The sequence below is a fragment of the Halomonas sp. AOP13-D3-9 genome (genome assembly GCF_052379125.1).
In the GTDB taxonomy this organism is placed as follows: domain Bacteria; phylum Pseudomonadota; class Gammaproteobacteria; order Pseudomonadales; family Halomonadaceae; genus Vreelandella.
In genome coordinates, this window is record NZ_JBQSYH010000005.1 from 57,672 (window position 1) to 172,072 (window position 114,401).

105 protein-coding genes and 1 tRNA gene (2 of these 106 cut by a window edge) are annotated in these 114,401 nt (G+C 54.9%); 54 read left to right on the forward strand and 52 right to left on the reverse strand.

Annotation, left to right across the window (positions count from 1 at the left end):
- Together ACT3UM_RS06825 and cysQ are read left to right on the forward strand one after the other, a co-directional pair.
- Positions 1–106 carry the final stretch of a UTP--glucose-1-phosphate uridylyltransferase gene (locus tag ACT3UM_RS06825; protein WP_498897299.1) on the forward strand. Its footprint begins 755 nt before the window's first position, so the window shows 106 of its 861 coding nt (coding positions 756–861); its start codon lies off the left edge, out of view; it ends in the stop codon at positions 104–106.
- A 141-nt stretch (positions 107–247) separates the two neighbouring features.
- On the forward strand, positions 248–1,021 hold the full coding sequence (gene cysQ / locus ACT3UM_RS06830) for a 3'(2'),5'-bisphosphate nucleotidase CysQ (RefSeq protein WP_498897658.1): 774 nt from the start codon (positions 248–250) through the stop codon (positions 1,019–1,021).
- A gap of 312 nt (positions 1,022–1,333) precedes the next feature.
- On the opposite strand, the gene ACT3UM_RS06835 is transcribed toward cysQ, so the two are convergent.
- From ACT3UM_RS06835 to ACT3UM_RS06870, 8 genes are all read right to left on the reverse strand, one after another.
- Positions 1,334–1,765, reverse strand: a complete 432-nt coding sequence (locus ACT3UM_RS06835; RefSeq protein ID WP_498897301.1) for an REP-associated tyrosine transposase — start codon at positions 1,763–1,765, stop codon at positions 1,334–1,336.
- Between the two features lie 145 nt (positions 1,766–1,910).
- A complete protein-coding gene (gene rfaH, locus ACT3UM_RS06840) occupies positions 1,911–2,432 on the reverse strand; it encodes a transcription/translation regulatory transformer protein RfaH (protein WP_498897303.1) in 522 nt (173 codons plus the stop codon).
- A gap of 34 nt (positions 2,433–2,466) precedes the next feature.
- Positions 2,467–3,786: an aminotransferase class I/II-fold pyridoxal phosphate-dependent enzyme gene (locus ACT3UM_RS06845; protein ID WP_498897305.1), complete on the reverse strand. Its 1,320-nt coding sequence runs from the start codon at positions 3,784–3,786 to the stop codon at positions 2,467–2,469.
- Complete coding sequence (locus ACT3UM_RS06850) at positions 3,783–11,222, reverse strand: type I polyketide synthase (protein ID WP_498897307.1); 7,440 nt, start codon at positions 11,220–11,222, stop codon at positions 3,783–3,785. The genes ACT3UM_RS06845 and ACT3UM_RS06850 overlap by 4 nt, the downstream gene beginning before the upstream one ends.
- Entirely contained in the window at positions 11,219–12,859 is a 1,641-nt protein-coding gene (locus tag ACT3UM_RS06855) for an LTA synthase family protein (protein ID WP_498897309.1), read from the reverse strand. The genes ACT3UM_RS06850 and ACT3UM_RS06855 overlap by 4 nt, the downstream gene beginning before the upstream one ends.
- Positions 12,852–13,649 carry an SDR family NAD(P)-dependent oxidoreductase gene (locus tag ACT3UM_RS06860; RefSeq protein ID WP_498897311.1) on the reverse strand — a complete coding sequence of 266 codons (798 nt, stop codon included), beginning with the start codon at positions 13,647–13,649 and terminating at the stop codon, positions 12,852–12,854. Before ACT3UM_RS06860 ends, ACT3UM_RS06855 begins: the two co-directional genes overlap by 8 nt.
- Positions 13,646–14,887, reverse strand: coding sequence for a capsule polysaccharide biogenesis protein (locus ACT3UM_RS06865; RefSeq protein ID WP_498897313.1), 1,242 nt, complete (start codon positions 14,885–14,887; stop codon positions 13,646–13,648). The genes ACT3UM_RS06860 and ACT3UM_RS06865 overlap by 4 nt, the downstream gene beginning before the upstream one ends.
- 1 nt (position 14,888) lies before the next feature.
- On the reverse strand, positions 14,889–16,895 hold the full coding sequence (locus ACT3UM_RS06870; RefSeq protein WP_498897315.1) for a capsule polysaccharide biogenesis protein: 2,007 nt from the start codon (positions 16,893–16,895) through the stop codon (positions 14,889–14,891).
- 259 nt (positions 16,896–17,154) lie between these two features.
- Here ACT3UM_RS06870 and ACT3UM_RS06875 point away from each other — a divergent pair, with 259 nt between their 5' ends.
- The 17 genes from ACT3UM_RS06875 to ACT3UM_RS06955 all read left to right on the forward strand — a co-directional run bounded on the left by ACT3UM_RS06875 (position 17,155) and on the right by ACT3UM_RS06955 (position 33,975).
- On the forward strand, positions 17,155–19,176 hold the full coding sequence (locus ACT3UM_RS06875; protein WP_498897317.1) for a sensor domain-containing diguanylate cyclase: 2,022 nt from the start codon (positions 17,155–17,157) through the stop codon (positions 19,174–19,176).
- A 140-nt stretch (positions 19,177–19,316) separates the two neighbouring features.
- Positions 19,317–20,264, forward strand: a complete 948-nt coding sequence (locus ACT3UM_RS06880; protein WP_498897319.1) for an AEC family transporter — start codon at positions 19,317–19,319, stop codon at positions 20,262–20,264.
- 77 nt (positions 20,265–20,341) lie between these two features.
- Positions 20,342–20,418: transfer RNA gene (locus tag ACT3UM_RS06885), tRNA-Arg, on the forward strand.
- Between the two features lie 166 nt (positions 20,419–20,584).
- On the forward strand, positions 20,585–21,781 hold the full coding sequence (locus tag ACT3UM_RS06890; protein WP_498897321.1) for a tyrosine-type recombinase/integrase: 1,197 nt from the start codon (positions 20,585–20,587) through the stop codon (positions 21,779–21,781).
- Complete coding sequence (locus tag ACT3UM_RS06895; RefSeq protein WP_498897323.1) at positions 21,778–22,575, forward strand: isochorismatase family protein; 798 nt, start codon at positions 21,778–21,780, stop codon at positions 22,573–22,575. The genes ACT3UM_RS06890 and ACT3UM_RS06895 overlap by 4 nt, the downstream gene beginning before the upstream one ends.
- Positions 22,576–23,140: 565 nt before the next feature.
- The gene (locus ACT3UM_RS06900) at positions 23,141–23,446 is read left to right on the forward strand and encodes a helix-turn-helix transcriptional regulator (protein WP_498897325.1); all 306 of its coding nucleotides are present in this window, start codon (positions 23,141–23,143) and stop codon (positions 23,444–23,446) included.
- Positions 23,443–23,670 carry a hypothetical protein gene (locus ACT3UM_RS06905; protein WP_498897327.1) on the forward strand — a complete coding sequence of 76 codons (228 nt, stop codon included), beginning with the start codon at positions 23,443–23,445 and terminating at the stop codon, positions 23,668–23,670. Before ACT3UM_RS06900 ends, ACT3UM_RS06905 begins: the two co-directional genes overlap by 4 nt.
- 450 nt (positions 23,671–24,120) lie before the next feature.
- Positions 24,121–24,360: a hypothetical protein gene (locus ACT3UM_RS06910; protein ID WP_287018602.1), complete on the forward strand. Its 240-nt coding sequence runs from the start codon at positions 24,121–24,123 to the stop codon at positions 24,358–24,360.
- Positions 24,353–24,670: a hypothetical protein gene (locus ACT3UM_RS06915; RefSeq protein ID WP_498897329.1), complete on the forward strand. Its 318-nt coding sequence runs from the start codon at positions 24,353–24,355 to the stop codon at positions 24,668–24,670. Before ACT3UM_RS06910 ends, ACT3UM_RS06915 begins: the two co-directional genes overlap by 8 nt.
- Positions 24,663–25,655, forward strand: a complete 993-nt coding sequence (locus ACT3UM_RS06920; protein ID WP_498897331.1) for a toprim domain-containing protein — start codon at positions 24,663–24,665, stop codon at positions 25,653–25,655. Before ACT3UM_RS06915 ends, ACT3UM_RS06920 begins: the two co-directional genes overlap by 8 nt.
- Positions 25,648–27,441: a DUF927 domain-containing protein gene (locus ACT3UM_RS06925; RefSeq protein WP_498897333.1), complete on the forward strand. Its 1,794-nt coding sequence runs from the start codon at positions 25,648–25,650 to the stop codon at positions 27,439–27,441. Before ACT3UM_RS06920 ends, ACT3UM_RS06925 begins: the two co-directional genes overlap by 8 nt.
- A 435-nt stretch (positions 27,442–27,876) precedes the next feature.
- Complete coding sequence (locus ACT3UM_RS06930) at positions 27,877–28,791, forward strand: hypothetical protein (RefSeq protein WP_498897334.1); 915 nt, start codon at positions 27,877–27,879, stop codon at positions 28,789–28,791.
- A gap of 854 nt (positions 28,792–29,645) precedes the next feature.
- Complete coding sequence (locus tag ACT3UM_RS06935) at positions 29,646–30,503, forward strand: hypothetical protein (protein ID WP_498897336.1); 858 nt, start codon at positions 29,646–29,648, stop codon at positions 30,501–30,503.
- Between the two features lie 155 nt (positions 30,504–30,658).
- A complete protein-coding gene (locus tag ACT3UM_RS06940) occupies positions 30,659–31,837 on the forward strand; it encodes a hypothetical protein (protein ID WP_498897338.1) in 1,179 nt (392 codons plus the stop codon).
- 87 nt (positions 31,838–31,924) lie between these two features.
- A complete protein-coding gene (locus tag ACT3UM_RS06945) occupies positions 31,925–32,446 on the forward strand; it encodes a YfbU family protein (RefSeq protein WP_498897340.1) in 522 nt (173 codons plus the stop codon).
- A complete protein-coding gene (locus ACT3UM_RS06950) occupies positions 32,437–32,925 on the forward strand; it encodes a hypothetical protein (protein WP_498897342.1) in 489 nt (162 codons plus the stop codon). Before ACT3UM_RS06945 ends, ACT3UM_RS06950 begins: the two co-directional genes overlap by 10 nt.
- An 87-nt stretch (positions 32,926–33,012) precedes the next feature.
- The gene (locus tag ACT3UM_RS06955; RefSeq protein WP_498897344.1) at positions 33,013–33,975 is read left to right on the forward strand and encodes a hypothetical protein; all 963 of its coding nucleotides are present in this window, start codon (positions 33,013–33,015) and stop codon (positions 33,973–33,975) included.
- A 335-nt stretch (positions 33,976–34,310) separates the two neighbouring features.
- Here ACT3UM_RS06955 and ACT3UM_RS06960 read toward each other — a convergent pair whose 3' ends face one another.
- A complete protein-coding gene (locus tag ACT3UM_RS06960; protein WP_498897346.1) occupies positions 34,311–34,673 on the reverse strand; it encodes a helix-turn-helix domain-containing protein in 363 nt (120 codons plus the stop codon).
- Entirely contained in the window at positions 34,670–34,966 is a 297-nt protein-coding gene (locus ACT3UM_RS06965; RefSeq protein ID WP_308337787.1) for a type II toxin-antitoxin system HigB family toxin, read from the reverse strand. Before ACT3UM_RS06965 ends, ACT3UM_RS06960 begins: the two co-directional genes overlap by 4 nt.
- Before the next feature lie 172 nt (positions 34,967–35,138).
- Between ACT3UM_RS06965 and ACT3UM_RS06970 the strand changes: the two genes are divergently transcribed.
- Positions 35,139–35,624 carry a CreA family protein gene (locus ACT3UM_RS06970; protein ID WP_498897349.1) on the forward strand — a complete coding sequence of 162 codons (486 nt, stop codon included), beginning with the start codon at positions 35,139–35,141 and terminating at the stop codon, positions 35,622–35,624.
- Between the two features lie 43 nt (positions 35,625–35,667).
- Here the strand turns inward: ACT3UM_RS06970 and ACT3UM_RS06975 are convergent, their stop codons facing one another.
- Together ACT3UM_RS06975 and ACT3UM_RS06980 are read right to left on the reverse strand one after the other, a co-directional pair.
- On the reverse strand, positions 35,668–36,240 hold the full coding sequence (locus ACT3UM_RS06975; RefSeq protein WP_498897351.1) for a CAP domain-containing protein: 573 nt from the start codon (positions 36,238–36,240) through the stop codon (positions 35,668–35,670).
- On the reverse strand, positions 36,221–36,709 hold the full coding sequence (locus ACT3UM_RS06980) for a pyridoxamine 5'-phosphate oxidase family protein (protein WP_498897353.1): 489 nt from the start codon (positions 36,707–36,709) through the stop codon (positions 36,221–36,223). Before ACT3UM_RS06980 ends, ACT3UM_RS06975 begins: the two co-directional genes overlap by 20 nt.
- 217 nt (positions 36,710–36,926) lie before the next feature.
- Between ACT3UM_RS06980 and ACT3UM_RS06985 the strand changes: the two genes are divergently transcribed.
- Positions 36,927–37,181: a DUF333 domain-containing protein gene (locus ACT3UM_RS06985; RefSeq protein WP_498897355.1), complete on the forward strand. Its 255-nt coding sequence runs from the start codon at positions 36,927–36,929 to the stop codon at positions 37,179–37,181.
- A 48-nt stretch (positions 37,182–37,229) separates the two neighbouring features.
- On the opposite strand, the gene ACT3UM_RS06990 is transcribed toward ACT3UM_RS06985, so the two are convergent.
- From ACT3UM_RS06990 to ACT3UM_RS07020, 7 genes are all read right to left on the reverse strand, one after another.
- A complete protein-coding gene (locus ACT3UM_RS06990; protein ID WP_498897357.1) occupies positions 37,230–37,547 on the reverse strand; it encodes a hypothetical protein in 318 nt (105 codons plus the stop codon).
- A gap of 102 nt (positions 37,548–37,649) precedes the next feature.
- Complete coding sequence (locus ACT3UM_RS06995; RefSeq protein ID WP_498897359.1) at positions 37,650–37,931, reverse strand: amphi-Trp domain-containing protein; 282 nt, start codon at positions 37,929–37,931, stop codon at positions 37,650–37,652.
- A complete protein-coding gene (locus ACT3UM_RS07000) occupies positions 37,932–39,263 on the reverse strand; it encodes a metallophosphoesterase (protein ID WP_498897361.1) in 1,332 nt (443 codons plus the stop codon).
- Positions 39,264–39,290: 27 nt separating this feature from the next.
- A complete protein-coding gene (locus ACT3UM_RS07005) occupies positions 39,291–39,983 on the reverse strand; it encodes a histidine phosphatase family protein (RefSeq protein ID WP_144814461.1) in 693 nt (230 codons plus the stop codon).
- Positions 39,983–41,092, reverse strand: coding sequence for an HprK-related kinase B (locus ACT3UM_RS07010; RefSeq protein WP_498897363.1), 1,110 nt, complete (start codon positions 41,090–41,092; stop codon positions 39,983–39,985). Before ACT3UM_RS07010 ends, ACT3UM_RS07005 begins: the two co-directional genes overlap by 1 nt.
- Complete coding sequence (locus ACT3UM_RS07015) at positions 41,092–42,000, reverse strand: GAK system ATP-grasp enzyme (RefSeq protein WP_498897365.1); 909 nt, start codon at positions 41,998–42,000, stop codon at positions 41,092–41,094. The genes ACT3UM_RS07010 and ACT3UM_RS07015 overlap by 1 nt, the downstream gene beginning before the upstream one ends.
- Positions 41,993–43,519 (reverse strand): aminoglycoside phosphotransferase family protein, encoded by a 1,527-nt coding sequence (locus tag ACT3UM_RS07020; RefSeq protein ID WP_498897367.1) that lies wholly within the window; start codon positions 43,517–43,519, stop codon positions 41,993–41,995. Before ACT3UM_RS07020 ends, ACT3UM_RS07015 begins: the two co-directional genes overlap by 8 nt.
- Positions 43,520–43,711: 192 nt before the next feature.
- Between ACT3UM_RS07020 and ACT3UM_RS07025 the strand changes: the two genes are divergently transcribed.
- The 3 genes from ACT3UM_RS07025 (at position 43,712) to ACT3UM_RS07035 (ending at position 47,021) form a co-directional block, all read left to right on the forward strand.
- Positions 43,712–44,947 carry a GAK system CofD-like protein gene (locus tag ACT3UM_RS07025; protein WP_498897369.1) on the forward strand — a complete coding sequence of 412 codons (1,236 nt, stop codon included), beginning with the start codon at positions 43,712–43,714 and terminating at the stop codon, positions 44,945–44,947.
- A gap of 33 nt (positions 44,948–44,980) precedes the next feature.
- Positions 44,981–45,961 carry a GlxA family transcriptional regulator gene (locus ACT3UM_RS07030; protein ID WP_498897371.1) on the forward strand — a complete coding sequence of 327 codons (981 nt, stop codon included), beginning with the start codon at positions 44,981–44,983 and terminating at the stop codon, positions 45,959–45,961.
- Between the two features lie 106 nt (positions 45,962–46,067).
- Complete coding sequence (locus ACT3UM_RS07035) at positions 46,068–47,021, forward strand: ABC transporter substrate-binding protein (RefSeq protein ID WP_498897373.1); 954 nt, start codon at positions 46,068–46,070, stop codon at positions 47,019–47,021.
- A 9-nt stretch (positions 47,022–47,030) separates the two neighbouring features.
- Here ACT3UM_RS07035 and ACT3UM_RS07040 read toward each other — a convergent pair whose 3' ends face one another.
- The 14 genes from ACT3UM_RS07040 to hutH all read right to left on the reverse strand — a co-directional run bounded on the left by ACT3UM_RS07040 (position 47,031) and on the right by hutH (position 60,589).
- Positions 47,031–47,864 (reverse strand): alpha/beta hydrolase, encoded by an 834-nt coding sequence (locus ACT3UM_RS07040; protein ID WP_498897375.1) that lies wholly within the window; start codon positions 47,862–47,864, stop codon positions 47,031–47,033.
- Between the two features lie 2 nt (positions 47,865–47,866).
- On the reverse strand, positions 47,867–48,322 hold the full coding sequence (locus ACT3UM_RS07045) for a thioesterase family protein (RefSeq protein ID WP_498897377.1): 456 nt from the start codon (positions 48,320–48,322) through the stop codon (positions 47,867–47,869).
- On the reverse strand, positions 48,322–49,275 hold the full coding sequence (locus ACT3UM_RS07050) for an L-carnitine dehydrogenase (protein ID WP_498897378.1): 954 nt from the start codon (positions 49,273–49,275) through the stop codon (positions 48,322–48,324). The genes ACT3UM_RS07045 and ACT3UM_RS07050 overlap by 1 nt, the downstream gene beginning before the upstream one ends.
- Entirely contained in the window at positions 49,272–50,165 is an 894-nt protein-coding gene (locus ACT3UM_RS07055; protein WP_498897380.1) for a beta-keto acid cleavage family enzyme, read from the reverse strand. The genes ACT3UM_RS07050 and ACT3UM_RS07055 overlap by 4 nt, the downstream gene beginning before the upstream one ends.
- 140 nt (positions 50,166–50,305) lie before the next feature.
- The gene (hutC, locus tag ACT3UM_RS07060) at positions 50,306–51,061 is read right to left on the reverse strand and encodes a histidine utilization transcriptional repressor HutC (protein ID WP_498897382.1); all 756 of its coding nucleotides are present in this window, start codon (positions 51,059–51,061) and stop codon (positions 50,306–50,308) included.
- A 35-nt stretch (positions 51,062–51,096) separates the two neighbouring features.
- A complete protein-coding gene (locus ACT3UM_RS07065; protein WP_498897384.1) occupies positions 51,097–51,912 on the reverse strand; it encodes a phytanoyl-CoA dioxygenase family protein in 816 nt (271 codons plus the stop codon).
- A 13-nt stretch (positions 51,913–51,925) separates the two neighbouring features.
- A complete protein-coding gene (hisC, locus tag ACT3UM_RS07070; RefSeq protein WP_498897386.1) occupies positions 51,926–53,104 on the reverse strand; it encodes a histidinol-phosphate transaminase in 1,179 nt (392 codons plus the stop codon).
- Complete coding sequence (locus ACT3UM_RS07075) at positions 53,104–53,970, reverse strand: amino acid ABC transporter ATP-binding protein (RefSeq protein WP_498897387.1); 867 nt, start codon at positions 53,968–53,970, stop codon at positions 53,104–53,106. Before ACT3UM_RS07075 ends, hisC begins: the two co-directional genes overlap by 1 nt.
- A 13-nt stretch (positions 53,971–53,983) precedes the next feature.
- Positions 53,984–54,646: an amino acid ABC transporter permease gene (locus tag ACT3UM_RS07080; protein WP_498897389.1), complete on the reverse strand. Its 663-nt coding sequence runs from the start codon at positions 54,644–54,646 to the stop codon at positions 53,984–53,986.
- Entirely contained in the window at positions 54,643–55,302 is a 660-nt protein-coding gene (locus ACT3UM_RS07085; RefSeq protein ID WP_498897391.1) for an amino acid ABC transporter permease, read from the reverse strand. The genes ACT3UM_RS07080 and ACT3UM_RS07085 overlap by 4 nt, the downstream gene beginning before the upstream one ends.
- Before the next feature lie 79 nt (positions 55,303–55,381).
- Positions 55,382–56,215: a transporter substrate-binding domain-containing protein gene (locus ACT3UM_RS07090; protein ID WP_498897393.1), complete on the reverse strand. Its 834-nt coding sequence runs from the start codon at positions 56,213–56,215 to the stop codon at positions 55,382–55,384.
- Between the two features lie 186 nt (positions 56,216–56,401).
- Entirely contained in the window at positions 56,402–57,790 is a 1,389-nt protein-coding gene (locus ACT3UM_RS07095; RefSeq protein WP_498897395.1) for an FAD-binding oxidoreductase, read from the reverse strand.
- Entirely contained in the window at positions 57,787–59,055 is a 1,269-nt protein-coding gene (locus ACT3UM_RS07100; protein ID WP_498897396.1) for an alpha-hydroxy acid oxidase, read from the reverse strand. Before ACT3UM_RS07100 ends, ACT3UM_RS07095 begins: the two co-directional genes overlap by 4 nt.
- A 1-nt stretch (position 59,056) precedes the next feature.
- Positions 59,057–60,589 (reverse strand): histidine ammonia-lyase, encoded by a 1,533-nt coding sequence (hutH, locus tag ACT3UM_RS07105; protein WP_498897398.1) that lies wholly within the window; start codon positions 60,587–60,589, stop codon positions 59,057–59,059.
- Between the two features lie 442 nt (positions 60,590–61,031).
- On the opposite strand from hutH, the gene ACT3UM_RS07110 reads away from it, so the two are divergent.
- From ACT3UM_RS07110 to hutC (ACT3UM_RS07120), 3 genes are read left to right on the forward strand one after another with little or no spacing between them, the layout of a single operon-like run.
- Entirely contained in the window at positions 61,032–62,003 is a 972-nt protein-coding gene (locus ACT3UM_RS07110; RefSeq protein ID WP_498897400.1) for an isopenicillin N synthase family dioxygenase, read from the forward strand.
- A gap of 13 nt (positions 62,004–62,016) precedes the next feature.
- The gene (locus tag ACT3UM_RS07115; RefSeq protein ID WP_498897402.1) at positions 62,017–62,613 is read left to right on the forward strand and encodes a HutD/Ves family protein; all 597 of its coding nucleotides are present in this window, start codon (positions 62,017–62,019) and stop codon (positions 62,611–62,613) included.
- A 55-nt stretch (positions 62,614–62,668) separates the two neighbouring features.
- Positions 62,669–63,382 carry a histidine utilization transcriptional repressor HutC gene (gene hutC, locus ACT3UM_RS07120; RefSeq protein WP_498897404.1) on the forward strand — a complete coding sequence of 238 codons (714 nt, stop codon included), beginning with the start codon at positions 62,669–62,671 and terminating at the stop codon, positions 63,380–63,382.
- A gap of 42 nt (positions 63,383–63,424) precedes the next feature.
- Here hutC (ACT3UM_RS07120) and ACT3UM_RS07125 read toward each other — a convergent pair whose 3' ends face one another.
- Positions 63,425–64,786, reverse strand: coding sequence for a formimidoylglutamate deiminase (locus ACT3UM_RS07125; RefSeq protein WP_498897406.1), 1,362 nt, complete (start codon positions 64,784–64,786; stop codon positions 63,425–63,427).
- A gap of 261 nt (positions 64,787–65,047) precedes the next feature.
- Between ACT3UM_RS07125 and hutU the strand changes: the two genes are divergently transcribed.
- The 5 genes from hutU to hutG all read left to right on the forward strand — a co-directional run bounded on the left by hutU (position 65,048) and on the right by hutG (position 72,026).
- A complete protein-coding gene (hutU, locus tag ACT3UM_RS07130; protein ID WP_498897408.1) occupies positions 65,048–66,715 on the forward strand; it encodes a urocanate hydratase in 1,668 nt (555 codons plus the stop codon).
- Positions 66,716–66,840: 125 nt separating this feature from the next.
- Positions 66,841–68,433, forward strand: a complete 1,593-nt coding sequence (locus ACT3UM_RS07135; RefSeq protein ID WP_498897410.1) for a BCCT family transporter — start codon at positions 66,841–66,843, stop codon at positions 68,431–68,433.
- The gene (locus tag ACT3UM_RS07140) at positions 68,426–69,982 is read left to right on the forward strand and encodes an HAL/PAL/TAL family ammonia-lyase (RefSeq protein ID WP_498897412.1); all 1,557 of its coding nucleotides are present in this window, start codon (positions 68,426–68,428) and stop codon (positions 69,980–69,982) included. The genes ACT3UM_RS07135 and ACT3UM_RS07140 overlap by 8 nt, the downstream gene beginning before the upstream one ends.
- Positions 69,983–69,990: 8 nt before the next feature.
- Positions 69,991–71,199, forward strand: a complete 1,209-nt coding sequence (gene hutI / locus ACT3UM_RS07145) for an imidazolonepropionase (RefSeq protein ID WP_498897414.1) — start codon at positions 69,991–69,993, stop codon at positions 71,197–71,199.
- Positions 71,199–72,026, forward strand: coding sequence for an N-formylglutamate deformylase (gene hutG, locus ACT3UM_RS07150; RefSeq protein WP_498897415.1), 828 nt, complete (start codon positions 71,199–71,201; stop codon positions 72,024–72,026). Before hutI ends, hutG begins: the two co-directional genes overlap by 1 nt.
- Positions 72,027–72,039: 13 nt before the next feature.
- Here hutG and ACT3UM_RS07155 read toward each other — a convergent pair whose 3' ends face one another.
- The 4 genes from ACT3UM_RS07155 to ACT3UM_RS07170 are packed head-to-tail and all read right to left on the reverse strand — an operon-like array spanning position 72,040 to position 77,990.
- On the reverse strand, positions 72,040–73,212 hold the full coding sequence (locus ACT3UM_RS07155; protein WP_498897417.1) for a lipocalin-like domain-containing protein: 1,173 nt from the start codon (positions 73,210–73,212) through the stop codon (positions 72,040–72,042).
- A complete protein-coding gene (locus tag ACT3UM_RS07160; RefSeq protein ID WP_498897423.1) occupies positions 73,209–75,710 on the reverse strand; it encodes an FtsX-like permease family protein in 2,502 nt (833 codons plus the stop codon). The genes ACT3UM_RS07155 and ACT3UM_RS07160 overlap by 4 nt, the downstream gene beginning before the upstream one ends.
- Positions 75,711–75,714: 4 nt before the next feature.
- The gene (locus tag ACT3UM_RS07165) at positions 75,715–76,383 is read right to left on the reverse strand and encodes an ABC transporter ATP-binding protein (RefSeq protein WP_498897426.1); all 669 of its coding nucleotides are present in this window, start codon (positions 76,381–76,383) and stop codon (positions 75,715–75,717) included.
- 44 nt (positions 76,384–76,427) lie between these two features.
- Positions 76,428–77,990, reverse strand: a complete 1,563-nt coding sequence (locus ACT3UM_RS07170; RefSeq protein WP_498897427.1) for a sensor domain-containing diguanylate cyclase — start codon at positions 77,988–77,990, stop codon at positions 76,428–76,430.
- 362 nt (positions 77,991–78,352) lie between these two features.
- Between ACT3UM_RS07170 and ACT3UM_RS07175 the strand changes: the two genes are divergently transcribed.
- The 8 genes from ACT3UM_RS07175 to uxuA all read left to right on the forward strand — a co-directional run bounded on the left by ACT3UM_RS07175 (position 78,353) and on the right by uxuA (position 87,039).
- A complete protein-coding gene (locus ACT3UM_RS07175) occupies positions 78,353–79,090 on the forward strand; it encodes a GntR family transcriptional regulator (protein WP_498897428.1) in 738 nt (245 codons plus the stop codon).
- Complete coding sequence (manD, locus tag ACT3UM_RS07180) at positions 79,087–80,298, forward strand: D-mannonate dehydratase ManD (protein ID WP_498897429.1); 1,212 nt, start codon at positions 79,087–79,089, stop codon at positions 80,296–80,298. The genes ACT3UM_RS07175 and manD overlap by 4 nt, the downstream gene beginning before the upstream one ends.
- 48 nt (positions 80,299–80,346) lie before the next feature.
- Positions 80,347–81,369 (forward strand): Zn-dependent oxidoreductase, encoded by a 1,023-nt coding sequence (locus ACT3UM_RS07185; RefSeq protein ID WP_498897430.1) that lies wholly within the window; start codon positions 80,347–80,349, stop codon positions 81,367–81,369.
- Positions 81,370–81,450: 81 nt separating this feature from the next.
- Positions 81,451–82,419, forward strand: coding sequence for a TRAP transporter substrate-binding protein (locus ACT3UM_RS07190; protein WP_035578122.1), 969 nt, complete (start codon positions 81,451–81,453; stop codon positions 82,417–82,419).
- A 95-nt stretch (positions 82,420–82,514) separates the two neighbouring features.
- Entirely contained in the window at positions 82,515–83,093 is a 579-nt protein-coding gene (locus ACT3UM_RS07195; RefSeq protein ID WP_498897431.1) for a TRAP transporter small permease, read from the forward strand.
- A gap of 2 nt (positions 83,094–83,095) precedes the next feature.
- Positions 83,096–84,376 carry a TRAP transporter large permease gene (locus ACT3UM_RS07200; RefSeq protein ID WP_035578126.1) on the forward strand — a complete coding sequence of 427 codons (1,281 nt, stop codon included), beginning with the start codon at positions 83,096–83,098 and terminating at the stop codon, positions 84,374–84,376.
- A 5-nt stretch (positions 84,377–84,381) separates the two neighbouring features.
- Complete coding sequence (locus tag ACT3UM_RS07205; protein WP_498897433.1) at positions 84,382–85,851, forward strand: mannitol dehydrogenase family protein; 1,470 nt, start codon at positions 84,382–84,384, stop codon at positions 85,849–85,851.
- Positions 85,852–85,866: 15 nt separating this feature from the next.
- Positions 85,867–87,039, forward strand: a complete 1,173-nt coding sequence (gene uxuA, locus ACT3UM_RS07210) for a mannonate dehydratase (protein ID WP_498897435.1) — start codon at positions 85,867–85,869, stop codon at positions 87,037–87,039.
- An 89-nt stretch (positions 87,040–87,128) separates the two neighbouring features.
- Here uxuA and ACT3UM_RS07215 read toward each other — a convergent pair whose 3' ends face one another.
- The 4 genes from ACT3UM_RS07215 to ACT3UM_RS07230 form a co-directional block, all read right to left on the reverse strand.
- Positions 87,129–88,628, reverse strand: coding sequence for a sodium:solute symporter family protein (locus ACT3UM_RS07215; RefSeq protein WP_498897436.1), 1,500 nt, complete (start codon positions 88,626–88,628; stop codon positions 87,129–87,131).
- Between the two features lie 148 nt (positions 88,629–88,776).
- On the reverse strand, positions 88,777–89,169 hold the full coding sequence (locus ACT3UM_RS07220) for a RidA family protein (protein WP_035578133.1): 393 nt from the start codon (positions 89,167–89,169) through the stop codon (positions 88,777–88,779).
- A complete protein-coding gene (locus ACT3UM_RS07225; protein WP_498897439.1) occupies positions 89,166–90,653 on the reverse strand; it encodes an N-acyl-D-amino-acid deacylase family protein in 1,488 nt (495 codons plus the stop codon). The genes ACT3UM_RS07220 and ACT3UM_RS07225 overlap by 4 nt, the downstream gene beginning before the upstream one ends.
- Position 90,654: 1 nt before the next feature.
- Positions 90,655–91,518 (reverse strand): MurR/RpiR family transcriptional regulator, encoded by an 864-nt coding sequence (locus ACT3UM_RS07230; protein WP_035578136.1) that lies wholly within the window; start codon positions 91,516–91,518, stop codon positions 90,655–90,657.
- Positions 91,519–91,629: 111 nt separating this feature from the next.
- On the opposite strand from ACT3UM_RS07230, the gene ACT3UM_RS07235 reads away from it, so the two are divergent.
- Positions 91,630–92,838, forward strand: coding sequence for an amino acid deaminase (locus ACT3UM_RS07235; RefSeq protein ID WP_498897441.1), 1,209 nt, complete (start codon positions 91,630–91,632; stop codon positions 92,836–92,838).
- 23 nt (positions 92,839–92,861) lie between these two features.
- On the opposite strand, the gene ACT3UM_RS07240 is transcribed toward ACT3UM_RS07235, so the two are convergent.
- The 5 genes from ACT3UM_RS07240 to ACT3UM_RS07260 form a co-directional block, all read right to left on the reverse strand.
- Positions 92,862–93,539, reverse strand: a complete 678-nt coding sequence (locus ACT3UM_RS07240) for an HAD family hydrolase (protein WP_092490850.1) — start codon at positions 93,537–93,539, stop codon at positions 92,862–92,864.
- An 8-nt stretch (positions 93,540–93,547) separates the two neighbouring features.
- On the reverse strand, positions 93,548–94,522 hold the full coding sequence (locus ACT3UM_RS07245) for a 2-hydroxyacid dehydrogenase (protein WP_498897443.1): 975 nt from the start codon (positions 94,520–94,522) through the stop codon (positions 93,548–93,550).
- Positions 94,523–94,611: 89 nt separating this feature from the next.
- Positions 94,612–95,595, reverse strand: coding sequence for a sugar kinase (locus ACT3UM_RS07250; protein WP_498897445.1), 984 nt, complete (start codon positions 95,593–95,595; stop codon positions 94,612–94,614).
- 96 nt (positions 95,596–95,691) lie between these two features.
- Positions 95,692–96,708: a LacI family DNA-binding transcriptional regulator gene (locus ACT3UM_RS07255; RefSeq protein WP_498897447.1), complete on the reverse strand. Its 1,017-nt coding sequence runs from the start codon at positions 96,706–96,708 to the stop codon at positions 95,692–95,694.
- Positions 96,709–96,804: 96 nt separating this feature from the next.
- Positions 96,805–98,538 carry an HD domain-containing phosphohydrolase gene (locus ACT3UM_RS07260; protein WP_498897449.1) on the reverse strand — a complete coding sequence of 578 codons (1,734 nt, stop codon included), beginning with the start codon at positions 98,536–98,538 and terminating at the stop codon, positions 96,805–96,807.
- A gap of 413 nt (positions 98,539–98,951) precedes the next feature.
- Here ACT3UM_RS07260 and ACT3UM_RS07265 point away from each other — a divergent pair, with 413 nt between their 5' ends.
- The 3 genes from ACT3UM_RS07265 to ACT3UM_RS07275 all read left to right on the forward strand — a co-directional run bounded on the left by ACT3UM_RS07265 (position 98,952) and on the right by ACT3UM_RS07275 (position 101,655).
- Positions 98,952–99,791 (forward strand): methyltransferase domain-containing protein, encoded by an 840-nt coding sequence (locus ACT3UM_RS07265; protein ID WP_498897451.1) that lies wholly within the window; start codon positions 98,952–98,954, stop codon positions 99,789–99,791.
- Entirely contained in the window at positions 99,788–100,792 is a 1,005-nt protein-coding gene (locus ACT3UM_RS07270) for a methyltransferase (protein ID WP_498897452.1), read from the forward strand. Before ACT3UM_RS07265 ends, ACT3UM_RS07270 begins: the two co-directional genes overlap by 4 nt.
- Positions 100,793–100,926: 134 nt before the next feature.
- Positions 100,927–101,655 carry an SIMPL domain-containing protein gene (locus ACT3UM_RS07275; protein WP_498897454.1) on the forward strand — a complete coding sequence of 243 codons (729 nt, stop codon included), beginning with the start codon at positions 100,927–100,929 and terminating at the stop codon, positions 101,653–101,655.
- Positions 101,656–101,673: 18 nt separating this feature from the next.
- Here ACT3UM_RS07275 and greB read toward each other — a convergent pair whose 3' ends face one another.
- Positions 101,674–102,204, reverse strand: a complete 531-nt coding sequence (gene greB / locus ACT3UM_RS07280; RefSeq protein WP_498897456.1) for a transcription elongation factor GreB — start codon at positions 102,202–102,204, stop codon at positions 101,674–101,676.
- Positions 102,205–102,375: 171 nt separating this feature from the next.
- Here greB and ACT3UM_RS07285 point away from each other — a divergent pair, with 171 nt between their 5' ends.
- From ACT3UM_RS07285 to cysN, 6 genes are all read left to right on the forward strand, one after another.
- A complete protein-coding gene (locus ACT3UM_RS07285) occupies positions 102,376–103,035 on the forward strand; it encodes a hypothetical protein (protein WP_498897458.1) in 660 nt (219 codons plus the stop codon).
- Positions 103,036–103,107: 72 nt separating this feature from the next.
- Positions 103,108–103,797, forward strand: coding sequence for an NUDIX domain-containing protein (locus ACT3UM_RS07290; protein WP_498897460.1), 690 nt, complete (start codon positions 103,108–103,110; stop codon positions 103,795–103,797).
- A 2-nt stretch (positions 103,798–103,799) separates the two neighbouring features.
- The gene (locus ACT3UM_RS07295; RefSeq protein ID WP_498897462.1) at positions 103,800–104,246 is read left to right on the forward strand and encodes a DUF1249 domain-containing protein; all 447 of its coding nucleotides are present in this window, start codon (positions 103,800–103,802) and stop codon (positions 104,244–104,246) included.
- Complete coding sequence (locus tag ACT3UM_RS07300; RefSeq protein ID WP_498897464.1) at positions 104,246–105,016, forward strand: metallophosphoesterase; 771 nt, start codon at positions 104,246–104,248, stop codon at positions 105,014–105,016. Before ACT3UM_RS07295 ends, ACT3UM_RS07300 begins: the two co-directional genes overlap by 1 nt.
- Positions 105,017–105,176: 160 nt before the next feature.
- Positions 105,177–106,169, forward strand: a complete 993-nt coding sequence (gene cysD / locus ACT3UM_RS07305) for a sulfate adenylyltransferase subunit CysD (protein WP_498897466.1) — start codon at positions 105,177–105,179, stop codon at positions 106,167–106,169.
- Position 106,170: 1 nt separating this feature from the next.
- The gene (cysN, locus tag ACT3UM_RS07310) at positions 106,171–107,613 is read left to right on the forward strand and encodes a sulfate adenylyltransferase subunit CysN (RefSeq protein WP_498897469.1); all 1,443 of its coding nucleotides are present in this window, start codon (positions 106,171–106,173) and stop codon (positions 107,611–107,613) included.
- Positions 107,614–107,681: 68 nt separating this feature from the next.
- Here the strand turns inward: cysN and ACT3UM_RS07315 are convergent, their stop codons facing one another.
- The 3 genes from ACT3UM_RS07315 to ACT3UM_RS07325 form a co-directional block, all read right to left on the reverse strand.
- Positions 107,682–108,491 (reverse strand): ABC transporter substrate-binding protein, encoded by an 810-nt coding sequence (locus ACT3UM_RS07315; protein WP_498897471.1) that lies wholly within the window; start codon positions 108,489–108,491, stop codon positions 107,682–107,684.
- Between the two features lie 95 nt (positions 108,492–108,586).
- A complete protein-coding gene (locus tag ACT3UM_RS07320; protein ID WP_498897473.1) occupies positions 108,587–109,318 on the reverse strand; it encodes an ATP-binding cassette domain-containing protein in 732 nt (243 codons plus the stop codon).
- On the reverse strand, positions 109,315–110,019 hold the full coding sequence (locus ACT3UM_RS07325; RefSeq protein WP_498897475.1) for an ABC transporter permease: 705 nt from the start codon (positions 110,017–110,019) through the stop codon (positions 109,315–109,317). The genes ACT3UM_RS07320 and ACT3UM_RS07325 overlap by 4 nt, the downstream gene beginning before the upstream one ends.
- A 136-nt stretch (positions 110,020–110,155) precedes the next feature.
- On the opposite strand from ACT3UM_RS07325, the gene ACT3UM_RS07330 reads away from it, so the two are divergent.
- From ACT3UM_RS07330 to ACT3UM_RS07345, 4 genes are all read left to right on the forward strand, one after another.
- Entirely contained in the window at positions 110,156–111,043 is an 888-nt protein-coding gene (locus tag ACT3UM_RS07330) for a substrate-binding domain-containing protein (RefSeq protein ID WP_498897477.1), read from the forward strand.
- A 102-nt stretch (positions 111,044–111,145) separates the two neighbouring features.
- Positions 111,146–111,709: a type 1 glutamine amidotransferase domain-containing protein gene (locus ACT3UM_RS07335; RefSeq protein WP_035578175.1), complete on the forward strand. Its 564-nt coding sequence runs from the start codon at positions 111,146–111,148 to the stop codon at positions 111,707–111,709.
- Entirely contained in the window at positions 111,709–112,827 is a 1,119-nt protein-coding gene (locus tag ACT3UM_RS07340) for an App1 family protein phosphatidate phosphatase (RefSeq protein WP_035578177.1), read from the forward strand. The genes ACT3UM_RS07335 and ACT3UM_RS07340 overlap by 1 nt, the downstream gene beginning before the upstream one ends.
- A 118-nt stretch (positions 112,828–112,945) precedes the next feature.
- Positions 112,946–113,620, forward strand: a complete 675-nt coding sequence (locus tag ACT3UM_RS07345; protein WP_498897479.1) for a zinc metallopeptidase — start codon at positions 112,946–112,948, stop codon at positions 113,618–113,620.
- A 19-nt stretch (positions 113,621–113,639) separates the two neighbouring features.
- On the opposite strand, the gene cmoB is transcribed toward ACT3UM_RS07345, so the two are convergent.
- Positions 113,640–114,401: the 3' portion of a tRNA 5-methoxyuridine(34)/uridine 5-oxyacetic acid(34) synthase CmoB gene (cmoB, locus tag ACT3UM_RS07350; protein WP_498897481.1), read on the reverse strand. The gene runs 249 nt beyond the window's last position; the window shows 762 of its 1,011 coding nt (coding positions 250–1,011); the start codon falls outside the window, past its right edge; it ends in the stop codon at positions 113,640–113,642.

Sequence of the window (114,401 nt, forward strand, 5' to 3'; positions counted from 1 at the left end):
TGTACAAGCCTTCCGTATGAGTGGACGTACTTTCGATTGCGGACATATTGACGGTTGGCTAAAAGCCAATACCCTTCTTGCTCGCGAAGCGGGTTACGACGTATAAGCACGCGACGATATATCGCAGCACTGCGCGAACGTGGAATGATCAGCTAAATAGAATGCTCTAGCTGTCAGGTGGTGGCGAGGTTGGCCGCTGCTTGGCAGCTTTTTTTATGCAAGGAATAAAGCTATGTCTGCAAACCCAATGTCTGTTATTGATCAAGCCCTGTTGGATGCCATTGAGCGCATTGCAAGTGACGCTGGCGATGCCATTATGAGCGTATACGCGCGCGAGTTCAGCGTGGAAGAGAAGGACGATAAAAGCCCGCTGACCGAAGCAGATATTGCTGCCCACAATGTGATCGTGTGCGGCTTGCAGGCGCTGCCGGTGCAATTTCCGATCCTCTCTGAAGAGGATATTGAGGGTTTTTCAGGTGCTGATGCTGAGGGCCGTTATTGGTTAGTCGACCCGCTTGATGGCACCAAAGAGTTCATCAAGCGTAACGGTGAGTTCACCGTCAATATTGCCTTGATTGAAAACGGTAAGCCGGTGCTCGGTGTGGTGACAGCGCCTGCGCTTGAGGTGGGTTATGTGGCCGCGCAAGGGATGGGCGCGTTTAAGGTTGAAGCGGATGGAAGCCGTAAGGCTATTGCCGTGGCAGGCAAGCCGAAAGCGGGTGTCACCTGGCGGGTAGTGGGGAGCCGTTCGCACCCCAGCACTGATTTGGCCGCTTGGCTGGAACAGTTAGGGGAGCACACCATGTTGCCCATGGGAAGCTCGCTAAAGCTGTGCATCATTGCCGAAGGTTTTGCCGACGCCTATCCCCGCTTGGGGCCCACCTGTTTGTGGGATACCGGCGCCGCCCACGCGGTAGTGCTCGAAGCCGGTGGCCGGGTAGAAACCCTGGAAGGCACACCCCTTAGCTACGCTAACCCCAGCGAAAAGCTCAACCCTTATTTTGTGGTTTGGGGGCATTAAGTCAAAGCGCCACCGGTTTTTGTTTTGCCAACCTTCTCGATATTGGTTGTCACGGCCATGTGCATAACGTGCTCATGGCCTTGGAAACCCCAGCTTCATGTGCCAGCGAGATTGAGTAGCGCGTGGTAAGCCTACGGCGCACCCGCGGGAGCAGCGAGAAGCGGTGCCGGTGTTGGCCCGCGCAGGCAGAGTTGGTTGGTTGCCACGGGGCGTCGTTCCGACACCTCCCGCGGGTGCCTCATTCGCTTGTACCTCGCGAGATTCGTTACCACGCGCTACGAAATGTGGACCCACTTGAATACGTTTGCGGCTTTATTCCCAATTCATGTCGGCGATATCGGGTACTTGTTGGGTGCCCCAGTCGAGGTCGTACCAGCCTTTTTGTACGCATTGCCGAAAGCTTGACCACTCCCAGTCGCGGGGCGTATTAGCCCAGCCGTGTTTGACGGGGTTGTAATGGATGTAATCCATATGCTGCTGCCAGTCATTTTCGTCGCGAATGACGTGCTCCCAGAAGCCGCGCTGCCAGGCGTTCTGGGTGCCGGGGGGAAATAAAAATTCCTGCGAGGCGTATTTCTTGATGTCACGCCAGCGCGAGGAGTAGTCGGCGTCGCCTTCGGGGAGTGTCAATAGGCAGTGGAGGTGGTCGGGGAGGAGTACAAACGCATCCATTATGAAGGGGCGTTCTTCTCGAACTCTGCGGAACGCTCGCCCGAGGGCGTTAATATTAAGGCGGTCCGCCAAGAGGGGTTGTCGTGCGTAGGTGACGACGGTAAAAAGTAGCAGCCGCCAGGAATATGCGCGCGTCGATAGGTTGCCACCCTTGCCTCCATGCAGAATGATTCGGTTATGAAGGCCTAGTGTAGCGCATCGTTATGAGCTGTGTGGGCTACGACTTGCTTAAGGTATCGAGCGGTACTTCGAGATGCTGTGGCCGGTTGAGTACATTGAGCAGCACGATGGCGCGTTCTTCGCCTTTAAGGCGGGTAAAGATGGCTTCCAGGTCTTTGAAGGGGCCGTCGGTGATGGTGACTTTTTCGCCGGCGCTAAAATAGCTATGAATGCCTTCCTGGTGGTGCGGCTGGTTGCGCAGGGTTTCGACGAGCTGTGAGGCCACGGCGACAGGCCTGTCGCCGAAGGTAAGCAGACGCAGAACGCCGCGAGTTGACCGAATCGGTCGCCAGTTGCTGACCAGTTGATCCAAATAGATAAATAGGTAATAGGGGAACAGCGGTTCGGTCACCGTGGTGAGTTTGCCCTGGCGCTTGCGTTGGCTATTTAGCACCGGGTGAAACACCTCGTAACCTTGGTTGGCGAGGTGTTCAGCGGCGCGAAATGATTCGCCCCCTTTGCACTGAATAACATACCAGGCGGGCGTTGCTGCGCTTTCCTGGTCGTTGAAAACATCCATGCCATCATCCTTGCGTCGAGAAAAGCGTTACAAATTATGGCAGTAGTCTGGTGAGCGTATCAAGGGTTTGATCAACGTGTGCCTGAGTGTGGTTACAGGAGAGAAAGAAGCGTAACCGTGCGCTTTTTTCGGGGACCGCGGGGTGCAGGATTGGCTGTACGTTAATCTGCTGTTCTAACAGGGCGTTGGAGAGCCGGGCGGCTGCTGCGGAGCTGCCAATAATCACCGGCACCACCGCGGCGCCGACGCTTTTGCCGGTGTCTAACCCGCGGGCAGTGGCCTGCTCGAGAAAGTAGCGCGAAATCGCGTGCAGGCGCTGTACCCGTTCGGGCTCTTGCTGCATCAATTGCAGCGCAGCAAGCGAGGGCGCGGCGACCTGTGCGGGCATGCCCACGCTGTAGAGAAAGCCGGGGGCGAGGTAGCGTAGAGTTTCCACCAGCGGTTTGCTGCCTGCGATATAGCCGCCGCAGCCAGCCATGGCTTTGCTCATGGTGCCCATCCAGATATCCACGTCGCGCGGATCGATAGCAAAATGCTCGCGCAGCCCCAAACCGGTTTCGCCCATCACCCCGAAGGAGTGGGCTTCATCCACCATTAGCCACGCTTGATAGCGCTGCTTGAGCTCGATAAACTGCGGCAGCTCAGGGATGTCGCCATCCATGCTGTAGAGCCCTTCGATCACCACCAGCACGCGTTCAAACTGATGCCGATGGCGGGCCAGCAGGGCTTCCAGCGCGGCGGGGTCGTTATGACTAAACGACATACGCTTGGCACCGGAAAGCTGCGCGCCGACCAGCGAGCTGTTATGGATATATTCGTCGTGGAGCACTAAATCTTTGGGCCCCAGCAGGTGGCCCAAGGTAGAGACATTGGTGGCGTGGCCACTGACAAACACTACCGCGTCTTCGACGTCGTAGGCGTTGGCCAGGGCTTGTTCCAGCTCCTGATGAATGGGCCTTTCGCCGGAGACCACACGACTGGCGGAAACCGAGGTGCCGTAGCGGGCCACGGCATCGCAGGCGGCCTGATTGATACGCGGGTCGCCTGAGAAACCAAGGTAGTTATAGCTGGCAAAGTTGATGCAGGTCTGCCCGTTGATCACGCTAGTCGCCCCGGCGGTGCCTTCGTGCACCTTGAAAAACGGGTCGACCAGGCCTAACTGGTCGGCGGCCTGGCGCATCATGGCAATTTGCTGATAGCCGGGCTGGGCGTCAAAACGCGTGAAGCGCTCCGGCACCGTGCGCTGCTCACTCCCTTGGCCATTGGCAGAGGGAGCGCTGGCAGCACGCGGCGCGGTGCGCTGGCGTGCTTTTTCCAGCAGTTGTTGTTTCAGTTCAGAGCGCTTGGCAGTCATGGTGTCTCGGTCGCGGGTGATGAGGAGGCAGACGCAGGCTCAGTGGTGAACACTTCGGTGCCTAAATCTTCAGTGCCATGCTGTGCGGCCAGTGAGGCTATCGCATCCTGCGGAGCGTCTTCAACATCGTCATGCTGATGCATTTTCTGAATCAGCACGCCCGCCAGTTTGTCGAGGGTTGATGCTTCACTGAGCACCATCACTGACACCTGAACGCCTAAGCGGTTCTCGATAGCGGTCATGAGTTCAACCCCCATTAGGGAGTCAAAGCCCATATCGTAAACCGAACGGTGAATATCGAGCTTCTCTTCATCCACCAGCAGAATGCTGGCCAGTTCAGCGCGCAGCAGCTCGGTGACCGTGCTGTGCAACTCTTCGGGCGAGAGCTCGGCCAGCAGGGCACTGATGTCGTCGTCGGCATCGGCGCTGCCGTCGTCGTCGCTGGCGCGGGCAATTTCGTTAAAGCGCGGTGCTTCGGCGGTTGGTAAGAAGCGGGCAAGCGCGCCCCACTCCAGTTCCAGCACGCCCAGGCTTGGCCCTGGTGTCAGCAGCATCTGTTCGAGTACTTTCAGTGCGTCCTCCGAGCGCAACGCGGAACCACCCAGGCGCTCTTGCAGCGCATCTCGGGTGCGGGTGTTGCGGGCCAGGAAGCCGACATCTTCAATGGCGCCCCAGCGTACACAGGTGGCCGGTAAGCCCGCGGCACGGCGGTTGGCGGCAAACGCTTCCAGCCAGTGGTTGGCGGCGACGTAGTTAGCCTGACCTGGGTTGCCGAACAGCGTGGTGGCTGACGAGTAGAGCACGAAGAAGTCCAGCTCTGCATCACGGGTGAGCGCATCGAGATGGCGGGCACCGTCAATTTTAGGCGCTAGCACTTTCTGAATGCGTTCGGCATCCAGGTTGCGGATAAGGCCGTCGTCAATCACCGTGGCGGCGTGGATGATGCCACGCAGCGGCGCGAGCTCGCCCTTGGCACGTTCCAGCACATCGGCCAGCGCAGCGCGGTCGGTAATATCGCAGGCGGCGGCGAGTACCGCAACGCCTTGCTGTTCAAACGCCGCAATGGCTGCTTGGGCCTCTTCACTGGCAGCGCCGCTGCGGCTGAGCAGAATCAGTTGCCGTGCGCCTTTGTCTACCAGCCACTGGGCAGTCCTTAACCCAAAGCCCCCCAGGCCGCCGGTGACCAGGTAGCTGGCCTCCGAGGAGAGCTGCATCGTTGCGGTGCCCAATACTTCGTTCTGGGGCGGTGCGATGGGCTGTTCGTAAGTCACCACGACTTTGCCGATCTGGCGAGCCTGCTGCATATAGCGGAAGGCGTCGATCACCTGGGTGTGGCTGAACGAGGTGAACGGCAGCGGGCTCAGGGTGCCGTCGTTAAACAGTGCCATCATTTCGCCAAACAGGCGCTGGGTGAGCGCGGGCTGCACCTTCATGAGCTGGTCGGAGTCGATACCGAAGTAGCTTAAGTTGTTGCGGAACGGGCGTAGGCCGATATGGGTGTTTTCGTAGAAATCACGTTTACCCAGTTCCAGGAAGCGGCCAAACGGGCGCAGGGCGCGCAGGTTCTGGTTGATTGCCTCCCCGGCCAGGGAGTTAAGCACCACATCGACGCCTTCGCCATTAGTGTCTTCGAGGATCTCCTCGGCGAAGGTGAGCGAGCGCGAATCGTAAAGTCGCTCGATACCCATCAAACGCAGGAAGTCGCGCTTCTCTTCAGAGCCCACAGTGGCGTAAATGTCGGCCCGCAGCCACTGGGCGATTTGTAGCGCGGCGATCCCCACGCCGCCTGCGGCGCCGTGAATAAGCACTTTCTCGCCGGGCTCTACCCGCGCCAGGTGCTTAAGCGCGTAGTAAACCGTAAAGAAGGTGGTTGGGATTGTCGCCGCGGCGGCAAAGCTAATGCCTTCCGGCAGTGGCGCCACGGCGTGCTGGCTGGCGATGACTTTATCGCTGAAGCTGGCGGGACCGAAGCCGACCACGGCTTGACCTGGGGTTAGGTGGGTAACGTTGCTACCCACGCTTTCTACCACGCCTGAAAACTCAAGGCCCAGGGTTGGCCCGGCAAAGCCGTTCTCAATGGCTTCATCGGAGAGCAGGCCCAAGGTGTACATCACATCACGGAAGTTTAGCCCGGTGGCTTTAACGCGAATTTCCACCTCATCGGCGTCGGCCGCTGTCAGCTGGCGTGGGCGCCAGGTGAGTTGGCGTAGCTGGCCGGGCATAGCAAAGCCCAGCGTCATCGCCTGGTGCGGTTGCTTCTGACCCGCTGCTGCCGGGTGCGGTGCCGGTAGTGTGCGCAGCCGGGTGGCAAAGCGGTGGCCCTGGTTATCAATCAGCGCTTCGTTTTCGCTGTCGGGTTGGGCAAGCAGCGTTGCCCAGGCGCTAAGCGCGGGTTCGCTAATCGTTGCCGGTATATCCAGCAGGTAGACATCGTGACCAACCGCTTCGTTGGCCAGGGAACGGCCAAAGCCCCACAGGGCAGCATCGCCGGGGGCCTCGCTTGGTGCATCGCTAACGCCGGAGGCTGATGTTGCCTGCCAGAGTGCGCTAAGGCCGTTAGTCACCAGCCATAGAGAAGCGGCGAGCGAGTGATGCTCTAAAGCCAATGTCCACTGCAGGGCGTGGTCACAGCGTGCGGTTTGCGCCGCGGTGCTGCTGGCGCCGAGGCCGCGCAGGTCAATCACATTGAGCGGTAGCTCATCATGCTCGCCCAGCGCTGGCTGGGCCAGAGCGTGAGCCAAGAGTTCTGCGGGCGCGCTTTGGCTAACGCTGAGCTGGGTCTGGGCGGCTAGCTGTTGCAACGCCTCGACCAAGCGGGTGGCGAGCGCTTCGCTGTGTTGATCCGCGACCACTAAATGACGCCGCTGGGCGGTGTTTGATGCGCTGGCGGCGGTGTCAAACGGGTAGTGTGCATGGAGCAAATAGGCACCGCTGTTACTCTCTTCCAGCACCATCGGCTCGGAGACCACAAAGCCTTGGTCATTTAGCCAGCCGATAAGGGAGTCTTGCTCTAGCGCGGTCTGATCAATGCCAGGCGTGGCCAGTAGATCATCCAACCAACAGCTGGGCGCGATACCTATCAGCATGACCTGAGCGCCAGGGGCTAGTTGCCCGGGCAGCGCCTCAATCAACTGACGCGTGACGGCAGGTTGGGTGATATCCACGCTGACAAACGCCAATTGCGCTTTTTCAACGTCGATGGGGGCGGTTAGCGCCGCACCGGCGTTTGGATCAAGGTGCTGCATATCCATCAGCGGAAAGCGTTCTTGTAACTGCTCCGCCTGGTGGCGCGTGCTATCGAGGGTGGTGATAACACGGTAATGGGTAAGGTCGTGGTAAAGCGCCTGGGCGCTGCGCTCCAGCAGTCGTTCACCCAACGCAGGCGCGCTGGGGCCCGCTTCCAGCAGTTGCAAGCGCTGTCCGGCGGGGAGCTCGGCTATCAGGGCATCGATCAGCTCGGCTAACTCGCCTGCCAATGCTTGCCAGCCGCTTTCACCCACAAGCACACGGTTTAAGCGTGCCAACTGGTCGCGGCTAATGCCCAGCGCTTCCAGGTCACTGGTGCCGCTGCGTAGCGCCTGCTGGTGAAACCCTAAGCGGCCCACCAGGTGAATGGGCGCAAAGTAGTCGGGGTAGTCCTGCACCAGCAGTTGCCAGATAACGTCTGGCGAGTGCTGTGCGTCATCGGTTGCCTGATCTGGGTCTTTTACCACAGCGTTTTGCTGGGCAAACGCTTCGCTAAGCGTGTCGAGTAGCGGCGCCACTTCATTGCCGTAACGCTGCCCGGTGCTGGCGGCGTAAACGCTCGCGATATTGGCCAGCCGAGCGAGCGCATCGCCGGGCAGTGCCAGCGGCGCTGGCTGCAGCGGCGCTGGGGTGAGCTGCACATCCAGATAGCTGAAGTGTTGATGGTGGGCGCGGTTGAGACGAATCGCTTTGAAGCGGGTTTTGCTTAACACGGCGACGGCATTGCCAGCGGCGTCATACAGCTCAAAGTCGGCGGTGAAGGAGTGCGGCGCACGCTTGCCCATAACGGCGCGGGCGAGTACCGGCGCACCGGCCTGAGTGTTGACCTGAATGCGCCCCACGCGAACCGGCACGAAGGCAAGCTGCGTTGCAAACTCGCTATGTTGCGCGAGCAGCGGGATAAACATTTGGAAGGCGCTATCCAGAATGCCGGGGTGCACGTGCAATGTGCTGAGCTGCGCTTGGACTTCGTCCGACAGCGCGATTTCGCCAATTACCGCATCGCCTTCAATCCAGCCGTGGGAAATCGCCTGGAAAGCGGGCCCGTAGTGCAGGCCGATGCGCTCGGCCATTGCCAAGTGGTCTGCCAGCGTGTAGTCCGGCGCACGGGAGGGCAGCACTGGCGCTGTGCGGTTGAGCAAAAAGCCACGGCTTTCGCGCATGGTGCGGGCCACGGCATTTAGCTGCCACTCAACCCCGGTGGCTGGCTCGCGGGAGTGGATCTCCAGGCGCCCGTCTACTGGCAGGTAGGTCAACCGCATGGCGCGACCATGGGGGCCATCCAGCAGCAGCGGGGCACGGATTTCCAGCTCTTCGATATCCAGCAGCGGGGTGTCTTTTAGCTGCAGCGCCACTGCCAGGGTGAGTTCCACAAAACCGGCACCAGGGAACACCGCACTTTCACCCACGACGTGGTCGGCCAGCCAGGGCTGGCGCTGGGTGTCGAGCTGGCTTTCCCAGGTGTGTTCGTGCTGCGCCAGCGCGTAGCCCAGCAGCGGGTGCTGATAATAGCGCGAAAGCAGGCCCTGGCCGTCGTTGGTGCCGTGCACCCAGTGGTGGCTACGCTGCCAGGCATAGCGGGGTAGCGGCACGCGCTGTCCTACCACGGGTAACTGGTCGCTAGCCAAGGTAAGGCCACTCAGCAGCAGTTGGCTTAGGCAGCGTTGTAAACCCTCAATTCCCGGTTTATGGCGCTCAATGGTGCCAAATACCAGCCCCGGGCGTTCCACTTGGCGGAGTGACTCATTGAGATAGCGGCGCAAAATGGGGTGGGCGCCAATCTCGATAAAGACATTGCTGCCCTGCTCGATTAACGCGCTAGCGGCGGCGTCAAACAGCACCGGCTCACGGATGTTTTTCCACCAGTAGGTGGCATCCAGTTCAAGCCCGTCGCTTAGCGCACCGGTCACGGTGGAGAAGTAGGGGATCTGCGTGGCCCGTGGGGTAATGTCGGCTAACGCATCGATGACGCCTGCTTCAATACTGTCCATCGCGGGGCTGTGGAAGGCATAGTCCAGCGGCAGGCGCTTGGCAAAAATATCCTGCTCGCTCAGGGCGGCTTCCATAGCGCCTAGCTGTTGGCTATCACCCGCCAGGGTAATGCCTTTGGGACTGTTAATGCCGGCCAGGCATACCTGATTGAACTCGGGCTTTTCGAGCCACTCGGCGATGTCGTCGGCGCTCATGGCCACGGCGGTCATTTCGCCTTGGCCACGGGTTTTGCCCTGGTAGTCGCTGCGGAAGTAAATCACTTTTACCGCATCTTCCAGGCTAAGTGCTCCGCTGGCCCAGGCGGCGGCCACTTCACCCACGCTATGGCCAAAGACCGCCGTGGGGGCAATGCCTTGATCACGCAGCCACTCGGTCAGCGCTACCTGTAGTGCAAATAGTGCAGGCTGAGCGATTTCGGTCAGCGCGAAGCGGTTGTCATCGCTTTCCTGTTCACTATTACGACCTTCAAGCTCGGCACGTAGCGAGAAACTACCGTGCTGCTGAAAAAGTGCGTCAACGCGATCAATGGCTTCAGCGAAAACCGGCGAATCATTAAGCAGATCGCGGCCCATGGCTTCCCACTGGCAGCCGTTGCCATCGTAAACGAACACTGGACCTACCGGGGTGGGCAGGCGCTCCAGCGTGGTAACGCCGTTTGCTTCACCGGCGGCAAACTCACTCAGCTTTGCAGCGGCTTCTTCCGCGGTTTGGGCAAACAGCAGCGCGCCATGGCTATGCCGGTCACGGTGGTTAAACAGCGTGTAGGCGATATCGTAAAAGCTAGCGCTGTTGTTTTCGCGCGAGTCGTTTTCCCGCAAATAGCTAGCCAGGGTTTCGGCGCTTTGGGTGAGCGCGGCTTCGCTGCGGGCGCTAAGGCGGATCGGTAGCGGTGAGTCGGGCGCCTGCGGTTCGGGTTTGACCCGCTCGGGCGGGCTTTCCAGAATAACGTGGGCGTTAGCGCCGCCAAAACCGAAGGAGTTAATGCCGATGACCAAACGGCCCTGTTTTTTCAGCGGTTGGCCTTTGGTGACCACCGAGATATTCCACTCATCAAACTTGATGCGCGGGTTAAGGTTGCGAATGCCAATCGTGGCTGGTACTTCCCGGTGCTGAATGCTGTAGAGCGCTTTGGCAAGCCCCGCCACGCCAGAAGCGGTTTCCAGGTGGCCCAGGTTGCTTTTTACCGAGCCGATGAGCAGCGGCGTTTTACGCTGCTGGCCAAGCGCTTCGCCAATCGCACGGGCCTCAATCGGGTCACCAACGGCGGTACCGGTGCCGTGGGCTTCCAGGTAGTCGATCTCGTCCGGCGAGATGCCTGCCTGCTGATACGCGCGGCGCATCAGGTCAATCTGAGCGCTGGGGTTAGGAACCGTCAGGCCGGATTTATGACCGTCGGTGTTGACCGCGGAGCCAGCCACCACGGCAATAATATCATCGCCATCGGCGACCGCCTGGTCATAATCTTTGAGCAGGAAAATGCCTGCCCCTTCCGAGCGCACATAGCCGTTGCCTGCTTCATCAAATACCTGACAGCGGCCAGTGGGCGAGAGCATGCTGGCTTTGGAGAAGATGATGAAGCCGTAAGGGTGCAGGTGCAGGCTAATACCGCCCGCCAGCGCCATCGTGGTTTCACCACTGCGAATCGATTGGCAGGCCTGGTGAAAGGCCACCATGGAGGACGAACAGGCGGTATCCAGCGACATGCTGGGGCCGTGTAGGTCGAACACATACGACAATCGATTCGAGGCGATGCTCGAGGTATTGCCGGTGGCGGTGGAGGCATCTATCGCCGCTAAGTCGTCCGCTATGCGATAAGAGTAGTCGAGGCTGGCAACGCCCAAAAACACCCCACACTGGCTGCCACGCAGGGAGCTGGGCGGAATGCTGGCATTTTCCATGGCTTCCCAGGCGAGCTCTAAGAGCATGCGCTGCTGGGGATCCATGTTGGCCGCTTCGCGGGGCGAAATGCCAAAAAACTCGGCGTCAAAGCCGCTAATGTCGCCCAGGCTGCCGGCGGCAAAGGTCACGCTGGTGCCGGGGTGACGCTTATCTGGATGCTGGTAGACGTCGTGGCTCCAGCGGTCAGCGGCCACTTCGGTAACTAAATCTTTTTCGGCTTGCAGGTCCTGCCAGAACGTTTCAGGGGTGGTGCCGGGGAAACGATGGGCGGCGCCGATGATGGCAACGCGTTTAGTCATTCTTGCTCCTGAGGTTCTGGTTCTGCCGTGATCACATCGCTACTTATATCGTGTCCAAACACCAGTTTGAATAACTGGACACCAAGTTCGTTTGCGGCTAGCTCTAATGGCTCACTATTCGTAGTAAAGCAGTTCGTTGCCAAGTGCTCGCCTTCTTTTGTCCAGTGCGCTGTTGCCTGCGTCTTTGTTGACCATAGCATGTAGGGCGTGCGGCTATCAGGGGGCGTAAAGTACTCATACGCCGTCGGTAGGATTGGCACATGGTCTCCATACCAGCCTAGCAGCCCCGGCCGCGTTGCAGTATTTAGCGAATTTTTAACGCTGGCCAACATCTTGTCGGATTCACTTAAATGGTGCAAATAGACTGTGAAGTCACGTAGATGATCTGGCAACGGCCAGGGTGCATTGGGCAACGCCTTGGCTAACATCGCGTGGTTGGGCGCTTCCAAATGTAGCGGGCCGTGATTTTCCATGGTGATAACAAATACAAACAGCGGTCTATTATCGTCATCTTCAAGCAGGCGTCCAATCTTTCGTGCAACCGCTTCGTCACCAATGTATTGGCCGTTTTTGTCGCTGGTTTTGAAGGCATCGATATTGACAAAGTGATCAAAGCCTAATTGGGGGATTACCTTATGGCGAAAATAGAAGCTTGCCAGATACGGGTGGACGCAAACTGTACGATAGCCGGCCGCTTTGAGTGCACTCGCTAAACTGGGCATTGGATGACGTAAAAGACTTCGGTAGGGGTTAAATTGGCGGGCGCCCCAATGGCTGGGGGCAATGCCGGTTAATACGGCGCACTCGGTACGCACGGTGTTAGCGCCCCATGCTGGCACATTCAACGTACCTTGTAGGGTGGCGCTTGCGCGGGTGGCGTCGAAATGGGGCAGTAAGTTGACGTTTACCTCATTACACCAGGGGCGCGGGTCAAAAAACGATTCGCTTTGCACCAACACCACATTGGGCAGTGGCTGCTCGCTTTGATGTGAGCTCGCGACCAGCGTTAAAGCGTGAAAGGGCGACTGCTCAGGTGTAGGCACGGGAGCGCGCATTAATGCGACACCGTATGCCCATATGCTAGCGAAAAGGCCTAAGCGGTGCATGTCTTGCACTGGCTGCAGGGTGACTGTTGGCAGCCTGCGGAGCCCAACAACAAGCAATAGGGTGCCCAAGGCCACTAACCCCAGCGCACTGGTTAGAAAACTGCTGGTGCCCTCGCTCGTGACCAGCGACTGTTCCCAGTAGAAAAAAGCGCCAATGGCAACCGCCGCCGCGCTGCTGGCGGCAATTGCCAAGCCAACGCCGAAGAAGGGCACGTATAAGCGTGGGTGCAAAATGGCATCACAGAAGTATTCGAAGTCGTGACAAATAAATGGCTCGTTGAGCGTATGCGATTTGGCGTTACTCGATTGCACTACCACCAGTTGCAGCGAGAGAAACACCATTACCGCAAACCAGGGGCGCTGTAGAAGCAGTAGCATTAACCCGAAAAGCAGCAGCCATGAGCCAAGGTGGAGAGTGTTAGCCGCCAAACCGCGCTGCCAAAAGGGGCGGGGCCGGGGGCTAAGCAGGGCTTCAAAGCCACTACTTATCAACAGCCCCACGAGCAGCGGCCACCCCAGCGCACTAATCATGGGGCGTGTCTCCTGGATGGTTAAAGCCCAAGCGCTTGATCAACCACTGTGAAATACCGGCAGGCAGCACCGCTAGCCACCAGGTGCCAAAATTAAGAGGGAAGGGGAAGCTGATGCGTGTGCGGTTGGCCGTAATGCCCCGTTTGATTGCTTTGGCGGCACGCTCGGGCGGCCACTCCCAGGGTTTAGGGCCAGGCATCGCTTCGCACATCGGTGACGTCACATAGCCGGGCATCACAACCGTGACACCAATGCCATGGGGGGCGAGTAGCCCGCGTAACCCTTCGCCGTAGGCTTTAATGCCAGCTTTGCTGGCGCTGTAGCTGGGTGTTGTGGGCAAACCGTGCCATGCGGCAAGCGAACTGATCAACACCAGCTGACCGCTGCCGCGAGCCTGCATAGCGGGCACCAAGTGTTGCACCATGGCGATGGGTGTTTTCAGATTGATATCCAGCAGCGCCTGCACATCTTCCCAGGGCTCTAAAATATCAGGCCCTTGGGGGTGAGTGTTTTTGCCCGCATTGGCGATGACGATATCCGGTACTTGCTGGGCGCAGAGCTCGGCTAGCCAGCTTTGCAGGGCGTGGTCATCGGTTAGCGTAATGGTCGAGAGCGTGACCTGGGCGCCTTGCTGGCGGCAAATCGCAGCCAGAGCTTCCAGCGTTTCTAACTGGCGGCCGTGGAGCACGAGGTGGGTGCCGGGCTCGGCGTAGGCGCGGGCTAGTGAACTACCAATCGCCCCCGTGGCGCCGGTGATCAGCACGCAGCTTGAGCGTTGAGATTGGTTCATAACAATCTCTCCAACGGTGACGGGCAGGCTTCGAGTATGCGGGCGGCGTTATCCACCGCTATATCGATGCCAGGCTGGCAGTAGTAGCCACCGTTAACCTGAACGGTGTGCATTACGGTCTTTTGAAAATAGCCAAATAGCTCGCTGTTAGGCGGCTGCGGCTGCTGCCAAAAGTCCGCTAGGTCACCCTGGTAGGTTAGCCCATCCAGGTTGTAAATAGGATCGCAGAGCGCATAGGTGGGACAGTTTTTCTCCAGCGATACGATGCCCACGGTGCTGTTAACGGTCACATTGCCTCTGGCATGTTTGAGCAGGGCGTTCAGGTCTCCTGACTCTAGGTAGACGATGCGCCCTTTTAGGCCATGGCGTTCTTCAAGCTGCTGAATAATCTTGGGGTAGTTGACCAGCCCCATATCCAGCGGGTGGTTCTTAATACACAGCTGCGCATCGTTGGGCGCGTGTATGGCAAACGAGGCCATCACGTCGTCCATGACCTCTTGCATATTGGCATAGGGCGAGTGATCGCGAATTTGCGCATCGCTATTTAACTGCAGCGGCAGCATAAAGTAAGGGCAGCCGCTTTCAATCAGCGCTTTGATGCGCTCGGCATCGCGTTTTTTCCAAACGGCTCTTAACTGAGCAAAGCGCTTGAGATAACCCGCGTACTCAACGGGCGCGGTGATTGGTGCGTGGTTGCGGTAGTGCGGCGCGATAAGCGGATTGGCCAGCCCGGAAAGGTGATAGCCAACATCGTGCATGGCGCGAACCTTAAAAGATGAGCGAAAACGCACCGGCGTAGGTGGTTCGGGCAGCGCTTTGCCGGTTTCATAAAACCAGCTGGGGTCTCGTGGCAGCAGAGAGTGGCCGTTAACGCCTTCACGTTCCAGAGTGATCCAAAATGGGCGAAAGTAGCCCTCTTCAAATACATGGGTGCGCACGCCTGCGGCGGCGGCATTGTCCACCGCGGGGCGATGGATAGGGCGGCGGTCGCCGAACACGACTTGGTCGGTAATCGCGTACTTCTGCCACAGATGTTTGATATAGCCGGGTAGTTCGGCTATAGGACCGCGAAACAGGTGGCTTTCGCCGTGGGTGCGCTGCCAGTAGGCGATATCGCCCGCATTGAAGTTGACCTTGACGACACGGTGCCCATCGTTCACCAAACGCTTGGCTAGGCGCGGGTAAAATGGTGAGCAAACGCCCTGCAAAAATAAGAATGCACGCTTCTGTTGCTTCAACTCAATGCCTTCCGATCAACAAGTTACGATAACAGCGGTAGAGATTCTGTTTCCATGTACGGGTAGATTTTTGTGTTCTTGCCTGTTCCAACAGGCTGACGACGGTTTCAGCATTGCATAGCTGGTGGGTCGTTGGGTCTACATAGCCGGGGTAAACAATCAGCGTGCCGGCCACCAGCGCATCCAGCGAGAGTGAGCGAGTGCGGCGTGGGCAGCTAAGCGCATCCTGGGTTAGCCCCCAGCCAGCATAAAAGGGCAGGCCGTAGGTGCTGACTTCCCGCTTGCGCAAAAGTGCTTCAAAGCCGGTTAAAGAGCTCATGGTATGAACTGCATCGACTCGCTCTAACAGGGTCGCGATGTCGATATCACTGGCATCTAGATCATACAGGCGTTTGGCATTGGTATCGAGTGCCCCGACACGCGCACCGCTCAATACATCGGGGTGGGCTTTGTAAACGATAAAGGCGTCTGGATGGGCGTCACGCACGGCGCTCAGCAGCCCACTGTTGGTATTAATGTGAGGGGAGCCGGTGGCAATGGAGGCGTCGCTCTCTACCTGCCCTGGCACCAGTATGACGTAACGCCCTGTGGGCAGCTCAACTTCAGCCGTGCCGCGTATGTTGTACTTGGAGAGCTTGAGTGCCACTAATCGTTCACGAAGCTGATGAGCCCGTAGCAGTAGGTCGTCGCTGAACGTGGTGTCGTTGAGCAGCGTTTCCAAGTCACTGGGCTGGGTGGGGTCGTAATAGATACCCTGTGAATCAATCACCAACGACAGCGGCTTAGCAAGATCGGCCCCCAGCCCCACCGAACGAATAAAGCCGTCTTCCATACGCCAGAGTTTGGCCATGTGTTGGGCGTGCTGGCGTTTGAAATCTGCATCAATGCGGCTCGACCACACCAGCAGCTGTTCATTGGTCTGCTCGCGGGCGGGCAACTCGGCCTGATAATTCACCTGGGCGGCGGGCCCCAAAAAACCGCCAATAAAGCGCCGCTTCCATGAGGAGAAACCGCATGCCCGCCAGCCTCCCCGGTAGCGCTCCTGCTGGCGCTTTTGGTCGGCGATCAAGGCGATGGTCTCTTCTAGCGTGGCTGATTGCAGGGTGTAAGGGTTGGCGTAGCGGCAGTAGCGTAAAAAGGCGGCGGCAAAGACTTCAACGAGGGTGCGCTGTGTGCGGCGTCGCTGGCAGGGCAACTGGTCGTGGGTAAGCCCCCAGCCGGCATAAAAGGGAATGCCAAAGCAGTACACCTGCTTACCCGCAAGCAACGCTTCAAAGCCGAGCTGGCTGGTGACGACGTAAACGTGCTCAACCTGGTCAAAGAGTGCCCAGGGATTGACATCTTCACCGATAACTCTGCAGCGGGGGTGGTCGGCGGCGTTAAGCAGATGCCCCTGTTTTTTGCCCGCGATAACGTCAGGGTGGATCTTGACCAAAACCTCGCTATCGGGGTGCGCTGCTAACGCGGTTTCCAGCATGTGTTGAAAACTCCCCGCTTGAGCGCCGCCGTAATAAATAGAGGCATCCCCTGCGGTTTGATCAACCACTAACACACGTGCCCGGCTGCTGCTCTGAACTGGTTGGTCGGGGGCGTGGTTATATTTGGAGAGCCGGTAGTGGGTAATCAGTGCCATACAGCGCTCTGCTTGTGCTAACTCCTCAGCGTCGAAAGTGACTGAGTTGAGCCAGTTTTCTAAATCCGAAGGGCGCGATGCATCGTAGTAAATCCCGGTTCCATCGACGACTAGGCTGTGCGGTTGAAAGCCGTTTACGCCTAAGCCTAGCGAGCGTATAAACCCATCTTCTAAGGCGATATAAGCTAGCTGGCGACGCTGGGCATACCGCCTGGCGCGGATGCTGGTGGGCTTTAAACCCCAGCCAATCACTGCATCGGGGGGCGGCCTAAGTGAACTTGTGCGGACGAATTGGTCAAATTCGGGCAGCAGCGCAGGCAGAGCAGCCAGCTTGCGAATACCTGGAGATGTGTAACCTGCCGTTCGTTTCGCCATAAATAAGGCCGCAGTGAGGTAACTGGATAAGGAGTAGGCGGGCGAACATACGTTAATTGGCTAGGGTAATCAATTCATCCTCATTTAGCTGATAGGCTAGTTCATGTAAAGGTCGCGCATAGTTGACAAGTGAAACGCTCGTTAGGCCCACAAGTTTGGTAAATTAGTGTTTGAAGTGGCTTGAGCGATACACTCATCACCCCAACAACAGCAAATGGATACAAATGCTGCCGTTATTCTATAGATTCAGGGGCTCCTTGTGCGTCTGGCTGCCCTGCTAAAAAAAATGCATATTTCCCGCTCATTAAGAGGCCGGCTACTGCTGGGTCTTGCTGCTACTTGGTTTTTGGTCGTTACCCTGGTGCTGGGCATGTCCTGGCAGTTGGGTAAAACCATGGTGCAAGAAACCAATATGTCGCACCTGCGCTATGAAGCCACTCTGTTGGCTGATGAAGTCACCCAACAGGTTGAGCTGCGTTTCCAGGCATTGGAGCGTCTACGTGAAATGATTGGTACCACCGATGATGCGGCTTGGATCAGCTATCAGCTGCAGCAAAACGATAGTCTGCTGGCTTGGTTCGAGGGCATTGTCGTTGCTGATCGCGAGGGAATAATTGTGGCTGACTGGCCCGCCATTGTTGGCCGGGTAGGGCTCGAAACCTCACAGCTTGAGTACTTTCGCATGCTGCGCGGTACTCGCCGGCCCTATGTGAGCGAGCCATTTGAAGGACGAGCGAGCGGTATGCCGATTGTGTTGGTAAGTGTGCCGCGCTTCACCGAGCAGGGCGATTTCGATGGTTTTGTGGGGGGGATTCTTAGCCTGGATTCAGGGGGAATCTTCAGCCGTTTAGCCAAGGTGCGTTTGGGCGAGAACGGCTATGCGGGTATTGCCACTGCGTCAGGGAAAGTGTTGTATCACCCAGATCGCTCATTAATTAATGGCCCTGTTCCCGACAAGTCATTTAGTCCGTGGTTAGACCTTGCGCTGGATGGCTGGGAGGGGGATGCTTTAGGCAAGCTATTAAATGGCCAAATGGCGCTGCAGTCCTATGCCCAGGTATGGCCTGCTGAATGGGTGGTGGGGCTCTACTTGCCGGTTCATCAAGCGCAACTTCCGCTGGCTGGCTTTATTCAGAAGCTGTGGTGGCTGTGGGTACTGTTTGCGCTTTCCATGCTGCCCCTGTTGTGGTTGATACTAGGCCGAGTGCTTTCGCCCTTGAAGCATTTGGAAATGCAGATTGGCGAGGTGGGGCTGGGCTATCGGGAGAGTGTTAGCTTAGCGACGAATATGCAAGAGCTGCAGCAGGTGGCGCGCACCTTTAACCGCGTGGAAGATGAGCGGCAACTGTTGCTCGGTAATCTTCAAGAGCGCGAGGCGTTTTTAGACTCGGTGTTGAGCGCCGCACCGCAGGGTATGTTTGTCGCTAATATTAAGGGCAGCATTACTTATATGAATCCTGCACTATTAGAGATGCTGGGGGTTTCTGCTGACGCGCCGATGAAAACATGGCTGACTCAGATCCATGGTGACGATATCACTGGTGCCAAGGATATGTGGCTGCATAGCCTGCACACCGGCAGCGATTTTGTTCGTCAGTTGCGGTTTTTGCGCAGTGATGAAGAGCTGCTGTGGTTGGATGTTCATGCCCGCGTGGTTACGCTTTCCCAGGATGGGCATACCCTCGGTTTAGTGGGGGTCGTCAAAGATATTACTGAGCGTCGCGAACAGGAAGCTATTCAGCGTTGGGAAGCTGAACATGATCCGTTAACTGGTCTGTTGAATCGCCGCGGTTTTGAGCGTCGCTTGGAAGAAGCCTTTGCCGACTTCCAAAAAACCAGCACGCCATCAGCGCTTTTGCTGTTTGATTTGGATCACTTTAAGCCTATCAATGATGAAGGTGGTCACGCGTTAGGCGATGAAATGTTGCGCCGCATTTCACAGGTGGTCGCCTGGGAAGTTCGCCGCAGTGACCATGTGGCGCGCCAGGGAGGTGACGAGTTTGGGGTGCTGCTTCCCAGTTGTACATTGGCTCAGGCGAGAAGGATCGCAGAGTCATTACGTCAATCGGTCAGCGAAATCTCTGTTACCCATGAAGGCAAAGAGTACATGGTCACCTTGAGTATCGGAGTCACCACCTTTGATGAAGTTGACTCCTGCGTGGCCGATGTCTTGGCGCGGGCCGATGCCGGAAGTTATAAAGCCAAAGGGTTGGGCCGTGATGGTGTGGTGGTCAATATGCCCAATGATGGTGGGGTGGAACCCTTTGATCAGTTCACATAACGTCTGGTAAGCGTGTGTTCTGTTCTACACTCAGGGGCGCTTGCCAGTCGACAAACGTCGTTCGGCAGTACAGTATAAGTAGGTGCTAAATTTGTTGTTGGAAGCCAGTTTTTTAAATCAAAGCTGACCGAGATACTGTTGTGAACCTACTTGAACTGTTTGCCCGCACGCTTGATGTCACGCTGCCTGTCTTCGCGATGGTATTTGTTGGTCTGGGCCTTAAGCGCTTGAAATGGATTGATAGCGCCTTTGTCTCGACCGCTTCCGCACTGGTATTTAAAGCAACGCTCCCTACGCTGATCTTTCTTAGCTTGATTAAGGCCGACCTAAGCGTTGCGCTAGACGTTTCACTGATGGTGTTTTTTGCCGTGGCCACGTTGGGGCAGTTTTTATTGAGCTGGGTATGGGCGCGCTACCGTGTAGCGCATCAGGATCGCGGCATTTACGTTCAGGGGGCGTTTCGCGGCAACTGCGGGATAGTGGGGCTGGCGTTGGCGGCGGGAATGTACGGTAACTACGGGCTTTCTGCAGGTAGCCTGCTGCTGGGTGTGGTGATTGTAACGTATAACGCGCTTTCGGTTGTCGCGTTGGCCTTCTACCAACCGGGCCAGTCCACCGATTGGCGCAGCCTGCTTAAGCATGTCGCCAAAAATCCGCTGATTATTTCTGTGTTTGCGGCGTTACCCTTTACGGCACTGTCGATTCCGCTACCCAGTTGGGTGATTACCTCTGGGGACTATTTTGCCTCGTTAACACTGCCGCTGGCGCTGATTTGTATTGGCGCGACGCTCTCCGTTTCGAGCATGCGCGACAGTAGTCAGGTGGCTCTCGGCGCTAGCTTGATGAAGATGGTCACGCTCCCGATACTCTCTACGGTGGCGGCTTGGCTAGTGGGGTTTTCAGGCGAGCATTTGGGCCTGCTGTTCCTGTTCTTCGCCAGCCCCACGGCCGCCGCCAGCTTTGTAATGGTGAAAGCGATAGGCGGCAATGTGGCCCTGGCAGCCAATATCATCGCCATCACCACGTTGATGGCGAGCATTACCGTTACGCTGGGCATCTTCGCGCTGCGCTTACTCGGCTGGATATAGCACTGAATAGCGCAACGCGGTTGGCCCTAGCTAAGTCGACGCGTTATACTACGCGCCCGCAAGTTAAGACCACGTTTGTCCCTGTAGCTCAGTAGGATAGAGCAGCCGCCTCCTAAGCGGCAGGTCGCAGGTTCGACTCCTGCCAGGGACGCCAACGGCCATTCTTGAGAAGGCCTGAGAAAGCCTAAAAAAGAGTACAATACTCTGAAATACATGGTTTTTTAGCTCCTCAACGTTCCTCGCTGTTCCTTCCAAATCCCGCTGCTAAGTGGTATACATTCCGGTATATGCCTCCATTCGGAAATACTCGGTATACCTCCATGGCGCTAACTATCCGACAAATAAACGCAACTAAGCCTGGCACGAAAATTATTACCCTCTCAGATGGCATGGGATTAGAACTTAGGATCTCAACCAATGGCAGTCGTGGCTGGCGTTTGCGCTACACACGTCCCAATGGCAAACGCAACATGATCAGCCTTGGTAAGTACCCTGAAGTGAGCCTTGCAGAAGCAAGGGAGAAGCGGACGGATATCAGACGTCTAATATCCCAAGGCATTGATCCTGTAGAGCAAAAGCAGAGCGATAAACGCCAACGACAGTACGCAGCAGAAAACACGTTTGAAGTGCTGGCAATGGAGTGGCACGCCGCCATGGTGCCGCGCTGGAAAGAGACTTCTAAGCGTGCCAATGACAGCAGGCGTGTGTTGGAAATGTATGTGTTCCCCAAGGTAGGTAAACGGCCGATAGAAAGCATTCTGCCCCTAGAGTGGCTAGAAATACTGCGCACGCTAGAAGACTTAGGGAAATTCGAGCAAAGACGCCGCCTGCACGCCTTTTGCCGCGATATCTATCGCTTTGCCATCATCACAGGCAGAGCCACTTACAACCCCCTTACCGATCTCAACACAGCGCTTAAGCCCTACAAAAGAGGCAGCTTCCACCATATCCCTCAAAGCGAGCTACCGCAGCTTGTACGAGATATAGAGGCGTACGATAAAAGCCCCATGGTACGCATTGGTTTAAAGCTACTGCTACATACAGCGGTGCGCCCTGGTGAGCTTCGCAAGGCAGAGTGGGATGAGTTCGACCTAGATTCAGCGGTTTGGAAGGTTCCCGCTGAGCGAATGAAGATGGGAAGGGCGCACCAAGTGCCTCTACCTACTCAAGCAGTGGAAGAGTTGCGCTATCTGCACAAGTTAACAGGCCCCTTCAAACTGCTTTTCCCAGGTCGAAACGATCCACGCAAGCCTATTTCAGATGCTGCCTTTGGCATGGCCTTAAAGCGCATGGGCTATGAAGGGCGGCACGTACCCCACGGCACCCGCCATGTGGTGGCCACCGGCTTAAAAGAGCTGGGCTACCCCAGGGAATGGATAGAGCTACAGCTATCGCACAAGCTGCCAGGGATCGAAGGCGTTTACACCCATGCCCAGCACATGGCATCGGATCAGCGGCCCGCCATGATGCAGTTTTGGGCGGATTACTTAGAGAAAATTGGAACGAGGTTAGAATGAGGCTCAAAATCCCTGTTCATTGCCCAAGCTGTGACACTGAGACAAGGATCCGCTCAAGTCGGAAAATGACGAATGGTTACTATGTCACTTACCGAGAGTGTAAGAATAAGGCTTGTGGCGCGCGCTTTAAATTTGACGAAACGTTCTCTGACTTCACTGACGATGAGCATCTCAAGAGTTTCAGCCTTGATAGTTTAGAAATAAGCCAATGCGCGCTGATAATTATTGATCAGCAAGATGCAAACGCATATTTCTCTTACACTCAAAAGCGCAATAACCCTAAAGCAGAATTACATATGCTTAGGTTGCTTAATGCTTGGAGAGAGCATTCCCTTACCGTCATCCACGTGCGTCATATATCAAAGAATTCAGATTCGCCTTTCTCTCCAGGTTGTCCAGGCTCTAATTTTCAACCGGACTTCGAGCCATTACCCAATGAGCACATTGTTGATAAAAGCATACCCGATGCTTTTTTGAGTACCGAGTTAGAGTCTTGGTTGAGGAAGCGCGGTATAGAGCAGTTGGTTATCTGTGGCGCGACTAGTGATCAATCAATTGAGGGAACGGTAAGAACGGCGGGTAATTTGGGGTTTACTGTTTGGGTGCCTGATGATGCTTGTTATACGTTCTCAAAGTATGGCTATGATAGTTCGCATATTCCGGCAGAATTTGCACATTTCATTGCCATGACAAACCTTCACCAAGGGCAATCGACCGTCGTAGACACTTCCATGGTGCTCATGGCGATTGAGGAGGGTGTAAGCGTCGGTGGGAAAGGCGCAGTTCGTCACTAACGTCAGCCTTGAAATCAGTCAACACGCGAAAGAGTGAGACTTCTTGTTGTAGGATTCGGCATTTCATACAACAGCGCATACAGTTGGTTAACGTTTAATAGCTTTATTGTAAGTGATTGATTTTTTATATAATAATTTTTATGCCGTGTATTTTTGCTGTTGGTTAGCTGCCAGAATCACTTGATATCGCTTCGATATCGAAGCAATAGCAGCGTGTCAACCTTCCTTGATGACTTTTTGTTGTATATCCGTACAGTTCTTACAACAGCGCTTTCTGGTAGTCCTCCTCGTTCCTCGTCAAGCTAGTGGTGTCTCAAGCGTAAGGCTTGCAACGTCACCACTAGCTGAAGGAACCCACCTTATGGCTCATCAAAAACTAACCTCTCCTTTGTCATCCAAAGTTGCTTTGGATACCCGGCTAGCTGCCCAGAATCGTTCGCGTGCCATTCCGTTGTGCGGGAATCGTGGCACAACGCGCATCGATGGCGCGTCATTTCGATAACCGTCAAGCTTCATAGGGCCACTAGGGCACTTGCCTGGAATGACACAGCGAGGACACAAATCAATGCCTGAACTCACCACTCACACACCGCCATTCAGAACGGTGAACAAGATCCAGCTAGGTAATCGCCTGCTGCGTCGCAAGGAGGTCGAGCAGAAAACCGGCAAAAGCCGTTCTGCCATCTATGACGGTATTCGCCAGGGCACTTTCCCAGCCCCGGTGCCGATTGGCGGCAAAAGCGTTGCTTGGCTAGAGGAGGAGGTGGATAGCTGGATTGCTAACTGCTTGGAAGAACGTAAACGCCAGCGCCTAGAAGGCATTCCCGCAACACTACGCATGACCACACACCAGCAGGAGCGCCACGTATGAGCCAATTTGAATTCACCATTAACGGTACCACGCTAACGCTCACCGCTGATGATGTGGTCAAGCTTGAGGCTGCCATGGTAGACGCTGCTAAATCACCTAATCGAAAGGCATTCCGTAAAGGCTCGACCGGCGAAATCAGCGCTAAATGGTTAGATGGCCAGCACGATGGCTTGGAGCGCTTCAACCGTCACCAGCCATCCGCCGAGATCCTTACCGACTGCTAACCCCCTAAACCCTACCAAATAGGCATAACGCTGCTGGGCCAAGCCCAGCGGGTATGGGGAAGTTTTGCCCAAAGAACGCAAAAAAGACCCCAGAGCGGGGAGCACTGGGGCCAAGCGAAGTTACATCAAAGGGAAGACATGAAGCCTATCAAATTGTGCGTAATTTGCTGCCTCAAAAGCTTGCGAGGAACACTGGGGAATGCTTATCATGGTGATGCTGTAGCAAAATCTACAGCCGGGCGTGAGAACCCGAGTTCACAAAGGCGCTACAGCGCCCCTACCATTGCAGGCGCTTTTTTCATGCCTGTAGTGCGTTGTTATGGCGGCTGTGCGTGGGCACGCTTCGGCGTGGCCGGTTTCCTTTGTGACCGGTTTCTCACCCTGCGTACAGTCGCCTCCAATCGCGTGAGAACGGTTGTTGGTGACTCCAAACACAAAGGAGTCTTACCCATGGCCAATCAAAGCCAAGGTGCGTACACGCACACCCAAATTTCCCCCTCGCATATCGCTACCGCGCTAATCGGTGCAAAGCTGATTGCCTACCGTGTGAACCGTAAGCCTGAGCAGCTTCAACAGCTGTTAGGTATGGCACGCATGGCCACCGCGCTAAACGCCCTCTCTTATCAAGAACACGATCAATTACTTATCGAGCTTGAGCGCCTGTGCGTCGAGGAGGTGGGTAATGCTTAATTCACCCATCACCCCACGCCTTGAAGATGCGGTTTGCCTGACAGAGGCCGAGTGCTTATTGATCGACCCACGCGCCGACCACGAAGCCCTGTTTGAACAGTGCGAAACCCGCTTGGAAGCGGCTAGTAATCTGATGATGTCGCTCAGCACGCTAGATGCGCCCGGCGCTTGTGCAGATGCCCGTGATTTAGCTCACGTAGCCTTGTCTTGCCGCCTACTGTTAGCCGATTCGCTTGATTTGCTTATGGCCGCCCGCTTAGTCGCAAAACGCCAACAAGCGCCTGCCAGGAAGGGAGGCGCTCATGGCTAAGACGACCGTTCAAAAAATCCAGCAAGTGGCTATTGCCGCACTTAATGACGCTGAAACGCTAGTGGCTGAATGGCTGCCAGATGGTGCGCGCCAGGGCTGCGAATGGGTAGCACGCAACACGGCCCGCGACGACCAGGGGAAAGGCTCGTTTGGTGTATCACTGACCAGCGGCAAGTGGAACGATTTTGCTGATCCAGACGCCCACGGCGGCGACCTTGTGTCGCTGCTTAGCTACCTACGTGGCTGTCGGCAGGTAGACGCCGCCATGATGATCGATCAGCGGTTGGGGCTGGGTATTTTTCATCGTAACGGTGAGGCGCAAGCCTCACCCTCCATTGCAATTACCCCCACCAAAAACCAGCTACGCCAGCAGGCGGAAGCGCAACGCCTAGCGGCCCAACAAAAAGCCGCCCAACTGGCCAAGCAGCTTTGGCTCAATGGCCAGCCTGCTTGCCCTGGCCATACGTACTTGGTGAGCAAAGGGATTAGCCCTTACCGGCTGCGCCAAACACCCAAAGGCCAGCTAATGGTGCCGCTTTATGCGGATGGTGAGCTGGTCAATGTGCAACTGATCGATGCCCAAGGTAATAAGCGGTTTTTGAAAGGCGGGCAGGTGCTGGGCGCTTACTCACCGCTTGGCCGGGTAATGCCTGGAAAGACCCTTTATGTCTGTGAAGGCTGGGCCACCGGGGCCACGATTCACGCCCACACCCGGGAGCCAGTGGCGTGTGCCATGCACGCGGGCAATTTAGAGCCGGTGGCGCGTGGCCTATGTGAGCGCTATGGCCACCTTGAAATGGTCATCGCTGGCGACGATGACCGCGCCACCCCTGGAAACCCTGGCCGTACTGCCGCCAATGCCGCCGCGTTAGCGGTGGGGGCACTGGTGCTGTTCCCGGCTTGGCCGAAAGAAGCCCCGCATATCCTGACCGATTTTAACGACTTGGCGTGCTGGTACCGCCAACAAGGGGGCCACCATGAGTGAGAAAAAACGCGAGCAGCAAAGCCACCTTGCGCTTGTTGGCCAACCCACTGCGCCGGAGATCGACACCTTAGAGCGCCCAAGCTACGCCGTTTACGAAGGGCAAACCCTGGTGGATGGGAAGCTGTTCCGAGCGGGCACATGGTTTCACGGTATTAAGCAGGGTCAAGGCGATGATATTGGCCAACCGTTTGACCTATGGATCTGTGCGCCGCTGCATGTGGATGCTGAAACGCTAAACAGCGATGACGGCAGCGTAGGCCGCTTACTGCGCTTCAAGCACCGGGGCAAGGTCATTGAATACGTCATGCCCATGGAAGCACTGGCCGGAAAGGGAGAGGAGATATTAAAAGCCCTTTTCCGCCAGGGCTTAAAAGTGGAGTACCACCAGCGCCGCTATGTGCCCGCTTATATCGCCAGTCACCACGACTTAAACCGTGTGCTGGCCACCACGACGAAACCGGGCTGGCACGATGCAAGCGGGGCGTTTGTACTCCCCAGCAAAATCCTAGGCGGGAAAGACGTGCGCTTTCAGGATAGCGGCAAGGGTGCCCACCTATTTTCTGAACGGGGCACGCTGGAAAGCTGGCAAAGCGAACTGGCGCACTACTGCCAGGGAAACCCGGTGCTGATCCTGTCTGTTTGCTGCGCACTGGCGGGGCCACTGCTTTCAAAAGTGGGTGTAAACGGCGGTGGCGTGCATTTGGTGGGTGACTCCTCAAGCGGTAAGTCACTGGCTCAGGCTATCGCCGCCTCAGTGTGGGGCGACCCCAGCCGTTTTGCGGCTTCTTGGGATATGTCGCGGGGCGGTATCGAGATCGAAGCATCGTCACGCAATGACACGGTGCTGATTTTGGACGAGATCAAACGCGCCGATCCCAAGCGGGTACAAGAAATGGCCTACGCCATCGCTAACGGCACCGGTAAAGGCACCATGACCCGCGAGCGGGAAGGGCGGCCCAAGTTGTATTGGCGTGTTTTGGCGCTTTCCAGTGGGGAGCGGTCACTTTCTGAACATGCGGCCATTTCAGGTAATGCCGCCCACGCCGGGGCTGAGCTGCGCATGGTGGACGTAAACGCGGGCACCCGCACCTATCGCGCCTTTGATGACGTTCACGGCATGAATGGCGCCGCATTCCATAGGAAGCTGACAACAGCGACCGCGCACCACTACGGCATGGTGGGGCCTGCGTTTGTGGAGCGCCTGATTAAAGAGACGGATCCCGACGTTTTCTATCAGCGCTTTGCCGAGGTGCGTGATGGTTTTCAAGCGGAAGGGCCACAAGCGGGCAGGGTAGCGGATCGTTTCGCCATTATCGCGCTGGCGGGGGAGATAGCCATTGATTACGGGCTTTTACCCTGGAAGGCCGACGATGCTGCAAGTGCCTGCCGCCAACTGTTTGAGGAGTGGTTGCTTACGGTAGGTGACGGTAACGCCGAAGACCGTCAAATACTTAGCGCGCTATCTGATTTTATCGCTATGCATGGTGATAGCCGCTTTTCTGACATTGGCGCACAGCTACCCAACTCCAATATCAAGCACCGTGCCGGTTATTACGAGATTGAGGAGGGCAAACGCCTTTACCTATTCAACCGCGCTTCACTGACCGAGGCCGCCTCAGGCTATGGCCGAGAGCGTGTGATACGCACCCTGGAAACCTATGGCGTGTTGGCCAAGGTGGATAACGGACGCAGCCAGAAAAACTACCGCCTGCCAGGAGGAGGGAGCACTCGCTTTTTCGTCATTGATCCCGACAAGCTGGACGCCGAAAGGCAGGGGGCAAGATGAAAAACCTAAATACGCGTGAACCTATTTTCTATGGCAACAGTGGCAACAAGGCAACGGCCAGTAACCACGCGGGTTTCAGCGTTGCCTTAGTAATAAGAGAGGTGGCAACAATGGCAACACATATCTTTATATACCTATGTAGTTGTGTGTCTGTTGCCATTTCAAAAAACCTTGGCAACAGTGTTGCCACTAAAAAATATATTAAAATCAGTGGATTAGCCTCTGTTGCCTTGTTGCCACGATTTTTGCGACCTAGAGGGTGGAAACACACAGGTGAACGTATTTTGTTCGTATTGCGAACAATCTCAAGCAGCCTAACGCATTCGACCCCTTTCCCTTCCTGGCAGGCGTTTTTCACCCAGCTAAACATTTCCCGTTGGTGGGGTATTGACTCCACCGTTTCACCCGCGCACCTATGCCAACAGTGAGGACAACATGACCCAGCAGTCACCAGAAACCACCCCAGCCGCTAAACCGGAGAGTCAAAACATGGAAGCAGCCAACATGCGTTATTTTAAAGCCCCCGACATTGTTGCTACCGGGGTCACAGAGGCAGAACTAACAGCGCAGGTGGATAGGGAGAGAGCCACTTACTTAATACGCCGTGAGAAGCTCGAAGATGTGACTAATGAGCTAACAAAATTACGGAAAACGCTGAGTGCGCTAGGCCAGCAAGAGAAAGGAGTGGATACCGAATGGCGGCAAGAGTTCGTTAAAGGCTTTGGCAAGCAGAGCAAGGCAGTACGTGACAAGCTCAAGCAAAAGGGGCAGTGGGCCTCAGAGGCTAGCCAGATCAAGGAAATGATAGCGCTGCTGGAACCGCAAGCGGAATGGCTCAAAATGCAGACCCACGCTGCGCGCCTCTCGCTAAGAAGAACCGCACGTCGCCTTGATGATCTTTCATCGCATAATCAGCTATTGAACAGCCTGAGAGAAATGAGTGAAAGCGATAGCATGGCAAGCCTTAGCGCCGCTGTGCCGCAACTTTTGGAGCGTATCGAGGTGGCCACTTATAACGATACAAGTTTCATGATTGGACTAGGTATTGATGTTGCTATCCAGCCAGGGAAAAGCATTACGCCACACATGACGAATGATGATCACAGGCAAGCCTCCCGTGAGATCCGCCTGCGCCAGTACGCAGCACTGGGTGAGCTGTTGTTTAGTTTCATGCCTGATGCTGGCGATAAGGAGGGCATGCCTACGACCCAGCTACCGCCGCGCCTTGAGTGTGAGGCCGCACAGGGGGAATACGAATCAAGCTTGGGCTTTGCCCGCCGTATTAAAGAGCTTGAGCGGCAAATGGAGTATGTACCTAGCCTAGACGATTTGGACAGCGCCCAAGCCTAACCCCAGCTATTCGCCAGCGTATGGCCAACGCCCCGCCTTTGTGCGGGGCGTTGTCGTGTTAGGCATGAGAGGGAAGGTGGAAGGGTAGTCAGCCTTGTGCGAGCGCCTATAGGGCCTCATGCGGCGATGTTGCCAACCAACCAGCCCCACACCGGCCGCGACCCACGCCGCGCCATCGTCACCCCGCCCCGCCCGCGCGCTAAATGTAGTGGTTTTTATGCACCCCTGCGCTCGCCGCCAAGCCGCGCCACTGCTGGGCTGGCTGGTCAAAAATGGGTGCATGAAAATTATGCGAATTCATGCGGGGTTATGCAGTTTAAACGGGAAAGATAAAGAGCAATATGCTAAAGCCAGACCACCGGCTGGCCGATTGCTGAATAAGGCACTCCTTCTAAGGCCGGGCCATACCGAGACGTTCCAGTGAGAGGTAGCACAAAGTGGGCTAAAGTATCAGATGATAGGGTTGTACAGACGTATGGAAATGATGAATACTGCTTAAATATAATGAAGTAAAGGTGTAGTGGTTGATGGTGGACTAATTAGTTTGTAACTAATGCTTTGCGAATCACAAGCCATTATTGAAGATGACGAATGGCAATATTAGTACTTTATTACGGAAGAACCTAGATCTCCCGGTTCAGCGTCAATTGCGAACTATTGCATTGAATGTTCGAGTCAGCGGTCAAGCTAAAGAAGCCTTATAGGCATGTAGTTGAATTAAAATTATTTTTTTAATTTTAATAGGCTTGTAAAAATTATGTATGACGATTTTCTAGAGCAAGTATGTCGACTCGTTCATTCAACCACAGCCTTATCAGACTAATAACTATTAGCCAAACAATAAGTTGAGAGCAATGAATACAGAAAAAACAAAAAAACTAAGTGATCTTTACTCTTCTATTGTTGAGCTAGAAGGTTACTTAGCGAAGGTTTCTTACAAATTTACCCCTGAAGAAGAATTTTTAAAAATAAGATCAGTCGAAGATCTGCAGCAGGTGTATTGGAGCGAGGTCATTCAAAGACTACATGTGTGCGGGGCAACCAGCCTTCTAAGGTTAAAGAAATGGTACGAAGCTATAGATTGCGCTTATAAAAGTAAAAATTATTATGGTTTTTGCGCCTCCTTAAGAGGCCTTCTGGAAGCTTGTTCAGATTCTTTTTATTCTATCGGAAAAGTGATAATTCCTATTTCTGAAAATTTTTCTCATATAAAGAAAGCTATAGATGGTGAAGCAAAAAAATTAGTGCTAGCAACAGAGGTCGAAAATGAGCTTATTCATTACATTTATGGCAGAAAACTCTCACCATCAGAAAGGGAATCATTCGAAGACAGCCATAAAGCTAAGCAGGTAAGGCAGTACTTGGATTCAATCCAAAGTGAACAGCTAAACGATTTGTATTCTGAATTATGTCAAGTATCTCATCCATCGTTGATGTCATTTATTCCTTTTATGCTGGAAACGCCGGATCAAGGTCTATTGTTGCATAATGAGTTTATAGATGAAGAGCTTAATATAAATTTGCTTGAGCGACACAGATCAACCATTTACGAGACAACCCTATTTGCTTTAGGGCCTGCGCTATGTAGTTTGAAATTGGTTAATTTATTGTCTGGCTCATTATTGGAAATATTGCATACAGATGAGCGCGCTTTTAAAAACCTTAGTGAATATGGCTTGTGGGTTAAGTTAGAGGCGATGATCAATGGTTAATGATACACTGTTGTCAAAAACTTTCTGTGCTCCACATTCAAATTTACAACAGAGCTCTGCGTTAGCTTTAAGTAGCAAGGATAAAATCTTCGATGAATATTAATATGTCTCTAGTGTGTAACGATTGCAATACGATTACAAATTGTAGAGTCGGCATGTCTAATAGAAGGATTCAGCCTTTACGCTTTGTTTGTGAAGAGTGCCTTTCTCCGATAGATATTAATGTGATTTTAGGAAAAGGAATAGAAGTTGTAGGTGCAAGTCAAATAGCAACAGATGTACCTTTTGATTCAAATACTCCATTCGTTGATTTACATTTGGATTTCCCTGTTTCATTTGATGAGTATGTAATGGGAATGACCCCCTATTTGATGGCATCTCAAAGGTGCGGTCATGAAAATATGCAAATCCACGAACTTCGTGTAAACACTATGAATGAGATTTCCGAAAGATCTCAAGAAGTTAAAAAAATTATTAAGCTTTACAGAAGTGATAAAGAAAAACTATATAGAAAAAGAGTTCTATCTTTTTTTAAGTCTGGCAATGACTGTAAAAAGAAAATTGATCAGAACTACATGTTATATCACTTACTTGAAAGATGTTTTTTTCCTTTCAATGAGCCAACAAAGAATTTAGAAACTGTTGAGGGTTATACTCAGAAAATAATATGGCTTGCTGAAAATAAAAGAACGAAATTTGAAAAGCTACTTGTGGAGTTAGTAGATTCCGGTTTTTTGAAAAATTTACAAGACGATTGCTTGCAGATCTATCCTAAGGTTTTAGATTTTGAACTTATATTAAGACCAGCCTTGTTCCTGGATTTTGACAATACATATGAAAAATCAAGAGTGGCATATAGAGTGTCTTCGCATGATTTTGATGAAATAAAAGATCTATATAAAGATGTTTCTGAAGTGCTGTCTCGACAACTTGTTTTGATAGCAGCAGTTAATAATTTAGAAAAAAGAGATGATCATAATTGTTTTTATCCATTTTCAAAAAAGAAAGTGCCAGCTTCATTAAATGAATATGCTGATGTAGCATTTGGGCAAAAGCTTGAGTTTTTAGATGAACCGTGGCATACGATTTCTAAAGAGGTAGCTGACAATCATTTGCGAAATTCAATTGCACACTTCAAAGCAGAATATGATGATGTAAGTCAAAAATTAATATACTTTCCGAAACGTGAGGGTATGAAGCAGGAAAAATCTGAAGAAATGTATTTTTTAGATTTTAGTAGGAAAATATTATTATCCTATAGAGAAATGCATAAATTGAATCATTTGATCAAGTGCCTTTTTGTTTTCTATTTTTTGTATATTAAACCAGAGTGAAAATGACAATCGCATATTTTTAAGCTATTTTACAATGCACTCCAAACCGTCCGAAAATGCAGATGTTGAATTAATAAAGAGGTGAGAATGGACTTGTCAAAACTTGAACGTATAAATCTTATTAACCAGTTCCTGATCCTTGAAAAATTGTATCCGGAGGAGGCGGAGTATTATTCAAGACACAGAAAAGCTCTAGAAGAAGGGTATGTACTGCACTACAAATGGATTTTTGAGCATTTGCATCCAGAAATGACCGAAGCTGAATGCAAGGAGGTTCTGGATGTACTAGAAATGTATCGTGCATTCACTTGGGCATATTTTGATGCATATGATACAAAACAAGTAGATGACCATAAATACCGGTTCCCAGGCTTTGATGGTAATGAAGAGTCGGAACAATTGGCGTACGCGAGCTATTTTATCGTAGATCTTGGTCGATACAACGAACTTAATTACGATAAAGAATTTCCTTCATTTAATAGTCATTGCCCAATGATGCCAAAATACAAAGCGATGCTGGAAGAGTGGAATAAAATTGGTAAACCAAACAATATGAAACTCAGTCTTTCCAAAGTGGATGAATTGTTGGAAGTGGAAAGATGGGATTAATAGAGATCATAGGGCTCGTTGGTTCGATATTTTCAATAGCAGGCGCCATTTATGCTGGCTATGAAGCGAAGCAGGCTAAGGGGTACTCTAATAAATCAGAAGAAATTAAAGAAGAGCTAATGAGTTTTAGAAAAACATCTGAGTTGGCTGAGCTGAAGCCTATTTTAATCGCGGCCCGTGATGCGATGGATAAGTATTGTACTAACTCCGCAGAATCGCTTGCAGGTGTGAACAAAGTTGAAGATGCAAAATTAATTCAGAAAGTTATTAATACGCTCTCAGAGTTCGGTGAACATTTTAAACTTGAGACTATTGCTACATTTAATAATAATGTTGATAGAGAACTGCAAGAATTTGTTGATGCAGATGATTTGTTAGTGACAAAAATAAACGGTAAAAATATTCATCGAGAAATATCAAATTTGTATGGCTTGTTAGCTGGGAAGCTTAAAGAGCAGCAATTGAAATTGTTTAAATAATTTAACAAACTTCAGTGCACTAGCTGTTTTTCCGTTACACCCTATATTGTCCGGTGTTTCGCATGTACACCCAATGGAGTTCGTCAGATGAGCGATTTTGGATTGAAAGAAGCGATTGATGAACACATGCCATTTATCGACGAATATCTTAAGAATTTAAATGTTCCTATATTTGATCGATTTATGCGCGCTGCGTATTTGTTTGTTGATATTGCAGTTATTGATTCAACCTTTGAAAGCAAGAAGGAGCTTTTAAAAAGTAAAGCTTTTTTTGAAGGCTTAATACCTTTATTTAATGACTGGTACCATGATAAATATGGAGAGTTGGCTAAGAATCCGAGTGAGAAAACTTACTCGGGAATTATTGCCCCATATGGCCATCCTGTTTTAATTAAAATACCAGCAACTACAAGTAAAGTAGAAATTCCATATGAAACAGCATGGCTGACTTTCCCTGACTGCCTAAGCGAGGATGAATCTATTATAGGTATGGCTCAGACAAATATTGATTTAGATAAGCTATCCTTAGATGAGATGGATAAATTGTCAGAAGAGTTTAGCGAAGTGGTTTCTTTGACTCGGAAAATTAACCTTAATATCAATTCGGCACATGGTCTTGATAAAAATGCAGCCAACATGGCTCAGGGAATATGGGGGCATATTGAAAAATCTATTACTGATATTTTGTCATTTAAGTCTTCTCAAGCATCAATTGGCTGCTGGGAACTACATTTAGCAATTGAAAAAACCTTAAAGGTTTATTTGAAACAAGCCCTTGGCGTACGTAGAACTGGGCATGACCTAATTAAGTTGAGTAACGAAGTTAATAACCATGATGAGAGTTTGGATTTTTCTGTAATACAGTCGCTTCCCAGTGATAAGGACGCCATTAACATGAGGTATGCTGAACTTGTCAAAAACGTAAATGCGGCGGTTGATTATTACAAAAAAGCATTGCGTTTAATTGAGGAGGTCACAAGTAAGTACGAGAAAAAGTATTCCCTCAATAATGCATCTTTGCTGCTGAAAGTAGCACCATGGGCAAAATGAGGAATAACAAGGTACTACTGGCTGACAATTTTCTGCTGCGTTCCACGCTTGCAACATAGATTTGACTGCATTAGTGCCATCTTAATTTCAGATTTCGGCCTAAGCAATCAGTGTATGTCAAAAATTTAACCAACACGCTTGATGGGCAACTGTTAGAAGTTTGTAGATCAAGGTGCTGGTATACAGAGAGGTATATTGTATTTTTTGTTATTTGATTAAATATTTTAAAATCAATACTTTGTGATTGATTGTAGACTCCTGCCAGGGACGCCAATCACTCCCTTTGGTTGCCCACTAGTCTTAAACCATGGTGTTATGAATGCGGGGCTGAATAATTAAGCGGCCTGACTCATCAAGCTCTCATAAGGGATTCGCAGCCCCTCATGCAGGTTCTTGATCATGCGAAGGCTGAGTTTTCGCTTACGGTTCAGCACCTCTGAAACTCGTCCGCTAGAGCCGATGTATGCTTCAAGATCGCGCGGCGTTAGCCCCTGCTGCTCCATGCGGAATTTGATCGCCTCAATAGGATCAGACGGCCCGATGGGAAAGTGTTTGTCCTCGTACTTCTCTATGAGGATTGAGAGCACTTCGATCTCGTCCGCTTCAGGAGTGCCTGGCTCAGCAGCCCAAAGCTCCTCAAGACGAGCAAATGCGCGCTCAAGATCGGCATCGTTATGGATAGGTTGAATGTTCATCATATTGTCTCCGCATCGACTTGATCGTACTGGGCGTGGGTGCCAACGAAACGAACCCAGGCAATTTGCTGCTCATACCGAATGGAGAGTATGACGCGGTACTTGTTGCCACCGATATTGAAAACAACACGGCCGCCTTTAAGGATGCTGGCGGTTCTAATATCGGCCTTCAACTGTTGTGGCGTTTCCCAGGATGCTCTGAGCATCATGTTGTACCACTCGGTCAATGGGGTCTTGGCGTCGTCATAGCCCTGCTCCCAAAACTCTTTCAGAGTGCGCTTTGCTATGACACTCATGCTTTCTCCCGTTTTGGGAGATTGTGGTTGCTCCCGTTTTGGGAGTAAAGCCTGAGCTCAATTAGCTTTTTCCTCCACCTTCATTTTTCCGTCCATTCCCCAACAACTACGCGCATCAGGTATCCTCTCTGCATGCCTATCCCCCGGCTAACTAATCCCAAGGAAGTTGCCCATGTTGCTGCCTAAACGCGCTGCCTTTACATCGCTCATTGCCATGTTTGCGCTACAGCCACCCACGCTATTCGCCCAGGATGCCCACATTGGCAGCGTGCGTACCGAGTTCAAGCTGCTTGGCCCGAACAATACCATTGAAGTGGAGCGCTTCGATGACCCGAAGGTTCAGGGTATCTCCTGTTATCTCTCTTACTCACAGATTGGCGGGATCTCCGGTGCGGTGGGGTTGGCTGAGGAAGCCAGTGAGGCGAGCGTGGCGTGTCGGCAGACAGGGGAGATTGTCTTCGACCCTGCGGAAGTAGAGGAGCAAGAGGTGATTTTTACTCAACGCCGCTCGGCGCTTTTCAAGAATATGCGCGTGGTTCGCATGCATGATGCGGAAACCCAGACCTTTGTGTACCTGACCTACAGCACCAAGCTGGTCGATGGCTCGCCTAAAAATGCGATTACGGCCGTTAACTATGGTGGCATTAGGGGGAGATAGGTGAGGGCGAAATAGGGGAGTGACCTGTCATCGACTTGTGCGCTTAACGAGGCTTGCCGAGTGTTTGCGTCCAGTAGATTGAATAGCGCGACTCTGAATCGTCGGCTGTCGCCATGCCCATCTCGGTAAAGGCGTCATTCATTATGTTGCGGCAGTGGCCGGGGCTTTCTAGCCAGCCTTCAACTGCGGCGGAAACAGTGGTGTGGCCAGCGGCGATATTTTCTCCCACGGCTTGCCATGTGTAATCCTGATTGCCCACCCGCTGCTCGATACCTGCACCCTCCGGGCCGGTATGGCTAAAGTAGTCATTCTCGGCCATATCTTTGGAGTGGCTTTCGGCCGCTGCTTCAAGCTTAAAGCTCCATGTTAACGGTTCTGCGGCCTCAAACTGTTGGTCACCGCATTGGCGTGCTTGGCTACGCGCTTCGTTGACTTGAGACAGCATTGCCTGCTGCTGATCGTTGGGCTCGCATTCACCCTGATGGGTAGCATCATCACTCTGAGGCTGATCACTGGCCCATAAGGTGGATAAACCCATGAGCATGATAATGATCAGGCTGAAAAGCGCCCCGGCAGCGGGGCGCTTGGGTAGGAAGTTACCCACCGAACTTTTCATTCTCACCAAGATCCGGGGTGGCATCCTTCTTGAGGTTGGCTTTGGCGATTTCGTAAAGCTGGAACGTCTTGCTCTCTTTGGCTTTCCAGTGCTCGCCCATCTCAACTTTAATTTCCAACAGGGCGACGTCTGGGTCGTCTTTACCTTCCGGGAACCAGGCGGCGATGAAGGGGTTCCAGTATTTCTCGATCAGTTCGCGGTTATCGGTCAGGTTGGCTTTACCCGATAGCGAAACGTAGACGCCATCTTCCTGATCGGAGAAACTAAGGCACACATCGTGGTCGCTTTTGGTTTCAAACACCTTTTCGGCACTGGGGCGGGTGAAGAACCACAGGGTGCCGTCGTACTCATCTTGCACCAGATGCATGGGGCGCGCTCGGGGTGTGTCGTTATCCAACGTCACGAGCATGCCCACTTTGATATCTTTGATCATCTTCCAGATCTTTTGCTTATGTTCCGGGCTGGACATAGCTTCACTCTCCATATGAATTCGGTACTAAAATAGTCATAGACAATGCTTGTACATCGAAGATGACTAGCTACAGCCTAGCTACCATTTTCGACATCAGCAAACGCTCTATTAAATAATCATACCTCTCGCCAGGTAACATCCTGCTTGATGTGCCCGCGGTTACTCACCAAAATCAAAGTGACGCTGAACTGTATGCGCAGGGAGGGAGGTTCCAATGCTAACAAGATCTATATACCGCTACGGTGCAATAACAGTGCTACTCATGCTCGGCGGCTGTGCCTCGGGCGGGGGAGGCCCGGATTCTGACAATCAGATGACGCAATACGCGGCTGAATACTGTAGGAGCATCGGCGGGGAGAATGAAATTCGCGAAAGCAGCTTAGGCACTGGCCGCTATTGCCGCTTGCCTGATGGCCGGGTTGAAAATGAGTGGCAGCTTTATCGTAAAGAGCGCCTTGATAATGACTAGTCGTCACCTTTTATCGCACTTGGGCCAGTCATTCCTAGTCCAAGGGGATTAGCTGTTCTTGGTTGTATGGCTTTTTTTAAGGCCAACCATAACCGCTAGCAGCCCGCATGCCAGTGCTGGCAGCAGCACATCAAGCACTGAGTCTAACGTCCAGGCACGCCAGACGCCTTCAAACATACCGACCGGTAGCGTTTCCCCCCACGCCCATCCACGTTGAATGCCTAGCCGGTATTCGTGCTGTGCGATCTCGCGCCCGAGCAGTATTGCCACTGGAATAACGCCGGCCACGTGAGCAGAAACAAACGTCAGTAGTGAGAGTTGAATAAGCAAAGCGATAATGACGTGCTCTAAATGTGTAACGTCCATTTCCATGCTCCTACCGCCTTTCCTGAGCCGAAAGGGCTCTGGCGCGAACATGGGCATCATACTCCCATATTCATGGTGGTAGGGCAGGGGCGTCTGTGGCGCCTAGCGTTTACCCGCTTTGGTTTTAATTTTGGGGGGCGTATCGGAAAGTTCTTTCTCTTTGGTGCGCCACTTAATCTTTATTTCCACCTCTTGCTTATCGCCTTCATCGCTGGCGCGTAGGGAGACTTGCAGCAGTTGCTGGGGTGTCAGCACTAGCTCGCCTTCGCTCTCCTGGAAGGCCAGCTCGCCTTTATTGATCGCATTTGCCAGGGTGATCAACAGGTCCTGGGTTGCCTGACGATCCAGCAGCGAGTCGTGACTGAATTTAGTTTTGGACTTCATTTAGTGGGCTCCTACCCGTTTCCTTTTGAGGCTGGGTTTGAACACTTTTATCTGAGGGTAGTCACAGCTCAGGCCGATCACCCCGCGTTTTTTGTCGATTAACGTTACCCCCACACCACAGCCGTCGAGCCCCTCATTTTTACGCGAGTGAGCGTCCAAGGTGATATCGGCTTCGATATGGATAAGGCCGTTTTTAAGCGTCACCCGCTGGCCAAAGTGTTGGTTGATATGGCCGTGAACCAGCACCTGAATGCCTGCCTGTCGGGCAACGTAAGCGCCGCGGGGCGTAAGGGGCAGGTCAGCTTTACGGTATTTCGTTCTAAAGGTGTTGGCCAAAGAGCCGTAATAAAAACTGAACAGATTCTGGTTCATCAGGTTTTGTTTGAAGGCGCGGTTGGCATACTTGACGCCGTGATTGGCGAGTAGTTCGGCCATATGGTCATCAAGGCCTGCATGCAGAAACAGAAAGGAACCGCGCTTTTTGACCAGCCGCATGCGGCGGAAAAACCAGCTAAATTCCCCCGACTTTTTGAGAAACAGCGAACGACACTTCATGGCGGCGGCGTAGACCTGGGAGAGCGACAGGCCGTTTTTTGCACAGTGCGCTTCAAAGTTCTGGGCCTTGGTCGTCATCTTGCTAATTTCACGCGCTATGCCTTCATCAGTCAGAAACCCGGCGGCATAGAAGGGGAAGTTCTCGAACCAGTCACTGCCTGGAAACAGCGCCTGTCGGCACGCCTCTTCCGACGGTAACCCTTTGTCCCACTGGGTATCGGCCAGGTATTGATCGAAGACCTCTTTGAACAGCGGTATCACCTTTTTACCCATGCGTACAAAGAGATGCTGGCTACCGGCGTCAGTGTCGCGTTCCAGGGAAAGCAGCCCCATCAGCAGGCGTAGGTCATGGTTGCCGGCCAGCAGGGTGACCTTGGCGTTAAGGCGGTATAAGTGGGCCAGGCTGCGCAGCATCATCAGATTACTGGGGCCTTTATCCAGACAGTCGCCGCCTACAACGATGTCGGCTTTTTTACCGAATTTTGTCAGCGCATACTCACATAGGTGGGCACCGTCACGCTCGATCACCCCGGCAGCAATTAGGGATGCCTCAAAGGCTTCGGCATCCGCATGGGGGTCTGAAATAAACACCACCGGTTTTTTGGGCCAGGTGAAGCCCTTTTTCTGAGCACGCTTAACAAAGGTGCTTAGCGCTTCGTCGTGATTGACCGAGGTGGCATCATCGGGCCAGGGCGCCCACTCCGTTGGCAGGCGAGCCAAGATGGCGTTGTGATAGGGGTGGTCGTTAACTTGCGGAATAACATTGGACGCTGTCATGGAAGCCATCTTATAGGTCGCTATCGTTTAATCGAGTGGGTCTGCCGACTGGCGCTGTTTCCAGTTGCCGTATAGTCGGCTCCAGCCTTGGTGATGTCGCTCGAAAACGACCGGATGACCATGAAACATACTTAACCGTTTAATATCGCTGAAGGGGATGACATCTAAATGATAGCTCGCATGGCGAATGGAGGCGCCGTGGCCCACGACCAATTGCAGTTGTTTCGCTGCTTCAAGCCCTGACGATGGTGCTAACAGGGCTTGTAAATGGGCAGCGACCCGTTCACCAGCTTCTAACAGGGACTCCGCGCCATCGAAGGGCAGTTTAAACTCGCTGGCCGATTTCCAGCCCGCTGGCAGTGGTTCAAGGCGGGGGTCAAGGGCAACGATGCGTTCTATTTCCTGAACACTAAGGTTGGCTAGCGCCCCAACGCTGCGTTCACATAGGGCTGAGGAACTGCGCAAGCGGGGTGGCTCAGCAAACAGTGGTGTGAGCTCTTCGCGGTATATGTCGGCCGTTTGCCAGGCTCTTAACAGCGTCGAGCAGTGAATCTCGGCATTAAGTTGATAGCCTGAAGTCGCTAGCCACTCACCGAATTGCCGCGCTTGCTCTCGAACGTCTTGCGCACCCTTTTCAGTGAGGGGGTAGGGCTGCAGGGCACTGGGCGTATTCGCCAACTGTGCATACGCCCCGTGGCGAATCAGTGCCAGCGCCGCCATCAGAGAATGCCTCTGTCGTTGAAAAGTTCGATTGCCCGTGCAAAGTCGATGGCGCCGGTGAGGCGCAGTACGTCAACGCCCGCTAGGTATTCGGCATAGGCCTGGGCAGATTGGGCTTGTTCGGCGGGGAAATGGCCATCCGCGCGCTGAAAAAACGGCCCTGGGCTTTTGCGTAAGCCCTCCAGGGCCTCAGGTGTGGTGGCGATATCCACGCTGCTCAGCGCGGTGGGGGCCGTTGAGTCTAATGCCCAGTCCAGCAGAACCAGGTGTTTAAGCGTGCCGGATAGGGCGGTTTTGTCTGCGCCGTAGGCGTTGGGAATCAGTACATCGTACTTCTGCTCAATATCCCATAGCTGGCTGCTGGGCATGTGCTCAAAACGGGCACGCTCATGGGCAGGCAGTATGTCGATCAAGCGCGGGGAGTGGATCAGCGTGCCCGGATTAACCCGGGGGTGTTTGGCGACCCCGAGAATGTTTATCTGGCCGTTGTCGGGTTTAAACAGAACCCGGTCATTGGAGAGAAAGCGCGCCTGTGCGGTTTCCAGCGCTTTCAGCATCAGCGTCGATTTACCGCCACCGGAACTGGCGGCAATGGCCGTAACGTTGCCATCAATATCGAAAGCCGAGGCGTGGCCGAGCAGGTAACCGCCGCGTTGATGATGATTAAGAAACTGGTTGTTAATAAAGTTGATGACTTGTGAGTGATGCTTGTTTAACTCGCCCACCGCGACCGGCGCCGTTAATGACTGGAACAGCACCATGCCCGTGCGTACTTTATGAATCCAGCGCCCTTGGGGCGTATCCACGTAGGCCTCTTTCAGGCCTAGCGCGCTGGTTTTGGCCCGCTTGACCGCTGTCCACTCGCGGCCGCTGGTATCCACCTGCTGATCCAGTAGCCATACCGGTAGTTCTGGCTGGTCAATGGTATGGACTTCTTTCGGGAGTAAACCTGACGCCGTTAAACCAGCATAGTAAACCTCCAGATGGTTAAGAATGGCCGGTTGGTCGGCCAGTACGCGCACCGTTAAGCCATTGAACGTCAGCGGTAGCGCATAGCGACAGGCGGCCTTGGCCTGAATGATTTGCTGGTTGTCAAAAAGGTTGATCATTAGCCTGCCTCTGCTGTCGCTGCCTCTAATTGGCTCAGCACATAGTCACCCAGCTGTTCGGCGGCATCGATACCACAGCCTTTTTTTGCGCCGCTAAACCCGCCAAAGGCGGAAACCTCAAACACCACGGGGCCTTCATCGGTCAAGGCAATGTCTACAGTGGTAAAGCTTAGATCGAAGCATGCCTGGGCTTTGCGGCCCAGCTCAATCAACTCAGGGCTGGCATCAAAGGGTTGATATTTGCCCCCGCTGTGTATCGTTGTGTTCCAGGCTTTGCCATCGCTAACACGGGCATAGGTACACAGGTACTCGCCACCTAGAAATACCATGCCTAAATCCTGTCCGCCCAGGTTCACGAACTGCTGAAGGTAAAACAGGCCGTGCTTAGCCTTAAATTTATCCAGCTTTTGGGTGTTGGCTTTTACACCGTCTGCTGCTTGTAGCACCATCATGCCGCGGGCTTTGGTTGAGTAGAGCGGTTTTAGGATCGCCTTGCCGAACGCGTGGATAGCCGCCAGCGCTGCATCAGTGCTCTCGGTAACTCGCGTTGCGGGCAGCGGGACGCCGCCTGCTGCCAGGGCGGCGGTGCCCTCAAGGCGATTAATCAAACGGCTTACCTGGTGTGGGCTGCTAAAACAGCGCACGCCATCCGCTTCGAGGCTGCTGAGCATACGGAGTCGGTCGTCTGCGGCAGGGGAGTAGGTTTCGCTTATTTTTTTGATGATCACGCCGTCAAGGGCGTTGAGCAGGGTGTCCTGATAGCGCAACTGGCCGCTTTCAAGTTCCAGCACGACGTCTGCCATATCGACGACGCAGCGGTAGCCGGTGCGCTGCTCTAAATGATTCGCCAATACTTCGGTTGACCATTTATCAGGTATCCCGATGACCGCAATCCGCTTATTAATCACTAAAAATGTCCTCTAGGGGAAGCCGGTACTTCTCAATGTTTGCAGGGTTTAGAAGCGTTACGGCTTCTAGCAGGTAGCTCGCTCTAAGGGCGAGTCTGGTGGCAAAAGGCTTGTCATAAATAAAGCGCGTGGAGGTGGCAAAAGAGCGACCTAAAGCGATCGCCAGCCGGGCGTCAAAGTTTGTATCGTTATTCTCCTTGGCAAACCGGCGAGCAAACTGATAGAGCTGCCCGATTAATGCCATTAATTCGGCTCTAGGGCCAGCATCCATAATGGGCAGCCGATAAATCGAGGCCATCAGTACGGAGAGATCCTGCACATAATCAGAGTAGGAGGCGCGGTGCAGGTCAATAAAATAGATGCGATTTTTGAGGTCGTCGTAGATGAGGTTATCGACGTTAAAGTCGCCGTGGATCAGCACGGAAAATGGCGCTCTAAGCTGGCCCTCAAGGGGCTCAACCCTATCGATCAGCTGATCAAAACTGGGGCGGGGCAGTCCACAGATAGTCTGGCGCTCATTAAACAGTGTAGGGTGCGTTTGGCGGGTTTCCGGCATGCGTTTACGCAGCTGCTGCATATACTCGGCCAGGGCGGGTTCTGGGGTGCGCGAGCTCTTCCAGATTTTTCTCAACGTACGCTGGAGTGTGCGCATAAGTTGCTTAGCGGATTTCCACTGGCCGTTTAACAGCAGTGATTCGAGGGTTCGGCCAGGGAGGTGTTCGATGACCATCGAACCCAGCTCGCCCCCTTGCTCCACGTTGTGCGAGAGCACCGTGGGCGCCACCTTAGGGTAGACCCGCTTCCATTGATCGACCCCGTACAGCTCTTCAATGACTTTCTGACTTTCACCCTCTTTGTAGACGGCCATCATGTTGCCGGAGGCGGCGTGCTCGGCTTTCAGTGTGGCGATGGTGCTGCCGCTGCGGGTAAGCGCCAGCCGTTCAACGGTAAATTCTTCGCTTTGGGCGGTCATCGCATGGGCGGCGTTTTGCAGCTGCTTGTAGTTCTGTAAGCGTACGGCGGGGCCAAAGTTGGCGGCGAGTAGCGCGTCGGCGAGTTCTGAGAGCAGGTGGATCATGCGGTGAAGCTGAAAATCCACCACGGCGCTGTTTTTGGCGCCTGCATTGTCAGGGGCGAAAGCCGTCGTTAAACGGTGGGTTATTTTGGGTATCCGACGGCCTATTTTAAGGCCTTGGCGAATGTTTGCGTCATCGACGTTAATGATCACCAGCTTCAATGATTTGCCTACCAGCCGAATCAGCTTGGCGTACTCTTTTCGTGACTTATCGGGAAGCTGTTTTAGCGCTTTGATCGCGGTGAACTCAAGGCAGGCTTGGCCAAGCTGGTCAAGCAACCGGGCTAAGCGCTCAAGGGATTTGGATTGTTGAAAACCCTGTCCATCGACTTTGCGTCGCTGCACATCCATGGCGACGGCAAGCTCGACTTTCTCCAGCAGTGTGCTTCTATAGCCTTTGCGATTGATGAGGCGCTGCGCGAGCGGTTCACTAGGCTGGGTCACATAAACTTCAACTAACTCGAAGTGATTTTCAACTTCGAATCGTAGAAAATAGAAATGCTCCAAAATCGACGTATTGATACGCTGCCTCACCGGGATAAAGTGCGCTTGGATAGCCACTGTATTTTAGTGTAACCAGTATAAATAACCGTGCCGTCATTTACGTTACATGTTTCTTACAGTTCAAAGAGTTGTATGAAAAAAAGACGTTTTACCTGTAGCCGGCTGTGTCTGCCCCGTGCGCTTGACAGGGGCTGGGATCTACGCCTGGCCAGATACCGAAAAGCTCCCGAGCTGGGGCCGAAAATACTCTTCTTCAGTGGCGGTACGGCACTGAAAGGCTTTTCAGAAGTGTTGACGGACTATAGCCATAACTCCATTCATCTGGTGACGCCGTTTGATTCTGGGGGCAGCTCGGCAGAGTTGCGCCGGGCCTTCGCGATGCCTGCTGTGGGTGATCTGAGAGCACGCCTGCTGGCGCTGGCTGACGACTCAGTCACTGGTCACCCCGAGGTGGCGGCGCTTTTCTCTCATCGGCTTGCGGCGCAGGGGCGGGACGACGCAGCGGTAAAGGCAGCCCTTGAGCAAAACCTGCAGGCCCTTGTCAGTGCCAAGCACCCGCTGCTTAAAGCGATCGCTGAACCCATGCGTTCTCTGATCCAGAGCTATATCGCTGCCTTCTACAAACATATGCCAAAGGATTTTAACCTCGCTGGCGCCAGCGTGGGGAACCTTATCTTGACCGGCGGCTATCTGATTCATGAACGCTCTCTTGATCCCATCGCCTTTCTATTTGGCCAATTGATCAAAACTCGCGGCACCGTTCGCACCACGACAGACGCTAACCTTCAACTGGAGGTGTTGCTAGAGAACGGGCGAAAAATTATCGGCCAGCACCGCTTTACCGGCAAAGAGACGGCTGAAATTGATTCACCCATTAACGCGATAAAATTATCCGGTGAGGCGGATGATATCGATACCCTGGATGCCTCCAAGGTGTGCAAAGAGACCCGTAATCTTATCGATTCGGCAGAACTGATCGTCTTCCCGCCGGGCAGTTTTTACAGCAGTGTCATTGCCAACCTGTTGCCCAAAGGAGTGGATAGGGCATTGGCTAAAAACCCGTCAGCCAAGGTGTATGTGCCGAGTTTGGGCACGGATCTTGAAACGCTTGGCATGACGCTGGTGGATCAGGTTCAAGTGCTCAATACGCACTTGTCTGGCACACTGGAGCCCCTATCGTCTAAGCGCTCTTCCATTGATTTTTTACTGTTTGACTCGCAGCTGCTGAGTGTTTCTCCCCAACAGATTGAGACGATCCGCGATGAAATGGGAATACAAGTGATTGACCTGGATCTTGCGCCGGAGGATGCCGACAGCCACCGTTATGATGACGTTAAGCTGGCTGAAGCGCTGCTGGGGTTGACCTGATATCCATACACTCTAGAAATTTTAGGCATTGCTATGCGTCTTAGTTATCAGGGCCCGCTGCCTGAAATGGTCGGATTTTTACTGCTGCCGCAGTTTTCCATGATGGCCTTTTTTGCGGCGGTGGAGCCGCTGCGTATTGCCAACCGCATCGCCCATCGCCCGCTGTTCGACTGGACGTTGATCAGCGCGGATGGCGGGCCGGTGACGGCGTCTAACGGCATGACCCTGATGGCCGACCAAGCAACGGCGGAGGTGCACCATCTGCCTTCTCTGGCAGTGTGCAGCGGCTTCACTCCTGAGGCGCATCTTACCCGGCCGCTAATGGCCTGGCTGCATCAGTTGGATCAGGCGGGCTGCTGTCTGGGCGGTATCGATACCGGAGCGTTTCTGCTCGCCGCCACAGGGTTGTTAAAACACGAACGGGTGGCGCTGCACTGGGAGAGCCTGCCCGCCTTTCGTGAGCGCTTTCCGGGCATTGATACTACCGATGAGCTTTACGAGTTGGGCGAGCGACGTTTCTCCTGCGCGGGTGGGGCAGCGGCGATGGATATGGCGCTGGAAGTGATTGCGCGGCGGCATGGGGCGAAGTTGGCCATCGATGTCTCTGAGCAGCTTATCCATGACCGAATTCGCACCCGCAGCGATCAGCAGCGTATGGCTCTGGTGAAGCGCCTAGGCACGCATAACCGGCGGGTTGTGGAAGCGGTGGCGTTAATGGAGCAGAACCTTGAAGAGCCGCTTCCCCTCGAAGAGATAGCCAGCCGAGTAGACGTATCGGTGCGCCAACTGCAGCGCCTGTTTGAGCAGGAGCTAAACGTAACCCCGCGCCAGTGGTATTTGCAGCTGCGCGTTAAGCGCGCCCGGCGGCTGCTGGCGGAGACCGATCTCGCGGTGCTGGCGGTGGGCGTAGCCTGTGGGTTTAATTCCTCGTCAAGCTTTGCGCGTTCCTTTCGTGCCCATTACGGCTACTCGCCTCGGCAGGTTCGTGCTGGCATGGCGGAAAAAGACCTTTAAAGTGCAATGAATGTCGTGTAATGCCTGACAAGCGTCGCCTTATGCCTAGTCGTAGGGAGGCAGCCGCGCATACTGACTAAACCCAACGAATAAGAGGTTTAGCTAAATGTTTGCCAAGACTATCTCTCCCACCACCAAGTCATTGTCGTTAACAGCTGGCTTTTTACTCTCTGCGTTTGCTGCCACTCCGGCTATGGCGGAGCTTGATGAACTGCGTTTTGGGGTGCCGCCGTGGCCTGGGGTAACGGTAAAATCAGAAGTTGCAGCCCAACTACTGGAGACGATGGGTTACGAGACCCGCCAGCAGGATTTAGCCGTGAGCGTTATTCTGGAAGGCCTGACGCGTAACGATCTGGAAATTTATTTAGGCGGCTGGTACCCGGTTCAGACCGATATGGTCGAGCCCTTGGTGGCCGACGGCAAAGTAGAAAAAGTCGTTTCCAATATCCGCGGCGCCAATTCGGGGCTAGTGGTACCTCAGTATGTGTACGATGCCGGGGTTACCACTGTCGCTGAGCTGGCTGAAAACCGCGACCGTTTCGATGGCGAAATCCAGGGCATTGAAGCGGGCACCGGCATCAACGATGCCATTCTCAACGCCATCGATAATGACCTTGCCGGGCTAGGTGATTGGCAGCTCCGTGAAAGCTCAACGTCGGCTATGCTGGCCCAGGCTGAGCAGAAAATGGCCGATGAGGAGTGGGTGACCTTTGTCGGCTGGGAGCCCCACTGGATGAACGTGAGCTTCGATTTGGCCTATTTAGCCGACAGCGATGACGCGGGCATTGCCTCTATTGAAAGCACGGTATGGACGATTACCCCTGCCAGCCTGGCGGATGAAGCGCCGGAGGTTCACCGCTTCCTGTCGCAGTACGTGATCGATATCGAAGATCAGAACGAATGGGTACACGAGTATAGCTACGAAGATCGTCCGGCGGATGAAGTGGCCCATGAGTGGATTGGTAATAATCTAGGCACCGTGGCTGAGTGGCTCGACGGTGTCAAAACCCGCGATGGCGAGTCCGCGATTGAGCAGGTGCGGGCCCAGTTCGGTTCTTAAATAGTTTATTTATCCATCAAGGCGCTGCTTGAGTGCGTGGCAAAACGCCTGCCACGCACTGCCCATGTCGGGTAGCTGCGATTGGGCGTGAAGGGCGGCGTGTACCATCTGCGGCGCACTGCGATAGCCCACGGAGGCGCCTGCTGCTCGCCAGTTGGCCACTGCGGCTTCAATAGGCTGAGTTAGCGGGTCGTGCTCTACTGTCAGGATTTCCATGCTCTGGGCAGGAGGTCGGCAATCCCGTTGTGTGGCAATAATCTCAGGGCACTGTTCGCGAATGCTGAGCACATCGTGGCGCGAAAGCAGTGGGGCATCTTCACCCAGGCAGGCTGGCGAAAGTTCGCCAACGGGCGGGTAGATTAACCCCAGCGGCGGCGCTTCACTCAGTGGATGGGCCAGGTCGATAGCTAGTCGTCCGCCTGCGCTGTCTCCCACCAGGGCAATAGGTTGAATGGCTGTTAACACCGTTTGGCAGTCTGCCAGCATGGTGGGGTACGTTACTTCCGGTGCCAGTCGGTAGTTAACGCTGACCACTTCGCGCTCAAGCTGCTGGGCCAAGCTGGCAGCGGGGCCATGATGGCTCTCGGTTGAGCCGATGGTAAAACCGCCGCCATGTATAAACAGCACGCCACCCGGCGCTTGCTGCTGAGGAGTAAAGCGGCGCACGCTAACGCCATTAATAATGCCATCTTCGACCCGCATCCCGGCCGGGTCGGGTGGGGCGAACGAGCGGCAGAACTTGTCGTAAGCGCGCCTTACCTGAGGCAGGGGCTGCTCCTCCATTACCGCCAGTCCTGCGCTAAAGCGCTGAATAAAGGCGTCTACGTTCATCGCTACTGTCATCCTTAGCGCCGAATACCGATGGTGCGCCCGGCAAGTTCTGGCCAGGCACCGCTATCTGCTTTGGGCAGTGTTGCAATGCGATTCGCGACCGCTTCAGGAAACGGGCTTGGACGCCCAGACGCTTGTTTCATGCCCATCAGCATCTGCTCGCTGGCCGCTACCAGGTTGTCTTCGTCATCGAATAGGGTGAAAAAGACGTGCAGGCGCTTTGTATCGCTATCGAGGAGCGTCAGGTTGATGTTTAGCGCTTGGCCTTGGTGCGCCTCGCGGCGGTAGCAGAGGTGCGTTTCCAGGGTATAGATCGTGTAGCCGTAGTGCTCACGGCCCGCTTCATCCAGCCCAATGTGGTCAATCAGCGCTTCACAGGCGAGTGAGAAGACGCGGGCGTACTCCGCGTCGTTCATATGCCCGTTGTAGTCGACCCACTCGGGAGCGACCTGGGTTTTGTAAATAATCATTAAATTCGCCCTTCCAAGCCTTCGGCTTCCGGCCAGTATTTTTGCACTACTTCAAGCAGCTCGACCAGGAAGTCATCCCGGCGGCGGTCAAGGGTGGCCACTGAACGACCCGCGGCCTGATGTTCACAGCCTTCTACCACTTTATCAATCAGTTCATCGGTGAGTTCCGGGGCTTCCAGTTTGGTCCAGGGCAGTTTTAACGCCGGGCCGAACTGCTCCAGCATATGGCGCATGCCCGGTTCGCCGCCCGCCAAGTGGAAGGTCAAAAAGGTGCCCATCAACGGCCAGCGCAGCCCACAGCCGTAAACCACCGCTGCGTCGATCTCTTCGGTGGTGGCGACGCCGTCGTTGACCAAGTGGAGCGCTTCCCGCCACAGCGCTTCCATTAGACGGTCGGCGATATGGCCCTCTATTTCACGGCGAACCACTAACGGCCGCATGGCGAGCGACTGATAGAGCCTTTGGGCGCTGGCGATTTGCGCTGGTTGAGTGGCCTTCCCGCCAACAAGCTCCACCAGCGGCAGCAGATAGACCGGGTTGAAGGGGTGAGCGACGATTACCCGCCCAGGCGCTTGCTGGCACTGCTGTTGCAGGTCGGTGGGCTTAAAGCCGGAAGTAGAAGAGCCAATAATAACGTCCGGTGCGGCAGCGGCATCAATGGCGGCCAAGATTTCTTGCTTGAGCGGTAGACGCTCGGGCACGTTCTCCTGAATCAGATCAGCGCCGCTTACGGCCTCCTCAATGGTGGCCGCAAAAGTTAACCGCTCAGAGCTGGCATCGGGCGCTAGGCCGAGCTGGGTTAACGAGGCCCAGGCGTTGTCGATAAACGATTGGGTGCGCGCTGGCGCGTGAGGATCTGGGTCAAACGCCACTACGTCCCAGCCTTGAGCGAGGGCGCGGGCAATCCAGCCATTGCCGATCACGCCAGTACCAATAACGGCTAAGCGGTTCATACGTCACCTCCTGCCGGGTTGCGCAACTTCAGATGCGCTCGTGTTTCCGCTGGCGTCATTACCCGTGCGCCGAGGTTTTCAATAATGGTTGAGGCTTTTTCGACCAGTTGGCCGTTATTGGCTAGTACGCCTTTCTCTAAAAACAGGTTGTCTTCCAACCCCACCCTGGCGTGACCGCCCAGCAGCACCGCCTGGGCGACCATGGGCATCTGATGGCGGCCAATGCCGAACGCTGCCCAGTTGGCGTTTTCTGGCAACTTGTTGCGCATGGCGAGCATAGTTTCGGTATCCGCCTCGGCGCCCCAGGGAATGCCCAGGCAGAGTTGATAGAGCGGGTCGCCGTCGATCAAGCCCTCTTGCTGAAGCTGGCGGGCAAACCAGACATGGCCCAGATCAAAGCACTCAAGCTCCGGCTTAACGCCAGCGGCTTGCACCAAACGGGCGTGCTCGCGCAGCCAGTCGGCGGGGTTTACGTAGACCATGTCGCCAAAGTTGAGGCTGCCGCAATCCAGCGTGCACAATTCTGGAAGCAGCTCACCCACCGGGGCGTGACGTTCAGCGGGCGTTTGAATATCGGTGCCTGGGCCGCCGCGGGTGGGGTCTGTGGCATCCGGTATCCAGTCGCCGCCGCCGCCCGCGGTAATGTTCATCACAATATCCACATCCGCCTCGCGAACGCGCTCCATCACTTCGCGGAAATGGTCGGTCGAGTGGCTGATGCCGCCGGTTTCCGGGTCGCGCACGTGGATATGCGCGATGCTGGCCCCGGCGCGGGCAGCTTCAATGCAGGACTCGGCGATAGCCTTGGGTGTAACGGGAACATTGGGGTTTTTAGCGGTGGTATCACCCGCGCCAGTGACGGCACAGGTGAGGATGACATTGCGATTCATGGCGTGCTCTCTAGTCAGCGGTTTATTCGCTTACTAGTGTGTCGCGGTGGGCAAACATTAGTTGTCGTAAAGCGACATTCGCTATACATAGCTGGCTGTTCACCATGATCTAGGGGGGTTATAGCGTAAAGTGTGGAGCTTCAGCCAGCATGGGAGGTCGCATCCACTGAGTAGCGGCTGCCTAGTCGGTAGCGCATGGAGGGGTGGAGAAACTTAACGTAGGTAACGACCCGTGAAGCACTCCAGGTGCGGCGCATAAGTGCTAAACAGGGCTCGTTGACATCAATATCTAACGCTTTAGCGTCTTCTTCAGAGGGCAAAAGCGCGTCGACGATATGCTCTATTTCGTCTACCGGGATGGTGTTCAATAAGTAGCGTGATGGCTGCAATGTGTCATCAAACTGCTGGTGAATAAAATCGGGTGCCATGGCTGGTGAAACATAGCGATCCTCAAGCTGTACAGCGAGATCTTCTTCGTAATGCACGCAGCGCAGGTGATAGACCGAGCTACCAGTGGTTAGCTCAAGCGCTGAAGCAATGGAGAACGGTGCGGCTACACGGCCAAGTTCGAGTACTTCGCAATGGTAACGATGGCCGCGGGAGGCTATTTCGTCGGCAATATTGGCTATTTGTAATAAATTGGAGTGTGGTTTGCGCTCAGCAATAAAGGTACCTACACCGCTGGTACGTTCTAAAAAACCTTCGTTAGTCAGTTCCCTTAGCGCCCGATTTATCGTCATGCGTGACATGCCGAGTTCATTAACGAGTTGGTTTTCTGATGGGATCATGTCGCCAGGCTTCCAGAAGCCTGAGGCAGTACGATCCAATACAAACTGTTTGGCTTGCAGATAGAGTGCCTTCGGTGCGGTCGAGCTATCGATATCGGATTTTTTCATCCACTACTCCAGTTACGACAAGTAAGACCGGGTCTCTAGGTTTGTGGGTAGACAATAGGGAATTCAGGCCCCGTCAACGCATCGCCATCCTGCAAAGTGAGATGGGCAAAAGGCGGAGATCCCTTGCCGCCACGATCAGCAAAACGTGCATTGTCCCCTACCCAGCGAGCGGAGAACACCCTGCGGCGACTTGTGGAGGTATTGGCAGAGGCTCCGTGTACGGTTCTGAAATCAAACGCTACCGCGTCTCCAGGCTCTAAAGCCCACTGGAGTATGCGGTACTTGGAACTCTCAGCATCAATATCGGGTAGCTCTTCCCGAGTATCACCTTGATAGAGGTCACTGCCGTCAAAGCGTTTGGGGCGATGGATTTTATTCCAGTGATGTGAACCCGCTAGGCATTTCAGTGATGTCTCACATGCCACGGGGTCCAGAGGAATCCAAAAGCTAATACACTGGGTGCTTTCAACGCAGTAGTAGGGCTGATCCTGATGCCAGGGTGTCACTTGTGATGAGCCGGGCTCTTTGACGAGTACGTGGTCATGAAAGAACTGCGCCTGGTGTGAGCCCATTAGTATGCATGCCAGCTCCGCAACGGGAGATTCCATAATAAAGTGTGAAAAAGGTTCAATGCGCTGCCAGTTACACAGATCCTGAAAGAATGGGGCAGAGCCATCATCAGGCTGATAGGAGCGTTCCAGAGGGCTTGGGGATTTGATCAATGCATCGACCCCTTCACGTAGCGGCTCCATCCAGTCGTTGAAAAGGCCGCGCAGCACTACGGCTCCTTCACGTTGAAAGGTCTCAATCATTGAATCATCTAAGGTGATGTTGTGGGTGGAAAGGACCATTTGGTGAACCGCCTTATAAGAGAGTTGAGTTATCTATGTCAGGATTATCAAAGTCACTAAGCAAGGGAGCAGTGGGGAGACACAATGAAGCCGCCAGCGCGGCCAAGAACTGGTCGTTCTCCTCTCGGCTGCCAATCGAAACACGTACCCAGTGGGTGTATCCCGGCTCTAGCCAAGGTTTAACGATCACTCCGTGAGCCAGCAGCGCCTCATGCACCTGCTCTGATGGCTGGGTCGTTTCGAAGAACAGAAAGTTAGCCAGTGACGGTACCACTGTCAGCCCCATATCCTTCAGTGCTTGCGCCACGCGACTGCGCTCGCTCATTGTCAGCTCAAGGCTTGTTTCAAGGTGCGTCGTGTCCTGGAGTGCAGCCACCGCCGCCACTTGCGCGAGGCGGTTGACGTTGAATGGCGTACGCAGGCGGTCGATTAAGTCGGCAAGGGCGGGGCTGCTGACAATGCCATAGCCGATACGCAAACCAGCGAGTGCGTAGGCTTTTGAGAAGGTGCGCAGTACGATCCAGGGAGTTTGCTGGTGAGCCAGCAGGGCCAGCACGTCTGGGTAATCGGGGCTCGTTTTGGCGTATTCGTAATAAGCTTCGTCGAAGACCAGTAGGGTGGAGGGGGTGAGCGCACTAAGCAATCGATCAAGCTGAGTGGCTGATAAAGCGCTGCCAGCCGGATTGGAGGGCGACGAGAACATCAGCATACGTGGTGGCTCGCCCAGTGCCTCCAGCAGCCCATCGATATCGAAACGCCCCCCCTCAAGCAATGGCACTGCGCGGATATGGGCCCCTAGCGAGTGGGGGTAGAGTGTGTGCAGGCCAAAGGCGGGGGTGATCGTCACCAGGGTATCGCCGTGGTCGAGAAATATCCGGCATAAGATCGCAATCAGATCCTCAGAGCCATTGCCAAATACCAGCCGTTCAGGGGCTATATCCAGTTGCGCTGCAAGTGCAGCACGTAAAAAGCTGCAGGAGGCATCAGGATACAGGCCGCTATCCATCAAGGCATTGGAGAGCGCAGCGGCTACTTGTGGAGAGGGGCCGTGAGGGTTTTCGTTGCTACCCAGTTTGGCGATACGTGTTACGCCGCAGCGCTTGCTGACCTGCTCGCTTGAGAGCCCGGCGTTGTAACCCTTGAGTTCGCGAACTTCCCGGCGCGCCAAGTGGGTAGGGTCGAGGGTGGGCATCAGCTCGCTTGCTCCGGGGTAGTGTTCCAGAAGGCATTACGATCAAGATAGTTCTGTAGGAATTGGCGTAAACGTGGATGGTTGGTATCACGAAAGACTTCATTGGGGGTGCCGCGGGTAACGATGCTGCCCTGATCCAGGAAAACAACGCTGTCGGCAACTTGGGCCGCAAAGCCCATCTCGTGGGTTACCACCACCATGGTCATGCCTTCCTGGGCGAGCTGTTTCATCACGGCCAGCACTTCACCCACCAGTTCCGGGTCGAGGGCCGAAGTGGGTTCATCAAACAGCATAATTTTGGGTTCCATGGCCAGTGCCCGGGCGATCGCAACGCGTTGCTGTTGGCCACCGGAAAGGCGTGCGGGGTACTCCTTGGCTTTTTCACTGAGGCCAACTTTGTCTAACGCCTGCATCGCCTTTTTTTCAGCCTCCTGTCGCGGTAAGCGCCTTACCCTCACTAACGCTTCAGTGACATTGCCCAGCGCAGTCATATGAGGCCATAGGTTGAACTGCTGAAAGACGATGCCTAGATTGCGACGGGCCTGATTAAGACGGTTACGCCCCGCGTGTTTGCGGTGTCCTCGGTCATCAATCTCCCAGCCCAGCAAACGCCCCTCGATATGAATTTCGCCGTCGTCATACTCCTCAAGGAACGCCATGCAGCGCAGTAGGGTGCTTTTGCCGGAACCTGAGGGGCCGATCAAACAGACCACCTCAGAGTGGTGTACGTCTAGGTCAATATTGGCGAGCACTTGATTTTTGCCGAAGCGCTTGCCGACGGCTGAAAGATGGATGATTGGCGCTATCTTCGAGTTCTCAGCCGGGACTGCTGAGATAGCGTTAGTGGGGGATAGGGAAAGCGACATAGCTAGCTCCTGTTCAGCGCTGCAAGTAGATGCCGACGCGGTGCTCAAGCCACCTGCCTGCGCGTGAGGTGATCTCGATCAGTAATAGATAGGCGATGCAGAGCACTAATAACGTTTCAATAAAGGTAAAGGTGCGGGTGCCAATACCGGTGAGCACCGCGGTTAGCTCCGGCACAGTGATAATCGACAGTACGGCGGTTTCCTTGCACAGAATGGTCAGCATATTGACGATTGCTGGCAGGATAAGGACGAGCATCTGCGGTAGTTGTACGCGCCACAGTAGCTGAAGGCGGCCAAGCCCCAGGCACTCGCCTGCTTCCAGCTGCCCACGAGGCACCGCGGCAAAACCGCTACGAAAAATTTCCGCAAAATAGACGCTGCTGTAGAAAGCGATGCAGAGCACTCCTGCGGTGACAGCACCGAGACGCAGGCCGAATGACGGGCCACCGTAGTAGACCAGAAACAGGATCACCAGAAAGGGAGTGCCGCGTACCAGCTCGATGAACACTCTCAATATGAGTTGCAGTGCCCGACCACCAAAGAGCATTAGCGCAGCGATAAATAGTCCCGCCACCAGGCCCAACACGCTACCTGCCAGCCAGGTATAAATGGTGACTAAAAAAGCGCTCCAGATTGCTCCGGCATTGGCAGTAATAATGGATAAATCGAAAGTCACGCCAGACTCCTCTCTAAATGACGCTCAAGTCGGCGCCCGAACATGGTCAGCGGTATGTTAATCAGGCAGTAGATCCCTGCCAGTACCAGGTAATGCTGGAAGAATAAGTAGTCTGATGAGGCGAGGTTCTGGGCCACCCGGGTAAGGTCTGCTAGACCTACTACGGATACCAGCGCTGAGGCCTTAATCAGCAATACCAACTCGTTGACCAGTGAAGGCAGGGTGCTTTGAATCGCTTGGGGCAGCTCAATACGCAGCAAAATAGCCGGGCGGCTCATGCCTAGTAGATGTGCCGCTTCACTCTGCCCTGAAGGAATTGCCATCAGGCCGCCGCGCAATATTTCTGCGATATAGGCGCCTGAGCAGAGCGAGAGCGCCATGACTGCAGCCACCATTGGGGAAAGGTTGGGTAGCCCGAACATGGGTGCCAAATAGTAGATAACCAGTAGTTGGACGAGCAGCGGCACCCCTCGAAAGATAAAGATATAGCTGCCACCGAGGCGCCGTAGTAGTGGCATTTTTGCTAGCTGCATGCTGGAAATAAGTATCGCAATGACAAAGCCAAAGGCATTCCCCAGCAACGACGTCTGTAGCGTGATAAGCAGTGCCTTGCCAAGCAACGGAAGGCTGAAAAGAAAGGTTGGCCAGTCGAACATTGGCAATATCCCTGGAGGTGAGGGAGAGCATACCGGGCGGTATCTAGCTCAATGACCGCCCGAACACGTCACGAGCTGATTAGATCTCCGGTTCAAAATCTTCGCTGGGAACATCCATCGGCTCGCCGAACCATTTGGTTTGCAGCTCAGCTAGGCTGCCATCCTCGTGCATTGATAGCAGCACCTCATTGATGGCTTCCACCAGGGAGGCGGACTCCTCATCGTTGCGTGCCATATAGCCAAAGTAAGCCGACTGACCAAAGGGCGGCTGAACCACCTCAAACATGGGCCGTTGGGTGGCGGTATAAGCAATGTTGGGCAGCGAGTTAGCCACTGCATCAATCCGACCTGCAGCAAGATCAGCGTAGGTTTGGCTATAATCAACGTACTCGGTAATCGTTGGGGGCTCGGGCAATTCAGCGGCAAACGCTTTTAGCTGCTCAAGCTGCGCAGTGCCGCGACCACCACCGGCCGCTTTGCCGGAGATATCTTCGGGTGTTTGTATAGAGTCGTCGTCAGCACGCTTTAAGATGGCGACAGTGGCATCAGCGATGGGCAGGGTGAAGTTGTAACGTTGTTTACGCTCTTGGGTAATCATCGCCGGGCCAGCTACGAAGTCATAGTTTCCAGCCTCAAGGCCGGGCAGTACGCTGGGCCAGGGCAGATCGATCCAATTAATGCTTACCTCTAGCTCTTCAGCCACACGCGCCATAAGTTCAAGGTTGAGCCCGCTCTGCTGGCCATTGTCTAGATAAGCAAATGGGGCGAAATGAAATTCAGTACCCACATTGAGCACCCCTCGTTCTTGTACTTCTTCAAGCAGATCTGCAGAAGCGGTGCTGGCTGCAAAAGAGACACCCAGGCCTATTGCCAGGCGGGAGAGGGAATGCTTGAGTAGATTGGATTTTTTCATTGAGTAATAACTCCATCGGGATTATTAAGAAACTGACAGTGCGTACCAGTACATCAACTTTATAAAAGCAAACTGCATGCCAGAAAGTACTTACCTGTATATACATAATGGCTTTGCAAATTTTGTCACTGAAGGGCGAATTAACGTTGCCCTGTTTGAGTGCGATCGCTGGTGAATAATGGTGGCTTAACTGAGCACCTTGCCGGGATTGAGAATGCCGCGTGGATCAAGGGTTTGCTTGAGGGCACGCATAACGTCCAGCGCGTCGGGGCGGACACTGTGATGCAAGAAGTCACGCTTAAGTAGGCCAATACCGTGTTCGGCAGAAATGGAGCCGCGGTATTCTCCGACCAGCTGGTAGACGGCCGATTCAATGGCGTGGCGAGTCGCCGAGGTGTCCTCAGGCAGCGAGTGGCCGTCTATGGTGAGATGCAGGTTGCTGTCGCCAATATGGCCGAAATTGACGATGCGGATGCCTGGCCAGCGCAGCTGGAGCATCTTGCCAGCGGCCTCAACGAAATCGCCAATATCTGGGATGGGAAGGCTGATGTCGAAGTTGATCGGTGCCAGCTTGATGGGAAATTCGCTGGTCGCCTCGCGGATCGCCCATAGTTCACGGGCCTGCTTGATCGTGCTTGCCATGACGGCATCTTGCACTTCGCCGGTTTCCAGAGCGGCTTCCAGAACCATCTCCAGGTGGCTCGCATCGCCTTCGGCTTCACACAGCACGTAAAGAGGGTAGCTTGGTGGGAGAGGCGACTGGTTGCTCTGCCATTCGCAACTCATCGCATAGAAGTCCTGCCACATCACCTCGAATGCCTCTAGGGCTAGTCCGGTGCCACGCAGTCGATGCAGCAGACTGACCGCCGCCGGATAGTCGCGCAGCGCGCACAAAAGCGTGCGGGACTCCCTCTGGAGCGGCGCAAGACGCAGTACCGCGCGGGTGATGATGCCTAGCGTACCCTCAGCGCCAATAAAACAGTGTTTAAGGTCGTAGCCGGTATTGTTTTTGATCATGCTGTTCATCAAATCGAGAATCCGCCCGTCGGCTAGCACTACTTCAAGGCCGAGCACTCGGTCACGTGTCATACCGTGACGAATCACGCCATGACCGCCCGCATTGGTGGATAGGGTGCCGCCGATCTGGCAAGTGCCTCGGGCGCCAAAATCAATTGGATAGCAAAAGCCTGCTGCTATAGCCGCGTCTTGGACGGCCTGAAGTGTAGTGCCCGCACGCACCGTCAGTGTGGCGGCATCTTGGTCAACGTTCTCCACGCCGCTGAGCTTGATTAATGACAGCGCGACACTGTCTGCCGTGGGTACGGCGCCACCGGCTAAACCCGTCATGCCACCCTGGGGGACGACGGCGCGGCGGTGCTGGTTGCAAAGTTGCAGCAGCTTGGAGACTTCCTGTGTGCTGGCTGGGCGTACCAGCGCCAGTGGTCGGCAGGCGGCGTGGCCCGTCCAGTCGCTATGACAAGACGCCGGGATTGCCTCGCCCAGCAGCACGCTGTCGCCAAAGGCGCTTAGCAACAGATCTAGGAAGGCATCGTCTTTACTGGGTTCAATGCTCACGATAGATCTCCCATAGTCGGCTGCACGGTTTGTGTGGGCGAGCCCGCCGAATTAGCCGTGAGGTAATGTGCGTTGTCGTGTGAAAGATGGAGGGGAAGACCCAGACAGTCGCGGTCGAGCTGGGACACGCATGGGCGACCCAGCAGAGCAAGCGTATTGTGTAACTGTTGCTGGAGTAGCGTCAGGGCATGATGAGCGCCTGCCTCGCCGCCTACCGCGAGACCATATAGCGTAGCCCTTCCACTGAGTACGCCATTGGCGCCTAGAGCTAGCGCTTTGGCAATATCGCTACCTCGGCGAATGCCGCTATCGAGCAGGATCTCTAATTGCTTCCCCACCGCATCGACGATGGGTGGCAAACAGTCGAGGCTGGCAGGCGAGCCATCCAGTTGGCGCCCACCATGGTTGGTAACCACGATGGCGTCGGCCCCTAGCCGTTGGCAGCGGCGGGCATCCTCAGCATTGAGAATGCCCTTGATGATCAGCTTGCCCGACCACTGCTGGCGAATCTCGGCGAGCGCTTCCCACGTTAAGTCGGTCGCCATTTGTTGACTGATGTAGGTGGCTGCGCTGGCCGCACTGTGCTCCCCTGCGGGCAAGTATTTGAGCAGGTTGCCCAGTGTCGGTAGGCCGTTGGGCCAGAGTGCCTGGGCGGCCCAGCGTGGGTGGCATAAAGCATCTAGCGTATGGCCCATGGTCAGGCGTCGAGGGTTCAGGTAGCTGCGGCTGTCCCACTCGCGCCGACCAAGCACCACCGCATCGGTGGTGACCACAAGGGCCTCTGCATTAGCCGCTTGAGCGCGTTCGATCAGATCCTGGGTCGCTGATTTGTCGCGTAGTGGGTAGAGCTGAAACCACAGCCGACCGGCTGGGACAGCGGTGGCAACCTCCTCAAGGCTATTGCAGGATACGGTACTCAGCGTGAAGGGCATGTCGTGACGTTGCGCCGCTCGGGCTAGGGCGATATCAGCGTCGCGCCACAGCATGCCGTTGTAGCCGGTGGGGGCGATTGCCAGGGGCATTGCGCACTCCTGGCCCAAAAGGGTGGTGCGGCTGTCGATCTCGCTTAGGTCAACCAGCGTGCGTGGTCGCCACTGCCAGCGTTGAAATGCGCTGCGATTGTCGTTGAGGGTGTGCTCGTCCTCGGCACCGGCGTTGAGATATTCCCAGGCAAAGGCGGGCAGTCGGCTACTGGCCATTGTGGCCAGTTCATCGATACTTTGGGCGTGTCGCCAGCGGTGGCTTGGGGCGTAGCGTCGTTTCATATCAACCCTCGGCGTAGAGGCGTGGGCGGGGCAGCAGTGGCTCGAAGATAGCCTCGTCAACAAAGCGCTGGGCGGCAACGAGATCAGGGGCAAAGTAGCGATCCCGGTCGTAATGCTTAACGTCGCGCCGAATCAGCGCCAACGCTTCTTCGAGGGCAGGAGATGTGGTCATGGGGCGGTGGAATTCCACCCCTTGAGCCGCCGCCAGCAACTCAATGGCGACCACCGCGCTGGAGTTAAACGCCATATCGGCCAGTCGCCTTGCCGCAAACGTCGCCATTGAGACGTGGTCTTCTTGATTGGCGGAGGTCGGCAGGCTGTCTACGGAGGCGGGGTGGGCCAGGGTTTTGTTCTCGGACGCCAGTGCCGCTGCACTGACCTGGGCGATCATAAAGCCAGAGTTAAGGCCGCTGTCGTTGACCAAGAACGCCGGTAGCCCTGAGAGGGCGGGGTCGACGAGTTGGGCGATGCGCCTTTCCGACAGCGCGCCGATTTCTGAGATCACCAGCGCCAGCACATCGGACGCCATGGCAATCGGCTCCGCATGGAAGTTGCCGCCGGAAAGGACATCACCGTTGTCAAAGATCAGCGGATTATCAGAAACGGCGTTAGCCTCGCGTAGAAAAACGCCCGCCGCAAAGCGTAAGTGGTCGAGGCAGGCGCCCATCACCTGGGGCTGGCAGCGCAGCGAGTAGGGATCCTGAACCCGCGGGCAGTCGCGGTGGGATTCGCGCACCCGGCTGCCTGCTAGCAGTTCGCGGTAGAAAACGGCGACATCATACTGGCCGGGGTGGCCGCGAACGGCCTGTATGCGCTCATCAAACGGGGTGTCTGAGCCTTTTAAAGCATCCACTGTCAGGCTACCGGCGACCACGGCAGCGGTGAATAGTTTTTCGGCGGCGAACAGACCACGCAACGCCAGCGCAGTGGAAACCTGGGTGCCGTTGATGAGTGCCAGTCCCTCCTTGGGCGCCAGCGTTAGCGGTGCCAGACCCGCTAGGGAAAGTCCTTCAACGGCTGGCATCTCGCGTCCCTTATGGCGCATGCGGCCTTCGCCGAGCAGGGTGGCGGCTAAATGCGCTAGCGGCGCAAGATCCCCTGAGGCGCCTACTGAGCCTTTAGCGGGAATACAGGGGTAGACCTGGGCGTTGTAAAGCGCCAGCAGTGCGTCAATGACCAGCCAGCGTACGCCGGAGTGGCCACGGGCCAGTGAGGCCGCCTTAAGCGCCAGTATCAAGCCCACGGTGGCATCGTCCAAGTCGTCACCCACCCCTGTGCTGTGTGACAGCACTAAGTTTCGCTGGAGCTCTGTGAGTGACGCGCGCGGTATTGAGGTCTGGGCGAGCACGCCAAAGCCGGTGTTAATACCGTAAACGGTGCGGCCGCTATCCAGAATGTCGCTAACCGTTGCTTCGGCCCGAGCGACTCTAGCCCTGCTCTCCTCATCGAGTTCGATAGTGGGGCTGTCCTCAAAAAGCTCGCGCAGTGTGGCGAGCGTAAGTTGGCCTGGGGAGAGTCGTTGTACTGATGTCATGGTGACCTCTGAAGTGCTTTACGAGCATCATTTGGGAACATCCAAACAGCCTTTTTCTCACTCAGCGGGTGTTAAAAAATGGTTTTTAGATCTTCCCAGCTGTCGTTGTGAATCTGCGACTATGAAATCGGACGTTGTTATTATGTATATACAGGTAGGTGGTGTTTATGCAAGTTCTATTGGTTAAGTTTCCTGGCGCTGTTAGAGATTATTTTAGAATGATAATTTTTAGTGCATGAATGGTGCTTTTTGTGTGTTTTTGGTGCGTTTTAGGAGAAATTTTATAGGATTTGTTTTAATAACATGGATAGATAAAAGCATTTTTATATGTATATACTTATTGCTTGTGGCTGTTCTTGTTTATAGCCGCTACCGATAGCCTAAGTGGACTAACACGGGTAAGGATTGGGCTGGCTTTTCGTTGACAGTGGAGACACAAGTAATGACAACTTCAGCAATGACCATACCGCTGGTTGATATGCAGGGCGTGCGTGAGGGCGACCCTGGTAGCCTCGCGCGGGCGGGGAAGGCGATACACAACGCTTGTACCCAGGTGGGGTTTTTTTACATCATCAACCATGGTTTATCACAGGCAGTAATAGACGATGCTATGCAGGCCGCTCAGCGCTTCTTTGCTGAGCCACTGGAGCGCAAGGCGCAGGTGGCGGTTAATAAGCACCACCGTGGTTTTCATCGGCGCGGTGGTGCCACTATGTATCAGGCAACCCGACCTGATGAGAAGGAGTTCTATGGTTTTGGGCTGGACTTGGCCGAGGATGACCCAAGCGTACTGGCAGGCGAGGCACTGCGTGGGCCGAACCAGTGGCCAGACTTTATGCCGGAGTTTCAGCCAGCAATGGATCGCTACTTTGTTGAGGTAGGTCGCTGTGGTGCAGACCTGTTGCGTGCGATTGCGGTGAGCCTAGGGATCGACACTGAGTTCTTCGCGGCAAAATACACCAAGCCGTTGCAGCGCACCCAGGCGGTCTACTATCCCGTGCAGGCGGATGATCGACCGGCGGATCAATTTGGCGTTGCGCCGCATACTGATTATGGCTGTGTGACGCTGCTCTACCAAGACGCCGTCGGTGGTTTACAGGTGCGCGAGCTGGGTAGCGAGCGCTGGGTAGACGCTCCCTTTATTGAGGGCTCGCTAGTGGTGAATGTCGGTGATCTGTTGGCGCGATGGTCAAATGACCGCTTTCGCTCTACGTTGCATCGTGTCATCAATACCAGTGGCCGGGAACGCTACTCCATAGCGACCTTTTATGACCCCGACTATACGGCTCGCGTTGATCCTGCCGACCTTGGTGTCTCAGCAGCAGAAGCTCAATATCCGCCGGTAGCCGCGGGTGACTACATCTTGGGTCGCATTGATGCCTCAATGAGCTACCGCAAGGCTGCCGCATCCTGATGAGGAGCAATCAATGAAGCTACCTGAAAGGTTACGCTTTACCGAACTGGTCCCCGTCGCTTGGCAAAATGGTGGTGGCGTGACACGTGAAGTGGCGTGCCAAGCGGGTGATGGTGAGTCGCCAGGCTGGCGGGTTTCGGTGGCTGAACTTGACAGAGAGGGGCCATTCTCGATTATTGCGGGGGTCAGGCGTCACTTCACGGTGATAGGTGAGCATCCGGTCACACTTGTTTTGCCTGATCAGCGTGCTGTTTTGGCTCCTCGGGAGAGCTTTATCTTCGAAGGTGACGCAGCGGTGAATTGCTTGTTGCCTGAAGGGCCGAGCCGGGCGCTGAATTTAATGTACAATCCAGCAAACTGGCAGGCTTCTGTTCGCTGGCTAACGTCTGGGGAGCCGCTAAGGCCAGCCCCGAACGCTGAGACATTTATCTTAGCCGTTGACGGGCAGGCGTGGCTGGCCGGTGAGCCGTCACTGCCCCTTGATGGTGGCGATATTTGGCACTGGCCCAGCGCTGATGACGAGTTAGCGACCGAAAGCTGTCACACAATGACATTTGAGACGCTGCCTGCAACGCGCCTGATTAGGATCGACCTGTTTCCGCGGGTTTGATGTTCCTTTCGGAGTGCTAATAAGCGGGGTGGTGAAAGGGATTTGAGGAGAGCACGTGGGACGCCAACCGCCCCGGTATCAACAGATCAAACAGTACTTGCTGGATAATATCCAAACAGGTCATTTTCCCGTCGACCATAAGATCCCGCCTGAGGAGCAGCTTGCGATTACCTTCGGTGTCAGCAGGATGACGGCCAATAAGGCCATTCGCGACCTGGTGCAGGAAGGCTATCTGGTGCGTCAATCGGGGATCGGCACCTTTGTGACGGATCGTCGTTCTGAGTCGCCATTGGCCGAAATTAATAATATCGCTGATGAGGTACGCAGCCGTGGCCACGAATACGCTAATCGTGTGGTGAGTTGCGAAGCGCTGAATGCTGACGATGAGATTGCCCTGCGGATGGGTGTGCGTATTGGGACTAGGTTGTTCCATTCGATTCTTATTCACCTGGAAAATGGCCAGCCGATCCAGCTCGAAGAGCGCTTCGTCAATCCACGCTGGGTGCCTGGCTATCTGGAGGCAGACTTCAATCGCCAAACCCCCAACGAGGTGTTGGTTGCCGCTTGCCCGATTACCGATATGGAGCACGTGGTAGAGGCGGTGCTGCCTGAAGCGGGCGCGGCAGAGTGGCTGGAAATTGATGCTGCGCTACCCTGCCTTAGTGTTCGTCGGCGCACTTGGTCAGGCGACCGCCTAATTAGTTATGCTCACCTGCTGCATCCCGGTGACCGCTATAAATTGCGCACCATGGCGCACTCTTCTAAGTAGTCGTTCTCGCAATGCTGCTAAGCCGTTCTCGCGCCAAACGGCTTAACCTATCTCACGAAACAGTTTGGCAAGCGCCTCACTGTTGGCCTCATCGAAGGCGTGACGCCGCTGCTGGATAACCCAGCGGCCTGCGACCATGACATCGCGTATCTGTTGCTTGGAACCGCCAAACAGCCAACGCCCTAGCCGCGTTTCGTCTGAACTGGTGGCGAGGTAGGGGTCACTGCCATCAAGAACGACAATATCGGCCCGCTTGCCCGCTTCGAGCGCGCCGATGGGTTGGCCAGAGGCCTGGGCGCCTCCCGCTAATGCATGGCGGTAAAGCCAGTCGCCCACCGGGCGTATGTCGCTATTGTGCAGGCAGTTGCGCTGTTGGGTGGCAAGGCGCTGGCCGTACTCAAGCAGCCGTAGCTCTTCAACCACATCGAGTGAGACATGGCTATCAGAGCCAATGCCCAGACGCCCACCCTGGGCGGCATACTCCACTGCGCGGAAGATGCCGTCGCCCAGATTGGCCTCGGTGGTCGGGCAGAGCCCCGCTACGGCGCCGCTAGTGGCGAGGTCACGTACTTCTGAGTCGTCTAGGTGAGTGGCATGGATCAAACACCAGCGCTTATCCACCTCAACGTTATCCAGTAGCCAGCGCACAGGGCGTTTGCCTGAATAGGAGAGGCTGTCTTCCACTTCGCGTTGCTGCTCGGCGACATGAATGTGGCGTGGCCCGACAGGGTTCGTCGCCAGCACCGCCTGGATCTCTTCCAATGTCACCGCGCGCAGGGAATGAAACGCCATGCCTAGTGCCTGTGTGGAGTGGTCGGCAAAGCTTGGCTTCAATGTCTCAAGCAATTTTAAAAAATCTGGCACGGCGTGGATAAAGCGTCTTTGCCCATGATTGGGTGGCTGGCCACCAAAGCCGCTGTGGGCGTAAAGCACCGGTAGCAAGGTAAGCGCAATGCCACTGCGCTCGGCCGCTTGGCTAATCGCCCAGGCCATTTCAGCCGGATCGCTATGGGCCTTGCCCGATAGATCGTGGTGCAAGTAATGAAACTCGCTGACCTGGGTATAGCCGCCCTTAAGCATTTCGACATACAGCGATTGGGCAATAGTGCCCACTTGATTCGGTGTAAGGCGGTCAACCAAGCCGTACATGCGGTCTCGCCAGCTCCAGAAGCTGTCTGGCTGGGGGCTACCGATTTCTGCCAGGCCCGCCATGGCGCGCTGAAAAGCGTGTGAATGTAGGTTAGGCATACCGGGTAGCGCTGGCCCGGCTAAGCGCTGGGCGTTGCCGGGCGAGCTGTTGGGCAGTACCGATATAAGCATGCCGGTGGCATCGACTTCGAACAGCACCTGAGAGGCCCATCCAGTCGGCAGTAGGGCATGATCAGCAAAATAGCAATGGGTCATCGGGGCTCCTTTTTGTTAACGAATAACGGATAATGTATATACATATAGCGAAGTCCGCTTCTTAGGTAAAGAAGAGAGTTGGAATTTCCTCGTAAAGTCCATTTTGGTGCGTAATTTCGCCCTATTGTTGGCGTTTGCACTATGTTGGCGAATATTTAGGACTGAGTTGTTTTTTTGCTAAAAAGGGCGATTTAGGTGATTGCGCAGAAGCGTTTGTTGTCATAATGTATATACAAACTTTGACAGCAAACAGGAGTTACCATGTCTCTTTCACGCTTTCGCGATACCGAAATTCGGGCACCTCATGGAGTCGAGCTCTCCTGCAAGAGCTGGCTGACTGAAGCACCGCTGCGCATGCTGATGAACAACCTAGATCCAGATGTCGCCGAGAATCCCAAAGAGCTGGTGGTCTATGGCGGGATTGGCCGCGCCGCCCGCAATTGGGAGTGTTTCGATACCATCGTTGAAACGCTCAAACGTTTAGAAGATAACCAGTCACTTCTGATTCAGTCCGGTAAGCCAGTAGGCGTATTCGAAACCCATAAAGACGCCCCGAGGGTGCTGATTGCCAATTCCAACCTAGTGCCAGCCTGGGCTAACTGGGAGCATTTCAATGAACTGGATAAGAAAGGCCTGATGATGTACGGCCAGATGACGGCTGGTTCATGGATCTACATCGGTTCTCAGGGCATTGTCCAGGGCACCTACGAGACCTTTGTTGAGGCTGGTCGCCAGCACTACGACGGCAAACTGGCTGGGCGCTGGATTCTGACGGCCGGTCTTGGCGGTATGGGCGGGGCGCAGCCATTGGCGGCAACGCTGGCGGGGGCCTGCAGTCTTAATATTGAATGTCAGCAGAGCCGCATTGATATGCGTCTGCGTACCCGCTATGTGGATGAGCAGGCGAGTGATCTCGACGATGCCCTGGCGCGCTTGGAGCGCTATACCTCAGAAGGTAAAGCCGTCTCGATTGCGCTGCATGGCAATGCCGCTGAAATATTGCCGGAACTGATTAAGCGTGGCATCAAGCCGGATATGGTAACCGACCAGACCAGCGCTCACGACCCACTGCATGGTTATCTGCCCGCAGGCTGGTCATGGGATGAGTATCTGACACGCGGGAAGACCGAACCCGAGGTGGTGGTCAAGGCGGCTAAGCGCTCCATGGCGGTGCATGTGCAGGCCATGCTCGACTTCCAGGCAATGGGTATACCTACCTTCGATTATGGCAATAACATTCGCCAGATGGCTCAGGAGGAGGGCGTTTCTAACGCTTTCGACTTCCCCGGCTTTGTGCCTGCCTACATTCGCCCACTGTTCTGCCAGGGAATTGGCCCATTCCGCTGGGTGGCGCTCTCCGGTGATCCAGAAGATATCTATAAAACCGATCAGAAAGTCAAAGAACTCATCCCAGATGATCCGCATCTGCATAACTGGCTGGATATGGCCAAGGAGCGTATCAGCTTCCAGGGCTTACCGGCGCGCATCTGCTGGGTGGGCTTAAAGGATCGTGCTCGCTTGGGGCAGGCGTTTAACGCCATGGTCGCCAGTGGCGAGCTCAAAGCACCCATTGTGATTGGTCGCGACCACCTGGACTCCGGCTCGGTGGCTAGCCCCAATCGCGAGACTGAATCAATGCTGGATGGCTCGGATGCGGTCTCCGACTGGCCGCTGCTCAATGCGCTGCTTAATACCGCCGGGGGCGCCACCTGGGTCTCTCTTCACCATGGTGGTGGTGTAGGTATGGGTTACTCCCAGCATGCAGGGGTGGTGATTGTCGCCGATGGCACGGATGACGCTCATGCACGCCTGGGCCGCGTGCTGCGTAATGACCCAGCCACTGGGGTCATGCGCCATGCCGATGCTGGCTACGACATCGCCAAACAGAGTGCCAGTGAGCAGGGGCTCGATTTACCGATGATTAAGTAGTCATCCTCATCAACTACCTCCCTACCTTTAACGTTGCTGGATACACAGATACGGGTGCCGACAGACAGCATGTCGGCACCTAATAAAAAAGCGCTATAAAAATAAACCTCGACAGGAGACATACAATGTCACAAACCGACAGGAAACAGTTAAAGCGAAGCGTCTTTATACCGGCCTTCGTGATTATTATGCTGGCCGTCATCATTGGCTTGGTTAATAACGAACTACTGGTCAGCGTTGCTCGGCAGCTGTTCTATCTTTCGCTTTCCGATTTTGGTTGGCTTTATCAGTTGTTGGCTATTTCGACGCTGGGTGTCACGGCGTTTATCTTCTTTTCCAAGGCAGGCAATATCCGTTTGGGTGGGGCGAACGCAAAGCCGACGTTTTCGTTGGCGGCGACGTTTGCCATGGCGTTAACCGGCGGGATAGCGACGGGGGTGGTGACCTACTCGGTCAATGAGCCCATCATCTATCTGGGTAATGTCTATGGCGAGATCGCCAATCAATCTTTTGAGCCCAACAGTGGCGAAGCAGCCATCTTTGCACTGGCAAGAAGCTTCCATAACTGGAGCTTTATTCCCTACGCCATGTACTCCATTGTTGGCTTGATGATTGGATATATGCACTTTAATCGCAAAGAGCGTTTCTCGATCTCTTCGACGCTGTCACCGCTCTTAGGGAGTCGCGAGCGAAGCCCGACCGTACGAGCCGTGGTCGATATTATCTCTATTCTTGCCATTGCGCTTGGGCTGGCATCATCGTTAGGGGCGGGCCTCGCACTGATCAGTTCCGGCATTGAGGCTGAGTACGGTATCGCTTCGAGCCCTATGACGTGGCTGATTTTAACGCTGGTTATTTCGGCGATCTTTATTACCTCTGCGTTATCTGGGCTTAAGCGGGGCATCCGCTTCCTCTCATCGGTCAATGCTTACATCTTCTACGCTTTTGTCATCATTCTGCTGATCATTGGCCCAGTGAGCTACATCCTGAGTCTGTCGGTAACCAGCTTGGGTTACTGGTTCGATAACTTCTTCCTGTGGTCATTCGATACCAAAGAGTCTGGCGGTGAAGCGCTGGTCACCTGGTGGACGATGTACGACTGGTCGATCTGGATCGCCTACGCCCCGTTGATGGGTCTGTTTTTGGCGCGGATCTCCTATGGCAGAACGCTACGTGAGTTTTTGGTAATTAACTGGATCCTGCCTTCCGTGTTCGGCATCGTTTGGTTCGCTATCTGGGGAGGGTCGGCGATCAAGTGGCAGATGGATGGCACTCTCGATCTGGTTAGCGTGGTGACCGAGAACGGCGCCGTTTCGGGACTTTGGGGCTTCCTGCAAAACCTGCCAATGTCCGCTTTGCTGATCCCGTTAGCTATTTTTACGCTGATTATTTCCTTCTCTACGGCCGCAGACTCGATGTCATCGACCATCGCTACCATCTGCACGAGAAATATGACGGCGGAGGAGGAAGCTCCCCGCAAGCAGAAGATCCTCTGGGGGCTATCAATCGCTATTATCGCTTATGTCATGGTGGCCTTTGGCGGCGGTGCTCAGGGGGTAGACGGTATTAAGTTCCTGGCGGCAGCGGGGGGCTTTATCGTGCTGTTTCTGTTTTTGCTGATTGTGGCTTCTGCGGTGAAAGTTTTCATCTTGGATGGCGCTAATCACCCCCAAGAGAGCCCGGCGCGCGTTAAACCCGCCGAGGATGTTTATGAGTGAGTTGTCTCGCCACGTGGAAATTGGCAATACGCCTCCAGCTTGGCTGGAGGTGGTCAAGGTCGCCCGCGACGGGTATCCGATGTCGCTGTCGCCCTCGGCCTGGGAGAAGATTCGCGCCGCCCGCGAAGCCGTCGAGAAGATTGCCGCTTCGAGCGTGCCCCATTACGGTATCAATACCGGGTTAGGCGCGCTGTGCGATGTAGTGCTCAAGCAGGATGGGCTGCAACGTCTCTCGCACCACACCTTGATGAGCCATGCCTGTGGTGTTGGTAGCCCGCTGCGAACGGAGCAAGTTCGCGCTATTATGTGCAGCGCGGTGATCAACTACAGTCACGGCTACTCCGGTATCAGTCCGGCCGCGGTGGAGGGGCTGATAAGGCTGCTCAATGAGCAGATTACTCCCGTCGTACCCTCACGCGGTTCGGTGGGTTATCTCACTCATATGGCACACATTGGCTTGGCGCTAATCGGTCACGGCGATGTTGAGTTTCGTGGGCAACGGATGCCTGCCAAGCAGGCGTTGGAGGCCATCGGTATGGTGCCGGTAACGCTTGGGCCCAAGGATGGGCTGAGCCTGGTGAACGGCACCCCTGCGATGACCGGGCTGGCCTGTTTGGCGCTTGACGATGCAGCGCGCCTCTCCGCCTGGGCAGATATTATCGGTGCCATGAGCTTTGAGGCATTGGGCGGACAGTTGAATGCGTTTATGGCTGAGGTGACAGTGCTCAAACGCCACCCTGGTGTTCAGCAAACGGGTGATAACCTGCGTCGTTTGCTTGAAGGCAGTAGGCACTTGGCTCGCCATGAGGGGGCGCGGCTACAGGACGCGCTTAGCTTGCGTTCAATGCCCCAGGTGCACGGCGCCTGCCGCGACCAGTTTGACCATGCGGCCAGACAGGTGGAAAAAGAGCTCCACTCTGCTACTGATAACCCGTTAGTGATTCCCGTTGAAGATGGCTACCAGGTTGTGTCTCAGGCTAATCCTCACGGCGCCTCGGTGGCGATGGCCTGCGATCTGTTGGCCATTGCAGCTTGTGAGTGGAGTTCGATCTCAGAGCGGCGCGCCTACCGCTTAGTGACACCCCAGGCGAATCAGTTGCCGCCTTTCTTGACCACTGAAAGCGGCGTCAAGTCCGGCATGATGATCGCCCACTACTCGGCGGCTTCCCTGGTGGCGGATAACAAACGTCTGGCGCAGCCCGCAGTGACCGATAATTTTATCACCTCGGGCCTCCAGGAAGACCATCTAAGCTTTGGCGAAAGTGCTGCCCTGAAACTGGACAAGACCCTCGACAATGCTTTCTACGTTCTTGCGATCGAATATCTACTGGCCTCTCAGGCCCTTGATTTAATTGGCAGTGATGAGTTTGCCAAGGGCACGTCGCTGGCTTGGAAATCACTGCGAGACGTCCTGCCTGTTTACCAGGAAGAGCATGCGCTGCACCTGGATATTGAGGCGGCTTACCAGCGCCTAAAGGAGACTCAAGTGATCGATAAGCTCCTGTCTGTTGCCCCGAACTTACTGCCGAGTCGGCAGCCTAGCGATTAGGAGGAAGCATGAAACAGCTATGGCACCACTGCCATGCGGTGACCCTGGAGGGTGGCCAATACGCGATTGTGCGCGATGCGGCGCTGATTATAGAAGCCGGGCGGATTGCCTGGATCGGCACTGAGGCGCAACTTGACAGCGATGCTGCCTTCGATGAAGTGCGTGACCTGGGTGGACGCTGGCTAACGCCGGGGTTGATCGACTGCCACACGCACCTGGTGTTTGGCGGTGACCGCAGTAACGAGTTTGAGCAGCGCCTGGAGGGCGTGAGCTATAGCGAGATAGCTAAACAGGGCGGTGGGATCGTTAGCAGCGTGCGGGCCACTCGCGAGGCCAGCTTTGACGAATTACTGGCCAGCGCTGAGAAGCGCGCCAAAGTACTGCTGCGCGAAGGCGTCACCACGCTAGAGGTCAAGTCGGGCTATGGGCTTGATCTGGAGAGCGAGCGCAAAATGCTCAAGGTGGCCCGGGCGCTGGGGGAACGGCTACCTGTCGAGGTGCTCACGACGTGCCTTGCGGCCCACGCGCTGCCGCCCGAATACCGCGAACGTAGCGATGAGTATATTGATCTAGTCTGCGAGGAAATTCTGCCGACGCTGGCGAAGGAAGGCCTTGTCGACGCCGTCGATGGCTTCTGTGAAGGTATCGCCTTCTCTGTGGAACAGATGCGGCGCGTATTTGAAACCGCCAAGCAACTGGGCCTGCCGCTCAAGCTACATGCTGAGCAACTGTCGCACCTTGGCGGTTGCCAACTGGCTGCGGAGTTTGGTGCGCTTTCCGCTGACCATGTTGAGTACGCCGATGCAGCCGATGCGCGTGCGATGGCAAAAAGCAGCACTGCCGCGGTGTTACTGCCGGGGGCTTTTCTTACCCTGCGTGAAACCCAGCTGCCGCCGATTGCAGCCTTTCGTGAGCAGGGTGTCACCATGGCGCTGGCCAGCGACCTTAATCCCGGTACGTCGCCGGTGCTGTCGTTACGCTTGATGATGAATCTTGGCTGCACGCTGTTCCGCCTTACCCCTGAAGAAGCGCTGGCAGGCGTGACCATCAATGCCGCTAAAGCGCTGGGTATTGATGCCAGCCACGGCTCCTTGGAAGTGGGAAAAGTAGCGGACGTCGTCGTCTGGGATATTAGCGGCCCAGCGGAGCTTAGCTACTGGCTAGGCGGGCAGTTACCCGTTGCGGTTTTCAAAGCAGGTAAGGAGGTAGAAGTATAATGGTACGCATGATGGAAAGTTACCAGCTCACCCAGGGCGATACGCCGCTGCTGATCTCAATGCCCCATGCAGGCACTGCGTTAACGCCAGCAGTGGAAGCAGGGCTCAACGAAGCGGCGCTTAGCCTTGCCGACACCGATTGGCATCTTCCCAAGCTTTACGATTTTGCTGCAGCGCTTGGCGCTAGCCGGCTGGAGGCGCGTTATTCGCGCTACGTCATCGATCTCAATCGGCCTGAGAATGACGCGCCGCTCTACGCGGGTGCGACGACTGGATTATTTCCCGACATCGACTTCGACGGTGACCCACTGTTTCGAGACGGACAAGTACCGAGCAAGGAAGAGCGCGAGTGGGCAAAGGAGCATGTTTGGCGCCCTTACCACAACGCCCTGGTGAGGGAGCTTGCGCGGCTAAAGGCGCGCTTCGGCTATGCGCTGCTGTTCGACGCCCACTCCATCCGCTCTCGCATCCCGCGGCTCTTCGACGACCAACTGCCGGATATCAACCTGGGGACCTTTGAGGAGCAGAGCTGTGACCCTGAGCTTAGCAAGTCGTTACAAGCCGTCTGTGCTGCTCAGTCGCGTTTTACGCATGTGATCAATGGCCGCTTTAAAGGCGGGCATATTACGCGCGGCTATGGGGATCCCGCCAACCATATTCACGCGGCGCAGCTCGAACTCTCCCAGCGCACCTATATGAACGAACCCGATGATGACCAGCCTATCTTCGCCTATCGCGAAGATTGCGCCGCCGAGGTACGACCGGTGCTGCGTGAAGTGCTTGAGGCGATGCAGCGATGGGGGGAGGCTCGCTACGCAAAGGGTTAATTTGCTTGTTAGCTCAATACCCGGTCATTTCCAGGTAGCCCTCGCCCAGTGGCTCGCCGCTGGCGCGGTCGTTGACCACTACTTCGCCTTCCCAGTAGGGCACGCTGGTGGTCATCCAGCGGTTGGCGTGAGGGGCTTCAATGTTGATATCGATTTCCACTGACGGTATTTCCAACCGCCATTGGGTGGGTACCTTGCGCCCGGCGACTGCCGAGCTTGCCAGCGGTGTGAGTGTGATGTCGTTGTTGGCTAAGGGGGTGGCTCGGCCTTCAGGCGTTATCAAGGTGCCAGAGCGGTAGTCGGCGTTTTGGGCGGAGCCGCCACGCAGCTGAAAGGTCATTAGCTTGTGGCCGTCATCAAAGTGAATCGAGAACCAGTCCCAGCCAGATTGGCGGGCATCCAGTAGTTGGCTGCTCCATTCCCGGTCTAACCAACCGCGCCCGCTGACCGTTTTGGTTTCTCCATTGAGCGTGACGTCGCCCTCTATCTGCCAGAAGGGTTGGCTGTAGTACATCGAACCCTGACCATTGGCGGCTTTCTGGCTAAACCCCTTGTCGCCATGCAGCACCAGCGGCCCCTCGGCGGTAAGTTCCAGCGCATAACCAAACCGCGCCGCGCCTTCGCCGCTGTAGGCGGTGAGCGTTAGGCTATTGAAATCGCTGCTATCGGCCTGCTCGTTTGCTTTAAGCTGCCAATCATCCAGCCAAGCGTGGAAGGGTGAAGCGATAACCCCCGCCTGGCTGTCCTGGGGAGTGCTCAATGGGGTCTGTGAGAGGCTCCGCCCAAAGCGCTCAGCAACGTAGTGCTGCTCGCCTTGTGAGATTGCCATATGGGCCATCCAGAGTTGATCCGCTGCCCAGGGCGTGGGTTCGGGTCGCTCGTTGGGTGGCATCAGCGCCTGACGAAATAGTGTCCACTGCAGGCCGAGTGGCTCGCCGGATTCATCTTCCAAATTGGCGGTTAAATACCACCATTCGATACGGTAATCCGGGTGTGCTGAGTGATCCGTTGGGAATGTCAGTAATTGGTTTGGCACGGCGTGTTGGAAGCCGTCGGCGTCCTGGCCCAACCCGGCGAACCCCGCACTGCTGGCTGAGGTTACGTCTTCATCGCCGCAGCCTTGAAGCATCAAAGCAACGGTGGCTATCAGTAGAAGTGGCAGGTTTAGCCGTCGGCGTATGCTCATTGATTGGCCTCTTCCGCCAGCAATGCACGCGGTGATGCGCGCCAGAAACGCAGCGCGGGCAGGGCAGCAGCCAGCAGCGCCACGGCGACTGCCGTGGCGAGTGTCACGGTCATTTCCCAAGGGAATAGGTAGAGCGGCAGACGCCAGCCGAAGGCGGCCACATTGATAATCGCCACTAAGCCCCAGGTAATCGCAATGCCCAGTGGCAAGGCCAGCAGACCGGTGACTAATGCCGCGCCACCCAGCTGCGCTAAGTTTAGCCATGCTAGCTGTGACCGGGGTACGCCCAGCGCCCAGAGTGGAGCTAACTGCTGGCGCCGGCTGCGTGCTTGGGCCAGCAGGCTAGCGAATAGTGCCAGGGCAGCGACGGCTAGGGTTAATGCATTAAGCGCGCGGGTAATGGTAAAGGTGCGCTCAAAAATCTCGGTGGCAATGCGCTTAATTTCGGCTTGATCGGTAAGTGCATCGCTGCCTAAATCGAAACGCACGGTAAGGGCTGCTCGTAGAGCACCCACATCGGCATCGTCATGTAGCACCAAGCCTATCGAGCTAGGCGGTGCATTAAACCGTGCGGCGAGCTGGGGCGACGCCATTAACACTTGGCCGCTGGGGTTGCCGTAATCGGGATACACAGCGGCTATGATCAGGTTTTCGCTTACCCCTGGCGCGCTCAATGCTAGCCGATCACCGGGGGCAAGGTTTTCAGCCGTGGCTAACTGTTCGTTAACAAAAACCGCTCCGTGGTCGAAAGCTGCCCAGGCTGCGGCGCGACCTGATTGTGTCTCCAGCAGCGGCCAGTGAGGTGTCAGCGATACGCCAGGGGTAATACCATAAAGCTCGATAGGCGTGCCTAAAGAGCGGTTGCTTTCGGGTGTGCTAACTGTTTGAAGGGTTGCGTCGCTGCGCCGAGTGAGCAGGCGCTCAAAGACCTCCGGGCGATCCGCCAGCCAGGCATCAATGTCTGCATATTGCTCGGCGGGTGCATTTAAATAGAGTGGGGCGACTAAGCGCTGATCAAGCCAGTCTAAAAAGGTCAAACGAAAGCCGCCTACCATACTGCCGACACCCAGATTGGTTGCCAGGGCGATGAGCAAGGCCATCATGGCCAGCGAAAGCTTGGGTAGCTGAAGCTGCATATCCGCGACTGCCCAGTGAATAAGCGGCCGCCGCCGGGCAAGGTGCGCCAGCACTTTCAATACCAACGCTAACAAGGGTGGCAACCACAGGGCGCTGGCCAGCAGTAGGGCTGCGATTAGTCCAAAACCTGCCACTAAGCCATCGCCAGGGGACTGTAAACGTAACCAGGCGTATAGCGCTAACGCAATACTCAAGGCGAGTGCACCGCCCATGCTCATTAGCGTTAATTGCCGACGGTAACCACTACGCCAGGCCTGCATTTGGCCTAACTCCAGCATGTTTAAACGGGCGGCACGCCATAGCACGCCACTGCCCGCCAGCAGTAGCCCGCCAAGGCTAACTGCCAGCCCGCCGACCCAGTAATGCCAGGGTAGATTGAGTTCTTGACCCACGCCTGCACCATAAAGTGAGCCCAGGGTGGCCGCCACATCGGGTAGCAGCAGGCGTGCCAGCCAGACGCCGCTGGCAATACCGGCAAGCGCGCCGATCAGGCCGAGCAGGAGTAACTCTAAACTGAGTGTCACGACTAAACTGCGCCCTGATACACCCAGCACCCTGAGGGTGCGCAGCATACCCAAACGTTGCTCTAAGGCTAGACCCAGCGCTGCTTGAACGATAAATAGCCCCACCACCCAGGCCAGTAGCCCCAAGGCGGTAAGGTTTAGGTGAAAGCTTTCTGTCAGTTGGCCCGGAGTGGCTAAGTTGCTGGCACGGGTGAGGGTCAATCCTGCGGGCGCTTTCGCAATTGCCCCCGGTGCGCTAACGATTCGGGTAATCTCGTCACCGCTTTCCAGTAACTGTGCCGCTGCGGCAATATCCATGATCAGGGTGTCCGGCGGCAACGCTGGCGCTAAAACGAGCGGCGGTAGCGTTTTGCCATCTGTCAACGTTGGGCTAGCACCCGGTGCATTGTCGCGCTCTATCCCCAGGGTTGCCAAGGCATCAGGCGCTAGGCGTGTTTGCCACGGCGGCGTTAGAAAGTCGCTTAACGACGCGGAGGTGTTTGCTTGAGCCAGCGCGTTATCGCTGGAAAGGGTAAGCGGGTCAATGCCGATCAGCGTTAGTCGGGTGCCATCTTGGGTAACGACTTCACCCTCTAGCATAGGCGAAACAGGCAGGCCTGCCTGGCGCAGAGCGTGATACTCGTCGCGGGAGAGTGGGGCCCCATCGCGGCGCTCAAGCTGGTCCAGTTGGGTGGCAAACAGTGCATCGGCGCGGGCGTAGCTGTCTCTTGCTGTGGCGTTGATCGCTTGAATACCGCTCCATAAAGCGCTGGCAACCCAAAGACCAAGTAGCAGCATGGCCAGTTGCCCAGGGTGACGCCGGTAGTGGCTAAGGAGTGTGGCCAGAACGGTGGGCATTGCTCTAAACATGTGCGCTATTGATCAGTTGACCATGGCGTAAACGCAGGCAGCGATCAAGTGGCGCGGCGACCTGCTGGCTGTGAGTCACGACTAACAGCGCACACTGCGTTTCGCGAACCAGGCTCAATAGCAGTTCAAGCACTTCGCCAGCGGTGGTTTCATCCAAATTGCCCGTGGGTTCATCGGCCAGTAGCAGAGGCGGGCGCGGGGCCAAAGCGCGGCCAATGGCCAAGCGCTGCTGTTGACCACCAGAGAGCTGTTCCGGGTAACGCTTTTCCATACCCGTCAGCCCTAGCCGCTCGAGTAAGTGCGCTGTCCAGTCGCTATTGTTGCGACCAGCCAGGCGCGCCTGAAGGCGCAGGTTGTCGATGACGGTCAAGCTGGGTACTAGATGGAACTGCTGAAAGACCAGACCCAGGTTTTCTCGGCGTAGCTTGGCGCGAGAGGGTTCAGATAAAGAGGCGAGGTTATTTCCAGCCAGGGTGATGGTTCCCTGGTCAGGCAGATCTAATCCGGCGGCTAGGTGTAATAGGGTGGATTTGCCGCTGCCGGATTCACCCATTAGCGCCATACTTTGCCCTGACGCCAGGCGAAAGGAGACATCTTCGAGCACCTTCAGCGGGCCTTGTGGCGTCGCGTAGGTTTTGTGTATCTGGTGAAGTTCCAGCATGGCAGCTCTTGTCGTCAACTAAAGGGCTAAACAATAAGCATACGCTAGTCGATGCTGGGAGGTGCATCTGGAGCACCACGCTCGCCATACACCGCTATTCCACCTCGGCCTGTTCGTTTAATGAAATACATACTTTTATCAGCGGCATCAATAAGCTCGTTTGCATCGCCAAATCCGCCATCATCCAAGCAGGCAATGCCAATCGAGACGGATACATGGATAGGTTGCTGGTCATCGTAAGCCATAGGCGCTTTTTCTAAACGCTCGGCAATTCGTTTGGCGAATAGCTGGGCTGCTTGTGCGTCCTCATCGGGTAAAATAACCAGAAACTCTTCGCCCCCCCAGCGCCCCGCAAGGTCACCTTCACGAATAAGTGCCTGCAGCGTTTTACCAAATTTTTGCAGCACATGGTCACCCATTTGGTGGCCGTATTGATCGTTTAGCTTCTTAAAGTGGTCAAGGTCAATAAGCACCACTGACATGATGCGCGTCTGTTCCTGGCACAGGATAAAGCGTTTATGCATCTGCTCTTCAAGCCAGGATCGGTTGGCAAGCCCGGTAAGCATATCTGTTCGTGAGCGCTCTTCTAACTCATCTTGGCGCTGACGCAGGGTGGCGAGTTCCGCTTGGTGTGTATCAAGGCGTGATTTGAGCTGTAGGGTTTGTTGAAACAGCAGTTGCTGGGCCTCGGCAAGCAGCGACTCGTTATCCTGTAAAGGGGGCGCCGTCATTTGCAGCATATCTGCCAACGCGGGCAACTGTTCCTGAATATTCTCGAGTAAATGCCGTAACGAGATCGCGTGGGCATCCTGATAGGTTTCAAACTCTCGCACCACGGCGACTAGCGACTGCGCAGGGTGAGACGATAGCCAGGCATCGGCGATGGGGCCAGAGAGCTGAATGCACAGCCTGTCGGGGGCGGTAATATCAAATTCGCCGTGACTATCGCAGATACGCTGAGCAAGCGGTGTCGGAACGCCCCACTTAGCGGTAAGCCAGGCGCCTACTTGAGAGTGATCACAGCCAAAAAGCCGCTGTTCAGACGCTGATAGCTGCCGATGAGATAATGCCGCTTCAGCATATAGTTCACTGCTCTCTTTCGGGTATGTCGCCCTTAGCGCCATGATGCCAATGTCTTGTAACAAGGCGGCGGTGAACACGGGCCCCGCTATATCAGGGCAGAGCTGTATGGCTAGGTGCCGTGCTGCTAACGAGGCGATGATAGAGCGCATCCATACCTGCTGGTAATGGGTGTCAATCCCCCTGTTTTGAAGCAGACTAAAGCTCATTACCGCTGCCAGCGTGGTGTCTAGCCCCAGGCGAGCCGTCGCTTCCTGACACCCGTGCACTCTTGTATGACTACGCGAAAAAAAGGCGCTGTTGGCAAGGGTAATGATACGCATGGTTAAGGCAGGATCACGCTCAATGGCACTCGCGTAATCGCCTACAGAAGGGTGCTCTGTACGCGCCATTTTCAAGACGTTAACAGCGACAGTGGGCAGGGTAGGTAAGTTTGGGCACTTGAGTAAGTCCGCTACCAAGAATGACGGTAATGCCGTCGTTAAGACCAGGTCTTTCGAATTGTCCCTTGCCTGGATGGCCTGCATTACTTTCTCCTAACTGGTATTGGCTCGCAGCAGCCCTCAGCCGTCCATGGCAATTGCCGTATTGGGCAGTGATCGTGGTATTCAATCGTTTGTACCAAACCATGTTAAGCGATTAGGTTGCGAAATACTTAACTTTAGGTGGCGATTTTTTTGCAGAGCAATGCTCAAAAAATACCCCAAAAAGGGTTGTTATGTAAGATATTTCTTACAAGTCATATATGAATTTGGCTAGTGGGCGTTAATCGTGAATGCGACTAAAGAGTGACGCATTCGGGCTTTTTTTATCTTAATTCAACTACCATACTAGTCATATCAGTGCTTGCCGCTAACTTTTACGCACTTCTCTATCAGGATCAGGTGCCATGCCCACAACATTACAAACGCTTTGGCAGGAAACCCACGATGGAGAATCGGTTCGCCAACGGCTATTTCACGTGCTGAGGCAGTCGATTATCCAAATGGTGCTGGCGCCGGGTCAGGCGTTATCTGAAAAGGAGATAGCCGATACCTTTTCGGTTAGCCGTCAGCCGGTGAGGGAGGCTTTCATAAGGCTCTCTGAGGCTGGGCTGGTGGAGGTTAAACCTCAGCGTGGTACCTATGTGGTCAAAATATCCCAGCGGGCGGTGCTTGAGGCACGCTTTGTACGTGAAGCCGTTGAAGTAGCCGTAGTGAAATTGGCGGCAGAGAAGGGGATTGAGCCAGCGATGCTGACGGAGCTGCATGATTTGCTAGCGCGGCAGCGTCGCTGTATTGAGCCTAATGATAATGACCGATTTTATCGTCTTGACGAAGCTTTCCACCGGACGCTTTCGCTGGGGGTAAAGCAGCATGCAGCCTGGAAAGTCATTGAAGAAGTCCGCGCTCAGCTTGACCGGGTGCGCTACCTCAGTGTGCCCCATAGCACCCCGCTTGAACGGCTTGTGGACCAGCATGCCAGCATCGTGGCGGCTATTGAGGCGCGAGACGTTCAGCAAGCTGAAGAGACGATGATGCTTCATCTGCGTGAAATTTTGGTCTCTATGCCTGATCTGGTGCGCCGTTTCCCCGCCATGTTCGAAGAACAAGAAAATCAACAGCTAAAGCAGGAGTCGATGCGATGAAAATTGAGCACGCCTATACCATTGTGACCTCGCCGGGGCGCAATTTTGTGACGCTAAAGATTGTGACCGATCAGGGCGAGTACGGCATTGGTGATGCAACGCTCAATGGCCGTGAAATGGCCGTAGTGGCTTATTTGGAAGAGCATGTAATCCCGACCTTGATCGGCCGAGACCCTCAGCGTATTGAAGATATCTGGCACTACCTTTACCGCGGCGCTTACTGGCGGCGTGGGCCTGTCACCATGAGTGCGATTGCCGCCGTTGATATGGCGCTTTGGGATATTAAAGCAAAGCTCGCGGGCATGCCGCTGTACCAGTTGTTAGGTGGTAAAAGCCGAGACCGCGTCATGGTTTACGGCCATGCAACGGGGCGTGATATTGACGCCTGCCTGGAAGAGGTCGCCCGTCATGTGGATGAGGGCTACAAAGCGGTACGTGTGCAGGCCGGTGTGCCCGGCATTGCGAGCATTTATGGTGTTGCCAAAAAAGATGGCGAGCCCTATGAGCCAGCCGATTCTGATTTACCCGCCGAGCACGTTTGGAGTAGCAGCAAATATTTAAATCATGTGCCCAAGCTGTTTGCCGCCGTGCGTGAGCGCTTCGGTGAAGACCTGCATGTGCTACACGATGTTCACCACCGCCTGACGCCCATCGAGGCCGCCCGCTTAGGCAAAGAGGTTGAGCCCTACCATCTATTTTGGCTTGAAGACTGCGTACCGGCTGAAAATCAGGAGGCGTTTGGGCTTATCCGCCAGCACACCACCACACCGCTGGCCGTCGGCGAAGTTTTCAACAGTCTGTTTGATGCCAAAGCGCTGATTGAAAATCAGTGGATCGACTATATCCGCGCCACGCTAACCCATGCGGGTGGTATTACCCATGTGCGCCGAATCGCCGATTTAGCAGGCCTTTATCACGTGCGTACCGGCTTCCACGGGCCGACGGACCTTTCTCCGGTGTGTCTGGGTGCGGCGATTCACTTTGACACTTGGGTGCCCAACTTCGGTATCCAGGAGTATATGCCCCATTCCCGTGCCACTGACGAGGTCTTCCCCCACGACTATCGCTTTGAAGATGGGCATTTCATTGTCGGCGAAAAGCCGGGGCATGGTGTTGATATCGATGAACAGCTAGCCAAGCAGTACCCCTATAAGCGCGCAAGCTTGCCGGTTAACCGGTTGGAAGATGGCACGCTCTGGCATTGGTGAATTAGGGGCATTGGTAACTTAACGCACGGGTAAAGGAGATTTACATCAATGAAAGCATTCCAGGTGAAGGCGCCTCACGACTATCAGGTAGCGGACGTTGAAACGCCCAAGGCTGCCACTGGTGAAACACTGGTGCGTGTGGCATTTGCCGGCATTTGCGGCTCGGACATGCATATTATCCATGGCGATAACTCTTTTGTACGCTTTCCGCGTATCACCGGTCACGAGTTTGCCGGGGTAGTCGAAGCAGTGGGGGAAGGCGTGCTCGGCGTTTCCGTCGGGGATCGCGTATGCGTTGACCCAGTGATTAGCTGCGGTGAGTGCTACCCGTGCCGGATTGGCCGTCCCAACGTGTGCAGTACGCTTGAGGTGATCGGCGTGCATCGCAATGGCGGTTTTGAAGAGTTAGTCGCCGTGCCCGCTGAAAATCTGCACCAGCTACCTGATCACATTGGGCTAGATGCTGCGGCCTTGGTTGAGCCCTACACCATCGCCGCTAACGTGCTTGATCGTATGCAGCCGCATCCCGGCGACCGACTGATGATTTTGGGCGCTGGCGTTATTGGCCTGACGATTCTGCAGATGGCTCTGGCCAAGGGTATCGAAGAGGTCATCGTCACGGACGTTATTAATGAGCGATTGGCGGCGGCAAAACAGCTGGGGGCAACGCAGGTCTTTAACAGCCGCGAGCAGGATGTAGAAAAAGAGGTGCTTGCCTTAACCCAGGGTGAAGGTGTGCCGCTGATTGCCGATGCGGCCTGCGTGCCCGCGCTGCTACCGCAAATGCTGCGCTTAGCATCGCCGGCAGGGCGCATTGGTTTGCTGGGCTTTAGCGTTCAGCCCAGCGAGCTGGTGCAGTTAGAGGTGATTAAGAAAGAGCTGACCCTGGTCGGCTCGCGACTTAACAACCGTAAGTTTCCGGAGGTGCTTAAGCTAATGGCAAGTGGGCAATTGGATCCGTTGGCGTTAGTCAGCCATCGGTTGCCGCTAAGCGACATGCCCAGTGCTATCGACATGCTTGAACACCGCCCAGAAGAGGCCCGCAAGGTGCTGATTCAAATCGGTGCTTAAGGGGGCTACACCCACGCCAACCCACGTGCAATTAGAAGCTGCAATTAACAACTAACAACACCCGCGTGCAGGAGAAAGACAATGATTAAACAACTGATCACCAGCGCTGTTCTTGGGGCCGCCATGCTAGGCAGCCACTCATTAATGGCGGCAGATTACACGCTGCGTTTTGGCCATTTAGCCAACGAGCAGAATATTTGGCACCAGGCCGCCGAGAAATTTAAACAGGAGGTCGAAGCGAACTCCGAGGGTCAGATTGAGGTGCGTCTCTACCCCAGTGAGCAACTGGGTAACGAGATGGACGTGATCAACAGTATCCAGCTAGGTACGGCGGATATGACGATCACCGGTGAAAGCTTACAGAATTGGGCGCCTAAAGCCGCGATGATGGCGGTTCCTTACGCCTTTCGAGATTCCGAACATCTTCATGCGGCGGTGAATGGTGATATTGGTGCTGAAATTGAAGCGCAAATCACTGAGCGTACTAACCTGGTGCCCTTGGCGTGGTTTGAGCGTGGGCCCCGTGAGCTGACCTCCAATCGTCCTATCCGCACGCCTGATGAGCTGGATGGGTTACGTCTACGCGTGCCGAACGTGCCGCTGTTCGTTGATACCTGGCAGGCAATGGGGGCACGTCCAACCCCAATGGCGTTTAGCGAAGTGTTCACCGCGCTACAGCAAAATACCCTGGAAGGTCAGGAGAACCCGCTTAGTCTGATCGAAAGCGCCAGCTTCAATGAGGTCCAGGACTACGTCAACATGACCGGCCATGTGCGCAGCTGGATCTATGTGGTGATTGGCCGTAACCAGCTGGAAAGCATGCCGGATGAGCTTCAGCAGGTGGTTCGTGATGCCGCCCAAACAATGCAAACGTATCAGGCCGAGCTTTTTGTTGATGACCAGGCACGTCTTGAGCAAGCGCTTCAGGAGCGTGGTATGGAGTTCGTGGAAGTCGACGTTGATGCGTTCGCAGAGAAAGCTCGCCCCGCCGTGCTTGAGGCCTTAACCGAAGAGCAGCGCGAACTCTTCGACGCTATCCAGGATTTGTAAGGTCGTATTTGCAGTGAATTGGTAATGGCGATGGGCTGGCATCTTGCTGGCCCATCTTCGAACTGCACATGCAGCTTGCCTATAAGGATACGGTTATGAACTCGGATCACAAAGCGCTTGCACAGGAAGCGTTGGATAGCCTGGATTCAATGTCGGCGGTGCCTAAGCTGAGGGGCCCCATCGGACGCGTGATTGGCTGGGTGGATAGGTGCTTTCTGACCTTGGCTGTTGTGGCACTTGTAGCGATTGCCGCCACGGTACTGCTGCAAATTTGTTCGCGGCTTTTTTTGCCGTTTTCGATAGCTTGGACCGAAGAACTTTCGCGCTATCTGTTTATTTATATGGTGGCGCTATCCGCTGGCGTGGTACTGCGCCAGAACCGCAACATTAGCGTCGAGCTTTTTCATCACCTGCTAGGGCCGCGTATGCAGGCGGCTTTTCAAGTGTTGATCTGTGCGCTGATTGGCCTGTTTGCCTTTCTGGTGCTGCCTTACGCTTGGCAGTATGCGCAAAACGGTGCCTGGCAGACCTCGCCCACGCTGCATGTTCCCATGCTGTATATCTTTTTCTCAACGGTAGTCACCTTTGCGCTACTCCTGGTTTACAGCTTACTAGGGTGTCTTGAGGGAATTATCGCAATGTGTCGCTCCTCTGCCTCCCTTCAGGAGTCGTAAGCATGGAAGTTATTATCCTCTTTAGCGTTTTCTTGGTTTTGCTGTTGGTGGGCATGCCCATTGCGTTTGCGTTGGGGTTAGCGTCGCTCTCTTATCTTCTGCTTGAAGGCATTTCATTAACCATTGTGCCGCAGCGTATGTATGCGGGTATCGATACCTTCGTGCTGCTGTGTATCCCCGGTTTCGTGCTGGCTGGCAATTTAATGAATGTGGGCAATATTACGGATCATATTGTGCGCTTTTCCAACGCTCTGTTAGGCCATATTCGCGGCGGGCTTGGCTTGGCCAACGTGGCCGGATCGATGATTTTTGGCGGTATCTCCGGTACGGCCGTAGCCGATTCCGCCAGCATCGGCTCGGTGATGATTCCCGGTATGGCGCGCTCGGGTTATGACAAGCCGTTTGCTGCTGCGGTTACCGCCGCCTCGTCAACCGTTGGGCCGATTATACCGCCCAGCGTACCGATGATTATTGCCGGTTCACTTAGCGGTATTTCGGTCGGGCGGATGTTCCTGGCCGGTGCAGTGCCGGGGCTTTTAATGGGCCTCGCCATGATGATCACGGTGTACATTCTGGCCGTTCGGCGTGGCTATCCAAAAGAGCAGCGGGTACCTTTTTTGCAACTGCTGCGCGAAGCCAAAACAGCCTTCTGGGCACTACTGATGACCGTGATTATTCTGTACGGCATTATTGGCGGTTTTTTCACCCCCACCGAAGCGTCCATTGTGGCTTGCCTGTATGCCTTGGTCGTGGGGATGTTTGTGTATAAAGGGTTGTCGTGGAAAAAGCTCCCGGCGATTTTGTCGGATACTGTATTAACCTCTTCGGCACTCCTGCTGATGGTAGGGTTGGCTAACTTGTTTGGCTGGATACTCACCAGTGAGCAGATCCCGCAGATGATCGCTGCGCTTATTCTCTCCATCAGCGATAACCCGCTCATTGTTTTACTTATTCTCAACCTGATTCTGCTATTTGTCGGCGCTTTTATGGAGACCATCGCCGCGCTGATTATTCTTTTCCCGGCCTTAGTGGGGGTAGCCACTGGCGTGGGTGTCGATCCGGTTCACTTTGCGGTGATCGCGGTGTTGAACCTGATGATTGGTTTAACCACACCGCCGGTAGGGGTATGCCTGTTTGTGGTGGCCGGCATTGGCAAAATTCCGATGTTGACCGTTGCCAGAGCCATCGTGCCCTTTTTGCTCTGCAACTTAGCGGTGCTGCTGTTGGTGACCTATGTCCCCGCGATTTCGCTTTGGTTGCCTAACTTGCTGATGGGAGAGTAGTGACTATGGACCAGCAACGTATTGACGCCATGCCTAAAAGCGGCCAGATCGGGTTTGTCCATTTAGGCTTAGGCGCTTTTCACCGCGCCCATCAGGCCGTCTATTTAGAGCGCTATCGTCAGCGCAGCGGCGATACTGCCTGGGGTATATGCAGCGCTAACCTACGCGCTAGCATTGGTTTAGTCGATGGATTGAGCGCGGCTGGGCATCGTTATCATGTAGCAGAGTACGCTGATAGCGCTAACATCACGCTGCGTGAAGTAGGCGTGATTGAAGAGACGCTGTTCTCGGGCCGTGATGGCGCGGGTAACTGGAGCCGCGACAGGGAGGCATTGCTGGCGCGAATGGCTTCTGCTGATACGCGAGTTGTGACGCTAACGGTGACCGAGAAGGGCTACTTTTTAAACCCCGCCAGCGGTGAACTAAGAGTCGATGACTCAATGATCATCGGTGATATAGCTTCGCCCCAACAGCCGCGTACTGCCCCTGGGCTATTGGTGGAAGCGTTAGCTCGGCGGCGCGAGACAGGCATAGCCCCCTTTACCGTGCTTTCTTGCGACAACATGCCGGATAACGGTAAGCGAACACGTCAAGCGGTGATGCAACTGGCCGAACATCGAGACGCAGAATTGGCCAGCTGGATCGCCAATAAGGTGGCATTTCCCTGCAGCATGGTGGATCGCATTGTGCCCGCGATGACCGACGCGGACTTCGGGCGTTTAGCGGCACTGGACGTTACTGATCCCAATGCGGTGGTATGTGAGGCTTTCTCTCAGTGGGTAGTGGAGGATCACTTTCCTATGGGGCGCCCAAGCTGGGAAGTCGAGGGCGTTGAAATGGTCGCCGATGTGGCGCCGTTTGAAACCATGAAGCTACGCATGCTGAATGGCAGCCACTCTTTACTCGCTTACCTGGGCGCATTGGCGGGCATTGAAACCGTGTTTGACGGCGTCAATCACGCCGAACTTCGCGCGCTACTGCGTCGTTATATGCTTGAAGAGGCGGCGCCTACCCTTGAGATGCCCGCAGGAATCGATTTAGACGCTTATGCCGACTCGCTGCTGGCACGCTTTGCTAATGACAGCCTGCGCCATCGCCTGCAGCAAATCGCCATGGATGGCAGCCAAAAGCTCCCGCAGCGCTGGCTCTCCGGCGCACTAAAACGCAGCGCCGCTGGTCAATCATCGCCTTGCGTGGCGTTGGGGATGGCGGCCTGGATTCGCTATATCGCAGGCGAAGATCTGCTTGGGAATCGTTACACCGTCGACGACCCGTTGGCCGCGCGGTTTGCCTCGCTGCACCAAGCACAGGGTTCCGATAGCGCTGCACTAGTGGCTGCCTTTTTGGCCATGGACGATGTGGTGCCGAGGGAACTGGCAGCGGATAAGGGATTTGTCCAGGCGGTGGTGGTCGCCTATCAGACGTTGACCCATGATGGGCTGAGCGGGGCGCTCGCGGCGCTTGATCACAACTAATATAAGGAGATCCCCATGGAGCATACTTGGCGCTGGTTCGGCCCTAATGATGCGATTAGCCTCGAAGAGATCCGCCAGACAGGCGCTACCGGTATCGTGACGGCACTGCATGAGGTGCCCAATGATCAGGTTTGGTCGGTCGAGGCGATTCGTGAGCGTCAGCAGATGATCCAAGCGGCTGGTCTGACATGGTCGGTGGTGGAGAGTGTGCCGGTGCATGAGTCGATTAAAAAAGGCTTGCCCGAACGTGACGCGTTAATTGCCACCTACTGCCAGACCCTGCGCAATCTAGCTGCCTGTGGCGTCGATACTGTTTGCTACAATTTCATGCCTGTACTTGATTGGACGCGCACCGACCTGACCTATGAGCTATCCGATGGCGCTTTGGCGCTGCGCTTTGAGCAGGTGGCGTTTGCAGCTTTTGACTTGTATCTGCTTCAACGCCCTGGTGCTGAGAACGAGTACAATACCGAGGAAAAAAGTCAGGCAGCTCGCTATTTAGATGGGTTGGATAAAGCCCGTCGTGACAAGCTGGTCAATACGCTGATCGCTGGGCTACCGGGCGCCGAAGAGCACTACACCCTTGAGCAGTTTCGCACTGTATTGGAAGGGTACGCTGATATTGACGCCGCCAGGCTGCGGGAAAACCTTGGCTACTTTCTGCAGGCGGTGATTCCGGTGGCAGAAGAGGTGGGTGTCCGAATGGCTATCCACCCGGATGACCCACCGCGGCCACTGCTGGGCCTGCCCCGGGTTGTGTCGACGCGGCAGGATGCCCAATGGATTGTCGATCACGTGCCCAGCCCGGCCAATGGCTTGACGTTTTGCACAGGCTCTTACGGTGTTCGTGACGATAATGATTTGGTGGCGATGGCCCGCCACTTTGCCGCGCATATACACTTTATTCATCTACGCGCCACGCAGCGTGAAGCGGATACGCTCTCTTTCCACGAGGCGCCGCACTTGGCCGGCGATGTGGATATGGTGGAGGTGATACATGCCTTGGTGGAGGAAGAGCGGCGACGCGAACGAGAGGGCGGGGCGCGCTTACCACTGCGCCCTGATCATGGCCACCAACTGCTTGATGATCAACGACGCAATACGGCGCCCGGCTACCCGCTTTACGGCCGTATGCGCGGCCTTGCCGAACTGCGCGGTGTGGAGTTGGCAGTGCGGCAGTTAACCTAATTACCTATCAAGACACTACCTTCATATAGAAACCCCCGCTGATTGATTCAATCAGCGGGGCTTTTTTTTTGCGTACTAAGGACTAACGATTAGCGCGAAGTAGACGGCGCTTCTGCACCGGTCAGTGTCGGCTCGGGCACTTGCTCCATACGTTTACGTTCTTGGTCAAGAATCGCCAGGGCCTGGGCAGAAGTGACGCGGGAAGCGGGTGTTGCCAGGCTGACGACCACACCGGCTACCAGCGCTACTAGCACCGCGGGGATGCTGGGGTTACCCCAGAAGGCTGTCCAATCGCTATTGGCGATAATCGTCAAGGAAGTCACCGACGCGCAAATAAGCGTCGCAATAGCGACCTGCCAATTATAACGTGGCCAGAAGCGGCCCAGCATGGCGCTGACAAACAGCCCTGAAAGAATCGTCGAGATCATGCGGGTGATGTAGGTGATCACATTGTCCGAGGCGAGTGCGAACAGCAGCGCCAAGCCTATGGTAGCCACCAGCGCAATACGCGAGAAGCGCACCACGTTACGCGCGGATGGCGTGCGGCCCGTGGCCAGCACATAGAGATCTCGAATCAGGGTGGAAACACCGGCGATGGCATCGGAGCTGGCGCTGGACATGGTGGCGGAGAGGCCCGCTACCAATAGCAGCAATCCTAACCCCAGCGGCATAATTTCAGTCGCCAAAAAAGGGAAGGCGTAGTTGCTATTGTCGAGCCCAGGATTAAGCGCGTGGGTGGCCATACCAATAATCGCGGGGATAATCGAGAAGCCCAGGTATAGCACGCCGGTGATTAAGAACGAACGGCGTACCGACTTGACTGATTCGCCAGAGTATATACGTTGGCGGAAAGAGGGCGTTGCCAGCACACCAATAGCGATAACAGCCGCCAACGATAGTGCCGGGAGCGCGCCTATTTGACCAATACCTAAAAAGCTAGTGGCGCCCGCATCCATACCCTCCGTAAGACCTGGGAGGCCGCCCACCTCTATCAGCGCCAATATTGCCATTAAAATAAAGCCCGCGAAGAGCACAACGGCTTGAATAGTATCGGTCCAGATAACCGCAAAATAACCGCCGACGACGCAGTAGATGCCGAAGCCCAGTGCCACCAAAATACGCGCCGTGGTCAGGTCGATGCCCGCCATCCAAGAGAGGTAGAGACCGCCACCCAGAATGTGCGCACCCAGCCAGCCGATGCAGGCGATATAGATAAGTAGCGCGACAACGTTGCGCACCAGCCGGTTAGCGCCGACGTAATAGGCCAGTTCTTCGCTCATGGTCATAAAACGAAACTGACGTACTGGGGCAAAACAGACCGCGAGCAGTAAAATACCCACTGCGCCGCCAAGCCCGTATAAAGCACCGGCCCAGCCGTTGGCGTAACCAAAGCCGACGGCGCCCATACTGGAGCCGGTGCCGACCATGGTCGCGACGGTAGTGCCCACGGTTAAAAAGAGCGGCACGCTTCGCCCGCCAAGTAGAAAGTCGTCACCGCTACCGCGCTTATGCCTGGACACCCACCAGCCAAACGCGATCATGGCGACAATGTAGAGCACGAAGGTAATAAGGAATAGTTGACTGTTCATGTTAACCTCTTGTCGTTGTGTATCCGGCCGTTGCCGCGGCCGAAGGTAGGCAATGGAAGCGATTGCCGCGGGGCTTTTTTATCCTAATCACGCGGTAATCTGGCGCTGCGCCCTTGCCGGGGCGCGGCGCTTTTTTTAGAGCCGGTGTTTAAACGCGATCCGCTCTGAAACACTTCACGTCAACCTCTACTTTGCAATCCACCACTAGGTCTTGAACGCTACAGATACGTGCCGGTGGGTTGTCGCCAAAGACCTCCTTAAACACCTTGTTGAACGAGGTGAAATAGCGCGCATCGGTGAGCACGGTGGTGACATGCACGACGTCTTCAACGCCATACCCGGCTTCCTGCATAATGGCCAGGCAGTTGTCGAAGGCGAGGCGGGTCTGCTCCACAATGCCGCCTTCCACCACTTCGCCATCGGTCATCGGCGTTTGGCCAGAGACGTATAGCCAGCCACCTGCTTCTACGGCGCGCGCAAAGGGCAGCTTCTGACCGCCGGTGCCTACGCCGCCTTCGGTGCCGTATCGAGTAATACTCATGGGGTTTGCTCCTGGTTGGGTTGTGAGGGAGTGAGGGTTTGAGAAATACGTGCTGTTCTGCGCAGCATTCGGCCAGCGCGTTGGTCGGTAATCGCGCCTTGGTAGTAGGCGAGCTGGCCGTTCACCACGACCATATCGATGCCCTTTGCGGCGGCGATAGGCGTCTCGTAATTCGCGGTATCTTCCAGCACCGCGAGATCAAACAGGGTGAGATCTGCGTAAGCACCGATGCGGATCACGCCGCGATCGGTTAAGCCAAAATTGGCCGCCGAGAGGCTGGTCATTTTGCGCACCGCTTCTGCCAGTGGCATTAAATTTAAATCGCGACTGTAGTGGGCCAGCACACGCGGGAATGCGCCCCAAAGGCGCGGATGTGGATGCGGATCGTTCGGCAGGCCATCAGATCCCACCATGGAGAGCGGGTGCGCTAACACCTGCTGCATATCCGCTTCGCTCATGTTGTGGTAAACCGCGCCCGCAGGCTGTAGCTGCTTGGCAGCTTCTAGCAGCGATAACCCCCACTTGGCGGCGATCTCTTTGAGGGGGCGGCGTGCTTGCTCCGGGTGGGGCTGAGACCAGGTAATGGTGATCTCGATCTCGTCCGTGACTTGGCCCAAATCAAGGGTGGAAGAACCCGCGGTGTAGGGGTAGCAGTCGCAGTGGGCATGCTGATGCTGTGCGGCCGCTTCCAACTTGCTCAGCGCCTTACCCGCGCCTCCCCAGTTGCCTGCCCCAGCGCATTTCAGGTGCGAGATGACTAGCGGCACCTTGCCCTCCCACGCGGTGGTAAAGGCTTCATCCATGGCACCCAGTAAACCCGCAAACTCATCGCGAAGATGGGTGGTATAGACTCCGCCTGACTCCCCAACAGCCGCCACCAGTGGTGCCATCTCGCTGGTGGGTGCCTGAATCGCATTGCGATAGGCAAGCCCTGAGCTAAGCCCTAACGCGCCCTCACTCAGCGCTTGGCGTAGCAGAGCCTCCATCGCGAATATTTCTTGCTGTGTGGCGGGGCGGGCAAAGCTGTCCATTACCTGGCTGCGGAGGCTGGTATGCCCCACCAAGGCGGCGACGTTAATACTTGGCGTAGCGGCGTCTACGGCGTTGGCATAGTCAGCGAAGCTGGGATAACGAAAGTTTTCTAGATTGCCCAATAGATTCATTGGGTCGGGCACTTCGTCAGCAAGCGTTACAGGGCTTGCGCTAATACCACAGTTACCTACTACCACTGTGGTTACCCCTTGGGTCAACTTCGGCAGCATCTCGGGGGTACGAATGACGTTGGTATCGTCGTGGGTGTGGACATCGATAAAGCCAGGGGCCAGATAGCGCTCTTGGGCGTCAATGATCGTGGTGGCAGTGGCGTCGGGCATATCGCCGATGGCGCAGATACGTTCGCCCTGAATAGCTACATCGGCACGAAAATGGGCAGCGCCTGAGCCATCCAGCACGTTGGCATTACGAATCAGTAAGTCGTAAACCATCTTAATCTCCTAGAGGCTGGCGGTTATCACCACCGCGATGGTCATCCAGACTCAGCTTGAGGCGGCGCAATTTAGTCCGCGAGCGCTCGCGGTGGCGCATGGCGAGTTCAAGCGCTAATACATCGATAACGGCGAGCATGGCGTAGCGGGAGGCGGAAGGATGGAAAATGAAGTCGGTTTCGCGGGAGGTCACCGGCAGCACGATATCGGATGTGTCGGCTAGCGGAGAATTCATCGCGGTGATCGCAATCACCTTAGCGCCGTACTGCTTGGCAATCTGAGCAGACTCCACCATTTCAGGGGTGTAGCCGGTGGCGGAGAGCACAACCACTACATCTTCGGGCTCAAGGGTGGATGCCACCATGCGGGGCAACAGTGCTTGCGGGTAAGCACTGATCGCATAGCCAAGGCGTACCAAACGGAACTGGAGCTCCTGGCTAAGCATGCTGGAACCGCCGCCAGCACCAAACACCAGTATCTGGCGGGCTTTATCTAGCTGTTCAACCGCGCCTGCTACGTCGGCTTGGGCAAGTAGGTCACGGTTAAGCGCCAGGGTTTGGGTGGCAATGTCATACACCACGCTTGAGTTGTCTTCTGGCGTTGCTTCTTGAATAAAACGACGGCCAGCAGCTAAGGCGCGGGTTAAGCGTGTTTTTAAGTCGCGCACGTTAGTACAGCCGATGGCGCGGGCAAAGCGGGTGACGCTGGCGTCGCTCACCCCGGCGCGCTGGGCAATATCACCGATGCTGGCTTCGGTAACAAACTCAATGTCAGCGAATATCAGCTCAGCAACTTTCTTTTCAGCGTCGCGCAGCGCGGCAAAGTCAGTGGTAATGCGTGACAAAATGTCAATTTCTTGGCTCACCGTGGACTCCTATGATTGCCTTCCTTAGAAAATATGTTAGTTTCTAACTTGAAGTCAATACTTGTGAAAGTAACTAACACGCGTGCTTTATGCTAAAGAGGAAATGGGCGAATGCAGACAATGGCGTTAGCGTTGGACAAAGGTGGTATCGAAGTGGGGCCCAATATGCTGTCCGGTGTCAGCCTGCCCGCCGCGGTGGTGCATGAAGGCCCGCTGGCGCATAACATCGAGTGGATGCAACGCTTTGCGGAAGCCCATGGTGCCCGTTTGGCCCCTCACGGCAAGACCACCATGACCCCGGCACTTTTCCATCGCCAGCTTCAGGCGGGTGCGTGGGGCGTCACCCTGGCGACGGCGCCCCAGTGTCGTGCGGCCTTTGCTAATGGTGTTACCCAGCTATTAATGGCTAACCAATTAGTCGGTCAGGCTAATATGGCCATCATCGCTAGCCTGATTGAGCAGGGCGCGACGTTTTACTGTGTGGTTGATAGTCAGGAAAACGTGCGCCAGCTCGGGCGTTTCTTTGCTGAGCGTGATTTGAATTTGGCGCTACTTATTGAGGTGGGCGTCACCGGTGGCCGTTGCGGCTGCCGCAATAAGCAGCAGATTCTCTCGCTGGCGGAGGCAATTGCTAATGAGCCAGCGCTTTCCCTGGCGGGGCTAGAGGGCTATGAAGGTGTGGTTCACGGGGATAACCCTGAATCTGGCATTCGTGCTTATGCTCAATACCTGGTGGATGTTGCAGTAGAGCTCGAAGCTGCTGGACGCTTTGCGGAGGAAAACCCGATCGTAACGGCCTCAGGTTCTGCCTGGTATGACGTGATTGCGGAAGCCTTTCAAGGCGCCCCGCTACAGGGTCGTTTTACCCCGGTGCTAAGGCCTGGGTGCTATGTGGTCCACGACCATGGGCTATATCGTGAAGCGCAGTCCGCCGTGCTAAACCGTCGGCCAGATTTGCACCAGGGGCTTGAGCCTGCCCTGGAAGTTTTTGCCCAGGTGCAGTCGCTGCCTGAACCGGGACTGGCTATTGTGGCCCTAGGTAAGCGTGATATTGGTCATGACCAGTTACCTATTGCGCTACGTCGGTTCCGGGAAGTAGGTGACCCCGCGCAGCCCTTGTCGGTGGGTGGTTGGGAAGTGACGAAAATCATGGATCAACATACATTCGTGCGGCTTCCCGATGAGGCGCAGGACGTTGAGGTGGGTGATGTCGTCGCATTTGGCGCCTCTCATCCGTGTTTGACCTTTGATAAGTGGCGCCAGCTATTGCTCGTCGATGATCAATTAAACGTTAAAGAGCGCTTGGTGACCTGCTTTTAAAAATCGCCCGCGCCTTCCCGCCGCTAAGCGGTAGTGGCTGTCGCTAAGCGTAAGATTGCCGCGGGCAGCTCGCTGGCGTGGTGAATACCCACCGCGCCTTCGGGCGTGCTTTCTTCATTCGGAAAGTGGTTGAGATGAATCACATGCATGCCTGCCGCTAACCCCGCTTCCACACCCACTGCCGCATCATCGATCACAACACACGCTTGTGGTAAGTAGCCCATGGCAGTGGCTGCTTTTCGATACAATTCTGGGTCGGGCTTCCAGACGTTGAGGGTATAGGCGCTAAACAGCCTGTCGGCAAAATGGTGGCCTAGATCAGTGCTTTCCAGGGCGCAGCGAATTTTGCGCTCAGGGCCATTGGATACCACGGCCTTGGGATGGCTGCTTAGCTGTTCCAACGCATTGGACATGCCGGGTATTGCCACTAGTTCGGCACGCATCCGGGCCTCCATACGGGTTCGCATACCTGCTTCAAGCTGGGAAAACGTGTCTTCTTCCAATGCCTGAAAACGGCTTTCTAGGGTTTGCACGATGGTCTGGAAACGTACCCCGCGAAATTCATCCATATATTGCCGTGCTGAGAAAGGTAAGCCGAACTCAGGAAGAATGTCGCCCATCACCTCGGCAAGCAGTATTTCGCTATCCACCAGGGTGCCATCGCAGTCAAACAGCAGGCAGAGAGGTGTGGCCGTGTTCATCGCAGAATTCATTGATAGGCGTCCTCGTTGACTAGGCTAATCGGCCGCTCGCCCTGAAGCGCTAGGCGAATATTATCCACCGCCCGCTGGGCCATGGCGTCGCGGGTTTCATGGGTAGCAGAGCCGATATGGGGCAGGGCGACGACATTGGCCATCTTCGGCAGCGGTGACGAAGCGGGTAGTGGCTCCTGCTCAAAGACATCCAGCCCGGCCGCGTGAATAACGCCGTTCTCCAGTGCGTGTATCAAGGCGCGCTCATCGACCACTTTGCCGCGGGCGATATTGATAAAAATACCCGAAGACTTCATTTGCGCGAATTCTTGGGCGCCGATCAAGTGTTCGGTCTCGGCAGTTAGCGGCACCGTGACACAGACAAAGTCAGCCTCGGCCAACAGCGCGTTGAGTTCGCGGCGCTGCGCGCCAAGCTCGTGTTCGAGAGCGGGTTTAGGAGAGGCGTTAGAGTAAAGCACCCGCATGCCGAAGCCCAGCGCGCCGCGCCTGGCCACTGCCTGACCAATGCGACCAAACCCCACCATGCCTAGGGTTTTACCATGCACATCACTGCCAAACAGGGCCGGGCCAATACTGGCTTGCCATTCACCGGCTTTCACCCACTCGGCTAATTCCACCACCCGGCGCGCGGTAGCCATGATCAGTGCAAAACCGGTATCGGCGGTGGTTTCGGTCAGTACATCCGGCGTATTGCACAGCATAATGCCGCGCTTAGTCAGTTCATCAACAGGGATGTTGTCGTAGCCAACCGAGATGGTGGCGATGACTTTCAAGTTGGGTGCTGCGTCCAGCAACTGGGGAGTGATCGCCAAGCCGGAGCCGATAATGCCTTGAGCGTCAGCTAACAGCGCGCGATTTTCAGGGGCATCAAGCGCGGTGGTCTTCGGCAGTACGTCTACCTCAAACAAGTCATTAAGCGCCGCTAGTTGGGCGTCGCTGAGTCGTCCTTGAACCACTAGGCGTTTTTTCATTGTTATCTCCTGGGTAAAAGCCTGTTATTAAAGGTCGTTTATTAAAAGCCATATGTTAAGAACCATATACTAAGAACATCGGAAGCGAATTAGGCAGAGGGTTGCTCTGCTTCAAGCGCTTGTAACCGCTTGCGATTAGGAAGGCCTTCCATATCACCAATGACTTGAATTGCCTGAGCGCCGATTAGATTTCCCCGCTGGGCGGCTTGACGTGCTGTACAGCCATCAAGCAGGGCGCTAATCACTCCGACGGCAAAGCCATCGCCTGCGCCCACGGTATCCACCACCTCAGCGACAGGGCAACCGCTGACTGTAAAACTCTCCTCTTGCCCATCCAGATTGCCACGATAATAGCTGCCCTCCGGCCCCAGCTTGATGATCACCGCGGAGGCGCCTTGATCCAGATAGTAGCCTGCTATGTCGTAAGGTGTCTTCTGCCCGGTGAGCAGCTGGCCTTCGGAAAGCCCTGGTAGAACCCAGTCAGCACGGCAGGCAAGTTCATTGAGGGTCGAACGCATAACACTCTCGCTAGGCCAGAGTGACGGTCGCAAATTGGGGTCAAAGGAAATAGTGGCGCCATGGGCGCGGGCCTGTTCCATCAAATGATGGCTCAGCTGGCAGGCGCTTTCAGATAACGCCGGGGTAATGCCCGTCGCGTGAAGGTGGTTCAGCGCCTGAAAGTCGACACTCTGGGCGTCGTCAATAGTAAGGTGGCTGGCGGCACTGCCACGTCTGAAATACTCGACTCGCGGGTCGGCGCCGTCTTGGGCGCGCTCTTTAAAAAGCAGCCCGGTGGGGTGCTGGGCATCGGCGTGGATATAGCGGTCATCGATACCTTCCGCTGTTAATGCCGCCTGGATAAAACCTCCAAAGCTATCGGTTCCCACTCGGCTTAACCAGCCGACGTGAAAACCTAGCCTTGAGAGGCCGATAGCGACATTGTTATCGGCACCGGCCAAGCGTCGGTGGAAACGCTCAATGCTGGATAAGTCGCCCGGCGTATCCGCCACAAACATGGCCATGGCTTCGCCAAAGGTGAGAATTTCGGGTGGGCTAGAGATGGAGTGGGGCATGGTCGATACTCTCTTTGTGCTGTCTTTGTGCTGTTTGTTGTCATTCAATGGGAACGATACCATTTTTGCGACTCTTTTCTAGCGGTGCCTTAAAAATTAGCGCTGGGTGGAGCCTCGTTCAATCAGGCTAGGGGCAAAACTTACCGTGGTCGGCATTGCCGATGTATGCGGCGCAATGCGATGCATCAAGCACTCAACCGCCGATTTGCTGATCGCATCGGTGGGCTGGGCAAGCGTGGTAATGCCGGGGGGGACTAAGGCGCACCAATCGAGCTCGTCGATTCCCATCAAGCCTACCTTGCCAAGCGGTAAGCCCAACTGCTGAAACAGGCGGGTCACTGCTAGGGTGGCGGTGCCGTTACCACACAAAACCGCGCAGGCGTGCTGTTGATGGGCGGCTAAAAAGTCGCTTAGCGTTTGCTGCGCTGCCGTGCCATTTGGGGCGGCGAGTAGTAATGTCGCGTTATGCAGACCTCGCTGCTCGGCAGCTTGGTGAAAGCGGGACAAACGCCTTTGCCGTGTGCTTGATTGTTCAGGCGCTTCGCTAACATACAGCACGGCTTGGTAGCCCTGACCGGCTAAGTATTTGAGCGCCATATCAATGGCTAGGTGATTATCGAGCCCGACCACTTCCGCCTCTACATGGTCGACTTCCCGGTCTAGCAACACGATGGGTGTCCCCAGACTAATAAAGGTGTGCAGTTGGCGTTCTGGGTTGCCGGACGCATTGACCACGAGACCTTCCACTTGATAGGCGCCAAGCAGGTCTAAGTGCTGGCGCTCCTGTTCCGGGTCATTGTCGGTATTACACACGACCAACGAGTAGCCGTATTGGCGGCACGCTTGCTCAACACCGTGGGTGATGGCCACTGAAAATGGATTGCGGATATCGGCGACCAGCATGCCGATCAATTTAGATCGACCACCTTTTAAGCCGCGTGCCATTTGATTTGGCTGGTAGCCAAGGGTGCCTGCCGCATGGGCGATGCGCGCCTGAAGTGAAGGCGAGAGCCGGTCACGCTCTTCGCCAAAATAGCGCGAAACGCTGGTTTTAGAGGCGCCAGCGAGACGGGCTACTTCAACAATGGTGGAGCGACGTGAGATAGAAGACATAAACCACTTAAAGTAATGGTATCGGTTCCATTCTGAGCAATCATAAATGACTTAGCAACGATTTTTGAGGGTTGTTGTATTTGCGAGCGGTTTAGCCTAATTATGCTTTTTCATGCTGACATTATAATCGCTTGGGTTGACCGTCCCTTCGAGTCGACCAATCTGGTTAAAGTCGTTACTGAACAGCACTGTATCAATGGACGTATCCCTAAAAGCCAAATTTTTAACAACGTCTACCTTGCAAGGCATGCCCTTTGCATCTACATCCACGATCCAGGCTAGAAAACCGTTTGAAAACTTAGCCAGGCTGCCGATAGGGTAAAGGCCAAAGTGTTGGATATACTCGACCAACAATGACTTTTCATATTTCTCTGGACGGCTATTAACCCACCGGTAAGCATCCAGAGGTTGCTGTGGGTGTTGCCCATTGCGTTCATGTGTCAGCTTGTTGATTATTTTGATAACACTCATTAAACGAACAACGTCTGATAGCGCCTCTGCTTGCATTCCCGTGGGGTAGCCACTGCCATCGAGCCTTTCGTTTGCATTGAGGATAATGTCGCTGCACGTTGGGCTAGGTGTCCAGTCGAGAACCGACAGTTTTTTGCTAAGGGCATGTACATGCTGCTTGAGTATCTCCGCGTGTGGCGGTGACATTTGTATTTTCAGTGAGGGCAACTGCTCACTAATGAGCAGTGGTTTGCCCATGGTATGAAGCAAGGCGCCCGCTACTGCTTCCCGCGTTTTGTAGGCGTAGGGGTCGCGGCTAATCAGCATCATGGCGAGCTGGCTACCCACTTGGATGGCGTGGCGTACCCACTCCGGCTCATCGTGCAAATACGTCAGGGCATACTGTAGGGCTTTGCGGTCATGGTTGACCATATACAGGATGCTATCCACGCACTCATATAAAATTTCTGCTGGTAATAAATGTTTATTTTTCATAAACATCAACATGATTTGGAGCTGCTGGGCTATTTCGAGGACGCCTCGCAGTAAGGGGGTATGTTGCGCACTTACTAGCTGGTCATGCTCTTCTTGACGCTGCATTTTTTTCTCTTTCGCATCGGCTATAAACAGTTTTGATCTTGCCCGCGCGTTATGTTGAGTACCCGAGCGTAAAGCGGCCTCAAATTCAGCTTCAGCAACGTAATGGAACAGCGTTTCCGTTGCGGCGGGGCTCATATCAATGAACTCTATGCCAACGGCGGCATGACCATGATTGCCAAAAGGGCGCATATGACGTATGCGGCCTTGGGTACTAAATGCCTCTCCATTTGGAAATTTTAGCGTTACGCCTGGAAGTATCTGATCGACAGAAAGCGCAATGCTGTCTTGTAGGCGCACATCCACCATACAGCCACCCACTGAAAGGTTACGTATTTTCCCCTCTATATTGAGCTCATGGGCAAACACTTCCAGGTAAACGCGGGCGTGCATGCCAAGAACAAAAGGGACTCTTAATGCACCACGGTTATCAGAGGAAAAAATGGAGTTGGGTAATTGGCACGTTAGGTGGTAAGTGTGGGTGTCTATTTGAATAATATGAGCAGGAACGTGCTCGATATTATAAATTTCTTCAGCATCATGCCCATGCCGCGAAGCCTCTATATCAAACGATATGGTGTCGTTATTTAGGTAAGGAGACAGCGAAAGACCCGCGTACTTTATCTCTAACGTAATTTTTCTATTATCGGGCTCAACTTTAATAGCTGTCGCCGCTATGGATTGCGCAGCTTCCTTAGAAAAAATCGTAATGGTGTGGTCTTTATCGAACAACGATTTCATTATTTGGCTGGTAGTATTTTGAATGGTTGTGTCGATAAGCATGTCAATTCCACCTTTTGTATTGTTTTTGTAAGGTTAGGTGATTTTATTTGTCTATGTTTGATAAGTACCTATCGGAAATATCTACCAATAACTGATTAGTTTATTAGCTAGCATTCCGAAAGCATTTGCAAACCTATATCAATAAATTTTATTTATCATTAGTTGTTTTTTGATAGGCTTTTTTGTTCTTGGCATGAGCCTAAATGACATCAACCTGGATGACATCGAAAGCCTGCGCTTTTAAGTATGCTCTTGCGACACTTATCCTGACACTAGTGAGAGGACAAGCAACTGTTTCAGCTCGCTGCTGCCATGGAACAGCACGATGATTGGCAACACTGCTTACTCCAGCAGGCGTTCCGCGCGCAAGCAGGGTAAACTACGCCGCTTTGATGTGACGCTTGGTCTTATGCATGCACCCCAACGATAAATTAGTCAATCACGAAGTGAAAAACTATCAATTAACCCAGGCGGGCGATCGCTATTTCGATGGCCTAGCCGAGAAGTTCTCGCGCTCGCTCTACCAGGCGCCCCGGGGTGAACTGCGCCTAGCCATGCTCGACTACCTACTACCTGACATATTGCATTTGGAGGGCCAAAACGTACTGGATGTGGGCGGCGGCCTGGGCCAGCAGGCGGCATGGTTTGCGGAGCGAGGGCATAGCGTTACGATGGCTGAGCCCTCAGCGGATATGTTGAGCTATGCAAAAAACTGGCACCGGGATGCCAAAGCGTTGCCGGAAGAGACCATTACTTATCTACAGGCGCCGCTGCAAAGTTTAACGGAGCATGCCCCAGGCCCATGGCCTCTGATTACTTGCCATGCAGTGTTGGAGTGGCTGGGTGACCCGCAAGCGGCACTGACTACCTTGAGCGATTTATTGGCCCCTGGCGGCCAGCTTAGCTTGATGGTGTTTAACCGTGATGCGCTGCGCTTTTCGAATGCGGTCAAAGGCAACCTGGAGAAGGCCTTGAACGATCGCTTGGCGGGGAAGGGCAAGCGCCAACGATTGACACCTATTTCGCCCGTTAGCCACGCGGAGATTGAGCAGTGGAGCGCAGAGAGCGGCTTGCGAATAGACGCCGTTGCCGGTATCCGCATCTTTCAAGATTACTTACGCCAACCACCCGCCACGCCAGCAGAAAATGCCACGCTGCTGGCGCTGGAAAAGCAGTACTGTCGCCAAGACCCCCACTGGCGCCTGGGCCGCTACCTACTTTACACATTAACTAAACCGGAGTTCGCTGAATGAGTGCCCAAGCACCCGCATGCCAGCTGTTAGAGCGTCAAAATGATACCTATACAGCGCTGTGGGCCATTGCCCCACCCACTGATAGCTGGCTTATCGATCAATCGACGGGCGTGGTCAGTGGTGACTTAGACGCACTGCGTGAGTGGCAGGCGAAAGGCAAGCAGGCCCTTACGCCTTTTGACTTGCCTGTGGGGGAGTCCTTAAGCAAAGAGATTGTGCTGTTTTGGCCGAAGGCCCACCAACTGGGAATTTGGTGGCTCAAGTGGCTATGTGAACAGCTACCTGAAGGGACACCCATTGAAATTGTCGGTGAACATCAAGGTGGCATCAAACGCGTTCCCAAAATGTTGGAAGAGCTGGGTATGCCATGGGATAAGCGCGACAACGCCCGGCGCTGCTCTTTATTCGCTACACGTACCGTTGCGTTGGCGTCACCCAGCGACAGCGCTTGGCAAACGTTTGAGACGCTAGGTTTAACATTACTCAGCCACCCGGGCGTATTTGGCCACGGCAAAGTAGATGACGGCACGCTGTTACTGTTGGAGGGCTTGGAAAGTAGTTTGCCGAAAAAACCGCTTAAGGTGCTGGATATGGGCTGCGGCGACGGCATTATTAGCGCCTGGCTGGCCCAGCGTGGCCACCATGTAACCGCTGTAGACGTCAGTGCCTTTGCGGTAGCGGCGTGCAAGCGCACCTTGGCGGCAAATGGGCTAGAGGGACGGGTGCTCTGCAGTGATGTGTTCAGCGCTCTTGAAGGCGAGCAGTTTGACTGGATCGTTAGCAACCCGCCTTTTCATAAAGAGCGCGACATCAGCTATGGCCCCAGCCAGCGTTTGATCAGTGCGGCGCCAGAACATCTCAATGTGGGTGGACGATTAATCCTGGTAGCCAATGGCTTTTTGCCCTATCCAGACCACTTGCAGCGGGCGTTTCAGGATTTTCAGACCCTGGCGAATAATCGCCGCTTCAAGGTCTATGGCGCGATCAAGTCAGGGCGCTAGAGCTTACCCATAGGTACTTTCCTCAAACTTGCCACATTTAGCCGCCGACGAATTTACCTTTAAAGGCTATCGTTAAGGGCTATGATGCAAATAAGTAATCATTAATTTAACGGTAGTGAGTGGGAGTGACGGCAATGGCGGGAAATATTCGAAATACGGCGGTATTGGGAAGTGCCGTTTTGCTGGGCGGGCTGCTGGCGCTGGGGCTGGTATGGAGCGGTAGCTATATCAAGGGCGCTGCGGAAGTATGGCAGCAGTCGTCACGTAGCGTCACGGTGCGTGGTTTAGCTGAGCGAGAAGTGCCTGCTGATTTGGTGCTGTGGCCGTTCAACTACAGTGTCAGCGCCAATAGCTTGGGCGACCTTGAGCAGCAGCTGTCCAACGATGAGCAGGCGATTCGCGATTTTCTGGAGGCCCAGGGCTTTGCCCCAGAGCATGTTAGCTCGACACCGCCACGAATTACCGATCAATTTAGCAACCAGTACGGCGGTCAGCGCCCGGATGAACGCTACCGTGCCGAAGCGACATTGCTCCTGCGCTCCCCGAATGTTGAGGGTGTAATTGAGGCGATCCCTAGCGCAACGTCATTGGTGCGAGAGGGCGTACTGCTCTCTCCCAGCTATGAGTACCGTACAGAGTTTCTGTTTACCGGCCTTGATGCGATCAAGCCCGAAATGATCGCGGCAGCCACTGCTGATGCGCGCAACGCCGCACAGCAGTTCGCCGAAGACTCCGGTAGTCAAGTGGGCCAAATTCGCCAAGCAACGCAAGGCTACTTTTCCATCGAAGACTTGGATAGCTACACGCCGCAAACCAAGCGTGTCCGCGTTGTCACCACGGTAGACTATGCCTTACAAGACTAAGTACTAGAGGAATAGCAGCTAGGCGGTGTAATCGATGACGGTGATGGTATAAAACGTATCACCGTTAGGTGTCAGCACTTTTGCCTCATCACCCACCTGTTTGCCGAGCAATGCTTTGGCCATGGGCGCATCAATACTGATCCAGCGTTTTTTGGTGTCGATTTCGTCGTGGCCCACAATCCTAAGATGAACCTGCTCGCCGTTTTCATCTTCCAGGCTTACATAAGCGCCGAAAAACACCTTACTGGTGTCAGCGGGTAGGCGATCGACGATTTGCAATTCGTCCAAGCGTTTTGTCAGATAGGTGATCCGGGCAATAACGCGGTTGAGCTCTTTTTTATTATAGGTGTAATCGGCATTTTCACTGCGGTCACCCTGGGCGGCCGCTTCGCCGACCTTCGCTGAAATAGCCGGACGTTTAACCCTTGAAAGATGATCCAAAATAGCGCGCAAGCGGGCTGCCCCTTCCGGGGTGATCAGGTTGCTCTTTGGGGCTTGACGCGGATCTTTGGCTGGATCGCGCCAGCGGGTCATGTTGCGGCCTTTCATTACCTATTCCCCATTGTGTTTCGAGCTATCTACTTTACGTTAATTGCGCGAAGCAACCAAGCAGCATGCCATCGGTGAATCATTCAAACGTTTGTTAGATTTTTTGCTATATTGTGGGAGAGGCCCACCATGGGTGGGTATAAGCCAGACAACAATAATTTAGGAGTAACTATGCGAAGTCTCTCTTTTTCACTTAATTCTTTACCACGCTCATTAATCGCCGCCGCCATTGGCAGCGCGTTGATGCTGTCTCCGTTAACCGCGTCTGCGTTTGAAGCTGAGCTCTTCTCGCTAAAAAATAGGTGGGAGCATACGGTGACGGAGTTACCCGACAACGAGCGGGAAAGCACGTTAAAGGCGTTGGCAGGTGAAGCGGAGCAGTTAGCCGAGCAGTATAGTGACGAAGCTGATGTATTGGTCTGGGAGGGGATTGTGCTGGCCTCCTATGCCCGTGAGCGCGGTGGCTTAGGCGCATTAGGCACCGCTGGTGATGCACGCGAGGCGCTGGAAAAGGCGATTGAAATCGACCCCCAGGGGCTGAATGGCTCGGCTTACGTCACGCTAGGAGCGCTCTATGATCGTGTGCCAGGCCGTCCGCTTGGTTTTGGCAATAGCGATACCGCTGAACGCATGTTCCAGCGTGCTCTGGAAATACGTCCGGACGGTATTGATGTGAACTACTATTATGCCGCCTTTTTGCAAGAAGAGGGCAACGAGCAGGCCGCCCGCGAGCACGCCCAGCGGGCGGTTAACGGTACCGCCCGCGATAACCGACAACTCTCTGATGAGGCGCTGCGCCGCGATGCCGAGGCGTTGCTTAATCAGCTTTAATCCTCTCGCTTAATTGGCATTCCCGGTGGCAAGCATTGATAATAGAGCGATTATCACCACCGGGAGTGCCGCATGTCGACGAGTCCCACTGCCCCATCGCTTAGCGTTCCGCCGTTACAGCGCGACGATGTTGAGTTGCACAAGCGTGAGACGCTGCACCAGGGGGTTTTCCGTTTGGAAGCGTTAGAGCTTCGCCACCGGCTATTTGAAGGCGGTTGGAGCGAACCTATGCGGCGTGAAGTGCATAATCGCTTTGATGCGGTGGGCGTGCTGCTATACGACCCTGAACGCGACTCACTGGTGCTTATTGAGCAGTTTCGCGCTGGCGCTATTGATGACGCCATATCGCCCTGGAAGTTGGAAATCGTCGCCGGTTTGGCAGAAAAAGACGAATCGCTGGAAGACGTGGCGCGTCGCGAGGCGTGGGAAGAGGCCGGTTGTAAAGTGGCCCAACTGACCAAACTTCACACTTATTATCCCAGTCCTGGCGCCTGCAACGAGCAAGTGACACTGTTTTGTGGTTTGGTAGATACCCAAGGCTTAGGCGGGATTTATGGCTTAGATGAAGAGCACGAGGACATTCGCGTTCACGTGGTGTCTTTTCCACATGCCTGGGAACTCTTAACGCAAGGACGACTCGACAACGCCATGTGTTTGATTGGTCTACATTGGCTGAATAACCAGCGAGCGTCACTGCGTGCCGCCTCTCAGCGCGCGGTAACGAAAAGCGAAACGACGCAAAGCGAAACAGATAAGGAGTGAACATGGCGAGAACGGCCTATGTCACCGATTTAAAATCGCTCCAAGGGGAGTGCAGCGCCAACTATTTACGTTTGGTGCGCCTGGTGGGCGATATGGAGACCGGCCAGCGCCGTGATATTGCCCTGTGCGGTGATAAACAGTATTTCGGCGATTTGCATCTCTATATTCAACAGCAGGCGCCTTACACCACTATGGTGGATGTTTCTCAGACTGGCCCGCTAGATGCTGTCCTGGAAGGGCCGCGTATGCGGGTGCACCTCTATCACGATGTCCGTATGGCGGAAGTGACTGATTTTCAGCGCGAGCGACACTTTAGTGGCCGCTACCGCTATCCCAATGCCCGCATGCATCAGCCCGATGAGAAGCTGCAGCTCAACCGTTTCCTAGGCGAGTGGCTGGCTCACGGTCTTGCCCACGGCCATACCGCTGATGTACCGGAGATGCCCTAATGCGGGTGGTGCAGATTACCGACGCTCATCTCTATGCAGATACCCAAGCGCGCTCCCGAGTGGGCATCCCTTGGCGTCAGTTTCAGCAGGTATTAAGTGCCGTTGTCGCCGCCAAGCCCGATATTGTGCTGTTTACCGGTGATATCAGTCAGGATGAATCGGCCGCTTCCTATGCCTTAGCAGCTCAAGCGATGGAGCAATTGCCTTGCCCTTGGTACTGGCTGCCGGGTAACCACGATCAGCCCGAATTTATGGCTGCTGAGCGCCCGTTGGTCGATGAAGTGGACATGGATGCGTGGCGTATAGTGCTGCTTAATACCCAAGTAGAAGGCAAGCCTTTTGGGGAGTTGGGAAGCGAGCGGCTAGCTAGACTCGCTGAGCAGCTAGAGAAGGACGATCGCCCTACGCTGATTGCCATGCACCACCCGCCGGTTGATGTAGGCGCGGTGTGGATGGATGCCATTGGTTTGCAAGATCGCGAAGCGTTTTGGCAGCTGCTAAGCAGGCACCCACAGGTCAAAATCATCGTGTTTGGTCACGCGCATCAAGCCTACGCCGAGCAGCATGTTTTGAGCGAAGGTACAGGTGAAGGCTTAGGCGAAACCACGATTGATGTGTATGGCTGCCCGGCGATGGCGGATCAGTTTCTACCCGGCGCCGAACAGTTCGCCATTGATGAAGCCTCTCGGCCTGGCTATCGCATTGTTGATTTGACCGGGAGTGATGCCCTGCGAGGCGAGTGGCAGAGTTGGATTGAGCGTATAGACTAGAAGATTATTGCTTTGTCATTCTTGGATAGGTGATTTAGGAATAAAAAGATAGTTATTAATTCTTTTGGGTTATTATCAACTCGGCGTTACCCTACCTCCATTCGAACATACAATATTCTCTAGCTTAAGTGACGAGCTTGTTCTTGTGAGGTACGGGGCCATGACCCAATTGTCTACTATTTCTTCGAAGGAGCGGTCTCCAACGACACGCTCTTCCGCGCCACGGCAGGAGGCTTCTATTGCCCCTGATGCTGCGCGTTTGACCCATCTCAAGCAATTAGAAGCCGAGTCTATTCATATTATTCGTGAAGTCGCCGCGGAGTTCTCCAACCCGGTGATGATGTACTCCATTGGTAAAGACTCTTCGGTCATGCTGCATCTGGCGCGTAAAGCCTTTTACCCCGGTACGCCGCCATTCCCGCTGATGCATGTGGACACCACGTGGAAATTTCGCGAGATGATCGAGTTCCGCAACCGCATGGCGGCAGAGGCGGGGATGGAGCTGATCGTGCATACCAATGAAGAGGGGCGGGCAGCCAATATCAATCCCTTCGATCACGGTAGTGCCAAATACACCGATATCATGAAAACCCAAGCGCTCAAGCAGGCGCTGGATAAACATGGTTTTGATGCGGCCTTCGGTGGCGCCCGCCGTGATGAGGAGGCGTCCCGGGCCAAAGAGCGCGTCTACTCATTCCGCGATAAGTATCACCGCTGGGATCCCAAGAATCAGCGCCCTGAACTGTGGAACGTGTATAACGCCAAGGTCAATAAAGGCGAATCGATCCGCGTGTTTCCGCTCTCCAACTGGACCGAGCTGGATATCTGGCAGTATATCTACTTAGAGTCGATCCCTATCGTACCGCTCTACTACTCGGCCAAGCGCCCGGTGGTCGAGCGCGATGGTATGCAAATTATGGTGGATGACGATCGCATGCCGTTAGCGCCTGGCGAAGTGCCGGAAGAGAAATCGGTGCGGTTTAGAACGCTGGGCTGCTACCCCTTAACCGGCGCTGTGGAATCCGAAGCTGCGACGCTGCCGGAAATTATTCAAGAGATGCTGCTGACCCGAACCAGTGAGCGCAGTGGCCGTGCCATTGACCGCGATCAGGTGGGTTCGATGGAGAAGAAAAAGCGCGAGGGGTACTTCTAAAATGTCTCATCAATCCAACTTAATCGCCGATAATATCGAAGAGTACCTGCACGAGCACGAGAACAAGGATCTGCTGCGCTTTATTACCTGCGGTAGCGTCGACGACGGTAAGTCGACGCTGATTGGTCGCATGCTCCACGACTCGAAAATGATTTTTGAAGATCAGCTGGCGGCGATCACCCAGGCCTCTAAAACCAGCGGAACTACCGGTGATACGGTTGATTTGGCGCTATTGGTGGATGGCCTGCAGTCGGAGCGTGAGCAGGGCATTACCATCGATGTGGCGTACCGCTTTTTCTCTACTGATAAGCGCAAGTTTATTATTGCCGATACGCCGGGGCACGAGCAGTACACCCGCAATATGGCCACTGGCGCTTCAACGGCCAGTTTGGCGATTATCCTGATCGATGCTCGCTACGGCGTGCAGACGCAAACGCGCCGCCACAGTTTTATTGCCGATTTGCTGGGGATTCAGCACTTGTTGATTGCAGTCAACAAGATGGACCTGGTGGACTTCTCCGAGCAGCGTTTTAATGAGATAGTCGATGAGTACCGCGCTTTTGCCTCTAATCTCCAAGCACCGGACATTCGCTTCGTGCCAATGTCGGCGCTGAATGGCGACAACGTGGTGAATCGCAGCGAGCAAACGCCCTGGTACTTTACCGATGGTTACCAGGGTAAAACGCTGATCGAGTTATTGGAAAGTGTCGAGATCACCCGCGATCAAAACCTCAGCGATCTGCGCTTGCCGGTGCAGTACGTCAACCGCCCGAACCTTGATTTTCGTGGTTATTGCGGCACCTTAGCCGCAGGTGTGTTGCGCCCAGGGCAAGCCGTTAAAGTGCTGCCATCGGGTAAAACGTCGCGGGTTGCACGGGTCGTTACTTATGATGGTGACCTTGACGCGGCGTATCCTGGTCAGGCGATCACGGTGACCTTGGAAGACGAGATCGATATCTCCCGTGGCGATTGGCTGGTGGCGGCGGATAGCGAGTTGCCGCTCTCCAACACCTTTAAAGCCGATATTGTCTGGATGCAGGAAGAGGCGTTAACCCCGGGTAAGCTATATGATTTCAAGCTGGCGACCCGCGATCTTTCCGGCCAGGTAAGCGCGATAGATTACCAAATCGACGTCAATACCTTGGAGAAGCATGCCACGCATTCGCTGGGCTTAAATGCCATTGCCCGCTGCGACGTGGAGCTGACTGCTGCGATTCCTGTGGATGACTACCGCACCAGCCCGGGCACCGGTAGCTTTATCATTATTGATCGGCTGACCAATGTGACCGTAGGCGCGGGTATGATTCGCGGCACCGCAAGCGCCCCAGGCACTGCTTCAAACACCACTGATTGGGCGGCGTTTGAGCGTGACCTGAATGCCCTGGTGCGTAAGCATTTTCCCCACTGGGAAGCGAAAGATATCAGCGGCTTGTTTAACCGCTAAATATAATCGCTTAAAGCAAAACGGCACGCCTTCAAGGCGTGCCGTTACTATTTTGGGGGCTTGCAAGATTACTCAGCGTTAGGGAAAAACAGCTGCTGGCCATCCACTTCATAATCCGCAATCGATTGCTGTCCCTGTTCAGACACCAGCCATTCGTGCCACTGGGCGGCGAGATCGTGCTTTAGGTGCGGGAAGCGCTCGGTTGAGAGCAGTAGGCTGCCGTACTGATTAAATAGCGCTTGATCGCCTTCAAACAGCAGGGTTAAATCTTGCGGGTTGTTAAAGGCGACCCAGGTGGCGTGGTCGGTAAACGTATAGGCATCCATGCCCGCGGCGGTATTCAGCGTGGGGCCCATACCGCTGCCCAGTTCGCGGTACCACTCGCCTTGGGGCGTGATGCCCGCATCTTCCCACAAGCGCAGCTCAGCGCGGTTGGTGCCGCTATCGTCGCCCCGTGAAGCAAAGGGCGACTCGCTCTCGGCTATGCGTTGCATGGCATCGGTTACTGATTCACTGTCGCTGATGCCAGCAGGATCATCGCTGGGGCCAACGATCACAAAATCGTTGTACATCACATTAAGGCGCTCGGTGGCGAAGCCATTGGCCACAAACTGCTCTTCGCCAGCGGTGTCGTGAACCAGCAGGCTATCGGCATCGCCACGGCGGCCAATTTCGAACGCCTGGCCGGTGCCTACGGCCACTACGCGTACATCAATCCCAGTTGCTTCAGTGAAGGTAGGAATAATAGCGTCAAACAGGCCTGAGTTTTCGGTAGAAGTGGTCGATGCCAGGGTAATGTAGTCATCCGCTGCCAGCAGTGTGCCGCTCCAGGTCAGCCCTAGCGCGCCTGCGGTTAACCATGCGGTGGTCTTATTCATGTGATTGCTCCTTGATCGTTTGGCATTAATCATTTTTCTTCAGTGCTTTTACTTCAGTACTTTTTCTTCATACCCAGGGTTCGCCCACTTTGGGACTACCAAACCAGCTCACCGCGAATAAACGCGCCTGCCTCACGAGAGGTGGGGGCGGTAAAAAAGTCGCTGGCGGAGGTGTGTTCAAGTAATTCGCCGTTATGCAAAAACAGCACGTCATTGGCTAAGCGGCGTGCTTGGTGCAAGTCATGGGTGGTCATCACAATGCGCGTGCCGCTGTGATGAAACTCAAGCACCGCATCTTCAACGGCCTTAATGGCGGCGGGGTCGAGTGCCGAAGTGGGTTCATCTAAAAACAGCACCTGGGGATTGAGTAGCCAAGCCCGCGCCAGTGCTAAACGCTGCTGTTCGCCGCCAGAAAGCACCCGTGCTGGCCGTTTGGCGAGATGCGCCAGGCCGAACTTCTCAAGGGCACTCATGGCCTGCGCTTTCCGGGTTAATGTTATAGGTCCTGATCGCGACGCTTTGTTGATGGCTAACACATAGGTCAGATTATCCAGCGCCGAGCGGCGCAGCAGCACAGGGCGCTGGAAAACCATGGCTTGTGCGGGCGGAGCACCTTGCCAACGAACCGTGCCGCTGGTAGGCGTTAATAGGCCGTGGGCCAGGCGCATAAGCAGGCTTTTGCCCGCGCCGTTGGGGCCCATAATTAGCGTTCGCTGGCAGTTCGCCAGACGCAGTGAGGTGGGCTTAAGCAGCGTATGGCCGCGATGGATAAAGCCCACGTTGTCTAACTCAAGAGTGGCGACGGGAGGCGTGTGGTGTGCATTCATCCCAGCCGCCTCTTCGATGTTTCGCCGATTATATGGGCGATAGCGTTAATCATGGTGACCAGGACAAGTAGAATAATCCCCAACCCTAGTGCTATAGGAAGGTTGCCCTTGCTGGTTTCCAGCACAATGCTGGTGGTCATGACGCGGGTAACACCATCGATATTGCCGCCGACAATCATCACCGCGCCAACCTCGGCGCTGGCACGGCCAAAACCGGCAAGAATTACCGTGAGGAGCCCAAAGCGCGCATCCCACAGTAGGGTGGGGATCATGCGAAGGCGCGTTAGCCCCAGTGAGTTCAACTGTTCAGCATACTCACCGTGAAGCGCTTCAACTTGCTGGCGGGTGAGGGCGGCAATAATCGGGAGTACCAGAATGACCTGGGCGATCACCATCGCCGTCGGCGTAAATAGCAGCCCCCATTCGCCCAGTGGACCCGCACGTGAAAGCAGTAGATACACGCAAAGCCCGGCGACGACAGGCGGTAAGCCCATTAAGGCATTAAGGGCAACAATGACGATGTTACGCCCGGGAAAGCGCCATAGCGCCAGAGCCGCGCCTAAGGGGAGGGCTATCAGGCTGGCAATCATCACCGCCATTAGCGATACCTGCAGCGATAGCGCCACGATGGAAATTAACGCGCTATCCATACTCAGGATTAGGGCGAGGGCGGTACTAAAGGGATTGTCACTGGTTAGCATTGAGCATCGGCGTCATTATTATGTGATATTGGGCATGATGTACTGAAAAGTGACTTAATGCACTTGAGGCTGAAATTGGTGCAGTCTTATGCAGTAAATTGTTTATTGCTTATACCCAGCGGAGGGGCTCATTGCGATGGCTGAACAATATGCTTACCTGACCACCGCAGAAGTCGCTGACTATTTGCGCTTAAAAGAGCGCAAAGTCTACGACCTGGTGCGCCAAGGCCAGATCCCCTGTAGTCGGGTAACGGGAAAGCTGCTGTTTCCCCGTCAACAGATTGATTTATGGGTGCTGAGCCATTTGGAGGGCGATCAGGCGCAGCGTTTATCGGTACCACTGGTCGTCGCGGGGAGCCAGGATCCGCTGCTGGAGTGGTCGATTCGAGAGAGTGGCTCTGACTTGGCGATGCTCTGCCAGGGCAGTGGCGATGGTGTACGGCGCTTGATTGATGGCAAGGCGATGCTGGCGGGTATTCACCTCCTAGATGCTTCATCCCAACGCTACAACGAGCCCAGCCTGCTCGGTTTAAGCGGCATGCGTGACCTGTTGATAGTGCACTGGGCCAAACGTCGCCAGGGGCTGCTCTTACCCGTTGATAACCCGCTGAAAATCACCGGGCTGAGCGATTTAAAGCGGCCCGATGTTCGCGTGGCGCACCGCCAGCCGGATGCGGGGGCTGCAAGGCTGCTGAGCTGTTTGCTACAGCAAGCGGGGATAGAGAGCTCGGCGCTTAACTGGGCGCCGCACGCATCCTTAAGTGAAGATGATTTGGCGCTCAGCATCAGTCAGGGCGAGGCCGATGTGGGTCTGGGCGTTGAAGCCGCCGCCCATCGCCAACAGTTGGGCTTCATTCCGCTGTGCGAGGAGCCGTTTGATTTAATTATGCAGCGGCGCAGCTATTTCGAACCCGCCCTGCAGCGGTTGTTGGCTTTCACGCATCAAGCGCGCTTTGCCGAGCGGGCCGCCATGCTAGGTGGCTATGATATCGGAGAGGCCGGAAAAATTGTCTATAACGCTTAGGGCGCTCGCTTAAATCGTTAGCAGGTTAGCTTGACGCTGTTACTGTATGCGCCACAATGGTGGAGCGTTACTAACGCAAATCATCACGAAAAGGAGAGCATGATGAAACAAGCATTAAACGGTAAACGCGTGGCGATTTTAGCCGCCGATGGTTTTGAAGAGTCTGAACTGAGTGTGCCGCGCGCTGCTCTGCAAAAAGAGGGGGTTGAGGTTCACGTAGTGACCCCGGAAGGCAAAGGAATTCGCGCTTGGGCGGAAACCGACTGGGGCGACACTTATGAAGCTGATAAAGCCCTTGCTGATGCCAGTGAGTCTGATTACCACGCACTGGTACTTCCAGGTGGCTTATTCAATCCCGATGCATTGCGCATTAACGACGATGCCCTGAACTTCGTAAAGGCGTTTTTCAAGACAGGCAAGCCTGTCGCGGCTATTTGCCATGCCCCCTGGATTTTAATTAACGCGGGTGTGGTTGAAGGCCGTCGCATGACCTCCGTGCCAAGCGTTGCACAAGATTTACGCAATGCCGGCGTTGAATGGGTCGACGAGCCGGTTGTTGTGGATAGCGGACTCGTGACTAGCCGTACGCCGAAAGACTTGGATGCCTTTAATGCCAAGTTACTTGAAGAGCTGCAGGAAGGACGTCACTCCGGCCAGCACGCTTGATGGCGCTAATTCGTCAGTGGGCAAGCTTTGTAAAAAGGCTTGTCCACGTCATCGCCAAACCCATTAAAGGAGACAGTAGCCGCGGTGGCATGGTGGTGCACCCTTACCGCGGCTATGGCTCCCAGCGTGAAGTATTTGTCATGGGCCGGGTGTTTCGCCAAGCTGCGCTAGGTCGAGCCATCCCACGCCATGGCATGTTGCGAGATACGGCAGATGTGGCGCGGCGAATTTTGCGCCGCGGGTTGGCCGATGCACAGGTAGAAATTCATATCGGCGAAAATCAGCTCTGCGTGGGGACGGATCGCGATGGCTATTTCGACGTGCATTTGCCGATTAGTCACACGCTACCCATTGATGTCTCCTGGCACCGCGCCGATATTGTGGTGCATTGCCCCAATCAAACGCCAGTGCGTACTCACGTAGAGGTTTACATACCGCCCCCCGAAGCCGATTTGCTGGTGATCAGTGATATCGATGACACCGTGATGTTTACCGGCGTGGCGGAAAAGCTCAAAATGCTGTATCGCCTATTTGTTAAAAAACCCCACCGCCGCACCGCTTTTCCCGGTGTAGCATCGCTTTATCAGGCGCTGCATCGTGGCGTTAGTGAACGCGCCGAACGGCCTATTTTGTATGTCTCCCGGGGGCCCTGGGCCATTTATGAAATGCTCGAAACCTTTTTTCAGATCAATCGCATTCCTGTCGGGCCGATTATTTTTTTACGCGAGTGGGGCATCTCTTTGCGCCGCCCGTGGCCGCGCCGTGCCGAAGAGCATAAGCGCGATCTGATTGATCGCATGTTGACCCTCTACAACGAGCTGCCGTGCATACTGATTGGCGACAGCGGTCAGCACGATCCAGAAGTGTATATCGAGATCGTCAAGGCCTACCCAAACCGTATTAAAGCTATCTATATACGTCGGGTGGATAAAAATCCCAAGCGCGAGCAGGCGATTCAGCGCCTGCGCGATGAGTTAGTAGGTACCCAATGTGAGTTGGTGTTAGCCGCTGATAGCGTGCTGATTGCCGAACACGCCCACGCCCAGGGCGATATCTCTGCTCACGGCTTGCAGGCGGTTCAGCGCGACGTAGAAGAGCACCGCAACCATCCTACCTAACTCATACCTGTATAACGCTGTTGCCAAGTCAGTCCCCATGGTAAAACAGCCCTTCGGGCTATGAGTAAATAGTTGCGTGTGGCTATTTACCTACGTTTGCTTATCAACAGGGGCTGCCATGGTTGTTCTGCTGATCATTTTTGCGCTGGCGGTTTTTGTGCTCCCCAATGTGTGGGCCAAATGGGTACTCAAACGCCACACCCGCGGTCGTGACGACTACCCCGGTACAGGGGCCGAGTTGGCCGATCATTTGCTGCGTCGGTTGGGCATTGAGGGCGCAAGCGTAGAGCGCACCGAGTTTGGCGATCATTACGACCCCGAAACACGTTGCGTGAGGCTCTCCCCGGACAACTATGATGGCCGTTCGCTAACTGCCGTCACCGTGGCCGCTCATGAGGTCGGTCACGCTATTCAGCATCATCAGGGCTACGCGCCACTGCTGGCGCGCAGCCGGTTAGTCGGCGTCGCTCAAAAAGCCGAAAAACTCGGCGCTCTATTGATGATGGCCGCGCCTTTTCTTTTTCTATTGACCCGTTTGCCGGGTGGCCTGGCGATCGTGATTGCCATGGCGATTATCAGCTTTGGCACGGCGGCGTTGGTGCATTTGGTGACCCTACCGGTAGAGTTTGATGCCAGCTTTAATCGCGCACTGCCGCTGCTAAAAGAGTATGTGCCACCCTATGATATGCCCGGTGCCCGGCATGTACTCACCGCCTGCGCCTTTACCTACGTAGCCGCCTCGCTCGCCAGCGTCATGAATTTGGGCCGTTGGCTGGTGATTTTGCGGCGGTAAGTGTGCAGGTATGCAGCGTCTACCCCGCCTTATTCGCCAAAATCACCGCCCGCCGCGGTGCTGGGTAACCTTCGATTGTGCGGCTGCGATCGTTCGGGTCAAGAAAATCGGCCAACGATTGGTAGGTCATCCACTCCGTCGATCGCTGCTCGTCTAACGTGGTAACGGCTTCGTCAACCACGCGCACGTTGGTAAAGCCGCAGCGCTCCAGCCAGTGGCATAGCGCTTTGGAAGAGGGCAGGAAGTAGACGTTGGGCATGGCGGCGTAACGTTCGCCGGGCACAAATACGGTCTGTTCGTCGCCTTCGACTACCAGGGTCTCCAGCACCAGCTCGCCGTCCGGTGCCAAGGCGGCTTTTAGCTGCTGAAGATGTTCCAGCGGGGCAGGGCGGTGATAGAGCACGCCCATGGAAAATACCGTATCGAAAAAGCCCAGATTCTCAGGCACATCTTCAATGCCCACGGGTAAAAACTGCGTTCTGCCGCCATCCGCATCACCCACAAAGTGGCGTACTGCCTGAAACTGCCAGTAGAAACGTGGCGAAGGGTCGATGATTAGCACAAAAGCAGCACCTGCCCCGGCCATCCGCCAAGCGTGGTAACCGCTGCCGCCACCCACATCGAGCACTTTGCGATATTTTAGTGGCGCCAGGTGTGGCGCCACTCTTTGCCACTTCCAGTCAGAGCGCCACTCGGTGTCGATATAAATGCCGCCTAGCTGAAAAGGGCCTTTACGCCACGGGGCAAGCTTTCTAAGCAGGTTAAAGCATTGGCGCTGCTG

Excerpts from the sequence above, each read along its gene's own strand:
- cysQ (WP_498897658.1), top strand. The coding sequence starts at position 248 with ATGTCTGTTATTGATCAAGCCCTGTTGGATGCCATTGAGCGCATTGCA.
- rfaH (WP_498897303.1), bottom strand. The coding sequence starts at position 2,432 with ATGGATGTTTTCAACGACCAGGAAAGCGCAGCAACGCCCGCCTGGTAT.
- ACT3UM_RS06845 (WP_498897305.1), bottom strand. The coding sequence starts at position 3,786 with ATGACTGCCAAGCGCTCTGAACTGAAACAACAACTGCTGGAAAAAGCA.
- ACT3UM_RS06850 (WP_498897307.1), bottom strand. The coding sequence starts at position 11,222 with ATGACTAAACGCGTTGCCATCATCGGCGCCGCCCATCGTTTCCCCGGC.
- ACT3UM_RS06855 (WP_498897309.1), bottom strand. The coding sequence starts at position 12,859 with ATGATTAGTGCGCTGGGGTGGCCGCTGCTCGTGGGGCTGTTGATAAGT.
- ACT3UM_RS06860 (WP_498897311.1), bottom strand. The coding sequence starts at position 13,649 with ATGAACCAATCTCAACGCTCAAGCTGCGTGCTGATCACCGGCGCCACG.
- ACT3UM_RS06870 (WP_498897315.1), bottom strand. The coding sequence starts at position 16,895 with ATGGCGAAACGAACGGCAGGTTACACATCTCCAGGTATTCGCAAGCTG.
- ACT3UM_RS06890 (WP_498897321.1), top strand. The coding sequence starts at position 20,585 with ATGGCGCTAACTATCCGACAAATAAACGCAACTAAGCCTGGCACGAAA.
- ACT3UM_RS06895 (WP_498897323.1), top strand. The coding sequence starts at position 21,778 with ATGAGGCTCAAAATCCCTGTTCATTGCCCAAGCTGTGACACTGAGACA.
- ACT3UM_RS06900 (WP_498897325.1), top strand. The coding sequence starts at position 23,141 with ATGCCTGAACTCACCACTCACACACCGCCATTCAGAACGGTGAACAAG.
- ACT3UM_RS06905 (WP_498897327.1), top strand. The coding sequence starts at position 23,443 with ATGAGCCAATTTGAATTCACCATTAACGGTACCACGCTAACGCTCACC.
- ACT3UM_RS06910 (WP_287018602.1), top strand. The coding sequence starts at position 24,121 with ATGGCCAATCAAAGCCAAGGTGCGTACACGCACACCCAAATTTCCCCC.
- ACT3UM_RS06915 (WP_498897329.1), top strand. The coding sequence starts at position 24,353 with ATGCTTAATTCACCCATCACCCCACGCCTTGAAGATGCGGTTTGCCTG.
- ACT3UM_RS06920 (WP_498897331.1), top strand. The coding sequence starts at position 24,663 with ATGGCTAAGACGACCGTTCAAAAAATCCAGCAAGTGGCTATTGCCGCA.
- ACT3UM_RS06925 (WP_498897333.1), top strand. The coding sequence starts at position 25,648 with ATGAGTGAGAAAAAACGCGAGCAGCAAAGCCACCTTGCGCTTGTTGGC.
- ACT3UM_RS06930 (WP_498897334.1), top strand. The coding sequence starts at position 27,877 with ATGACCCAGCAGTCACCAGAAACCACCCCAGCCGCTAAACCGGAGAGT.
- ACT3UM_RS06935 (WP_498897336.1), top strand. The coding sequence starts at position 29,646 with ATGAATACAGAAAAAACAAAAAAACTAAGTGATCTTTACTCTTCTATT.
- ACT3UM_RS06940 (WP_498897338.1), top strand. The coding sequence starts at position 30,659 with ATGTCTAATAGAAGGATTCAGCCTTTACGCTTTGTTTGTGAAGAGTGC.
- ACT3UM_RS06945 (WP_498897340.1), top strand. The coding sequence starts at position 31,925 with ATGGACTTGTCAAAACTTGAACGTATAAATCTTATTAACCAGTTCCTG.
- ACT3UM_RS06950 (WP_498897342.1), top strand. The coding sequence starts at position 32,437 with ATGGGATTAATAGAGATCATAGGGCTCGTTGGTTCGATATTTTCAATA.
- ACT3UM_RS06955 (WP_498897344.1), top strand. The coding sequence starts at position 33,013 with ATGAGCGATTTTGGATTGAAAGAAGCGATTGATGAACACATGCCATTT.
- ACT3UM_RS06960 (WP_498897346.1), bottom strand. The coding sequence starts at position 34,673 with ATGATGAACATTCAACCTATCCATAACGATGCCGATCTTGAGCGCGCA.
- ACT3UM_RS06965 (WP_308337787.1), bottom strand. The coding sequence starts at position 34,966 with ATGAGTGTCATAGCAAAGCGCACTCTGAAAGAGTTTTGGGAGCAGGGC.
- ACT3UM_RS06970 (WP_498897349.1), top strand. The coding sequence starts at position 35,139 with ATGTTGCTGCCTAAACGCGCTGCCTTTACATCGCTCATTGCCATGTTT.
- ACT3UM_RS06975 (WP_498897351.1), bottom strand. The coding sequence starts at position 36,240 with ATGAAAAGTTCGGTGGGTAACTTCCTACCCAAGCGCCCCGCTGCCGGG.
- ACT3UM_RS06980 (WP_498897353.1), bottom strand. The coding sequence starts at position 36,709 with ATGTCCAGCCCGGAACATAAGCAAAAGATCTGGAAGATGATCAAAGAT.
- ACT3UM_RS06985 (WP_498897355.1), top strand. The coding sequence starts at position 36,927 with ATGCTAACAAGATCTATATACCGCTACGGTGCAATAACAGTGCTACTC.
- ACT3UM_RS06990 (WP_498897357.1), bottom strand. The coding sequence starts at position 37,547 with ATGGACGTTACACATTTAGAGCACGTCATTATCGCTTTGCTTATTCAA.
- ACT3UM_RS06995 (WP_498897359.1), bottom strand. The coding sequence starts at position 37,931 with ATGAAGTCCAAAACTAAATTCAGTCACGACTCGCTGCTGGATCGTCAG.
- ACT3UM_RS07000 (WP_498897361.1), bottom strand. The coding sequence starts at position 39,263 with ATGACAGCGTCCAATGTTATTCCGCAAGTTAACGACCACCCCTATCAC.
- ACT3UM_RS07005 (WP_144814461.1), bottom strand. The coding sequence starts at position 39,983 with ATGGCGGCGCTGGCACTGATTCGCCACGGGGCGTATGCACAGTTGGCG.
- ACT3UM_RS07010 (WP_498897363.1), bottom strand. The coding sequence starts at position 41,092 with ATGATCAACCTTTTTGACAACCAGCAAATCATTCAGGCCAAGGCCGCC.
- ACT3UM_RS07025 (WP_498897369.1), top strand. The coding sequence starts at position 43,712 with ATGAAAAAAAGACGTTTTACCTGTAGCCGGCTGTGTCTGCCCCGTGCG.
- ACT3UM_RS07030 (WP_498897371.1), top strand. The coding sequence starts at position 44,981 with ATGCGTCTTAGTTATCAGGGCCCGCTGCCTGAAATGGTCGGATTTTTA.
- ACT3UM_RS07035 (WP_498897373.1), top strand. The coding sequence starts at position 46,068 with ATGTTTGCCAAGACTATCTCTCCCACCACCAAGTCATTGTCGTTAACA.
- ACT3UM_RS07040 (WP_498897375.1), bottom strand. The coding sequence starts at position 47,864 with ATGACAGTAGCGATGAACGTAGACGCCTTTATTCAGCGCTTTAGCGCA.
- ACT3UM_RS07045 (WP_498897377.1), bottom strand. The coding sequence starts at position 48,322 with ATGATTATTTACAAAACCCAGGTCGCTCCCGAGTGGGTCGACTACAAC.
- ACT3UM_RS07050 (WP_498897378.1), bottom strand. The coding sequence starts at position 49,275 with ATGAACCGCTTAGCCGTTATTGGTACTGGCGTGATCGGCAATGGCTGG.
- ACT3UM_RS07055 (WP_498897380.1), bottom strand. The coding sequence starts at position 50,165 with ATGAATCGCAATGTCATCCTCACCTGTGCCGTCACTGGCGCGGGTGAT.
- hutC (WP_498897382.1), bottom strand. The coding sequence starts at position 51,061 with ATGAAAAAATCCGATATCGATAGCTCGACCGCACCGAAGGCACTCTAT.
- ACT3UM_RS07065 (WP_498897384.1), bottom strand. The coding sequence starts at position 51,912 with ATGGTCCTTTCCACCCACAACATCACCTTAGATGATTCAATGATTGAG.
- hisC (WP_498897386.1), bottom strand. The coding sequence starts at position 53,104 with ATGCCCACCCTCGACCCTACCCACTTGGCGCGCCGGGAAGTTCGCGAA.
- ACT3UM_RS07075 (WP_498897387.1), bottom strand. The coding sequence starts at position 53,970 with ATGTCGCTTTCCCTATCCCCCACTAACGCTATCTCAGCAGTCCCGGCT.
- ACT3UM_RS07085 (WP_498897391.1), bottom strand. The coding sequence starts at position 55,302 with ATGTTCGACTGGCCAACCTTTCTTTTCAGCCTTCCGTTGCTTGGCAAG.
- ACT3UM_RS07090 (WP_498897393.1), bottom strand. The coding sequence starts at position 56,215 with ATGAAAAAATCCAATCTACTCAAGCATTCCCTCTCCCGCCTGGCAATA.
- ACT3UM_RS07100 (WP_498897396.1), bottom strand. The coding sequence starts at position 59,055 with ATGAAACGACGCTACGCCCCAAGCCACCGCTGGCGACACGCCCAAAGT.
- hutH (WP_498897398.1), bottom strand. The coding sequence starts at position 60,589 with ATGACATCAGTACAACGACTCTCCCCAGGCCAACTTACGCTCGCCACA.
- ACT3UM_RS07110 (WP_498897400.1), top strand. The coding sequence starts at position 61,032 with ATGACAACTTCAGCAATGACCATACCGCTGGTTGATATGCAGGGCGTG.
- ACT3UM_RS07115 (WP_498897402.1), top strand. The coding sequence starts at position 62,017 with ATGAAGCTACCTGAAAGGTTACGCTTTACCGAACTGGTCCCCGTCGCT.
- ACT3UM_RS07125 (WP_498897406.1), bottom strand. The coding sequence starts at position 64,786 with ATGACCCATTGCTATTTTGCTGATCATGCCCTACTGCCGACTGGATGG.
- hutU (WP_498897408.1), top strand. The coding sequence starts at position 65,048 with ATGTCTCTTTCACGCTTTCGCGATACCGAAATTCGGGCACCTCATGGA.
- ACT3UM_RS07135 (WP_498897410.1), top strand. The coding sequence starts at position 66,841 with ATGTCACAAACCGACAGGAAACAGTTAAAGCGAAGCGTCTTTATACCG.
- ACT3UM_RS07140 (WP_498897412.1), top strand. The coding sequence starts at position 68,426 with ATGAGTGAGTTGTCTCGCCACGTGGAAATTGGCAATACGCCTCCAGCT.
- hutI (WP_498897414.1), top strand. The coding sequence starts at position 69,991 with ATGAAACAGCTATGGCACCACTGCCATGCGGTGACCCTGGAGGGTGGC.
- hutG (WP_498897415.1), top strand. The coding sequence starts at position 71,199 with ATGGTACGCATGATGGAAAGTTACCAGCTCACCCAGGGCGATACGCCG.
- ACT3UM_RS07155 (WP_498897417.1), bottom strand. The coding sequence starts at position 73,212 with ATGAGCATACGCCGACGGCTAAACCTGCCACTTCTACTGATAGCCACC.
- ACT3UM_RS07160 (WP_498897423.1), bottom strand. The coding sequence starts at position 75,710 with ATGCCCACCGTTCTGGCCACACTCCTTAGCCACTACCGGCGTCACCCT.
- ACT3UM_RS07165 (WP_498897426.1), bottom strand. The coding sequence starts at position 76,383 with ATGCTGGAACTTCACCAGATACACAAAACCTACGCGACGCCACAAGGC.
- ACT3UM_RS07170 (WP_498897427.1), bottom strand. The coding sequence starts at position 77,990 with ATGCAGGCCATCCAGGCAAGGGACAATTCGAAAGACCTGGTCTTAACG.
- ACT3UM_RS07175 (WP_498897428.1), top strand. The coding sequence starts at position 78,353 with ATGCCCACAACATTACAAACGCTTTGGCAGGAAACCCACGATGGAGAA.
- manD (WP_498897429.1), top strand. The coding sequence starts at position 79,087 with ATGAAAATTGAGCACGCCTATACCATTGTGACCTCGCCGGGGCGCAAT.
- ACT3UM_RS07185 (WP_498897430.1), top strand. The coding sequence starts at position 80,347 with ATGAAAGCATTCCAGGTGAAGGCGCCTCACGACTATCAGGTAGCGGAC.
- ACT3UM_RS07190 (WP_035578122.1), top strand. The coding sequence starts at position 81,451 with ATGATTAAACAACTGATCACCAGCGCTGTTCTTGGGGCCGCCATGCTA.
- ACT3UM_RS07195 (WP_498897431.1), top strand. The coding sequence starts at position 82,515 with ATGAACTCGGATCACAAAGCGCTTGCACAGGAAGCGTTGGATAGCCTG.
- ACT3UM_RS07200 (WP_035578126.1), top strand. The coding sequence starts at position 83,096 with ATGGAAGTTATTATCCTCTTTAGCGTTTTCTTGGTTTTGCTGTTGGTG.
- ACT3UM_RS07205 (WP_498897433.1), top strand. The coding sequence starts at position 84,382 with ATGGACCAGCAACGTATTGACGCCATGCCTAAAAGCGGCCAGATCGGG.
- uxuA (WP_498897435.1), top strand. The coding sequence starts at position 85,867 with ATGGAGCATACTTGGCGCTGGTTCGGCCCTAATGATGCGATTAGCCTC.
- ACT3UM_RS07215 (WP_498897436.1), bottom strand. The coding sequence starts at position 88,628 with ATGAACAGTCAACTATTCCTTATTACCTTCGTGCTCTACATTGTCGCC.
- ACT3UM_RS07220 (WP_035578133.1), bottom strand. The coding sequence starts at position 89,169 with ATGAGTATTACTCGATACGGCACCGAAGGCGGCGTAGGCACCGGCGGT.
- ACT3UM_RS07225 (WP_498897439.1), bottom strand. The coding sequence starts at position 90,653 with ATGGTTTACGACTTACTGATTCGTAATGCCAACGTGCTGGATGGCTCA.
- ACT3UM_RS07235 (WP_498897441.1), top strand. The coding sequence starts at position 91,630 with ATGCAGACAATGGCGTTAGCGTTGGACAAAGGTGGTATCGAAGTGGGG.
- ACT3UM_RS07240 (WP_092490850.1), bottom strand. The coding sequence starts at position 93,539 with ATGAACACGGCCACACCTCTCTGCCTGCTGTTTGACTGCGATGGCACC.
- ACT3UM_RS07245 (WP_498897443.1), bottom strand. The coding sequence starts at position 94,522 with ATGAAAAAACGCCTAGTGGTTCAAGGACGACTCAGCGACGCCCAACTA.
- ACT3UM_RS07250 (WP_498897445.1), bottom strand. The coding sequence starts at position 95,595 with ATGCCCCACTCCATCTCTAGCCCACCCGAAATTCTCACCTTTGGCGAA.
- ACT3UM_RS07255 (WP_498897447.1), bottom strand. The coding sequence starts at position 96,708 with ATGTCTTCTATCTCACGTCGCTCCACCATTGTTGAAGTAGCCCGTCTC.
- ACT3UM_RS07260 (WP_498897449.1), bottom strand. The coding sequence starts at position 98,538 with ATGCTTATCGACACAACCATTCAAAATACTACCAGCCAAATAATGAAA.
- ACT3UM_RS07265 (WP_498897451.1), top strand. The coding sequence starts at position 98,952 with ATGCACCCCAACGATAAATTAGTCAATCACGAAGTGAAAAACTATCAA.
- ACT3UM_RS07270 (WP_498897452.1), top strand. The coding sequence starts at position 99,788 with ATGAGTGCCCAAGCACCCGCATGCCAGCTGTTAGAGCGTCAAAATGAT.
- ACT3UM_RS07275 (WP_498897454.1), top strand. The coding sequence starts at position 100,927 with ATGGCGGGAAATATTCGAAATACGGCGGTATTGGGAAGTGCCGTTTTG.
- greB (WP_498897456.1), bottom strand. The coding sequence starts at position 102,204 with ATGAAAGGCCGCAACATGACCCGCTGGCGCGATCCAGCCAAAGATCCG.
- ACT3UM_RS07285 (WP_498897458.1), top strand. The coding sequence starts at position 102,376 with ATGCGAAGTCTCTCTTTTTCACTTAATTCTTTACCACGCTCATTAATC.
- ACT3UM_RS07290 (WP_498897460.1), top strand. The coding sequence starts at position 103,108 with ATGTCGACGAGTCCCACTGCCCCATCGCTTAGCGTTCCGCCGTTACAG.
- ACT3UM_RS07295 (WP_498897462.1), top strand. The coding sequence starts at position 103,800 with ATGGCGAGAACGGCCTATGTCACCGATTTAAAATCGCTCCAAGGGGAG.
- ACT3UM_RS07300 (WP_498897464.1), top strand. The coding sequence starts at position 104,246 with ATGCGGGTGGTGCAGATTACCGACGCTCATCTCTATGCAGATACCCAA.
- cysD (WP_498897466.1), top strand. The coding sequence starts at position 105,177 with ATGACCCAATTGTCTACTATTTCTTCGAAGGAGCGGTCTCCAACGACA.
- cysN (WP_498897469.1), top strand. The coding sequence starts at position 106,171 with ATGTCTCATCAATCCAACTTAATCGCCGATAATATCGAAGAGTACCTG.
- ACT3UM_RS07315 (WP_498897471.1), bottom strand. The coding sequence starts at position 108,491 with ATGAATAAGACCACCGCATGGTTAACCGCAGGCGCGCTAGGGCTGACC.
- ACT3UM_RS07320 (WP_498897473.1), bottom strand. The coding sequence starts at position 109,318 with ATGAATGCACACCACACGCCTCCCGTCGCCACTCTTGAGTTAGACAAC.
- ACT3UM_RS07325 (WP_498897475.1), bottom strand. The coding sequence starts at position 110,019 with ATGCTAACCAGTGACAATCCCTTTAGTACCGCCCTCGCCCTAATCCTG.
- ACT3UM_RS07330 (WP_498897477.1), top strand. The coding sequence starts at position 110,156 with ATGGCTGAACAATATGCTTACCTGACCACCGCAGAAGTCGCTGACTAT.
- ACT3UM_RS07335 (WP_035578175.1), top strand. The coding sequence starts at position 111,146 with ATGAAACAAGCATTAAACGGTAAACGCGTGGCGATTTTAGCCGCCGAT.
- ACT3UM_RS07340 (WP_035578177.1), top strand. The coding sequence starts at position 111,709 with ATGGCGCTAATTCGTCAGTGGGCAAGCTTTGTAAAAAGGCTTGTCCAC.
- ACT3UM_RS07345 (WP_498897479.1), top strand. The coding sequence starts at position 112,946 with ATGGTTGTTCTGCTGATCATTTTTGCGCTGGCGGTTTTTGTGCTCCCC.